The 112,113-nt window shown below is 75.3% G+C and carries 109 protein-coding genes and 1 tRNA gene (1 of these 110 only partly in view); 30 read left to right on the top strand and 80 right to left on the bottom strand.

Annotation, left to right across the window (positions count from 1 at the left end):
• Positions 1-2,703, bottom strand: the 5' portion of a protein-coding gene (locus ACOACO_RS16340; RefSeq protein WP_420297350.1) for a lamin tail domain-containing protein. Its footprint begins 228 nt before the window's first position; only the first 2,703 of its 2,931 coding nucleotides appear in the window; the start codon lies at positions 2,701-2,703; its stop codon lies beyond the left edge, outside the window.
• A 179-nt stretch (positions 2,704-2,882) separates the two neighbouring features.
• A complete protein-coding gene (locus tag ACOACO_RS16335; protein WP_420297349.1) occupies positions 2,883-3,131 on the bottom strand; it encodes a hypothetical protein in 249 nt (82 codons plus the stop codon).
• Between the two features lie 120 nt (positions 3,132-3,251).
• On the opposite strand from ACOACO_RS16335, the gene ACOACO_RS16330 reads away from it, so the two are divergent.
• Both ACOACO_RS16330 and ACOACO_RS16325 read left to right on the top strand, forming a co-directional pair.
• A complete protein-coding gene (locus tag ACOACO_RS16330; RefSeq protein WP_420297348.1) occupies positions 3,252-3,404 on the top strand; it encodes a hypothetical protein in 153 nt (50 codons plus the stop codon).
• A gap of 59 nt (positions 3,405-3,463) precedes the next feature.
• Positions 3,464-3,685: a DUF3099 domain-containing protein gene (locus ACOACO_RS16325; protein ID WP_420297347.1), complete on the top strand. Its 222-nt coding sequence runs from the start codon at positions 3,464-3,466 to the stop codon at positions 3,683-3,685.
• Here ACOACO_RS16325 and ACOACO_RS16320 read toward each other — a convergent pair.
• The 15 genes from ACOACO_RS16320 to sigE form a co-directional block, all read right to left on the bottom strand.
• Positions 3,682-5,031, bottom strand: a complete 1,350-nt coding sequence (locus ACOACO_RS16320; RefSeq protein ID WP_420297346.1) for an ammonium transporter — start codon at positions 5,029-5,031, stop codon at positions 3,682-3,684. The genes ACOACO_RS16325 and ACOACO_RS16320 overlap by 4 nt on opposite strands.
• Positions 5,032-5,068: 37 nt before the next feature.
• Positions 5,069-6,091: a heme-dependent oxidative N-demethylase family protein gene (locus ACOACO_RS16315; RefSeq protein ID WP_420297345.1), complete on the bottom strand. Its 1,023-nt coding sequence runs from the start codon at positions 6,089-6,091 to the stop codon at positions 5,069-5,071.
• On the bottom strand, positions 6,088-7,146 hold the full coding sequence (locus ACOACO_RS16310; protein WP_420297344.1) for a PDR/VanB family oxidoreductase: 1,059 nt from the start codon (positions 7,144-7,146) through the stop codon (positions 6,088-6,090). Before ACOACO_RS16310 ends, ACOACO_RS16315 begins: the two co-directional genes overlap by 4 nt.
• Positions 7,143-7,697, bottom strand: a complete 555-nt coding sequence (locus tag ACOACO_RS16305) for a dimethylamine monooxygenase subunit DmmA family protein (protein ID WP_420297343.1) — start codon at positions 7,695-7,697, stop codon at positions 7,143-7,145. The genes ACOACO_RS16310 and ACOACO_RS16305 overlap by 4 nt, the downstream gene beginning before the upstream one ends.
• Positions 7,698-7,845: 148 nt before the next feature.
• Complete coding sequence (locus ACOACO_RS16300) at positions 7,846-8,925, bottom strand: heme-dependent oxidative N-demethylase family protein (RefSeq protein ID WP_420297342.1); 1,080 nt, start codon at positions 8,923-8,925, stop codon at positions 7,846-7,848.
• A complete protein-coding gene (locus ACOACO_RS16295) occupies positions 8,925-9,971 on the bottom strand; it encodes a PDR/VanB family oxidoreductase (protein WP_420297341.1) in 1,047 nt (348 codons plus the stop codon). Before ACOACO_RS16295 ends, ACOACO_RS16300 begins: the two co-directional genes overlap by 1 nt.
• The gene (locus tag ACOACO_RS16290) at positions 9,968-10,507 is read right to left on the bottom strand and encodes a dimethylamine monooxygenase subunit DmmA family protein (protein ID WP_420297340.1); all 540 of its coding nucleotides are present in this window, start codon (positions 10,505-10,507) and stop codon (positions 9,968-9,970) included. Before ACOACO_RS16290 ends, ACOACO_RS16295 begins: the two co-directional genes overlap by 4 nt.
• Positions 10,508-10,528: 21 nt before the next feature.
• Positions 10,529-10,924: a cupin domain-containing protein gene (locus tag ACOACO_RS16285; RefSeq protein WP_420297339.1), complete on the bottom strand. Its 396-nt coding sequence runs from the start codon at positions 10,922-10,924 to the stop codon at positions 10,529-10,531.
• Positions 10,925-11,119: 195 nt separating this feature from the next.
• Positions 11,120-12,517, bottom strand: a complete 1,398-nt coding sequence (pntB, locus tag ACOACO_RS16280; RefSeq protein ID WP_420297338.1) for a Re/Si-specific NAD(P)(+) transhydrogenase subunit beta — start codon at positions 12,515-12,517, stop codon at positions 11,120-11,122.
• Between the two features lie 3 nt (positions 12,518-12,520).
• Positions 12,521-14,080: a Re/Si-specific NAD(P)(+) transhydrogenase subunit alpha gene (locus ACOACO_RS16275; RefSeq protein ID WP_420297337.1), complete on the bottom strand. Its 1,560-nt coding sequence runs from the start codon at positions 14,078-14,080 to the stop codon at positions 12,521-12,523.
• Positions 14,081-14,368: 288 nt separating this feature from the next.
• Positions 14,369-15,757 carry a glycoside hydrolase family 30 protein gene (locus tag ACOACO_RS16270; protein WP_420297336.1) on the bottom strand — a complete coding sequence of 463 codons (1,389 nt, stop codon included), beginning with the start codon at positions 15,755-15,757 and terminating at the stop codon, positions 14,369-14,371.
• A 131-nt stretch (positions 15,758-15,888) separates the two neighbouring features.
• Complete coding sequence (locus ACOACO_RS16265) at positions 15,889-16,137, bottom strand: helix-turn-helix domain-containing protein (protein WP_420297335.1); 249 nt, start codon at positions 16,135-16,137, stop codon at positions 15,889-15,891.
• 67 nt (positions 16,138-16,204) lie between these two features.
• The gene (locus ACOACO_RS16260) at positions 16,205-17,650 is read right to left on the bottom strand and encodes a S1C family serine protease (RefSeq protein ID WP_420297334.1); all 1,446 of its coding nucleotides are present in this window, start codon (positions 17,648-17,650) and stop codon (positions 16,205-16,207) included.
• On the bottom strand, positions 17,647-18,183 hold the full coding sequence (locus ACOACO_RS16255) for a hypothetical protein (RefSeq protein ID WP_420297333.1): 537 nt from the start codon (positions 18,181-18,183) through the stop codon (positions 17,647-17,649). Before ACOACO_RS16255 ends, ACOACO_RS16260 begins: the two co-directional genes overlap by 4 nt.
• A 4-nt stretch (positions 18,184-18,187) precedes the next feature.
• Positions 18,188-18,907: an RNA polymerase sigma factor SigE gene (gene sigE, locus ACOACO_RS16250; protein ID WP_420297332.1), complete on the bottom strand. Its 720-nt coding sequence runs from the start codon at positions 18,905-18,907 to the stop codon at positions 18,188-18,190.
• Between the two features lie 200 nt (positions 18,908-19,107).
• Between sigE and ACOACO_RS16245 the strand changes: the two genes are divergently transcribed.
• Complete coding sequence (locus ACOACO_RS16245; RefSeq protein ID WP_420297778.1) at positions 19,108-19,746, top strand: O-methyltransferase; 639 nt, start codon at positions 19,108-19,110, stop codon at positions 19,744-19,746.
• Positions 19,747-19,789: 43 nt separating this feature from the next.
• Here ACOACO_RS16245 and ACOACO_RS16240 read toward each other — a convergent pair whose 3' ends face one another.
• From ACOACO_RS16240 to ACOACO_RS16190, 11 genes are all read right to left on the bottom strand, one after another.
• On the bottom strand, positions 19,790-21,496 hold the full coding sequence (locus ACOACO_RS16240) for a leucyl aminopeptidase family protein (protein ID WP_420297331.1): 1,707 nt from the start codon (positions 21,494-21,496) through the stop codon (positions 19,790-19,792).
• A gap of 15 nt (positions 21,497-21,511) precedes the next feature.
• Positions 21,512-21,679 (bottom strand): DUF3117 domain-containing protein, encoded by a 168-nt coding sequence (locus ACOACO_RS16235; protein ID WP_277499770.1) that lies wholly within the window; start codon positions 21,677-21,679, stop codon positions 21,512-21,514.
• Positions 21,680-21,839: 160 nt separating this feature from the next.
• Entirely contained in the window at positions 21,840-22,658 is an 819-nt protein-coding gene (locus ACOACO_RS16230; protein WP_420297330.1) for a M14 family zinc carboxypeptidase, read from the bottom strand.
• A gap of 86 nt (positions 22,659-22,744) precedes the next feature.
• Complete coding sequence (locus ACOACO_RS16225) at positions 22,745-23,191, bottom strand: hypothetical protein (RefSeq protein WP_420297329.1); 447 nt, start codon at positions 23,189-23,191, stop codon at positions 22,745-22,747.
• A gap of 6 nt (positions 23,192-23,197) precedes the next feature.
• On the bottom strand, positions 23,198-23,494 hold the full coding sequence (locus ACOACO_RS16220; RefSeq protein ID WP_420297777.1) for a DivIVA domain-containing protein: 297 nt from the start codon (positions 23,492-23,494) through the stop codon (positions 23,198-23,200).
• A gap of 75 nt (positions 23,495-23,569) precedes the next feature.
• Entirely contained in the window at positions 23,570-24,304 is a 735-nt protein-coding gene (locus tag ACOACO_RS16215; RefSeq protein WP_420297776.1) for a TIGR00730 family Rossman fold protein, read from the bottom strand.
• 194 nt (positions 24,305-24,498) lie between these two features.
• Positions 24,499-25,596: a succinyl-diaminopimelate desuccinylase gene (gene dapE / locus ACOACO_RS16210; protein WP_420297328.1), complete on the bottom strand. Its 1,098-nt coding sequence runs from the start codon at positions 25,594-25,596 to the stop codon at positions 24,499-24,501.
• Between the two features lie 112 nt (positions 25,597-25,708).
• Positions 25,709-26,572, bottom strand: coding sequence for a siderophore-interacting protein (locus ACOACO_RS16205; protein ID WP_420297327.1), 864 nt, complete (start codon positions 26,570-26,572; stop codon positions 25,709-25,711).
• A gap of 48 nt (positions 26,573-26,620) precedes the next feature.
• Positions 26,621-29,968 (bottom strand): isoleucine--tRNA ligase, encoded by a 3,348-nt coding sequence (ileS, locus tag ACOACO_RS16200; protein ID WP_420297326.1) that lies wholly within the window; start codon positions 29,966-29,968, stop codon positions 26,621-26,623.
• Between the two features lie 320 nt (positions 29,969-30,288).
• Positions 30,289-31,359 (bottom strand): patatin-like phospholipase family protein, encoded by a 1,071-nt coding sequence (locus ACOACO_RS16195; RefSeq protein ID WP_420297325.1) that lies wholly within the window; start codon positions 31,357-31,359, stop codon positions 30,289-30,291.
• A gap of 100 nt (positions 31,360-31,459) precedes the next feature.
• Positions 31,460-32,887 carry a lipase family protein gene (locus tag ACOACO_RS16190; protein ID WP_420297324.1) on the bottom strand — a complete coding sequence of 476 codons (1,428 nt, stop codon included), beginning with the start codon at positions 32,885-32,887 and terminating at the stop codon, positions 31,460-31,462.
• 58 nt (positions 32,888-32,945) lie between these two features.
• Between ACOACO_RS16190 and ACOACO_RS16185 the strand changes: the two genes are divergently transcribed.
• Positions 32,946-34,217, top strand: coding sequence for an MFS transporter (locus ACOACO_RS16185; protein WP_420297323.1), 1,272 nt, complete (start codon positions 32,946-32,948; stop codon positions 34,215-34,217).
• Here the strand turns inward: ACOACO_RS16185 and ACOACO_RS16180 are convergent.
• On the bottom strand, positions 34,204-34,848 hold the full coding sequence (locus ACOACO_RS16180) for a hypothetical protein (RefSeq protein ID WP_420297322.1): 645 nt from the start codon (positions 34,846-34,848) through the stop codon (positions 34,204-34,206). The genes ACOACO_RS16185 and ACOACO_RS16180 overlap by 14 nt on opposite strands.
• 74 nt (positions 34,849-34,922) lie before the next feature.
• Here ACOACO_RS16180 and dapD point away from each other — a divergent pair, with 74 nt between their 5' ends.
• Both dapD and ACOACO_RS16170 read left to right on the top strand, forming a co-directional pair.
• On the top strand, positions 34,923-35,915 hold the full coding sequence (dapD, locus tag ACOACO_RS16175) for a 2,3,4,5-tetrahydropyridine-2,6-dicarboxylate N-succinyltransferase (RefSeq protein WP_420297775.1): 993 nt from the start codon (positions 34,923-34,925) through the stop codon (positions 35,913-35,915).
• Between the two features lie 55 nt (positions 35,916-35,970).
• Positions 35,971-36,963 carry a hypothetical protein gene (locus ACOACO_RS16170; protein WP_420297321.1) on the top strand — a complete coding sequence of 331 codons (993 nt, stop codon included), beginning with the start codon at positions 35,971-35,973 and terminating at the stop codon, positions 36,961-36,963.
• Positions 36,964-36,989: 26 nt separating this feature from the next.
• Here the strand turns inward: ACOACO_RS16170 and dapC are convergent, their stop codons facing one another.
• Together dapC and fdxA are read right to left on the bottom strand one after the other, a co-directional pair.
• Positions 36,990-38,105: a succinyldiaminopimelate transaminase gene (dapC, locus tag ACOACO_RS16165; RefSeq protein WP_420297320.1), complete on the bottom strand. Its 1,116-nt coding sequence runs from the start codon at positions 38,103-38,105 to the stop codon at positions 36,990-36,992.
• Complete coding sequence (gene fdxA / locus ACOACO_RS16160) at positions 38,102-38,425, bottom strand: ferredoxin (protein ID WP_277499783.1); 324 nt, start codon at positions 38,423-38,425, stop codon at positions 38,102-38,104. Before fdxA ends, dapC begins: the two co-directional genes overlap by 4 nt.
• 87 nt (positions 38,426-38,512) lie before the next feature.
• Between fdxA and ACOACO_RS16155 the strand changes: the two genes are divergently transcribed.
• The gene (locus ACOACO_RS16155) at positions 38,513-39,508 is read left to right on the top strand and encodes a GNAT family N-acetyltransferase (protein ID WP_420297319.1); all 996 of its coding nucleotides are present in this window, start codon (positions 38,513-38,515) and stop codon (positions 39,506-39,508) included.
• Positions 39,509-39,532: 24 nt separating this feature from the next.
• Here ACOACO_RS16155 and ACOACO_RS16150 read toward each other — a convergent pair whose 3' ends face one another.
• From ACOACO_RS16150 to serA, 6 genes are all read right to left on the bottom strand, one after another.
• The gene (locus ACOACO_RS16150; protein ID WP_420297318.1) at positions 39,533-41,539 is read right to left on the bottom strand and encodes a VanW family protein; all 2,007 of its coding nucleotides are present in this window, start codon (positions 41,537-41,539) and stop codon (positions 39,533-39,535) included.
• 50 nt (positions 41,540-41,589) lie between these two features.
• A complete protein-coding gene (locus tag ACOACO_RS16145) occupies positions 41,590-42,006 on the bottom strand; it encodes a hypothetical protein (protein ID WP_420297317.1) in 417 nt (138 codons plus the stop codon).
• Positions 42,003-42,923 (bottom strand): N-acetyl-1-D-myo-inositol-2-amino-2-deoxy-alpha-D-glucopyranoside deacetylase, encoded by a 921-nt coding sequence (mshB, locus tag ACOACO_RS16140; RefSeq protein WP_420297316.1) that lies wholly within the window; start codon positions 42,921-42,923, stop codon positions 42,003-42,005. Before mshB ends, ACOACO_RS16145 begins: the two co-directional genes overlap by 4 nt.
• Before the next feature lie 135 nt (positions 42,924-43,058).
• Complete coding sequence (locus tag ACOACO_RS16135) at positions 43,059-43,367, bottom strand: hypothetical protein (RefSeq protein WP_420297315.1); 309 nt, start codon at positions 43,365-43,367, stop codon at positions 43,059-43,061.
• A gap of 157 nt (positions 43,368-43,524) precedes the next feature.
• Positions 43,525-44,505: a hypothetical protein gene (locus ACOACO_RS16130; protein WP_420297314.1), complete on the bottom strand. Its 981-nt coding sequence runs from the start codon at positions 44,503-44,505 to the stop codon at positions 43,525-43,527.
• Positions 44,506-44,642: 137 nt separating this feature from the next.
• Complete coding sequence (gene serA, locus ACOACO_RS16125; protein WP_420297313.1) at positions 44,643-45,839, bottom strand: phosphoglycerate dehydrogenase; 1,197 nt, start codon at positions 45,837-45,839, stop codon at positions 44,643-44,645.
• Between the two features lie 83 nt (positions 45,840-45,922).
• Between serA and ACOACO_RS16120 the strand changes: the two genes are divergently transcribed.
• Complete coding sequence (locus tag ACOACO_RS16120; protein ID WP_420297312.1) at positions 45,923-47,035, top strand: hypothetical protein; 1,113 nt, start codon at positions 45,923-45,925, stop codon at positions 47,033-47,035.
• A 27-nt stretch (positions 47,036-47,062) separates the two neighbouring features.
• Here ACOACO_RS16120 and ACOACO_RS16115 read toward each other — a convergent pair whose 3' ends face one another.
• The gene (locus ACOACO_RS16115; protein WP_420297311.1) at positions 47,063-47,887 is read right to left on the bottom strand and encodes a thioesterase family protein; all 825 of its coding nucleotides are present in this window, start codon (positions 47,885-47,887) and stop codon (positions 47,063-47,065) included.
• 109 nt (positions 47,888-47,996) lie between these two features.
• On the opposite strand from ACOACO_RS16115, the gene typA reads away from it, so the two are divergent.
• On the top strand, positions 47,997-49,883 hold the full coding sequence (gene typA / locus ACOACO_RS16110; protein ID WP_420297310.1) for a translational GTPase TypA: 1,887 nt from the start codon (positions 47,997-47,999) through the stop codon (positions 49,881-49,883).
• A gap of 104 nt (positions 49,884-49,987) precedes the next feature.
• Here the strand turns inward: typA and ACOACO_RS16105 are convergent, their stop codons facing one another.
• Genes ACOACO_RS16105 through ACOACO_RS16095 form a run of 3 tightly spaced genes read right to left on the bottom strand, consistent with a single transcriptional unit; the run spans position 49,988 to position 51,997 of the window.
• Complete coding sequence (locus ACOACO_RS16105) at positions 49,988-50,584, bottom strand: hypothetical protein (protein ID WP_420297309.1); 597 nt, start codon at positions 50,582-50,584, stop codon at positions 49,988-49,990.
• A gap of 1 nt (position 50,585) precedes the next feature.
• The gene (locus ACOACO_RS16100; protein WP_420297308.1) at positions 50,586-50,792 is read right to left on the bottom strand and encodes a hypothetical protein; all 207 of its coding nucleotides are present in this window, start codon (positions 50,790-50,792) and stop codon (positions 50,586-50,588) included.
• Entirely contained in the window at positions 50,792-51,997 is a 1,206-nt protein-coding gene (locus tag ACOACO_RS16095; RefSeq protein ID WP_420297307.1) for an LCP family protein, read from the bottom strand. The genes ACOACO_RS16100 and ACOACO_RS16095 overlap by 1 nt, the downstream gene beginning before the upstream one ends.
• A 207-nt stretch (positions 51,998-52,204) precedes the next feature.
• Here ACOACO_RS16095 and ACOACO_RS16090 point away from each other — a divergent pair.
• Positions 52,205-52,280: transfer RNA gene (locus tag ACOACO_RS16090), tRNA-Arg, on the top strand.
• Between the two features lie 119 nt (positions 52,281-52,399).
• On the top strand, positions 52,400-52,900 hold the full coding sequence (locus tag ACOACO_RS16085) for a hemerythrin domain-containing protein (protein ID WP_420297306.1): 501 nt from the start codon (positions 52,400-52,402) through the stop codon (positions 52,898-52,900).
• A gap of 86 nt (positions 52,901-52,986) precedes the next feature.
• Here the strand turns inward: ACOACO_RS16085 and ACOACO_RS16080 are convergent, their stop codons facing one another.
• Positions 52,987-53,295, bottom strand: coding sequence for an STAS domain-containing protein (locus ACOACO_RS16080; protein ID WP_420297305.1), 309 nt, complete (start codon positions 53,293-53,295; stop codon positions 52,987-52,989).
• Positions 53,296-53,461: 166 nt separating this feature from the next.
• On the opposite strand from ACOACO_RS16080, the gene ACOACO_RS16075 reads away from it, so the two are divergent.
• Genes ACOACO_RS16075 through ACOACO_RS16060 form a run of 4 tightly spaced genes read left to right on the top strand, consistent with a single transcriptional unit; the run spans position 53,462 to position 57,229 of the window.
• Positions 53,462-54,604 (top strand): FecCD family ABC transporter permease, encoded by a 1,143-nt coding sequence (locus ACOACO_RS16075; protein WP_420297304.1) that lies wholly within the window; start codon positions 53,462-53,464, stop codon positions 54,602-54,604.
• Between the two features lie 14 nt (positions 54,605-54,618).
• Entirely contained in the window at positions 54,619-55,641 is a 1,023-nt protein-coding gene (locus ACOACO_RS16070; protein WP_420297303.1) for an ABC transporter substrate-binding protein, read from the top strand.
• Positions 55,638-56,414, top strand: coding sequence for an ABC transporter ATP-binding protein (locus tag ACOACO_RS16065; RefSeq protein WP_420297302.1), 777 nt, complete (start codon positions 55,638-55,640; stop codon positions 56,412-56,414). The genes ACOACO_RS16070 and ACOACO_RS16065 overlap by 4 nt, the downstream gene beginning before the upstream one ends.
• Entirely contained in the window at positions 56,411-57,229 is an 819-nt protein-coding gene (locus ACOACO_RS16060) for a class I SAM-dependent methyltransferase (protein WP_420297301.1), read from the top strand. The genes ACOACO_RS16065 and ACOACO_RS16060 overlap by 4 nt, the downstream gene beginning before the upstream one ends.
• A gap of 74 nt (positions 57,230-57,303) precedes the next feature.
• Here ACOACO_RS16060 and ACOACO_RS16055 read toward each other — a convergent pair whose 3' ends face one another.
• Positions 57,304-59,577, bottom strand: coding sequence for a heavy metal translocating P-type ATPase (locus ACOACO_RS16055; protein ID WP_420297300.1), 2,274 nt, complete (start codon positions 59,575-59,577; stop codon positions 57,304-57,306).
• On the bottom strand, positions 59,549-59,833 hold the full coding sequence (locus tag ACOACO_RS16050) for a DUF1490 family protein (protein WP_420297299.1): 285 nt from the start codon (positions 59,831-59,833) through the stop codon (positions 59,549-59,551). Before ACOACO_RS16050 ends, ACOACO_RS16055 begins: the two co-directional genes overlap by 29 nt.
• Before the next feature lie 158 nt (positions 59,834-59,991).
• On the opposite strand from ACOACO_RS16050, the gene ACOACO_RS16045 reads away from it, so the two are divergent.
• A complete protein-coding gene (locus ACOACO_RS16045) occupies positions 59,992-61,764 on the top strand; it encodes an N-acyl-D-amino-acid deacylase family protein (protein WP_420297298.1) in 1,773 nt (590 codons plus the stop codon).
• Positions 61,761-62,486 carry a TetR/AcrR family transcriptional regulator gene (locus tag ACOACO_RS16040; protein WP_420297297.1) on the top strand — a complete coding sequence of 242 codons (726 nt, stop codon included), beginning with the start codon at positions 61,761-61,763 and terminating at the stop codon, positions 62,484-62,486. Before ACOACO_RS16045 ends, ACOACO_RS16040 begins: the two co-directional genes overlap by 4 nt.
• A gap of 64 nt (positions 62,487-62,550) precedes the next feature.
• Here ACOACO_RS16040 and ACOACO_RS16035 read toward each other — a convergent pair whose 3' ends face one another.
• The gene (locus tag ACOACO_RS16035; RefSeq protein WP_420297296.1) at positions 62,551-64,506 is read right to left on the bottom strand and encodes a gamma-glutamyltransferase family protein; all 1,956 of its coding nucleotides are present in this window, start codon (positions 64,504-64,506) and stop codon (positions 62,551-62,553) included.
• A 101-nt stretch (positions 64,507-64,607) separates the two neighbouring features.
• Complete coding sequence (locus tag ACOACO_RS16030; protein ID WP_420297295.1) at positions 64,608-64,973, bottom strand: ArsR/SmtB family transcription factor; 366 nt, start codon at positions 64,971-64,973, stop codon at positions 64,608-64,610.
• A gap of 56 nt (positions 64,974-65,029) precedes the next feature.
• Here ACOACO_RS16030 and ACOACO_RS16025 point away from each other — a divergent pair, with 56 nt between their 5' ends.
• Positions 65,030-67,033 carry a heavy metal translocating P-type ATPase gene (locus ACOACO_RS16025; RefSeq protein ID WP_420297294.1) on the top strand — a complete coding sequence of 668 codons (2,004 nt, stop codon included), beginning with the start codon at positions 65,030-65,032 and terminating at the stop codon, positions 67,031-67,033.
• 67 nt (positions 67,034-67,100) lie between these two features.
• Here the strand turns inward: ACOACO_RS16025 and ACOACO_RS16020 are convergent, their stop codons facing one another.
• The 18 genes from ACOACO_RS16020 to ACOACO_RS15935 all read right to left on the bottom strand — a co-directional run bounded on the left by ACOACO_RS16020 (position 67,101) and on the right by ACOACO_RS15935 (position 85,898).
• A complete protein-coding gene (locus ACOACO_RS16020) occupies positions 67,101-67,802 on the bottom strand; it encodes a histidine phosphatase family protein (RefSeq protein WP_420297293.1) in 702 nt (233 codons plus the stop codon).
• Positions 67,803-67,890: 88 nt separating this feature from the next.
• Positions 67,891-68,667, bottom strand: a complete 777-nt coding sequence (locus ACOACO_RS16015; protein WP_420297292.1) for a thioesterase family protein — start codon at positions 68,665-68,667, stop codon at positions 67,891-67,893.
• The gene (locus ACOACO_RS16010) at positions 68,664-70,724 is read right to left on the bottom strand and encodes a biotin carboxylase N-terminal domain-containing protein (RefSeq protein WP_420297291.1); all 2,061 of its coding nucleotides are present in this window, start codon (positions 70,722-70,724) and stop codon (positions 68,664-68,666) included. Before ACOACO_RS16010 ends, ACOACO_RS16015 begins: the two co-directional genes overlap by 4 nt.
• A gap of 4 nt (positions 70,725-70,728) precedes the next feature.
• On the bottom strand, positions 70,729-72,345 hold the full coding sequence (locus tag ACOACO_RS16005; protein WP_420297290.1) for a carboxyl transferase domain-containing protein: 1,617 nt from the start codon (positions 72,343-72,345) through the stop codon (positions 70,729-70,731).
• The gene (locus ACOACO_RS16000) at positions 72,338-73,198 is read right to left on the bottom strand and encodes an HpcH/HpaI aldolase/citrate lyase family protein (protein ID WP_420297289.1); all 861 of its coding nucleotides are present in this window, start codon (positions 73,196-73,198) and stop codon (positions 72,338-72,340) included. The genes ACOACO_RS16005 and ACOACO_RS16000 overlap by 8 nt, the downstream gene beginning before the upstream one ends.
• On the bottom strand, positions 73,195-73,719 hold the full coding sequence (locus tag ACOACO_RS15995; protein ID WP_420297288.1) for a MaoC family dehydratase: 525 nt from the start codon (positions 73,717-73,719) through the stop codon (positions 73,195-73,197). The genes ACOACO_RS16000 and ACOACO_RS15995 overlap by 4 nt, the downstream gene beginning before the upstream one ends.
• Positions 73,720-73,727: 8 nt before the next feature.
• Positions 73,728-74,906 (bottom strand): acyl-CoA dehydrogenase family protein, encoded by a 1,179-nt coding sequence (locus ACOACO_RS15990; RefSeq protein ID WP_420297287.1) that lies wholly within the window; start codon positions 74,904-74,906, stop codon positions 73,728-73,730.
• 125 nt (positions 74,907-75,031) lie between these two features.
• A complete protein-coding gene (locus ACOACO_RS15985) occupies positions 75,032-76,654 on the bottom strand; it encodes an AMP-binding protein (protein WP_420297286.1) in 1,623 nt (540 codons plus the stop codon).
• Positions 76,655-76,822: 168 nt separating this feature from the next.
• Complete coding sequence (locus ACOACO_RS15980) at positions 76,823-77,200, bottom strand: hypothetical protein (RefSeq protein WP_420297285.1); 378 nt, start codon at positions 77,198-77,200, stop codon at positions 76,823-76,825.
• Between the two features lie 9 nt (positions 77,201-77,209).
• Positions 77,210-78,379 (bottom strand): MSMEG_0565 family glycosyltransferase, encoded by a 1,170-nt coding sequence (locus ACOACO_RS15975; protein ID WP_420297284.1) that lies wholly within the window; start codon positions 78,377-78,379, stop codon positions 77,210-77,212.
• Positions 78,376-79,320 (bottom strand): carbon-nitrogen hydrolase family protein, encoded by a 945-nt coding sequence (locus tag ACOACO_RS15970; protein ID WP_420297283.1) that lies wholly within the window; start codon positions 79,318-79,320, stop codon positions 78,376-78,378. Before ACOACO_RS15970 ends, ACOACO_RS15975 begins: the two co-directional genes overlap by 4 nt.
• 6 nt (positions 79,321-79,326) lie before the next feature.
• A complete protein-coding gene (locus ACOACO_RS15965) occupies positions 79,327-80,718 on the bottom strand; it encodes an MSMEG_0569 family flavin-dependent oxidoreductase (RefSeq protein WP_420297282.1) in 1,392 nt (463 codons plus the stop codon).
• Complete coding sequence (locus tag ACOACO_RS15960) at positions 80,715-81,020, bottom strand: MSMEG_0570 family nitrogen starvation response protein (RefSeq protein WP_420297281.1); 306 nt, start codon at positions 81,018-81,020, stop codon at positions 80,715-80,717. Before ACOACO_RS15960 ends, ACOACO_RS15965 begins: the two co-directional genes overlap by 4 nt.
• Positions 81,013-81,939 carry a carbon-nitrogen hydrolase family protein gene (locus tag ACOACO_RS15955; RefSeq protein ID WP_420297280.1) on the bottom strand — a complete coding sequence of 309 codons (927 nt, stop codon included), beginning with the start codon at positions 81,937-81,939 and terminating at the stop codon, positions 81,013-81,015. Before ACOACO_RS15955 ends, ACOACO_RS15960 begins: the two co-directional genes overlap by 8 nt.
• On the bottom strand, positions 81,936-83,393 hold the full coding sequence (locus ACOACO_RS15950) for an MSMEG_0567/sll0787 family protein (protein WP_420297279.1): 1,458 nt from the start codon (positions 83,391-83,393) through the stop codon (positions 81,936-81,938). Before ACOACO_RS15950 ends, ACOACO_RS15955 begins: the two co-directional genes overlap by 4 nt.
• 1 nt (position 83,394) lies before the next feature.
• Positions 83,395-84,465: an MSMEG_0568 family radical SAM protein gene (locus ACOACO_RS15945; RefSeq protein ID WP_420297278.1), complete on the bottom strand. Its 1,071-nt coding sequence runs from the start codon at positions 84,463-84,465 to the stop codon at positions 83,395-83,397.
• A 10-nt stretch (positions 84,466-84,475) separates the two neighbouring features.
• Complete coding sequence (locus tag ACOACO_RS15940) at positions 84,476-85,000, bottom strand: MSMEG_0572/Sll0783 family nitrogen starvation response protein (RefSeq protein ID WP_277501157.1); 525 nt, start codon at positions 84,998-85,000, stop codon at positions 84,476-84,478.
• A gap of 70 nt (positions 85,001-85,070) precedes the next feature.
• Positions 85,071-85,898, bottom strand: coding sequence for an amidohydrolase family protein (locus tag ACOACO_RS15935; protein WP_420297277.1), 828 nt, complete (start codon positions 85,896-85,898; stop codon positions 85,071-85,073).
• A gap of 178 nt (positions 85,899-86,076) precedes the next feature.
• Here ACOACO_RS15935 and ACOACO_RS15930 point away from each other — a divergent pair, with 178 nt between their 5' ends.
• On the top strand, positions 86,077-86,700 hold the full coding sequence (locus tag ACOACO_RS15930) for an alpha/beta hydrolase (protein ID WP_420297276.1): 624 nt from the start codon (positions 86,077-86,079) through the stop codon (positions 86,698-86,700).
• 70 nt (positions 86,701-86,770) lie between these two features.
• Here ACOACO_RS15930 and ACOACO_RS15925 read toward each other — a convergent pair whose 3' ends face one another.
• From ACOACO_RS15925 to ACOACO_RS15905, 5 genes are all read right to left on the bottom strand, one after another.
• Positions 86,771-88,360: a phytoene desaturase family protein gene (locus ACOACO_RS15925; RefSeq protein WP_420297275.1), complete on the bottom strand. Its 1,590-nt coding sequence runs from the start codon at positions 88,358-88,360 to the stop codon at positions 86,771-86,773.
• A complete protein-coding gene (locus ACOACO_RS15920) occupies positions 88,357-89,292 on the bottom strand; it encodes an SDR family NAD(P)-dependent oxidoreductase (RefSeq protein WP_420297274.1) in 936 nt (311 codons plus the stop codon). The genes ACOACO_RS15925 and ACOACO_RS15920 overlap by 4 nt, the downstream gene beginning before the upstream one ends.
• The gene (locus ACOACO_RS15915) at positions 89,289-89,723 is read right to left on the bottom strand and encodes an SRPBCC family protein (protein ID WP_420297273.1); all 435 of its coding nucleotides are present in this window, start codon (positions 89,721-89,723) and stop codon (positions 89,289-89,291) included. Before ACOACO_RS15915 ends, ACOACO_RS15920 begins: the two co-directional genes overlap by 4 nt.
• Before the next feature lie 306 nt (positions 89,724-90,029).
• On the bottom strand, positions 90,030-90,218 hold the full coding sequence (locus ACOACO_RS15910) for a hypothetical protein (protein ID WP_420297272.1): 189 nt from the start codon (positions 90,216-90,218) through the stop codon (positions 90,030-90,032).
• Positions 90,215-90,706: a single-stranded DNA-binding protein gene (locus tag ACOACO_RS15905; protein WP_420297271.1), complete on the bottom strand. Its 492-nt coding sequence runs from the start codon at positions 90,704-90,706 to the stop codon at positions 90,215-90,217. The genes ACOACO_RS15910 and ACOACO_RS15905 overlap by 4 nt, the downstream gene beginning before the upstream one ends.
• A gap of 95 nt (positions 90,707-90,801) precedes the next feature.
• Between ACOACO_RS15905 and ACOACO_RS15900 the strand changes: the two genes are divergently transcribed.
• Positions 90,802-91,404: a TlpA family protein disulfide reductase gene (locus ACOACO_RS15900; RefSeq protein ID WP_420297270.1), complete on the top strand. Its 603-nt coding sequence runs from the start codon at positions 90,802-90,804 to the stop codon at positions 91,402-91,404.
• Positions 91,405-91,601: 197 nt separating this feature from the next.
• Here ACOACO_RS15900 and ACOACO_RS15895 read toward each other — a convergent pair whose 3' ends face one another.
• Together ACOACO_RS15895 and ACOACO_RS15890 are read right to left on the bottom strand one after the other, a co-directional pair.
• Positions 91,602-92,876 (bottom strand): DUF222 domain-containing protein, encoded by a 1,275-nt coding sequence (locus ACOACO_RS15895; protein WP_420297269.1) that lies wholly within the window; start codon positions 92,874-92,876, stop codon positions 91,602-91,604.
• 688 nt (positions 92,877-93,564) lie between these two features.
• Positions 93,565-94,734 (bottom strand): saccharopine dehydrogenase family protein, encoded by a 1,170-nt coding sequence (locus tag ACOACO_RS15890; RefSeq protein WP_420297268.1) that lies wholly within the window; start codon positions 94,732-94,734, stop codon positions 93,565-93,567.
• Positions 94,735-94,769: 35 nt separating this feature from the next.
• Between ACOACO_RS15890 and ACOACO_RS15885 the strand changes: the two genes are divergently transcribed.
• Positions 94,770-95,039, top strand: coding sequence for a DUF2277 domain-containing protein (locus tag ACOACO_RS15885; protein WP_420297267.1), 270 nt, complete (start codon positions 94,770-94,772; stop codon positions 95,037-95,039).
• Positions 95,040-95,046: 7 nt separating this feature from the next.
• On the top strand, positions 95,047-95,976 hold the full coding sequence (locus tag ACOACO_RS15880) for an NAD-dependent protein deacetylase (protein ID WP_420297266.1): 930 nt from the start codon (positions 95,047-95,049) through the stop codon (positions 95,974-95,976).
• Here ACOACO_RS15880 and ACOACO_RS15875 read toward each other — a convergent pair.
• Together ACOACO_RS15875 and ACOACO_RS15870 are read right to left on the bottom strand one after the other, a co-directional pair.
• On the bottom strand, positions 95,973-96,341 hold the full coding sequence (locus ACOACO_RS15875; RefSeq protein WP_420297265.1) for a hypothetical protein: 369 nt from the start codon (positions 96,339-96,341) through the stop codon (positions 95,973-95,975). The two genes, ACOACO_RS15880 and ACOACO_RS15875, sit on opposite strands and share 4 nt — an antisense overlap.
• 273 nt (positions 96,342-96,614) lie before the next feature.
• Positions 96,615-97,301: a metal-dependent transcriptional regulator gene (locus ACOACO_RS15870; RefSeq protein ID WP_420297264.1), complete on the bottom strand. Its 687-nt coding sequence runs from the start codon at positions 97,299-97,301 to the stop codon at positions 96,615-96,617.
• An 83-nt stretch (positions 97,302-97,384) separates the two neighbouring features.
• On the opposite strand from ACOACO_RS15870, the gene ACOACO_RS15865 reads away from it, so the two are divergent.
• Both ACOACO_RS15865 and ACOACO_RS15860 read left to right on the top strand, forming a co-directional pair.
• The gene (locus tag ACOACO_RS15865; RefSeq protein WP_420297263.1) at positions 97,385-98,746 is read left to right on the top strand and encodes a cryptochrome/photolyase family protein; all 1,362 of its coding nucleotides are present in this window, start codon (positions 97,385-97,387) and stop codon (positions 98,744-98,746) included.
• Positions 98,747-98,780: 34 nt separating this feature from the next.
• Positions 98,781-100,484 (top strand): glycoside hydrolase family 13 protein, encoded by a 1,704-nt coding sequence (locus ACOACO_RS15860; protein ID WP_420297262.1) that lies wholly within the window; start codon positions 98,781-98,783, stop codon positions 100,482-100,484.
• Positions 100,485-100,526: 42 nt separating this feature from the next.
• On the opposite strand, the gene ACOACO_RS15855 is transcribed toward ACOACO_RS15860, so the two are convergent.
• Positions 100,527-100,985 carry a MarR family winged helix-turn-helix transcriptional regulator gene (locus ACOACO_RS15855; RefSeq protein ID WP_420297261.1) on the bottom strand — a complete coding sequence of 153 codons (459 nt, stop codon included), beginning with the start codon at positions 100,983-100,985 and terminating at the stop codon, positions 100,527-100,529.
• A complete protein-coding gene (locus ACOACO_RS15850) occupies positions 100,982-102,676 on the bottom strand; it encodes an MDR family MFS transporter (RefSeq protein ID WP_420297260.1) in 1,695 nt (564 codons plus the stop codon). Before ACOACO_RS15850 ends, ACOACO_RS15855 begins: the two co-directional genes overlap by 4 nt.
• Before the next feature lie 225 nt (positions 102,677-102,901).
• Here ACOACO_RS15850 and ACOACO_RS15845 point away from each other — a divergent pair, with 225 nt between their 5' ends.
• Positions 102,902-103,573 carry a response regulator gene (locus ACOACO_RS15845; RefSeq protein ID WP_420297259.1) on the top strand — a complete coding sequence of 224 codons (672 nt, stop codon included), beginning with the start codon at positions 102,902-102,904 and terminating at the stop codon, positions 103,571-103,573.
• Positions 103,574-103,629: 56 nt separating this feature from the next.
• On the opposite strand, the gene ACOACO_RS15840 is transcribed toward ACOACO_RS15845, so the two are convergent.
• Complete coding sequence (locus tag ACOACO_RS15840; RefSeq protein WP_420297258.1) at positions 103,630-104,223, bottom strand: hypothetical protein; 594 nt, start codon at positions 104,221-104,223, stop codon at positions 103,630-103,632.
• A 362-nt stretch (positions 104,224-104,585) separates the two neighbouring features.
• On the opposite strand from ACOACO_RS15840, the gene ACOACO_RS15835 reads away from it, so the two are divergent.
• On the top strand, positions 104,586-105,419 hold the full coding sequence (locus ACOACO_RS15835) for a sigma-70 family RNA polymerase sigma factor (protein ID WP_420297257.1): 834 nt from the start codon (positions 104,586-104,588) through the stop codon (positions 105,417-105,419).
• A gap of 43 nt (positions 105,420-105,462) precedes the next feature.
• Here the strand turns inward: ACOACO_RS15835 and ACOACO_RS15830 are convergent, their stop codons facing one another.
• Complete coding sequence (locus ACOACO_RS15830) at positions 105,463-106,239, bottom strand: DUF7218 family protein (RefSeq protein ID WP_420297256.1); 777 nt, start codon at positions 106,237-106,239, stop codon at positions 105,463-105,465.
• Between the two features lie 188 nt (positions 106,240-106,427).
• On the opposite strand from ACOACO_RS15830, the gene ACOACO_RS15825 reads away from it, so the two are divergent.
• A complete protein-coding gene (locus ACOACO_RS15825; RefSeq protein WP_420297255.1) occupies positions 106,428-106,973 on the top strand; it encodes a hypothetical protein in 546 nt (181 codons plus the stop codon).
• A 35-nt stretch (positions 106,974-107,008) separates the two neighbouring features.
• Here the strand turns inward: ACOACO_RS15825 and rlmC are convergent, their stop codons facing one another.
• Positions 107,009-108,157, bottom strand: a complete 1,149-nt coding sequence (gene rlmC / locus ACOACO_RS15820; RefSeq protein ID WP_420297254.1) for a 23S rRNA (uracil(747)-C(5))-methyltransferase RlmC — start codon at positions 108,155-108,157, stop codon at positions 107,009-107,011.
• A 128-nt stretch (positions 108,158-108,285) separates the two neighbouring features.
• On the opposite strand from rlmC, the gene ACOACO_RS15815 reads away from it, so the two are divergent.
• The 3 genes from ACOACO_RS15815 to ACOACO_RS15805 all read left to right on the top strand — a co-directional run bounded on the left by ACOACO_RS15815 (position 108,286) and on the right by ACOACO_RS15805 (position 110,498).
• Positions 108,286-108,996 (top strand): hypothetical protein, encoded by a 711-nt coding sequence (locus ACOACO_RS15815; RefSeq protein ID WP_420297253.1) that lies wholly within the window; start codon positions 108,286-108,288, stop codon positions 108,994-108,996.
• A gap of 90 nt (positions 108,997-109,086) precedes the next feature.
• Positions 109,087-109,893 (top strand): alpha/beta fold hydrolase, encoded by an 807-nt coding sequence (locus ACOACO_RS15810; RefSeq protein WP_420297252.1) that lies wholly within the window; start codon positions 109,087-109,089, stop codon positions 109,891-109,893.
• 29 nt (positions 109,894-109,922) lie between these two features.
• Positions 109,923-110,498, top strand: coding sequence for a hypothetical protein (locus ACOACO_RS15805; RefSeq protein WP_420297251.1), 576 nt, complete (start codon positions 109,923-109,925; stop codon positions 110,496-110,498).
• A gap of 16 nt (positions 110,499-110,514) precedes the next feature.
• On the opposite strand, the gene ACOACO_RS15800 is transcribed toward ACOACO_RS15805, so the two are convergent.
• Positions 110,515-110,778, bottom strand: coding sequence for a DUF4031 domain-containing protein (locus tag ACOACO_RS15800; protein ID WP_420297250.1), 264 nt, complete (start codon positions 110,776-110,778; stop codon positions 110,515-110,517).
• A 76-nt stretch (positions 110,779-110,854) separates the two neighbouring features.
• Positions 110,855-111,568 (bottom strand): tetratricopeptide repeat protein, encoded by a 714-nt coding sequence (locus ACOACO_RS15795; RefSeq protein WP_420297249.1) that lies wholly within the window; start codon positions 111,566-111,568, stop codon positions 110,855-110,857.
• Positions 111,569-112,113 lie beyond the last annotated feature (545 nt).

Here is a 112,113-nt window from a genome sequence, read left to right as displayed (position 1 = left end):
GCGGTCCTCGCCCTCGTAGTACACGGCGATCGGCTTGGCGGCACCCGTGCGGGCGTAGCGCCACTGCGGGGCGGGCGTGATGCTCGACCCGGTGCCGAGGCTGCCGGGCGCCGGCACCTCGGGCTCCGGCTCCGGCTCGGGGTCGACGGGCCCGCCGGTGCAGGTGATCGCACCGGTGCGGATCGCGTGGCCGTCGGTGCTGGAGTCGTCGGCCCACACGACCTCGCGCAGACCGTCGGTGCAGCGCGAGACGGGCGCCAGGGCGAGGCCCTCGTTCGCGATGTCCGGCATCCCCGCCGGGCGGGCGTGGGTGACGGTCGGGGCGAAGGCGCCGCTGGCGTCCACCTCGAACAGCGTGGTGCGGCCGCCGCACGCCTCGTCGCAGTAGACCCACACGGCACCGGTGGCCGGGTCGTGCTGGACCTCCATGACGCCCGGGAAGCCGCTCGCGAACGACGCGACCCGGGTGAAGGTGCCCGACGCGCCGAGCGCGTAGGCGAGCACGTCGCCGGTGGCCTCGACGCCGACGAGGAACACGCCGTCGGCGTCGGGGTAGCGCGCCGGGTCGTAGGCCGCGCCGGTGCTCTGGTCGACCAGGCCCTGCTCGACCAGCACCGAGGACGGCACCCAGGTGATGCCCTCGAGACCGGCGTTGGCGCCGATGCCCGGCAGCTCCGGGGCGAGGTTCCACTCGCCGGTGGCGCTGAACGCGCCGTCGCCGCTCACGTCGTAGCGCAGGATCGAGGGACGGCTGCCGCCGCCGTCGTTGTTCCGCTCGCTGGCCACGTAGAGGCCGTCGGGGCCGACGGTCACGCCCTCGGCGTCCACGTTGCCCGTGCCGTCGGCGTAGTGCAGCGCGCGGCCGCCCGTCCACCCGGCGTCGGCGACCCACTGCTCGCCCGAGCGGACGAGGCGGTGCAGGCTGCCCGGGTTGTTCTGCACGGCCCACAGCGCCGAGCCGTCGGGCGTGAAGACGAGGCCGCTCATGTTCTCGGCGTAGGTGCCGGCCGGGTCCGCGGTCCGCACCTCGGCCGGTCCCGGCCACGGCTCGGTGACGACGTCGCCGGCGCACTGGTTCACGGCGCCGCGGGTGGGGGCGGCGGTGGCGGCGAAGTCGCCGGTGCCGTCGGGGCAGCGTCCCCAGGTGGTGGGGGCGTGCGCGGTCCAGCCGTAGGAGTCCACGAGCGCGCCGGCGGGGTCGAACAGGCGGGCGGTGTCGGCACCGCCGAGCCCGAAGCCGGCCTCCCCGGCGTCGACGTCGGCGACCCAGTGGCCACCGGCCGGGACGACCGTGCCGGCCGGCACGACGAAGCGGTGGGTGTCGTCGTCGTCCGAGACGACCCAGCCCGAGAGGTCGAACGGCTCCACGCCGTTGTTGACGATCTCGACCCAGTCACCGGGGGTGCCGCCGCTCGACTCGACCTCGTTGATCCGCACCGGTGCGCCGCAGTCGTTCGCGGCGCCCTTGGTCGGCGAGGTCGTGACGACCCACGCGTCGCCGCAGCGGCCGTAGGTGGTCGGGGCGTGACCGCTCCAGGAGCGCTCGTCGACGACCGTGAAGCCGTCGGGCAGGAACAGGCGGGCCTGGTCGCTGCTGCCGAGCCCGAAGCCGAGGGTGCTCTCCTCGACGACGAGGAAGCCACCCGCCGGGGCGACGGAGCCCGCGGGCAGGACGGCCCGGTGGGTCGCGTCGCTGTCGCCGACGACGTACCCGGACAGGTCGACGTCGCTCGCGCCGCGGTTGAGCAGCTCGATCCAGTCGCCCGGCGTGCCGCCGCTGGACTCGACCTCGTTCACGACGACGTCGGGGGTCGCGGCGGCGACCGGCAGGTTCGCGGCGCCGCGCGTGGCGGCGGCCGTCTCGGCGAAGACGCCGGTGCCGTCGGGGTAGCGGCCCCAGGTGGTCGTGGCGTGGGCCGTCCAGGCGTGGCGGTCGACGAGCAGGTCGCCGTCGAGGACGCGGGCCTCGTCGGCACCGCCCAGGCCGAAGGTGGGCTCGACGACGTGGAACGCGCCGGGCGCCAGGACGGTGCCGGCCGGGATGGTGTCGGTCCGCGCGTCGTTGTCGTCCTTCACGACGAGACCCGACAGGTCGACCGGGACGGAGCCGGTGTTGACGAGCTCGATCCAGTCCGGGCCGCCGGCCGGGTCGGAGGACTCGACCTCGTTGATGCGCACCACGTCGGCCGGCTCGGCGACGCACGCGTTGGCGGCGTCGCGGGTCGGCGCCGCGGTCTGCGTGAACGCGCCCGTGCCGTCGGCGCAGCGGCCGTAGGTGGTCGCGGTGTGGTCGGTCCAGGAGTAGGAGTCCACCGGGGTGTCGCCCTGGCCGGCGGGCAGCAGCAGGCGGACCATGTCGGCGCGCCCCAGCCCGAAGCCCTCGCGCCCGGGCACGTCCTCGCTGACGTCGACGGACAGGAAGCCGCCCGCGGGGACGACCGAACCGGTCGCGAGCGGGAAGTCGCGGGTGTCGTCGTTGTCGAGCAGGCGCCAACCGGTGACGTCGACCGGGGTGCTGCCGGTGTTGTGCAGCTCGACCCAGTCGGTGTCGCCCGAGTTCTGCGCGATCTCGTTGATGACGACGCTGCTGACGGCGGCGGGGGCGACGGTCTCGGCGGCCTGCGCGCCCAGGGGCGCCAGGAGGCCGAGGCCGAGGAGGGGCAGGGCGCCGAGTGCGGCGTACCTCGTCCGGGGGGTGGGCATGGGCGACCTCTCGACGACGGCGGTGGGGCGTCGGCCAACGTCGCGCACCCACCCGCGTCGTCCGTGAACCTGCGGTGAACGCCCGCCCCGGACCGCGGGAACCCTCGGCGTCGACCGGTCTGGACCGGTCGCGACGACGGCAGGGTCACGGCGGGGTCACGGCGGGGGTACGGCGGGGCTCAGCGCCGCCGGTCGCGCAGGGCGGCGGCCGCCATGAGGGCCCCGCCGACGACGAGGACCCCGGCCACGACGCCCACGGGCGCGGTGGCGCCCGACCCGGGCCCGGCGCGCACACCGGTGGGCTCGGCCAGGTCGAGCGCTCCCACGAGCCCGGCGCCGAGGACGCCGATGCCCACCAGGACGAGCGCCGCACCGACGACGAGGGCCGCCAGGGTGAGCAGGCGCCAGGCCGAGCGGGTACCGGTCATCCGACGACCCTCCCACGCCGTGGGGCGGAGGGCGGCCGACGCCTCCGGCGCCGGTTGGCGGGTCGCGTAGTTTCGTGGAGACGTCCCCCGACGACAGGAGTCGTGATGGAGAAGCGCCGGTTGATCGTGATCGCAGTCATCGTCCTGCTACTCGTGGGCGGGGGTGCGATGGTCGCGATCGGCATCGGCCTCGGCGACGACACCGACGGCGAGGGCTCGCAGGGCGCGCCCGCCGCCCCGGTGGTGGCCGAGGCACCCGCCCTGGTGGCCTGACCCCCGTCCCAACGTGCCGCCGCCGTGACCCGCGCCGTGAGCCCCGCCGTGGGGCTGCGATGACGCCGCAGGTCCGGCGGCGGGCGTACGTCGTCATGATGACCACCTGCCTGACGCTCTTCCTGCTCGCGGGGCTGGTGGTCCGGCACTTCTCGACGACGGCCGCCGCCGTCCTGTGCGTCGTCGCGGCGGTGCTGCCGCCCGCGGCCGTCGTCGTCGCCAACCACGGCGCCATCGCCGCCCACCGCCCACCCCCCGACGAGCCGGACCCCGACCGCTAGGCCGGGCGCGACTCCTCGGCCTCGGACCGCGCGGCGAGCTCAGCGATCCGCTCGGCGCTCGGCGCGCCGGAGAGCCGGTCGGCCCGCGCCTCCCCGAGGGAGCCGCCCGAGCGCTCGATGTCGTACGCCGACTCGGAGTGCTCGGCGAGGTCGAGCCCGGCGAACTCCTTCTCCTCGTCGACGCGCAGGCCCATCGTCTTGTCGAGCAGCTTCGCGATGATCCACGTCATCACGAAGGCGTAGCCGCAGGTCGCGCCGATGGCCACGACCTCGCGCCACGCGATGTCCCAGCTGCCGCCGAGCAGCACGCCCTCGATCCCGGCGGGCGAGCCGGAGTAGCCGATGAGCACGACGCACAGCGAGCCGACGATGCCGCCCATGCCGTGCACGGCGAAGGCGTCGAGGCTCTCGTCGACCCCCAGCTTCGTCTTCCACGTGCAGGCCCAGGCGACGAAGGCGCCCGACGCGACGCCGACGACGATGGCCCCGAGGGCGTCGACCGCGTCGGCGGACGGGGTGATGCCGACGAGGCCCGCGATGATGCCCGACGCCATGCCGAGGGTGGTCGGGGCGCCGTCGCGGAACTTCTCGACGAGGCAGAAGCCGATCATGCCGGTGGCCCCGGCGATGAGGGTGGTCATGACGGCGTACTGCGCGAGGAAGTTCGCGCCGCCCGCCGTACCGCCGTTGAAGCCGAACCAGCCCATCCACAGCAGGCCGGCGCCGAGCAGCACGAGCGGCAGGTTGTGGGGGCGCGAGCCCATGTTCTTGCGGGGGCCGAGCACCATCGCGAGGGCGAGGGCGCCGAGGCCGGCCGACATGTGCACCGCGGTGCCGCCGGCGTAGTCGTGCAGCCCGAGGTCGTTGCGCATCCAGCCGCCCTGCGTGCCCTCGCCGTCGAACGCGAAGACCCAGTGGCCGAGCGGGAAGTAGACCAGCGTCACCCAGACCGCGGAGAAGACGAGCCAGCCGCCGAACTTCATGCGGCCCACCGCGCCCGAGGCGACGATCGCGACGGTGATGGCGGCGAAGAGGATGTAGAACGCGAACCAGTAGGGGTCGACGAGCTGCGCCTCCCCCGGGTCCTCGTAGATGCCCAGGAACCCGAGGTAGCCGTCGGGGTTGCCGATGAGGCCCCAGCCGCCGACGGAGTCGCCGACGACGAGGCCGTGGCCGAAGAGGACGTAGAGCACGGTCACCGTGGCGAGCGTGCTCATCGTCATCATGATCATGTTGAGCGCGTTCTTGCTCCCCACCATGCCGCCGTAGAACAGGGCGATCCCGGGGAACATGATGATGACGAGCGCCAGCGCGGCGAGCATCCACGCGACGTCTGCTGCGGGCATGGGGTGACTCCTCGGGTGGACGGCGCGAGCCGTGGTCTCAGTGGTGCGGGTGGTCGCGCAGCCACGCTGCGGCGCGACGGCGGTACGAGGCGATGCCCTTGTACTCCGCCATGTCCTCGGGGAGCTCCGCGATGACGTGGGCGGCCCGGGCCCGCCACGGCTCGACCCGGGCCAGGTCGGCGAAGGGCAGCAGGTAGCTGCGGATGAGGAACATGACGGCGCCCGACTCGGGCAGGCGCACGAGGTGCTGCACCTCGGTGCGCAGGTGGACGAGCCGCCCGAAGGCGGCGTCGTCGACGGCCCGGACCATCGCGCGGTCCGGACCCCACTCGGGGTAGACCTCGGTGGAGACGTCGAGCCGCCGACCGACCGTGAGGGTCCAGTTCGTGCGGCGGTAGGTCTCCCCGGGCTGCAGCCCCTTGAGGAACTCGTGGGCGCGGGTGATGACGCCCTCGGGGTGGATCCGCGGGACCGGCCCGTGGATCTCGAGGAACGTCATCCCCACGTCGAACCCGAAGGACCAGTCGGCGGCGAAGGTGACGACACCGGCGTCGGCGAACAGCGTGCCGTCGCGCTGGTCGAGGAGCACGACGTCCTCCTGCACCTGGCTGGCGATCCACGCCAGCGGCGGGGCGGGCAGCGAGGAGGCGTCGCCGAGGGTGAAGGCGTGGTCGATGCCGAGCAGGTCGTTGCGCCAGCGGTACGACGGGCGCGCGCCACCGGCGGTGACCTCGAGCGCGAAGGACGCAGGGTCGGCCAGCGCGAGCTCGCGCATGAGGCAGAGCATCGCGTCCCAGCAGGCGACGTCCATGTGGGGCAGGGCGGCGTACCGCGACGGGTCGCGCTCGAGGATCGCGGCCCGCTCGGCGAGCTCGCGGTGGTACTCGGCGTCGACGTCGACGACCGCCGCGCCCCACTGCCCGGCCGGGGTCGGCACCGCGGCCCGGGCGGGCTCGACGTTCGTCGAGTAGCGGTAGACCTCGTTCGGGAACGGGAACGGGAAGCCGGCGACCAGCTCGGGCGCCGACCCGGTCGGCGCGGACGGGGGTGCGACGGTCACGGGGAGACCTCCAGGTGGGCGCGGCCGGTGGCCGCGTCGGGCAGGGCGCGGGAGACGCAGGCCATGGCGCAGTCGCCGGCGGCGCGCGCCGCGTCGTCGAGGAACAGGTCCCGGTGGTCCACGCCCGTGCCCGCCCCCGGTACGACGCGCACCCGGCACTCGCCGCACACGCCCTGGCGGCAGAGGTGGGGCACGTCGTACCCCGCCCCCTCGAGCGCCTCGAGGAGGCTGGTGCCCGACGGGACCTCGAGGGTCGGACCGCCGGTGACCGTCACGGTGAAGGGGTCCCCGGGGTCGAGCGCGTCGAGCCCGAAGTGCTCGAGGTGGATGCGGCTGGGCGGCCACCCGAGGCCGCGGGCCGTGGCGACGACGGTGTCCATGAACGCCGCGGGCCCGCAGGTGTAGAGGTGCGTGCCCAGGGGCTGGTCGGCGAGCACCCCCGGCAGGTGGGCGGCCAGCGCGGCACGCCCCTCGACCACGGTCACGCGGTCGCCGGCCAGCGCGCGCACCTCGTCGAGGTGGGCGTCCTGCCCCGGGCGGGCGACGTGCAGGAGCTCGACGTCGCGACCCCACCGCACCGCGGAGCGCAGGTGCGAGACGAGCGGCGTGATGCCGATCCCGGCGCCGACGAGGAGGTGCCGGGCGGCGAGCTGGACCGGCGCGAAGGCGCTGCGGGGCGCGGTCGTGGTGACCGTGTCGCCGCGCCGGAGGCGGTGGATCCAGGCCGAGCCGCCGGCTGCCCCGTCCTCGGGGGCGCAGCGCAGCACGGAGATCGTGAACGTCGTCGGGTGCACGCTCTCGCCGGTGAGCGAGTAGGCGTTGGCGAGGCGCCGCACGCGGCCCTCGCCCGCGGGGACCTCGACCACGACGTGGCTGCCCGGCGTCCACGACGGCAGGGAGGCGCCGTCGGGCCGGGCGAGGGTCAGGCTGCGCACGCCCGGCACCGAGTCGTCGAGGTCGACGACGACGAGGGAGAGCCGGGCGGCGACCGGGATCGGTGCCGACAGCGACACGGGCGACGACACGGGCGGGGGAAGCGCGGTGGTGGTGCTCACGCCGGCACCTCCCACGGCTGGTCCTCCGCGTCGACCATGAAGCCGAGGTGGCGGCCGGTGCGGCGGGACACGTGGGCGTAGACGAGCAGCGAGCGTGCGCACCCGGGGCAGGTGACGACGGCGTCGACCTCGACCGCCGCGGTCGTCGTGGCCGAGCAGTGCACGCACCAGACGGTGCGCCGGTCGACGGCGACCACGCCGAAGCGCAGCTCGTCGTCGGCGAGGCCGGCGCGCACGGCGACGGCACGGACGGCGAGACAGGCGTCGGCGCTGCCGGCGACGAGCACGCGGTGCCCGACCCGCGCCGTCGCCAGGTCGGTGTGGAGGGCCGCTGCGGCGCCGGCTGCGTCGGCGCAGTCGTGCCGGTGCACGGTGGCACCCCCGAGGGCCTGCTGCCACCCGGTCGCGACCGCACGGACAGCGGCGCCCTCCGGCCCGTCGTCGAGCGCGCCGACCGCGAGGAGCGTGTGCACGCGCCCGGCCGGGTCGGCGGGCTCCACCCGGGGCTCGTGGGCCCAGGCGGGCAGGCTGGTCTGGTCGAGGCTCACCATGGCGTCCCTCCCCCGCTGCGTCGGGTCCGGCGTCGGACGTCGGACGGTCGTGGTCCCCGAGGGCACCCAGTGGACCGTCCCTTCGTTTCGGGGGCGTGAAGCCCGGGTTCCGCAGCCGCGACACCACGGCCCGCGGACGTGAGGTCGTTCACGACGCGGTCCTCCCGTCGGGCCCGGTCGCCCCTGCGACCCCCGTCGGGCGGGTCAGCCACGCCATCGCCGGGCCGCGGTGGTCGAGGAATCCCTTGTAGGCCGCGACGTCCTCGGGCAGCTCGAGCACCACCTGCGCGAGCTGGTCGCGCCAGGCGGGCACCTGCCGGATCTCCTCCAGCGACGTCATGTGGGTGCGGATGTTGAAGGTCACCGCCCCCGTCATCGGGAGCCGGATGAAGTGCTCCACCTCGATGCGCAGCTGCAGCCGGCCCCAGTCCTCGTCGCGCACCAGGGCCGGGATGTCGGTGCCCCACTCCGGCAGTTCCTCGAGGCTGACGTCGAGCTTGCGGCTCCCCGACGCCGAGAGCGTCCAGTTGACCCGGCGGTAGACCTGGTCGGCGGGCAGGCGCCGCAGGAACTGCTCGGCGCGCGCCGTGACGCCGGCCCGTGTCAGCCCCGGCACGGGCTGGTGGATCTCGTCCATGCTCATGCCGACGTCGAACGACACCGACCACGCCGCGGCGAAGGTCACGAGCCCGGCGTCGAAGTGCAGCCGGCCGTCGCGCTCCTTCACCAGCAGCAGGTCGTCGGGCACCTCGCGGCCCAGGAAGGTCAGCGGGTCGCACGGCAGCGTCGCCGCGTCGCCGAGCACGAACACCTGGTCCGTGCCGAGCGCGTGGTTGCGCCAGTGGAACCGGTCGCCCGCGGGCGCCACGCTCTCCTCCAGCTCCATGACGTGGGGGTACGACGCCGCGAGGTCGCGCAGGTAGTACACGAGCAGGTCCCAGCACGCGGGCTCCATGCCGGGCATGACCCGCACCCGCGTCGGGTCCGCGTCGAGGATGCGTCGCCGCTCGGCCATGATCGCGCCGTACTCCTCGCCGCCCAGGTCGACGATGTGCGCACCCCACTCCCCGGCCGCCGTGCGCCGCACGACGCGGGCCGGCTCGACGTTCACCGAGTAGCGGAACGCCGTCAGGTCGTCGGGGAAGGGCCAGGGCAGGCGCGCGGTGTGGCCGCGGGTCGGGAACGGCCGCGCGACCGGCTCGGTGGCCGGCTCGGTGGTCAGGGTCATCAGAGGTCCACCTCGATCTCGGCGCCGGCATGGGCGCCGCGGGAGACGCAGCTGAGCATGCGGTCGCCGGCTGCCTTCTCGGACTCGGACAGGACGAGGTCGCGGTGCTCCAGCGCACCGGACCGCACGGGCACCAGGCACTCGCCGCACACGCCCTGCCGGCACAGGTGGGGGACGTCGTGACCGGCGTCGAGCAGGGCGCTCAGCAGGCTCACCCCGGGCGCGACCGCGAGCCGCCGCCCGGTGGACGCCACCGTCGCGGTGAACGGGACGCCGGCGTCGAGCGCGGGCGCCGTGAACCGCTCGAGGTGCACCCGCTCCTCCGGCCACCCGGCGGCGGCGGCCGCGGCGACGTACGCCTCGAGCATCGGCACCGGCCCGCAGGCGTAGGCGTGGGTGCCGAGGGGCTGGTCGGCGAGGCGGTCGGCGAGGACACGTGCGGTGTCCTCGACCGTGGTGACCTCGTGGACCGTCACCCCGGGCCGGGTCGCGAGGGCGCGGAGGTCGTCGAGGTGGGCGGCGTGGCCGGGGCGGTGGGAGTAGACGACCTCGCACGTGCCGCCCCAGCGGACGACGGCCCGGGCGTGCGAGAGCACCGGGGTGACCCCGATGCCGCCGGCGACGAGCAGCGCGTGCCGCTGGTCGTGGCGCGGCGCGAAGCCGGAGCGCGGACCCTCGACCTCGACGAGGTCGCCGACCGCGAGCGTGTCGTGCACCCAGTCCGACCCGCCGCCCTCCCCGCGGCGCAGCACCGACACGGCGTACCGACGCGGGTTCACCCCGTCGCCGGTGAGCGAGTAGGCGTTCCGCTTGGGCGCCGCGCCGGCGGGGGCCGTGGTGAGGACGACGTGGGCGCCGGGCTCGTGCGACGCGAGCACGCCCCCGTCGGGTGCCTCGAGCACCACGTGGCGCACGGCGGCGGTGAGCGGCACCAGCTCGACGACGCGCAGCCGCCGCACCCCGGTCGCGTACGCCGGGTGCAGGTGCGCCGGGTACCGCTCCACGGGCCGCGACCCGGCCGACGGGGCGACGGCGGGCGCGCTCACACCAGCTCCCGGGCGCGGGCGTCGGAGGCCAGGAAGCTGCCCTGGGACGCCGACAGGTGGGGGTGGATCTCGAGGTGGCGGGCGCATCCCGGGCAGGTCGCGGCGCCGCCGTACGTCGCACGCACCCGGTGCGGGGCGCGGCAGTGGGCGCAGTAGACCGGCAGGTCGACCACCTCGCCGGCCGCCGCCGCCGCGCCGTCGACGGCGAAGCTGCGCAGCTCGGCCTCGCCCGCGCCGCACGAGCGGGCCAGCGCGAGCGTGCCGAGCACGCCGCAGACCCCGCCCACCACCATGATCCGCACCCCGGTCCGGGCGGTGCCGAGGGCCGCGAGGAGGTCCTCCCGGCCGGACCCGAGGTCGTCCGCCACGACGAGGCGCGTCGGGGCACGGCCCTCGGCCGCCCGCACCCACCCGGCGGCGACCTCGGCCGTGCGGGCCGCGGTGCCGAGGGCGACGACGAGGTACGACGTGCCGCCCGCGTCGACCGGCTCCGGCTCGGCCGGCCACACGGGCAGACCGAGCACCTGCTCACCCATCTCGCGCTCCCGGTCCCCGGCTCAGAGCAGGTCGCCGTCGCGGTGGCCGGTGTAGAAGGCGAGCGCGTAGGACGGCGTCGAGAACGCGATCCTGGAGCCCTTCGGGAAGAAGATGGCGTCCTTGGCCCGGGCGACCTGCTGCTGGCCCGTGTCGACGTCCTCGAGCAGGAACTCGCCCTCGAGCACGACCTTCATCTCGTCGTACTGGTAGTGGTAGACGAGCGGGGCGTCGGAGGCCCGCAGCTCGAAGAACCCGCTGCACATCGCGCTGCCGTCGGGGTTCTCGTAGACGTCGCCGATGTAGCCCTCGGAGGCCGGGTGGTCCTCCATGCGGGGGAGCCCCTTCCAGGCCTCGGTGGTGACGCGGAAGGGGGCGTGCGCGGCGCCGACCGACGGCGCCTCGGGGGTGGTGGTCATGGACCCGCTCCGTTCACGAGAGGAAACTTTGTCTGCCCTGATGAAACAGACCTGGTGTTTCCGCCCGCGTGGCGGCGCGTAACGGTCCCGTTTCCGCCCCGGGCCGCCACGCCGGGGCCGGGTACGACGACGCCCCCTCCGCCGGCGGCGGAGGGGGCGTCGCGAGCAGCGGCCGGTCGGGCCGCCGGGTCGACCTCAGAGCGCGCGGAGGATGTCCTCCACCCGGTCCTTGGCGTCGCCGAACAGCATCTGCGTGTTCTCGCGGAAGAACAGCGGGTTCTGCACGCCGGCGTACCCCACGGCCATGGAGCGCTTGAAGACCACGACGTTCTCGGCCTCCCACACCGTCAGCACGGGCATGCCCGCGATGGGGCTCGACGGGTCGTCGGTGGCCGCCGGGTTGACCGTGTCGTTGGCGCCAATGACGAGCACCACGGAGGTGGAGGCGAGGTCGTCGTTGATCTCGTCCATCTCGAGCACGATGTCGTAGGGCACCTTCGCCTCGGCCAGCAGCACGTTCATGTGGCCGGGGAGCCGGCCGGCGACGGGGTGGATGCCGAAGCGCACGTCGACGCCGCGCTCGCGCAGCTTCTTCGTGAGGTCGGCGACGGGGTACTGCGCCTGCGCCACGGCCATGCCGTAGCCCGGCGTGATGACGACCGAGGAGGCGTTGCGGAGCAGCTCCGCGGTGCCCTCGGCGTCGATCTCGCGGTGCTCGCCGTAGTCGGTGTCGCCCGTCGGGCCCGCCTCGATGCCGAAGCCGCCGGCGATGACGGAGAGGAACGAGCGGTTCATCGCCTTGCACATGATGAAGCTGAGGTAGGCGCCCGAGGAGCCGACCAGCGCGCCGGTGACGATGAGCAGGTCGTTGCTCAGCAGGAAGCCCGCGGCGGCCGCGGCCCAGCCGGAGTAGCTGTTGAGCATCGAGACGACGACGGGCATGTCGCCGCCGCCGATCGAGGCCACCAGGTGCCAGCCGAGCGCGAGCGCCAGCACCGTGACGACGACGAGCAGCCACAGCTCGCTGTCGACGACGTACCAGACCGTCAGCACGACGAACGCGACGAGCGCGCCCACGTTGAGGAGGTTCTTGCCGGGCAGCACGAGCGGCGCCGACTTCATGCGGGCGCTCAGCTTGAGGTTGGCGACGATCGAGCCGGTGAAGGTGACCGCGCCGATGAACACGCCGATGAAGACCTCGGCGTGGTGGATGTCGGCGAGCGCGCCGGAGTAGTGCGGCGCCTCGAGGTGGCCGTTCCAGCCGACCAGCACGGCGGCGAGGCCGACGAACGAGTGCAGCAGCGCAATGAGCTCGGGCATGCCGGTCATCTCGACGACGCGGGCGCGCCACAGGCCGATGACGGCACCGATGACCATGGCGACGACGAGGAGCACGACGCCGAGGGCGTCGTCGTCGTCGACCGCGACGTCGGCCACGACCACGAACGTCGCGACGAGCGCGATCGCCATGCCGGCGATGCCGTAGACCACGCCCTGGCGCGACGTCTCGTGCTTGCTGAGGCCCGCGAGGCTGAGGATGAAGAGCAGGGCGGCGACGATGTACGCCGCGGTGGAGATGCTGAGGGCGTCCATCGATCAGTCCTTCGAGAACATGCTGAGCATGCGTCGGGTCACGGCGAAGCCGCCGAAGACGTTGATGCTGGCCAGGAGCACCGCGACGAACGCGAGCGCGCGCACGGCGGTGTCGTCGGAGGACAGCTGCAGCATGGCGCCGACGACGATGATGCCGCTGATCGCGTTGGTGACGCTCATGAGCGGCGTGTGCAGCGCGTGCGCGACCTTGCCGATGACGTAGTAGCCGATCACCACCGACAGCACGAGCACGGTGAAGTGCTGCGGGATGGGGTCGGGCGCGGTCGCGTTGACCCCGAACAGGGCGAGCACGCCGACGGCGATGGCGGCGTACCGGCGCCGCGCCAGCGTGGCGGGCGAGGCCGGGGCCTTCTCCGGTACGGCGGGCGCTGCCGGCGCCGCGGGGGCGGCCGGGGCGGCGGAGACCTGGACCGGGGGCGGCGGCCACTTCTTCTCGCCCGCGTGCACCACGGTGACGCCGCGCTGCACCACGTCGTCGAGGTCGAGGACGAGCGTGCCGTCCTTCTCGGGGGTGAGGAGCTTGAGCAGGTTCACCAGGTTGGTGCCGAACAGCTGCGAGGCCTGGGTGGGCAGGCGCCCGGCCAGGTCGGTGTAGCCGAGGATCGTGACGCCGTTGGCGGTGACGACCTTCTCGCCGGCGACCGAGCCCTCCACGTTGCCGCCCTGGGCGGCCGCCATGTCGACGACGACGCTGCCGGGCTTCATCGCGGCGACGTCGGCCGCGGTGATGAGCCGCGGGGCCGGACGGCCGGGGATGAGCGCGGTGGTGACGATGATGTCGACGTCCGCCGCCTGCTCGGAGTAGATCTCGGCGGCCCGCGCGTCGTAGGCCTCGCTGGTCGCCTTCGCGTAGCCGTCGGAGGAGACCTCCTTGGCCTCCTCGGCGACGACGACCTCGAGGTACTCGCCGCCGATCGACTTGACCTGGTCCGCCACCTCGGGGCGCGGGTCCGTGGCGCGCACGATGGCGCCGAGGCTGGAGGCGGCGCCGATGGCCGCGAGGCCCGCGACGCCGGCGCCCGCGACGAGCACCTTGGCCGGCGGCACCTTGCCGGCCGCCGTCACCTGGCCGGTGAAGAACCGGCCGAACTCGTGGGCCGCCTCGATCACCGCGCGGTAGCCCGCGATGTTCGCCATCGACGACAGCACGTCCATCGACTGGGCGCGCGAGATGCGCGGGACCGCGTCCATCGCTAGCGCGGTGATGGGGCGCGAGGCCAGCCGCTCGACCAGCTCGGGGCGCAGGGCGGGGCTCAGCAGGCTCACCAGGGTCGCGCCCTCGGCGAGGCGGTCGATCTCGGCGTCGGTGGGTGCGTTGATCTTCAGCACCACCGCGCTGCGCCAGGCCTCCTCGGCCCCGACCACCCGTGCGCCGGCCGCGGCGTACGCCTCGTCGGTGAAGGAGGCGGCCGCACCGGCGCCCGCCTCGACCACGACGTCGTACCCCAGGCCCACCAGCTGCTTCACGGTCGCCGGCGTGCCCGCGACCCTCGCCTCGCCGGGCGTCGACTCAGCGACGATCCCGAGCTGTGACTGACTCATCCGATACCGGTCCCTCGTCAACCCGTGCGGGACGGACGACCGTCCCGCCGGACGCGCGGCGCGCGACCTCGGTGCAGGTTAGGGGCAGACCGGCCCCGGAGCGGGCCGCCGTCCCGCCATCTTGAATCATGAACATGGATTCGGGGCGATTGGAACGTTCCGACCGGGTCACGTGAGACACACATCACTCCCGGGCGTCCGTCGGCCACCCCCGGTACGACGAGCGGTCGCCCCCGCGCGACGAACGGTCGCGCGGGGGCGGTCGCGGGTGGGCCCGGGGCCCGGGGTTCAGCGGGAGGTGTAGGTGAACAGGTCGCCCGCGCCGACGATGTAGCGCTTCGTCGTCGCGCCGACCTTCACAGCGACGACCTGCGAGGTGCTCGTGTGGTTGACGCCGACCACACCGACGGTGCCGTCGGGGTTGCGGAAGCCGGCGACCGCCGTGCCCGCCACGGACGAGCTCACCGGCAGGACCCGGGCGCCGGGCTGGGCGGCGCGGGTGAGGTGCGCGAGCAGGTAGAACTCCGGCTGGGCCGTGACGCTCGTGCCGTCGACCTGCAGCAGGCCGCGGCAGGTCTTGCAGCCCCAGCGCGAGCCGGCGTCGACCGGGCCGGCGGCGCCGTCGAGCGCGAGGTTCCACATCAGGAGGCCCGAGGAGCCGTTCGCGACGGGCGCCGCCACGAGGTTGGCCATCTGCCAGGCGAACGAGCTCGCCCAGCCGTCGTTCGTGCCGGTGCACTCGGTCATGATCCGGAACGGCGTGGGGCCGTTCATCTGGCCGGGCTGGCCGCCGTAGCAGTGGTAGGCCGACCCGTCGAACGCCCCGGGCGCCGCCGCGACGACCTGGTCGTAGGCCCAGCGGTGCTCCCAGTTGTGGTCACCGGCCCACAGCGCGACGTCCGCCGGCAGGGCCGGACCGACCTGGCGGCCGAGCGCCGCCATCTGCGCCACCGACATCGTCATGGAGGCGTAGTCCGAGGAGTGCGCCGGCTCGTTGCCGAGCGTCAGCGCCCGCACGGGCACGCCGCGCGCGGCGAGCTCGCGGGTCTGCGCGAGCAGCAGGGAGCCGTACGACGGCACTGCCGCGTCGGCGAGCCCGCCCCCGCGCAGGGTGCCGCTGGTCTTCATGCTCGCCGGGGCCGACCACGGGGTCGCGACGACGCGGAGGTCGGGACGCAGGGGCAGCACGTCGGAGGTGACGGTGTCGATCGCGGCGAGGGCCTCCGCCGGCGGCGTGGCCCGCGTGCCGTCCCAGCCCCACGCCCACTGCGTCGGGGAGAAGTCGGTCGCGGTCAGCGGCAGCCGCAGCGTGTCGAGGCGCGCCCCGTCCGCACGACGGGGGTCGAAGAGCAGCCCGGCGGCCTCGGGGGCCTCGGCGAGCAGCTGCACCGACGCGTCGGTCAGCGCCGCACCGGTGCCCCACCACGTCTGCTGCGGACGGGTCGTGTCCACGGTGAACGTGACGGTGGGCGTGCGGGTGGTGGCCGCCACCGGCGCGAGCCGGCGGTTCGCCACGGTCGGGGACGTGACGACGAACGAGGTGGTCGGGGCGCTCACCGCGGCCGCCCGGGGCGACACGAGCGCGGCGGCGTCGGACGGGCCGGTGGCCGCGACGACGGAGGCGGACAGGAGAGAGGACAGGAGGGCGGCACCCAGGGGGGTGGAGCGCAGACGCACGAGGAGGAACCTCCGTGGGAGGGGACGGGGCAACCTCCCCATCGGCCCGTTGCCCACCGACGTGAGAGGTTCCACCCACCCGGTACCCGCTCGTCCCGCGCCTGCACGTCACGCCCGGGCTGGCCGACCTGTCAGGAACGGGCGTCGGCGTCGGCGCCGGCCGACTCCTCGACGTACGGGTGCGCGTCGACGAACTGCCGGGTCTCCGCGTACATCCGCTGGATGTAGGCCTCCAGCTGCTCGGACTCGACGCGCCACTGCCCGCGGCCGCCGATCTTGATGGCCGGCAGGTCGCCGCGGCGCACCAGCGCGTAGACCTGGGCGCTCGAGGTGTTGAGCACCTCCGCCACGTCGGCCAGGGTGAGGAAGCGGGCAGCCATGGTGCCTACTCTGCCACTGCGGTCCCGGCCGGGCCGCGCACCCCGCGCCCCGGCTGTGGAGAACCGCTCAGCCCGTCTGGGCGTCGAGGGTGACGTCGACCTCGCTGATGTCCTCGCCGCGCTGCACCGTGAGGGTGATGGTCTCGCCGGGGGCGTAGCTGCGGATCGCCACGATGAGCTCGGCGCCGCCGGTCACCGGCTGGTCGTTGACCGCGGTGACGACGTCGCCCTCCTGGAGGCCGGCCTCCTGCGCGGGGCTGCCGTCGTTGATCTGGTCGACCACGGCGCCCCGGCCCGTGTCCTCGCCGCCCACCATCACCTGCGCGCCGATGACCGGGTAGCTCGCCTCGCCGTCCTGGATGAGCTGCTCGGCCGTGCGCAGCACCTGCTCGGACGGGATGGCGAAGCCGACGCCGATGCTGCCGCCCGAGCCCGTCATGCCCCCGGTGGTGGCGATCGCGGAGTTCACGCCCACGACCCGGCCCTCGAGGTCGACGAGCGGCCCGCCCGAGTTGCCCGGGTTGATGGCCGCGTCGGTCTGCACCGCGTTGATGTAGGACTGGTCGTCGCTCGACCCGGTGGTCACCGGGCGGTTCTTCGCGCTGACGATGCCGTGGGTGACGGTCGCCGACAGGCCGAGCGGCGAGCCGATGGCGACCACGCCCTCGCCGACGACGAGGTCCGCCGCGGGCCCGAACGAGACGGCCTGCAGGTCCTGCGCCTCGTCGGCCTGCAGGACGGCGATGTCGTAGACGGCGCTGCGCCCGACGACCTCGACCGCGAACCGCTGGCCGTCGTCGGTGAGCACCTCGACGGTGCCGCCCTCGGCGGCCTCGGCGACGACGTGGTTGTTCGTGATGATGTGGCCGGCCTCGTCGAACACGAAGCCCGAGCCCGTCGCGTCCTCGCCGTCGGCCGAGGAGAAGATCTGCAGCGTGCTCGGCAGGAGCTCCGCCGCCACGGCCGCCACGGAGGTGTTGCCGGCCTCGAGCGGCGGGGCCGTGGAGACGCCCTCGCCCTCGATGCCCAGGCCGGACGACGTGGCGCGGGGCGCGTCGTCGTCCTGCCACGCGTCGTACGCCGCGGCGCCGAGCGCACCGCCACCCAGGCCCACCACGAGGGCGAGCGCCGTCACCGCGGGCCACACCCACCCGGGGACGCGTCCGCGGCCGGCGCGGTCCGCGCGGCGACGGTCGCGCTCGGCGCGCCTGCGATCGCGGCGGCCCTCGCCGGGCGCGGGCACCGGGGCGCCGAACGCGGCGTACCCGTCCTGCGGGCCGGGGCGCGCGGGCAGGCCGCCGGCCTGCTGGCCCGGCGCGGGGTAGCCGGCGTGCTGGTCGCCCCACCCGGACGGCTGCGGGGCGGCGTGCTGGCCGCCGCCCGCGGCGTCGCCCGTGCCGTCGCCGTGGGCCAGCGGCCGGGTGTGCTCCACGTCGTCGCCGACGCCGGTGTCGGCGCCGTGGGGGGCGTCGCGGCGCGGCTCGTCACGGAAGGGCTCGTAGGGGTCGCTCACGGGGTGGCACCGTCCTCGTCGGGCTGGGGCGACGACGTCCTCTCGTCCGCCGCGGGGACCCCGGTGCTGGTGACCTGCACCGGTCCGGCCGTGCGGGCGCGCAGGGTGTCGGTGATGTCGAGGAGGCTGGCCGTCGGCGGGCGTCGGTCCGCGGCGGGCGCCTGCGGGGAGGCGCCCAGCGCCACGATCCCGAGCATGGCGGCGCCCACGGCGCCGCCGCCGATGGCGGCCACCGTCCAGCGGTGGCGCCGGTCGTCGTCGGCGGGCGGGTCCACCCACTCGGGGGCCGCCGCGTACGACGCGACCAGCCGCTCGGCGCTCAGGCGGCCCCTGAGGGAGTCGGGGGCGGCGCAGTCGGGGGCGGTGGAGGCGAGCGTCGACAGGGTGCGCTTGACCCACGCCTCCGTCTCGACCTGCTGCTGGCAGGAGGGGCACTCGGCGACGTGCGCCCAGGCGTTGGCGCTGGCGCGCTCGTCGAGGCGCTCGTCGAGGAGGTCGCTGACCTTGGTGCCGAGGTGTCCGAGGAGGGTCATGGCCTCACCGCGGTCCGGCCGGGGCGACGCGGCGGGCGACCAGACCCTCCGCAGCGGTTCCGGTCACCCGGCGCGCGGCCTCGCGGACCACCGGCAGCGGGCCGGTGCGGGGTCCGGCGTACCGGGTGCGGCCGGCGGACGGCGCGCGGTGCGCCAGCGCCTCACGCAGCTGCGCGCGACCGCGGTGGATGCGCGAGCGGACCGTGCCGAGCTTGACGCCGAGGATGTCGGCGATCTCGTCGTACGACATGCCCTCGATGTCGCACAGCACGACGGCGACCCGGAAGTCGGGCGTGAGCTGGGCCAGCGCGTGCTCGACGTCGTCGTCGAAGGTGCGGTCGCCGACGGAGGTGGCCGGCCCGGGGACGGCCGAGGCGAGGGACTCGGCGCGCTCGGAGGAGAGCTGGTCGAAGCGCAGGCGCTGGCGGCGCCGGGCCTGGTCGAGGAAGAGGTTCGTGGTGATGCGGTGCAGCCAGCCCTCGAACGAGCCGGGGCCGGACTCGGTGAAGGAGTCGATGCTGCGGAACACCCGCACGAACACCTCCTGCGTGAGGTCCTCCGCGTCGTGACGGTTGCCCGTCAGGCGGTACGCCAGCCGGAAGACGCGGTCGGAGTGCCGGTCGACGACCTCGTCCCACGTGGGCGCCCCGCCGGGGTGTCCGGGACCGTCGTGGTCCACCTCGTTCACGGCATCCTCCTGGTTGTCCGACCGTTCCGACCGCACCTGGCGACGGAAGACGAAAATAGGCGGTCGTACTGAGAGGAACCTGTGAGGGGTGCCACCTGTTCCGCCGCGGCCGCCGGACGAGCCCCTCCCGTTCCCGGCCCGCCGGTACCCCGATCGGGCCGCCCGGCACGGCGTGGGCCCCGCGGGGCCGCGCGCCCACTAGAGTTCGGGGCGCCACACGCACCCAGGAGGCCGTCATCACCACCCCGATCACCGCTGCGAGCTGGACCTACTCGGAGGAGTTCGTCGTCGAGGACGACGTGCTCGCCGCTGCGCGCGCCCGGGCGGAGGAGGTCGGCGTCGTGCCCGTGTCCCCCGGGGCGGGGGCCGCGCTGCGGTTCCTGGCCGCCGTGCTCGACGCCCGCGCCGTCGTCGAGATCGGCACGGGCACCGGCGTCTCCGGCCTCTGGCTGCTGCGCGGCATGCGGGCGGACGGCGTGCTCACCAGCGTCGACGTCGAGGCCGAGCACCAGCGCCTGGCCCGCGAGACGTTCGCCGAGGCCGGCATCCCCAGCCAGCGGGTCCGCGCCATCCCCGGCGCCGCGCTCGACGTGCTGCCGCGCCTGACCGACGGCCACTACGACCTCGTGCTCTGCGACGGCGACAAGCTGGAGTACTCGGCGTACCTGGTGGCCGCGCTGCGGCTGCTGCGCCCCGGCGGCGTGGTGGTCTTCGACAACGCCCTGTGGCACGACCGCGTCGCCGACCCGGCCAAGCGGGACGAGACGACCGTCGCCGTGCGCGAGCTGGGCCGGGAGATCGCCGCGTCCGAGGAGCTCGTGCCCGTGCTGCTGCCCGTGGGCGACGGGCTGCTGGCCGCCAAGAAGATCGGCTGACCCCCGCCGTACGACGGGGGCACCGCGGCGCACCCGCCCGGCCTCAGCGGGGCAGGGCGGTGGGGTCGAGACCCGCCAGCCAGTCCAGCAGCAGCCGGGCACCGAATCCGGTGGGGCCGGCCGTCCACTCGTGGGCGTCGGCCGCGGCGTCGCCCACCGACGCGATGTCGAGGTGGGCCCACGGCAGGCCGCCCGTGAAGTGCCGCAGGAACAGCGCCGCCGTGATCGCGCCGGGGCCGCCCGGGGCGTTGTCGGCGTCGGCGACCGTCGAGGCCAGCTTCTCCTCGTAGACGTCGGCCAGCGGCAGGCGCCAGAGGGGCTCGCCGACCGCGCGCCCCGTGGCGAGCAGGCCCGCGGCGAGCTCGTCGGAGGTGGCGAACAGCCCACCCGTGCGCAGGCCCAGCGCGACCTTGCCGGCGCCGGTGAGGGTGGCGATGTCGACGAGGATCGCGGGGTCCAGCTCGTCCACGGCGTAGGCGAGCGCGTCGGCCAGCACGAGCCGGCCCTCCGCGTCGGTGTTGGTCACCTCGGTGGTGCGCCCGCCGTAGTGGCGCAGCACGTCACCGGGGCGCAGGGCGTCGCCGCCGACCGCGTTCTCCGCCGCCGCCACGAGACCCGTGACGCGCACGGGGCAGCCGACCGCGGCGAGGGCGGCCATCGTCGCGATGACGACGCCGCCGCCGGTCATGTCGCGCTTCATCGTGCGCATGCCGTCGGCCGGCTTGAGCGACAGGCCGCCGGAGTCGAAGGTGATGCCCTTGCCGACCAGCACGACGCGGGGCAGGCGGCGGGCGGCGGCCTTCGACGTGCCGGCCGGCACGTAGTCGAGCCGCACCAGGCACGGCGGGGTGGCCGAGGCGCGCCCGACGGCGGCGATGCCGCCGAACCCGCGGCGCGACAGCTCCTCGCCCTCGACGACCTCGACCTCGAGGCCCTGCGCCTGCGCGACGCCGCGCGCCTGATCCGCGAGCCAGGCCGGGGACTTCACGTTGGAGGGCACGGTGGCGAGCAGGCGCGCGAGCCACGCGGCCCGGGCCACGGCCGCCGCCCGGTCGACGACGGGGACGAGCTGGTCGGGCAGCCCCGCGAGCACGACGGTGCCGACGGGAGCGGCCGAGGGGGCGGACTCGCCCCAGGTGAAGGAGAAGGAGCCGAGCGTCAGGCCCGCGACGTGCGCGGCGACCGCGGCGTCGTCGTCGGTCGCGGCCGCGACGGTCGAGACGACCCGGTCGCGTCCACGGCTGGCACGGGCGACCGCGGCGCCGGCGCGGCGCAGGTCGGCGGGCGACCCGGACCCGATGCCCGCGAGCAGGAGCAGGCGGGGGGCGGCGTCCTCGTCGGCCGGGTCGAGCAGCGGCACCCGGGTGATCTCGCCGGCGGCACCGGTGGCGCCGTGGGCGTCGAGCAGGGCGATCAGGTCCAGCGACCAGCGGTCGGCGACCTCGGGGCCGCCGGGGCCGACGACCGGACCGTCCGTGGCGTCGTCGGTCTGGTCGGCGGGCTCGCCGCCGGGCTGGTCAGCGGGCTGATCAGCGGGGGCCGCGTCGTCCGGGGCCGTGCCCTCCCCCGGCTCGCCGCGCAGGACCGGCACGACGATCGTCGTGCCGGTCCGCGGGGCGTCGTGCTCGGTCGACCGGTCGCCGGGCGCGTCGTCCCAGGCGTCGGCCAGCGCCGCCGTCACGAGGACGGCGGGCGGCTCCGGCTGGGACGGCAGGCCGTCGAGCGGGAGCCCGGTCAGGGGTGAGGGCACGGCGGGAGGCACGTGTCAGGCGACGACGGCCTTGAGGGCGTCACCGAGCTCGCCCGCCTCGACGGCGTTGAGCTCGACGACGAGCCGGCCACCTCCTTCGAGGGGGACGCGCATGACGATGCCGCGACCTTCCTTGGTGACCTCGAGCGGACCGTCACCGGTCCGCGGCTTCATCGCCGCCATCCGTGCACCTCTTTCTCTTGGTGGATCGAACCGTCGGCGCGTCGGCGACGGAGCGGCCGGTGGGTGGGCCGTCGACCATTATCCCCCATCCGCACGGGAATCCTCGGAAGACCTCACAGGTCGTCCCGGGTCGGACGGGTCGGCGGACCGGGCCGGGGCCTCAGGCGGAGCCGGCGGAGCGCTGCAGCAGGGCGGCGATGCGGCGCGAGGCGTGGGTCCGCATGTACGTCGCGTCCGGGTTCGTGCCGTACTCGACGGTGAGCGCGACGCCCGGGTAGTTGTTGTTGTACCAACCCGTCATCGTGCCGTGGCAGACCCCGCCGCAGGTGAACCGCTTGCCGGGCAGGTCCAGCGTCTGGGCCGTGGCGCGGGCGAAGCTCGGGAACTTCGTGTCGAGGTCCACGCCGTTGAGCGGCTGGTGGAAGCTGAGGATGACGTCGGGCTGGATGCGGCTCAGCATCCGCACGGCCCCGGCCGTCTCCGGCTCGGAGACGGGGCGGGTGCCGGAGTAGTAGTTGCCCGTCAGGCGGCGCCAGTCGTTGTCGAAGTTGCGGTTGAGGTCGACGCCGCGGGCGTTCTGGCGGTCCCGGCGGAGCAGCCCGTCGGGGTTGTACGACGGGACGACCCACAGGTTCACGGCGCTGAAGCGACCGGCCGCCGCGAGGTCGCGCAGGCCCGGGTAGATGGGGCCGACAGCGCGCTCGTTGCCGTGCATCCCGATGACGACCACGGCGGTGAACTCGGCGTCCCAGTTGCCCATCCGGTAGGCCACCAGCGGCCGGCCCTCCACGGAGGTCCCGTAGGTCCACGACGCGAACTGCGGCGCGGCAGCCGCCTGGGGGGCCACGGCGGCGGGCACGGCCGTGGCGCGCGGCGCCGCCTGGGTGGCCGGCGTACCGGCGAGCAGGACCGCGCACAGCGCGGCCACGAGCGCGGCGAGGAGGAAGGGGGACCGTGTGCTGCGCGGCGACGACGTCACCGCCGCATCGTGTCACAGCTCACGCGCCCCCGGGGGAGGATCCGGCCGTCCCCCGTCGTCGGTCGCGCTCCCGCGCGGGCAGCGGGTCAGACCGATCCGAAGAGATAGCCCAGCGTGAAGACGACGGCCGCCGCGGCGACGCCGAGGTGGCCCAGCAGCGCCAGCCCGAGGCCGGTGAACCAGCCGCGGTCGCGGACGTCGGAGTGGCGGCCCCGGCTGGGCAACCAGCGCCCGAGCAGCAGGAGCCCGGCCCAGGCGGTGATCCACCACAGGCCCAGGCCCACGACGCCGAGGAGCGAGTGCCAGGTGGCGCCGTCCTGGTCCACGAGGAGGAACACCACCCACAGCAGCCCGCCGGCGAGGCCCGCCCCCGTGTGCACGTCGAGCAGCCACGGGGAGACACCGTGGCCATGCCGCGGCGCGGACCGGGATCCCCGCCGGGACCGGCGTCCCAGGGCACGACGGGTCAGCAGCACCACCACGACGGCGAACGCCGTGAGCAGGTGGACCACCAGGGGATCGGGAACGGGCACGGCGGGTCAGTTTGCCGCACGCGGCGGGTCGTCGCCATCCGCCGGGGCCGGGCGGTAGAGGTCGTGGGCGTCGCGCTCGGCGGCCAGGCGGGCGAGCAGCGCGTCCACGTCGGCCGGCCGGTAGCCGCGCACGACGACGGGGAACCGCACCCGCCGCAGGTCGTCCGCCGTCAGCGGCCCCTGCGCGGGCAGGCCGGTGTCGGGGCGGTCACCGTGCTCCGGCGCGAGCGGGGCCCCGTGGCCCGCCGCGACCGCGGCCACGCCCGCCATGGCGGCGACCGCGAGCACCGCGAAGACCCACATCACCGGGGCCCACCTCCTGGTCTCGACTCGGATCCGGCTGCAACCGGCTCCGTCAGCTCGTCCGGCTCGCTCGGCTCACTCAGGGTAGGAGCCGGCCGGGCGGGACGGGGAACCGCCGTCGATGCGGTCGACCACGATCCGCACCGCCTCCTCCGGGTCGTCGGTCAGGTGCAGCTGGTCGAGGTCGCTCGCGCGGATCTTGCCGTCGGCGAGCACCACGTCGCGCATCCAGTCGAGGAGCCCCTGCCAGTACGCCGTGCCCAGCAGCACCACGGGGAACTCCGTCACCTTCTGGGTCTGGAGGAGGGTGAGCGCCTCGAAGAGCTCGTCGAGCGTGCCGACGCCGCCGGGGAGCACGACGAAGCCGCTGGAGTACTTCACGAACATCGTCTTGCGGGCGAAGAAGTAGCGGAAGTTGATGCCCTTGTCGACCCACGCGTTGAGCCCGGTCTCGAAGGGCAGCTCGATGCCGAGGCCCACGCTGACGCCGCCCGCCTCGGACGCGCCCTTGTTCGCGGCCTCCATCGCGCCGGGGCCCCCGCCGGTGATCACGGCGAAGCCGGCCTCGACCAGCAGGCGCCCGACCTCCTCGCCCTGCGCGTAGTGCGGGTGGTCGGTCGGGGTGCGCGCCGAGCCGAAGACGCCGATCGCCGGCCCGAGCTCCGCGAGCGCACCGAAGCCCTCGACGAACTCGGCCTGGATCCGCATGACGCGCCAGGGGTCGGTGTGCACCCAGTCGGCCTCGCCCGTGGAGTCGAGGAGGCGCTGGTCGGTCGTCGTCAGGTCGACCTGGCCGCGGCGCAGCAGCATCGGGCCCCGGCGCTTGATCCGCTCGCGCAGCGGGACGGCCGCCGTCGACACCCGGTCCGGGCCGGTCGGCATCGGCTCGCGGTGGTCGCCGGGCGCACCGTGCGCACCGGGCTCCGCCGGGTCGCTGGACGCGCTCAGCCCGGTGGCCGCGTCCGCCCGCTCGTGCTCGTGGTCGTGCTCGTGGTCGTGCTCGTTCACGCCGCTCCCCCGTCCTCGCCCAGCCACGTGCGCAGGGCCTGCTCGCAGTGCACGACGTCGGCGGCCGGCACGAACTCGTCCTGCTTGTGGGCGAACATCGGGTCGCCCGGGCCGAAGTTGACCGCCGGGATGCCGAGCGCACTGAAGCGTGCGACGTCGGTCCAGCCGAACTTGGGGGCGACGCGGCCGCCCACCGCCTCGACGAACGCGGCGGCCGCCGGCACCCCGAGCCCCGGGAGCGCGCCGGGGGCGGAGTCGGTGAGCGTCACGTCGTACCCGGAGAAGACCTCCTCGACGTGCGCCAGCGCCTCGGCCTCGCTGCGGTCGGGCGCGAAGCGGTGGTTGACGGTGACGACGCACTCGTCGGGCACCACGTTGCCGGCGACGCCGCCGGAGACGAAGACGGCGTTGAGGCCCTCGTGGTACTCCAGCCCGTCGATGACGGGGCGCCGCGGCTCGTACGCCGCGAGCCGGGCCAGCACCTCGCCGGCCGCGTGGATGGCGTTGACCCCGCGCCACGAGCGGGCCGAGTGGGCGCGCTCGCCGCGGGTGCGCACCTCGACGCGCAGCGTGCCCTGGCAGCCGGCCTCGACGGCGGCGTTCGAGGGCTCCATGAGGATCGCGAAGTCGGCCTCGAGCAGGTCGGGGTCGGACGCGGCCAGCTTGCGCAGCCCGTTGTGCTCGGCCTCGATCTCCTCGGCCTCGTAGAGGATGTAGGTGACGTCGCGGTTCGGCTCGGCCAGCTCGGCGGCGAGCTTGAGGATGACGGCGTCGCCGCCCTTCATGTCGCACGTGCCGAGCCCGTGGAGCAGCTCGCCGTCGGGAGTCTGCTCGCGACGGTGCGGCAGGTTGTCGTTGACCGGCACCGTGTCGAGGTGGCCCGCGATCACCACCCGCTCGGCGCGCCCGAGGTCGGTGCGCGCGACCACGGTGTGGCCGCGGCGGGTGAGCGTGAGGTGCGGGAGCCCCGACAGGGCCTGCTCGACCGCGTCGGCGATGGCGCCCTCGTCGCGGCTGACGGACTCGATGTCGACCAGCTGCGCCGTCAACGTGACCACGTCGGCGCCCAGGTCGAGGCGGGGTGCTGTGGGCATGGGGTTCATCCAACCAGGCGGGGTGGCGGGTTCCCCGGTGCACCGGGGAACCCGCCACTTGTCGCGCGAAGCTTCACACCGGAAGTGGCGGGTTGCATGGACAACCTTCGCCTCAGGCGCCCTCGGCGCGCGCCAGCTCGGCCTTCCAGGTGCGGAAGCCCTCCTCGGTGCGACCGCGGCGCCAGTAGCCCGAGACGGACAGGTCGCGCTTCTCGACGCCGCGGCGACGCAGCACCGGGCGGACGTGGTGCATGACCGCCTCGGCCTCGCCGTGCACGAACGCCTGCACGCGCCCCGCGGGCCAGGCGCCCGCGTCGAGCTCGGCGACCGCCACGGCGAGCGGGGACCCGGCGCCGGTGAGGTGCGCGGGGGCCTCGTGGGCCGTCGTACCCCGGTGCAGCCAGCGCAGCTCCACGCCCGCGGGCACGGGCAGCGGCAGCTCGTCGCCGGGGCCGGCGACCTCGACGAGCGCGAGGCCGCGTGCGTCGGCGGGCAGCGCCTCGACCGCGGCGGCCAGCGCCGGCAGCGCGGACTCGTCGGCGACGAGGAGGTGGAAGTCGGCGGTCGGGTCCGGCGCGTACGCCCCGCCCGGGCCGTTGACCCACAGCTGCGTGCCGGGCGCGACGCTCGCCGCCCACGGGCCCGCGACGCCCTCGTCGCCGTGCACCACGAAGTCGATCGCCAGCGTGCCGGCGGCGACGTCGAGCTCGCGCACCGTGTAGGTCCGCACCACCGGCAGGTCCCCGGCCGCGAAGGTCGCCCGCACCTCCCGCAGGTCGAACGGCTCGGGGTAGACCACGCCCGGCTTCCCGAAGACCAGCTTCACGTAGCGGTCGGTGGCGGTGCTGTCGGCGAACGCCGCCAGGTCCCCGGAGAAGCGGACGCGGACGAGGTGCTCGGTCAGCGGGGCCGAGCCGGTGACGGTGAGGCGGGTGGCGCTGGGCAGGACGACTCCTCGGGTGGGGTACGGCGGCACGCACCGTCCGGTGCGTACTTAGGCAACCCTAACCCCACCCGAGGCAGGTCAGGCCTTCGCCAGCGCGATCGTCACGACGGCGCCGTCGCCGACGGTCGCCTCGGCGGTGTGGGCGCCGGCGGGAGCGTCGCCGCCCACGGCGTACGACGTCGCGAGGGTCTCCCCCGCCACCAGCGCCTCCCACGCGCGCAGCGCCGCGGCCGCCTCGTCGGGTCCCGACAGCACCAGCGCGATGCGGTCGGACACGTCGAGCCCGGCGTCCTTGCGCGCCTGCTGCACCGCCCGCACGACGTCGCGGGCCAGGCCCTCGGCCGCCAGCTCGGGCGTCACGGTCGTGTCGAGCACGACGAACCCGCCGCCGGGCAGGACGCCGATGGCCTCGCCCTCGCCGGCCTCGGCCACCGTCTCGAGCGCGAACTCGCCGTCGACGAGCACGAGCCCGCCGGCGGTGACGGTGCCGTCCTCGGCCACCGACCAGTCGCCCGACTTCGAGCCCTTGATGGCCCGCTGCACGTCCTTGCCCAGCCGCGGGCCCGCGGCGCGCGCGTTCACGGTGAGGCGCTGCGCGACGCCGTACGACGACGCCTCCTCGGCGTCGGCGGGCACGAGCCGCACCGCCTTGAGGTTGAGCTCGTCCGCGACGAGGGCGGCGAACCCGGGCAGCACGGCCTCGAGGCCCACGGGGTCCTCGACCACGACGGTCAGCGACGCCAGCGGCAGCCGGTTGCGCAGCTTCGCGCTCTTGCGCAGCGCGGAACCCGCCGAGCAGACCTCGCGCACGAGGTCCATCGCCGCGACCAGCGCGTCGTCGGCCGGCAGCTCGTCGACGCTCGGCCAGTCGGTGAGGTGCACCGAGCGGCCGCCGGTCAGGCCGCGCCAGACCTCCTCGGTGGTCAGCGGCAGCAGCGGCGCCGTCACCCGGCAGACCGTCTCGAGCACCATGGCGAGCGTGTCGAACGCGGCCGTCGAGGCGTCGCCGTCGGTCGCCCAGAAGCGCTCACGGCTGCGGCGGATGTACCAGTTCGTCAGCACGTCGAGGAACCCGCGGGTCGTCTCGCACGCGTCGGCGATCGCCAGGTCGTCGAGCTGCGTCGTCATCGCCGCGACGTACTGGCGCAGCTTGGCCAGGACGTAGCGGTCCAGCGGGTCCGTGGAGTCCGTGCGCCGTTGCGCCTCGTAGCCCTCGGCGTTCGCGTAGAGGCTGAAGAAGTACCAGCTGTTCCACAGCGGGATCATCACCTGGCGCACCGAGTCCCGGATGCCCTGCTCGGTCACCACCAGGTTGCCGCCGCGCAGGATCGGGCTGGCCATGAGGAACCAGCGCATCGCGTCGGCGCCGTCGCGGTCGAAGACCTCGGAGACGTCCGGGTAGTTGCGCAGCGACTTGCTCATCTTGTTGCCGTCGCTGCCCAGCACGATGCCGTGGCTGATGCAGGTCGAGAACGCGGGCTTGTCGAACAGCGCCGTGGCCAGGATGTGCAGCGTGTAGAACCAGCCGCGGGTCTGGCCGATGTACTCCACGATGAAGTCCGCCGGGAAGTGCCCCTGCAGCCCCGCCGCCCCGTCGAACCATTCCTTGTTCTCGAACGGGTAGTGCACCTGCGCGAAGCTCATCGACCCGGAGTCGAACCACACGTCGAGGACGTCGGTGACGCGGCGCATGGTGGAGCGCTCGCCCTCGGGGCGCGGGTCGTCCGGGTTCGGCCGGGTCAGGTCGTCGACGAACGGGCGGTGCAGGTCGGGCTCGCCGGCGGCGTTGCTGGGCAGGCGCCCGAAGTCCCGCTCGATCTCGGCGAAGGAGCCGTAGACGTCGATCCGGGGGTACGCCGGGTCGTCGCTCTTCCACACCGGCACCGGGGAGCCCCAGAAGCGGTTGCGGGTGATCGACCAGTCGCGGGCGTTCTCGAGCCACTTGCCGAACTGGCCGTCCTGGATGTGCTCGGGCACCCAGCGGATCTGCTGGTTGAGCTCCAGCATCCGGTCCTTGAACGCGGTCACCTCGACGAACCACGACGAGACGCCCTTGTAGATGAGCGGCTGCCGGCAGCGCCAGCAGTGCGGGTAGGAGTGGTCGTAGGTCTCGCGGCGCAGCAGCACCGTGCCGAACGTGACCGCACCCAGGTCGGCGGCGTCGCGGCCCGAGACGTGGTCGAGGGCGTACGTCGCGTTCTTGAGGTGCTCGATGACGAGCGGGTTCGCGTCGAAGACCTGCACGCCGGCGTACTCGGTCACGGGCGCCGTGAAGCGGCCGTCCTTGCCGACGGGCATGACCGCCTCGATGCCCTCGCGGTCGGTGACCACCTTGTCGTCCTCGCCGAACGCGCCGGCGGTGTGGACCAGGCCGGTGCCGTCCGTGGTGGTGACGAACTCGGCGGTCACGACGCGGAACGCGTTCTCGTGGCCCAGGTAGTAGGAGAACGGCGGCGTGTAGTGCCGCCCGGCGACCTCGGCGCCCGTGTACCGCGCGACCACCTGGTCCTCGATCGTGTCGCTCGCCTCGTCCTTCAGCTCGCGGGCGTAGGCGGCGAGGCGGGCCTCCGCCAGCAGGTAGCGCTCCGGCGTACCGGTGAAGGAGGACTCGACGACGACGTAGTCGATGTCCTCGCCGACCATCACCGCGAGGTTCGACGGCAAGGTCCACGGCGTCGTCGTCCACACCAGCGCGAGCACGCCGGCCAGCGGGTCGTCGCCGCCGTCGGGGCCGTCGCCGTGCAGGCGCAGGCCGACCGTCACGGCCGGGTCCTGGCGCACCTGGTAGACGTCGTCGTCCATCCGCAGCTCGTGGTTCGACAGCGGCGTCTCGTCGTTCCAGCAGTAGGGCAGCACGCGGAAGCCCTCGTAGACGAGGCCCTTCTCGTGCAGCGTCTTGAACGCCCAGATCACCGACTCCATGTAGTCGGGGTTGAGCGTGCGGTAGTCGTTCTCGAAGTCGACCCAGCGCGCCTGGCGGGTGACGTAGTCCTGCCACTCGCCCGTGTACTTCAGCACCGAGGCCCGGCAGGCGTCGTTGAACTTCTCGATGCCCAGCTCGAGGATCTCGTCGGTGGTCTTGATGCCGGCCAGGCGCATCGCCTCGAGCTCGGCGGGCAGGCCGTGGGTGTCCCAGCCGAAGCGGCGCTCGACGCGCTTGCCGCGCATCGTCTGGTAGCGCGGCACGATGTCCTTGACGTAGCCCGTCAGCAGGTGGCCGTAGTGCGGCAGCCCGTTCGCGAACGGCGGGCCGTCGTAGAACACGTACTCGTTGCTGCCGTCGGCGCCGGCGTCGCGCGCCTCGATGCTCGCCGCGAAGGTGCCGTCGGCCTCCCAGTAGGCGAGCACCTGCTTCTCGATGTCGGGGAAGCGGGGGGATGTCGGGATGCGGTCGAGACCGCTCGTGGAGACCCGGGGGTAGGCCATCGCGCTGCTCTCCTGGTACGTCGCTCGGGCGCCGGCAGGGCTGCCGGAACTGTCTGGCCACGAGGACGACGGATGCCGCGGTACCACCTCGCTTGCCGCCCCACCCCGGTGTCCCGGGACGGCGCGACCGCTTCGTCGGGGGCTGTGACGGGCCCACCCGTCCGGTTCTACTGAGCGGTCCGGGGACCGCCGTTCTTCCGGAGGCTCGCCGCTGATGACGGCTCGGACGCCTCTGGGCGGGATGGTACGCCGACCGGCCGGGCCCCGCGAATCGCTTCCGCACCGCGGGGGCCGGGGCCACGGGGCGCGGAGCTGGGGGGTCAGCCGGTCGGGGCCGGGGGCAGCACGTCGGCGGCGTCGAGCGCCTCGGCCGTGAGCCGGCGCCCGAGCTCGACCATCTCGCTCGCGCGGTGGAAGTCGAGGGTGCGGCAGGCGTCGACGGGCACGTCGACCGTCACGTCGGCCGGGAACGCCGCCTGGCGGTAGCGGTGCACGAGGGCCTGCATCGCCTCGAACGACTGGGCGGTGACGTCGGTGAGGCGCAGGTCCTTCGGCAGCGGGTCGGTGCCGCCCGTGACCGGCTCGGCGGCCGTCGCGGGCTGCAGGCCGCCGCCGCCGTCGCCCGCCAGCACGGGGGCGCCGTCGAGCGCACGCGCGGCAGGAGCGGCGGGGTCGTCGTCGTGCCGGCCGTGGCGCCCCTCGTGCAGCTCGTCCGCGCCCGGCTCGCGACCGGTGACGCTGGCGACGGTGCGCCGCAGGCGGTCGCGCCACTCCTCGAGGCGCTGCGGGGCGGCGGACTCCTGGGCGGGCGCCTGCCGGTCCGCGCGGGCGCGCCGGCCCAGCAGCGAGACCGCCACCGTCAGGTCGGCGGGCACCGCCGTCGTGGGGTCGACGGGCACCGGGTTGAGCAGGCCGCCGTCGACCAGCAGCCGCCCGTTGAGCATCACCGGCGTGAAGAGCCCGGGGATCGCGATCGAGGCCCGCACCGCGGGCAGGAGCGGTCCGCGCTGGAACCAGACCTCGCGGCGCGACCCGAGGTCGGTCGCCACGGCGGTGAACGGCACCGGGAGGTCCTCGATGTCGGTGCCGGCGAACAGGTCGCCGATGGCCCCCAGCAGCCGGTCGGCGGCCACGGCGCCCGGTGCGGAGAGCTTGAAGTCCATGAGGCGCAGCACGTCGCGCTGGCGCAGGCCCGCGGCCCAGGCGAGGAAGTCCTCGTCGCGGCCGGCGGCGGCGAGCCCGCCGACGAGCGCGCCCATCGAGGTGCCGGCGATGGTCACGATCTCCCCGCCCCGGGCCCGGATCTCCTGGATCGCGCCGAGGTGGGCGTACCCACGGGCGCCGCCGCTGCCGAGCGCGAGGGCGACGCGGACGGGAGGAGGGGCGGGCATGGCGCCGAGGCTACCGACGCCCGGACCGGCCCGGGACGGGACCGGTCCAGTGCCGGCGGCTCCAGCAGGTCGGGTCGACAGGTCGGGCCGGCAGGTCGGGTCAGCAGGTCGGGTCGGTCGCCGGCTCCCCGGCGAGCCGGGCCCGCGTCCACGCCACCAGCTCGGCGGTCAGCGGGGAGGAGTCGGCGACGAGCGAGCCGTGGTCGAGCCCGTCGTACTCGACGTAGCGGGGCGTCTCCCCCGCCGCGCAGCGCTCGGCGACCCACCGGCGCTGCAGGTCGGCGCGCACCACGACGTCGGCGCCGCCCTGGGCGACCAGCACGGGCACGTCGGGGACGGCCGGGGTGTTGGCCGCGAGCCGCTCGGCCACCTCCGCGCGGTCGAGGTCGTCCCCGCCGAGCACGGGGCCGCGCAGCTGGCTCGCCGCGGCCCACGCCGCGACGGCGTCACGACCCACCAGGCAGCGCGAGGCCACCCGGTCGGCCAGGTGGGCGGCCAGCCAGCCCTCGTCCTCGCGCACCCCCAGGTCGTAGGTCTCGTCCCAGCTCACCGCGAGGTAGGCGTTGAGGACGCGGTCGCCGCCGGGGCCGGAGAGGTCGCGCACGAGCGCGGTCAGGTCGGTGGCGGGCGCGAACGCGGCGACGCCGACCACCCCGACCTCGGGGGCGTACGACGGGGCGAGCCGCCCCGCCCACAGCGCGGCGTGCCCACCCTGGGAGTGGCCCCACACGACGGTGGTGGGCGCGAGCGCGCGCACCTCGCCCGCGGCCCGCACGGCGTCGAGCACGTTCGCCCCCGCCGCGGGGCCGTCGAGGTAGGCGTGGCGGCCGGGCGCCCCGAGACCGACGTAGTCGGTGGTCACGGCGACGGCGCCCGCCGCGACGACCTGGGCCAGCGCGGCCTTCGCGCCCGCGAACGGGTCGCCCGACGCCGACGGCGCGCACGGCCGGGCGACGCCGGTCGTGCCGTGACCGACCGCGACCGCGGGCAACGGCTCGGGGCGGCCCGCCGGGGCGACGACGGTGGCGCTCGCCAGCGCGGGCTCCCCCGCCGCGTCCCGGGTCGTGTAGAGGATGCGCCACCCCTCCGCGCCGTCGGGCACGTCGGTGGTGAACGGCTCCTGGCGCACCACCCGCCCGGCCTGCGACGGCACCTCGTCGGGGTCGGGGGCGGCGTAGAAGGCGTCGAGGGTGGGCCGCGAGCCCAGGTGCACCACGACGGTGGCGGCGAGCAGCAGCACCGGCACCGCGGCTGCGGTGAGCAGCAGCCAGGTCGGCACCCGGGGCTGCGCGCCCCGGCCACCCCGGCCACCCCGGCCACCCGTGCCGCGCCGGTCGGCGTCCGCCCGCTCGCCGCGGACCCGCCGCAGGACGTCGTTCACGCCGGTGCGCAGGGCCACGACCGCTCCGCCCACGACGAGGGCCAGCGCCAGCAGCCACGGGAGCAGCCGCAGGGTCGTGGTGGGCCACGCCAGCGCGAGGAGGACGAGGGCGACGAGGCCGACGACGACGGCGGTCCGACGGGTCACGGGGCCATCCTGCTCCCTGCCGCGGGGGCCTCGGTGCCCGGGCGTACCGTGACGCGTCGTGCAGCTCCGCGGTCTCCTCGCCGACACCCGCCCCCTGGCGGTGCCGGCCTTCCGGCGTCTCTGGCTGGCCAACATCGTCACGGTCGTCGGGGCCCAGCTCACCGTGGTGGCCGTGCCGGCGCAGATCTACGCGATGACGGGCTCCTCGGCGTACGTCGGGCTCACCGGCGTCTTCGGGCTCGTGCCGCTCGTCGCGTTCGGCCTGTGGGGCGGCGCCCTCGCCGACCACGTCGACCGGCGCCTGCTGCTCGTCGTCACGACCCTGGGGCTCGTCGGCACGAGCGTGCTCTTCTGGGTGCAGGCCGCCCTCGGCGCGCAGGACGTGTGGCTGCTGCTCGGCCTCTTCTCGGTGCAGCAGGCGTTCTTCGCGGTCAACCAGCCCACGCGGACCGCGATCCTGCCCGCGCTCGTCGACACCCCGCTGCTGGCCGCGGCCTCCGCGCTCAACACGACCGTCATGCAGGCCGGCGCCATCGCCGGGCCGCTGGTGGCCGGCGTGCTCATCCCCTTCACCGGCTTCGCGTGGCTCTACCTCGCCGACGCCGTGTGCCTGCTCGCCACGTTGTACGCCGTGCTGGCGCTGCCGCCGCTGCCCGTCGCCGGAGCGGTCGGCACCCCGGGGCTGCGCTCGGTGGTCGACGGCCTCGTCTACCTCCGGACGCAGCCGGTGCTCCTCATGAGCTTCGTCGTCGACGTCGTCGCGATGCTCTTCGGGATGCCGCGCGCGCTGTTCCCCGAGATCGCGCACCTCGACTTCGGCGGCCCCGACGGCGGCGGCATCGCCTTCGCGCTGCTGTTCGCGGCCATCCCGGCCGGCGCGGTGGTCGGCGGCGTCTTCTCCGGGTGGGTCTCGCGGGTGGAGCGCCAGGGCCTCGGGGTGATCGTCTGCATCGTCGTGTGGGGCCTGGCGATCACCGCCTTCGGGCTGGCCGCGGGGCTGGCGGGCGGCTCGGCCGGCCCCTGGCTGGCCGTGGCCGTGCTGGCGCTGTCGGTCGGGGGCGGCGCCGACATGGCGAGCTCGGCCCTGCGCCAGTCGATGCTGCTCACGGCCGGGACCGACGAGGTGCGGGGGCGCCTGCAGGGCGTCTTCCTCGTCATCGTCGCGGGCGGCCCGCGCCTCGCCGACGTCGCCCACGGCGGGGCGGCGGCCGTCGTCGGTGCCTCGGCCGCCGCGGCGGGCGGCGGCGTGCTCACCGTGGTGGGCGTGGTCGTGGCGGCCCTCGCCGTGCCGGCGTTCGTGCGCTACCGCGTCGCGGTCAGTCCTCGCTGAGACCGGCGCGCACCACGGGCTGCGGGCCGCGCATCGTGTCGATCCAGAACGTCACCTCGTCGGGCGAGGGCCAGCGCGGCAGCACCGGGCCGGCGAACGGCTCGCCGGGCTCGACGGTGCGCACCCGGAGGTAGGCCAACCGCCCCTCGTCGACGCGCAGCCCCACCACCAGCGGCTCGCCGTCGGAGCCCACGAAGCGGGCGTGCACGGGGAACTCGGCGTCGGCGGGCACCGCCAGCGGCACGTCCCCGGTCACCTCGAAGGTCGCGAAGTCCACGACCTCGTGCTCGCCGCGCTCCGCGTCGGTCGTGACGGCGCGGAGCAGCTGGGCGCGCAGCGCGAGCGCACCGTAGTCCTCGGTCTGGGACAGCAGGGCGTCCGTCAGGGCGCGCACGTCCGGGTCGAGGGGCCGCTCGATCCACTCCGGCTCACCGGGCTCGGGGGCCTCGTCGGGGGCACCGCGACCGAGCCGGTCGCGGACCCAGCGGCGCGGGTCGCCCACGAGGTCGCCGGGCACCGCCCCCCGCGCGGCCTCCCAGCCGGCCCACGCGAGCCCTCCGACGAGGGACGCGGCCGCGCCGCGTCGTACCAGTCGCAGGGCCTCACGGCGCGCTCGGGATTCGGGGTGCATGGCACCGACGGTAGCCGCACGGTCGGCGCGGGTCCGTAGCATGGGTCCACGTGACCGCAGCCAACGCCGCCGACGTGCCGACCCCGACCTCCGGGCCGACCCCGACGACCCCGCCGACCTCCGCCTGGGGCGTGGGGCTCGCGACCACCGCCGCCGACGGCACGGTGCTCGACGTCTGGTTCCCCGCGCCCGCCCTGGGCGAGGCTCCCCCGGCCGACGGCCCCGACGCCGCGACCGGCGCGGACCTCGACGCCCTCGCCGGCGTGGACGAGCTGCGCGGCGTCGTGCGCGAGGTGCGCCGCGTGGACATCGCCGACCTCCAGGCGCCGCCGACCTCGACGGAGGACGTGTGGCTGCGGCTCCACCTGCTCTCCGCCCGCCTCGTCGTGCCCCACTCCATCTCGCTGGAGGGCCAGTTCGGCCTGCTCGCGAACGTGGTGTGGACCTCCGCCGGCCCGTGCGCCGTCGAGGGCTTCGAGCTCACCCGCGCCCGACTGCGGGCGGCCGGCACCCACGTCAGCGTCTACGGCATCGACAAGTTCCCCCGCATGACGGACTACGTCGTGCCGTCGGGGGTGCGCATCGCCGACGCCGACCGAGTCCGCCTCGGCGCGCACCTCGCGCCCGGCACCACCGTGATGCACGAGGGGTTCGTGAACTTCAACGCCGGCACGCTCGGCGCGTCGATGGTCGAGGGGCGCATCTCGGCCGGGGTCGTCGTGGACGACGGCTCCGACGTCGGTGGCGGCGCCTCGATCATGGGCACGCTCTCGGGCGGCGGGAAGCAGGTCATCTCGATCGGCCGCCGCTGCCTGCTGGGCGCCAACTCCGGGCTCGGCATCTCGCTGGGCGACGACTGCGTCGTCGAGGCCGGCTGCTACGTCACCGCCGGCTCCAAGGTCGCGGTGCTCGAGCCGGGCGCGGAGCCCCGCGTCGTCAAGGCCGCCGAGCTCTCCGGCGCCTCGAACGTGCTGTTCCGCCGCAACTCCGTCTCCGGCGCGCTCGAGGCCGTGCCGTGGCGCAGCGAGGGCGTGTCCCTCAACGCGGCGCTGCACGCCAACGACTGACCGGGGTGCGGGCATCGACGGGGACCACGACGGGGGTCACGGCGGGGCGGGACGGGTGAGCCGCCGGCTGCTCGTCGGCGCGGTCGTCGTGGCGCTCGTCGTCGGCGTCGTCGCCCTCACGGGGCGCTGGGTCTACCGCAGCGTCGAGGGCTTCCTGCCCGGCGCGCAGGGGTGCGTCGCGACGCTCGACGTCGAGGGCGAGACGGCCGAGGTCGAGCTCGACCTCGAGCAGGCGGAGCACGCGGCGCTCATCGTGGCGACCTCGGTGCGCCGCGGGCTGCCCGCGCGGGCCGCCACGATCGCGCTCGCCACGGCGTACCAGGAGTCGAAGATCCGCAACATCGACTACGGCGACCGCGACTCCGTCGGCCTGTTCCAGCAGCGGCCCTCCCAGGGCTGGGGCACCGAGGAGCAGTTGATGGACCCCTACTACGCGACCAACGCGTTCTACGACGCACTGCTCGAGGTGCCGGGGTACGCCGACCTGCCCGTCACCGAGGCCGCCCAGGCCGTGCAGCGCTCGGGCTTCCCCGAGGCGTACGCCGACCACGAGGCCGACGCTCGGGTGCTCGCCTCGGCGCTGACCGGATGGTCCGGGGCGGCCCTGACCTGCCGCGTCGACACCGACGTGCGGACCGAGGCGAACGACGAGCTCGACGAGTCCGGCCTGACGGCCCGGGCCGCGACCGTGCGCACCGAGCTGGCCGCGGCGTACGGCGAGCTCTCCCTCGGCGGGTTCGCGCCCGGCGGGGTGAGCACGGGGCACTCGGAGAACTCGGCGCACTACGACGGCCGGGCCCTCGACGTCTTCACGCGGCCGGTGAACGAGGAGACGCAGCGGCTCGGCTGGTCGGTCGCGCAGTACCTGGTGGCCCACGCCGAGCGGCTGGACGTCGCCACCGTCATCTACGACGACATGATCTGGACCGCGCGGCGCTCCGGGCAGGGCTGGCGCCCGTACGACGTGGACACCTCCGGCGTCGACGAGGCCACGGCCGCGATCCTCGAGCACCGCGACCACGTCCACGTGGACGTCTTCGGCAGCTGACCGCCGCCCCAGCGGGGCGGTGGGGCTCAGGCCAGGCGCGCGACGGCGGCGGCGATGCGCTCGTCGGTGGCGGTGAAGCCCACCCGCACGTGCTCCGCGCCCGCGGCGCCGTAGAACGAGCCGGGGGCCACGAGGATCCCGCGCTCGGCGAGCCACCCGACGGTGGCCCAGCAGTCCTCGCCCCGGGTCGCCCAGAGGTAGAGCGACGCCTCGGAGTGGTCGACGCGGAACCCCGCGCGCTCGAGGGCCCCGCGCAGCTCGGCGCGCCGCGCGGCGTACCGGCTGTGCTGCTCCGCCACGTGCTGGTCGTCGTAGAGGGCGGCCGCCGTCGCGGCCTGCACGGGCGCGGGCACGATGAGCCCCAGGTTCTTGCGCACGGCGAGCAGCTCGGCCACCACGACCGGGTCGCCGGCGACGAACGCCGAGCGGTAGCCCGCCAGGTTGGACCGCTTCGACAGCGAGTGCACGCTCAGCAGGCCCTCGTGGCTGCCGCCGCTCACGTCGGGGTGCAGCACGGAGACGGGCGGGCGCTCCGCGTCCCAGGCGCACTCGAGGTAGCACTCGTCGGAGACCAGCAGGGTGCCGCGCTCGCGGCACCACTCCACCACCTTGCGCAGGTGCTCGGCCGGCAGCACGCGACCCGTCGGGTTCGACGGCGAGTTCAGCCACAGCAGCGCGGGGCGCTCGGGCCCGATGGCCGTCAGCGAGTCCGCGGCCAGCACCCGGGCGCCGACGAGCGCCGCGCCCACCTCGTACGTCGGGTAGGCGAGCTCGGGGATGACGACGAGGTCGTCGGGGCCGAGCCCGAGGTGCACGGGCAGCGCGCCGATGAGCTCCTTGGAGCCGACGCTGGGGAGCACGCCGTCGAGGCCCAGGCCGGTCACGCCGAAGCGGCGGCCCAGCCAGTCCACGACCGCCTGCCGCAGCCGCGGCGTGCCGATCGTCGTCGGGTAGCCCGGCGCGTCGGAGGCGGCGGCCAGCGCGTCGCGCACCACGGCGGGCGTCGGGTCGACCGGCGTGCCGATCGAGAGGTCCACGACCCCGTCGGCGTGGGCGCGCGCCGTGGCGGCGTAGGAGGCGAGGCCGTCCCAGGGGAAGTCGGGCAGCCGGCGCGAGACCGGCTGCCGGCCCGCGGGGGTCACTCCTGGTTCTGGGGCGGCAGAGCGGCGACGAAGGGGTGGTCCGCGTCGATGGCGCCCATCTTCGCGGCGCCGCCGGGCGAGCCGAGGTCGTCGAAGAAGTTGACGTTCGCCGCGTAGTAGTCCTTCCACTCCTCCGGCGTGTCGTCCTCGTAGTAGATCGCCTCGACGGGGCAGACCGGCTCGCACGCACCGCAGTCGACGCACTCGTCGGGGTGGATGTAGAGCATCCGCTTGCCCTCGTAGATGCAGTCGACCGGGCATTCGTCGACGCACGCGCGGTCCATGACGTCCACACACGGCTGGGCGACGACGTAGGTCATCTTCGGGTCCTCCTGAGACGGGCAGGGCGGGTCGTTCTCGATCGCGCGGCGCGCTCGGGCGCACCGGCTCACCCTAGTATCCGCACGGTGACGTCCTCCGACGAACCCCAGCATGCGGGCACCCCCGGCGCTCACGGTCTCGGACCCCACGTCGTCGGCACCCGCGTCGTGGTGCGCCGCGTCGTCCCAGGTCAGGTGGGCCCCACCGGCGGTCCCGCGTTCACCGACCTCCTCGGGGTCGCCGAGCAGTGGTTTCCGTCACTCGTCGTGCGCCGCGAGGACGGCACGCGGGTCGAGGTGCCGCACGACCTCATCGTCTCCGGCAAGCCGGTGCCGCCGCGGCCGAGCCCGCGGCTGCGGGTGGACGCCGCGGCTGCCGAGCGCCAGGTGCGCCTGCTGTGGCCCGGCACCGAGCTCGAGCCGCTCGGCGGGTGGACCCTCCAGGCGTCGCCGCCCGTCGACGGCCGGCTGCGGCGGCGCACCAACTCGGTGCTCGCCGCCGGGGGGACCGACCTCTCCCCCGCCGACGCCCGGGCGCACGTCGAGGCCTGGTACGCCGAGCGCGACCGCCGCCCGCTCGCCATGGTCGTCGTCGGCTCCGCCGAGGAGGAGCTGCTCCGCGACGGCGGCTGGCGCGAGCCCGCCGACGTCGACGGCTGGCACGTGGCGCTGCAGCTGGCCTCCGTCGCGCAGGTACGGCGCGCGCTCGCCCGCCGGGGCGCGTCGCCGTACCCGGTCGTGGGCGTCACCGAGACCCACCGCGACGAGGAGCTCGTCGTGCTGGACGCCCGGGCCGAGGTCGACGGGGCCGACCGGGACGGCGAGCCGGTCCCGGTGGCGCGCGGCAGCGCGGCCGTGCGGCGCGACTGGGCCGGTGTGCACGACCTCGCGGTGGAGCCGGCGTACCGACGCACGGGGCTCGGCACCGCCGTGCTCGCGGCGCTCCTCGACGAGCTCGCCGCCCGGGGCGCGACGACGCTCGCCCTCCACGTGCTGACCACGAACACCCCCGCGCTCGCGCTCTACGAGGGGCTGGGGTTCGTCACGCACCACACGGTGACGTACCTGGCGCCGCCCGGCTGACGGCGGGCGGCGTGATCGGGCGGCTCAGCCCGTCGGGGCCGCCGGGTCCGCGATGGTCTCCTCCGGCGCGACCGGCGGCGTCGGCGCGGGCGCCGGGTCGGGCTGCGGGGAGCGGCACACGACCGAGTCCGACGGCGTGTAGGTCGTGCTGAAGACCTCCTCGCGCACGACCTCGCCGGAGCCCGGGCGCTTGAAGATGCGGGTCACGTCGACGTCGAAGCCGCGGTAGCCCGTGTGGGGCTCGCAGTCCGGGGTCGTGAGCGTGCGGGTCCGCGGCTGCGTGTAGTTGTACCGCTGCGAGGTGGTCTCCTCGATGTCCCAGACCTTGGTCGAGTACATCCGCACCGTGATCGAGCCCTGCGACCCCGGCGAGCTGGCGTCGAGCTCGGTGTCGATGAGCACGCCGTGCTCGGTGTCGTTCTTGAAGCGCAGGTCGAGCGCGCCCCACACCACGGTGGCCTCGCGGCCCACCGGGTAGCGGTCGATGTAGAACGAGTGCGGCCGGTGCTCCACGTCCTCGAGCCCGGCGAAGAACATGGCGTTGAAGAGCGTGGTCGCCATCTGCGAGACGCCGCCGCCCAGGTCCTGGCGCAGGATGCCGTCGCTGATGACGTAGCCCTCGGTGAAGCCGTTCTCGCGGGTGCGCTCGCCCACGATGCCGTTCATCGAGAACGTCTCGCCCGGCAGCAGCAGGGTGCCGTCGATCAGCTCGGCGGCGCGCCCGATGTTGGTGTTGCGGTAGGCGGCGTGGGGGTACGTCGTCGTGAACTCGCTGACGAGCTCGGTGACGCCGAGCGCCTCCGCCTCCTCGGTGGTCAGCTCCGGCTCGGCGGCCTGCGCCTCGACGACGCCCTCACGGCTGCCCTCGGGGGCGGTGACGAGGCCCTGGAACACCGACGCCAGGGTCTCGGGGAGGTAGTCGACGCCGGGCTGGGCGGGCACGACGGTGGGCCGGCCGTCCTGCAGCACGATCGTCGCGTCGACCGGGCGGCCCGGGTCGCCGACGCGGTCGTCGACGACGTCCTTGAGCACGGCCCCGTCGACGACGCCGACGAGCCCGCCGTCGCGGGCCTCCATGCGCAGCGCGGGCGAGAACTCCGCCGGGTCGAGCTCCACGGGGGTGTCGCCGAAGGTCAGCGTCACGGGCGCGGAGACGGCCGGGTCGGCGAACGCGGCGCGCGCGGCCTCGATGTCGGTGGCGTCGATGGTCGGGGTGATGTCGGCGAGCTCGAGCTCGGTGGCACCGCCCTCGGCGACGAAGGCGTCCTCGAGGCGCTGCGCGGCGGCCTCGCGGTCGAAGCCGCGGCCGGGGGTGGGCTCGGTGACGACGACCGCGCCGTCCTCGAACCCGATGGCGCCCTCGACGGCGGGCTGGCCCGCCGCCTCCTCCAGCTCGGCGAGGGCTTGCTCGACGGCCGCGGGGTCGGAGTCGACGACGGCGGGGAGGTCCTTCCCGCCGGTGAAGTAGGTCCAGAGCCGCTCGGGGCTCCAGCTGCGACGGCCGCCCGCGTCGGCGACGGACGCCTCGTGGTCGACCGCGAGGCCGAGGGCCGCCGGGTCGAGCTGCCGGCTCACGTCGGTGCCCGCCACGGTCACGTCGAGGGGCTGGGCGACGCGGTCCGCGAGGCCCTCCTCGAGGGTCGCCGCGGCCTCGTCCTGCGGCTGCCCGCCGATGTCGACGCCGGCGACCGTGGTGCCCTGGGCGACCTTGTCGCCCGCCACGAGGTACGCCGCGACGTAGAGGCCGCCGAGCACCAGCACGAGCCCGAGCAGCGAGTACGCCGCCACCCGCCGCCCGCGGCGCCGGCGCGGCGGCACGGGGTCCGCGTCGTCGGCGTGGTCCGCGTCGTCGGCGTGGAGGGTGTCGTGGCCGGTGTCGTCCGCCTCGCCGTGCGGGGCGGGGAAGCCGGGGACGAGCGGACGCTCGGCGGTGTCCGCGCGCTCCCGCTCCGGGTCGGGGCGGGTCGCGTCGTCGCGGCCGGTCAGGGGACCGGCCGCACCACCCGGCGCGGACTCGTTGGCGTCACTCACCGAGCCATAGTAAGGAAGGCGGCCCCGAGTCCGTCGCCGCGGCGTCCGGCTCACCCGTCCGGGTGGGTCCCCCGGGCGTCGGCGGGCGGGGTCCGCCGTACCGCGCCGCCCGTCGCGAGCACCACCACGCCGACGAGGGCGACGAGGAACGTGACCGCGAGCAGCGCGTAGCCGCGCACGTCCCCGGCGACGAGGTAGTCGCCCTCGGGGCGGGTCCGCAGCGCCAGCAGGACGGGCGCCACCCAGCCGAGGACGAACGGCACCACCGTGCCGCGCCGGGTGGGCACGGCGACGAGCGCCGCGACGGTGGCCGCGACCACGAGCGGCAGACCCCAGTCGTGACCGGTGACGACCACCGCGGCCGCGCCCGTCAGGGCCCCGGCGAGGAGCAGCCCGGCACCGAGCAGGAGGGCGGGCAGGGCGGCGACGGGCGCGTCGTACCGGGGTGCGGGGCCGGACCCGCTCACAGCCCCGCGAACAGGTCGTCCTCGAGCCCGTCCGCGTCGACCGGGCCCGGGCGGCCCTTGGCGAGGCGGAAGTACTCGATGCCCCACACGGCGTTGCCGAGGTTGTTCGACAGGGCGAAGAACGGCCCGTCGACGGTGATCTGCGTGGCGTGGGCGCGCATCGCGTCCATCTTCGCGTCGGCGTGCTCCGAGGCGTCGATGCGGCACGACAGGTCCTCGTCGGGCGAGCCGAACGGCATCGGTCCCTCGGGGTCGACGCCCTCGAAGGTGGTGGTGTCGCCGGCGGCGCGCAGCTTGCGCAGGCCCTCGCGCAGCTGGCTGGCCGACATGGCGCCCCAGTAGACCTTCGCGACGTCGTGGGGCTCGCCCAGGTCGCGGCGGTAGGAGGGCACGGCGGCGAGCGCGACGGCGTACGTCGCGACGCGGTGCGCCTGGATGTGGTCGGGGTGGCCGTAGCCGCCGAACTGGTCGTAGGTGACGAGCACCTGCGGACGGACCTCGCGGATGATCGCGACGAGGTGGTCGGCCGCCTCGGTGAGGTCGGCGTTCGCGAAGGCGCGCTCGTCGGTCTCGTCGGCGGCGATCGCGTGGCCGTCGGCGTGCCACTTCATGCCGGAGTCGCGGTAACGGCCGAACCCGCCGAGGAACCGGTGGTCGGTCACGCCGAGCACGCGCATCGCGTCGGCCAGCTCGCCGCGGCGGTGCTCGCCCAGCGCGTCGTCGCGGTCGGCGGCCAGGTGCTCCAGCTCGGGGACGAGCACCTCGCCCATCTCGCCGGCGGTGCAGGTGACGAGGGTGACGCCGCGGCCCTCCGCGACGTACCTGGCCATCGTGGCCCCCTGCCCGATCGTCTCGTCGTCGGGGTGGGCGTGCACCAGCATCAGGCGCTGCGCGGGTGCGGTCGTGGACTCGGACATGCCCCTGAGCGTACGGCGGCCCGCGCCGCCCCCGCGCGCTCCCCTGCGTGCTCGCCGTCGGTGTTCGGTCGGTGTTCGCGGCCGGGTCGCGGTAGGAGCGGTAGTGGATCGCTACCGCTGGCACCGCGACTCGGGTCAGGCGGGCGGGGTGGTGGGCGGGCCGGCGGGTGGGCGCTTGATCCGCTTGGGGGCGGCGGGGAGGTCCAGCGGCGGGAGCGGCGGGGCCGGGGCCTCCGGGGGCGCCTCGTCCAGCCAGCCGTCGAGGTCGTCGACCACGACCTCGAGCACGAACGCCGGCGCGTCGGTCAGCACCGCCCAGGGGTGGTCCTCGTCGTCGTCCTCACCGGCGAGGCGCTCGCGGACTACCTCCGCGTCGTACCCGTCCCGGCGCAGCCGCGCCGCCGCCTCCTCGGCGTCGTCGTCGCTGAAGAAGATGGCCCGCACGGGGCCATCATGCCGCGCTGCCTTCCGCGCCCCCGTTCGTGGTAGCAGCGCCAGACATTCCGCGGCGCTGCCACCACGAACCGCACTGGGACCGCGCGGCCCGCCGTTCGTGGTACCAGCGCCAGACATTTCGCGGCGCTGCTACCACGAACCGGGGTCAGGCGGCGCGGGGCATCGACGGCACCCCGAGCGCCCGCAGGTCGGCCATGACCGCGTGGGCCTCGGTCCGCAGCTCCGCGGTCGTGCACCGCACGATGATCCGGCCGGGGGTCGACAGCCTCCGGGTACGCCGCAGGTCGTCGCGCCACGCGGCGTAGTCCATGTGGAACGCGCCGTCGACCTCGAGGACGAGGACCATGCCGTCGGCCAGGTCCCACTCGGCGTCGGTGTACCGGGCTGCCCCGCTGCTGTCGGTACGGCGCGTCTGCCGGCGGGGCGGGGCCAGCCCGGCCTCCCGGCAGATCCGGACCAGGTCGACCTCCGCGCCCGACCCCGATCCACCCGCGACGTCGGCGAGGACGGCCAGGAGCAGCCGGCGCCGCGGGAGCCGGGGCAACCTCTCGTCGAGCCAGGCGGAGAGGGCCTGCGCGGTGCTGACCCGCTGCTGCACGACGGCGGCGACGAGCCCCGTGGCCGACCGGTCGTCCCGCAGCGCACCCGCCAGCAGCAGGGCCGCCGGCTCGACGTCCAGCACGTCCCAGCCCTGGCGGCGCACCACCCAGTCGGAGAAGGGCCGGCGGGACCGGAAGTAGCGCACGCCCTCGACGCTGGCGTGCCCGGGCGCGGCGACCACGACGGTCACCTCGTCGGCGGCCCAGCCGCGGAGCCCGTGCACCTCGAGCGCGGTGCGCCCGGCGAGCGCCGCGGGACCCTGGGCGTTCAGGAGGCCGAGCCAGCGTCGCTGGTCCACGGAGAGGGGGCCGGTCGTGAGGCTGAGGACCGTCCCGCTGCGTGCGGCCCAGCGCCCGGTGGCCACGCGGCGGTGCACGACGTCGCGGTGGACGCCCAGGTCGTTCAGCTGCCGGCGGCTGACCAGGCCGGCCTGGCGCGCGGCCAGCTGCTCGACCGCGCGTTCCCGGCGCCGGCGCGCCGCCCGCAGCTGCGCCGTACCCCCGACCTCGTCCCCGCCGTCCCCCACGGGCGGCAGTCAACCGGTGTCCGGCCCCGCGCGCCGGGCCCCGTCCACAGGTCCGGCACCGTCCCGGTTCGTGGTAGCAGCGCCACGGAATGTCTGGCGCTGCTACCACGAACGGGCGAAGCAGGCGAGGAGAAGCCTCAGGAGATGACGCGCAGGCGCACGGTGCCGTCGATGTCCCGCAGCGCCGCCAGGGCGGCGTCGGGGATCGGCGAGTCGGTGTCGGTCACGGCGTAGCCGAGGTCACCGCGCGTCGCGAGCGACTGGTAGCCGATGTTGATCTCGTGGCGGCCCAGCACGTCGTTGAGCGCCGCGAGGACGCCCGGCACGTTCTGGTGCAGGTGCGTGATGCGCTGGGTGTGCGGGGTGCGCTCGGGCATGAGGGTCGGCATGTTCACCGACAGCGAGGTCGCGCCGCGGCGCACGTAGTCGCGCAGCTTGCCGCCGACGAAGCGCCCGATGTCCTCCTGCGCCTCCTCGGTGGAGCCACCCACGTGCGGGGTCAGGATCACGTTGGGCAGGTTGCGCAGCGGCGAGTCGAACGCGTCGCCGCGCTTCTTCGGCTCCTTGGGGAACACGTCGACCGCGGCACCGGCGAGGTGCCCCGAGACGAGCGCGGCCCGCAGCGCGTCGTAGTCCACGACGAACCCGCGCGAGAGGTTGAGGAACAGCGAGCGCGGCCGCATCATCGCGAACTCGGCCGCCCCGAACACCCCGGCGTTGGCCTCGCGGCCGTCGACGTGGAGCGTCACGGTCTCGGCGACCTCGAGCAGCTCGGCCAGCGAGCTGCAGCGCGTCGCGTTGCCGAGCGCCAGGCGGTCGTCGACGTCGTAGAAGTAGACGCGCATGCCCAGCGCCTCGGCGACCACCGACAGCTGCGAGCCGATGTTGCCGTAGCCCACGATGCCGAGCGAGCGCCCGCGGATCTCGTGGCTGCCGTCGGCCGACTTGTCCCACACGCCCGCGTGCAGCGCCTTGTCGCGCTCGGTGAGGCGGCGCGCCATCGCGATGATGTTGGCGATCGCGAGCTCCACCACGGAGCGGGTGTTGGAGTACGGCGCGTTGAACGTCGCCACGCCGAGCGTCGCGGCGCGGGCGAGGTCGATCTGGTTGGTGCCGATGCAGAAGGCACCGATGGCCGTCAGGTCGGGGCGCGCGTCGAGCACGCGCTGCGTGACCTCGGTCTTGGAGCGGATGCCGAGCAGGTCGACGCCCTCGAGGGCCGCGATCAGCTCGTCCTCGTCGAGCGCACCGGAGTGCTCCTCGACGTCGAAGCCGGCCTCCGTGAGGATCTTGCCGGCGGTCGGGTGCAGGTTCTCCAGCAGCAGGGCTCTCACGTCCCCTACTTTCCCACCCCGGGCGGGCCCGGAGCACATCCGCGCGGATGGTGGGACGACCGCCCGGTTCGTACCGTGGCGAGATGACCACCCCACTCCTCGTGCGCCGCAGCGCGTCGCGCCGTGCCCTCGTCGACGAGCTCGCCCGGCGGTACGGCGGACGCCCCGGCCTCGGCGCCCTCCTCGCCGACCTGCCGAGCCGCGCCCACCGGGCCCCGTGGGCGCGTCTCCTGGGCCACCGGGTGGAGCAGGCGTGGGGCTGGGAGGCCGCGGACCGCCGTACCGCGCAGTGGTGGCCCCAGGGCGTCACGACCTCCGGCGACGCCACCGCGCTCGGCACCACGCCCGCCGGTCTCGGCGGACGGCGGGTGGCGGTGGTGAGCTGGTACGCCAAGCCCGTGCCCGGCCCCGGCGGGAAGGACGAGAACCACGGCGTCCGCCTCACGTTCCTCGACCTGGAGACCCTGCGCTACCGCCACGTGCTGCTGATGAGGCCGGTACGGCGCGACGACGGGCAGGTGGGCCTCGACCCGGTCACCGCCCACGCGGGCGGCATCGTGTGGACCGGGTCGTGGATCCACGTCGCGGCGACCGGGAAGGGTTGCGTGTCGGCGCACGTCGACGACCTGCTGTGGCTGCCCGAGGGCGAGGAGGACACCGCCCACGGCCACCGCTGGGTGCTGCCGACCCGCGTCGACCACCGCGGCGGGGTCGAGGAGACGGCACCGACGAGCGCGCAGCCCGGCGCCGAGGTGGAGCGGCTGCGCTGGTCGTTCCTCTCCCTGGCCGCCGAGGGCCGGCAGGGGCCGTCGCTGCTGGTGGGCGAGTACGGCCGCGGTGACGCCTCGACTCGGGTGGCGCGCTTCCCGCTGAGCCCGGAGGGTCTGCCGGCGGGCTCGCCCGGCGACCGCCGCACCACCTACGCCAGCGAGGTCGTCGAGACCGGCGTGAAGGGCATGCAGGGCGTCGCCGACGTCGCGGGCCGCCTCCACGTCACGACCTCCCACGGCCCGTGGGGCGCGGGCAGCCTCGTGACCGCGCAGCACGGGACGGGCCTCGACGGGGCCCGCTGGCGGCGCACCGCCGCCGCGACACCCATGGGCCCGGAGGACCTGTCGTGGTCGCTGGGCCGCCTGTGGGTGCCGACCGAGCACCCGCGGCGCCGGTGGCTGGTCGCGTTGCGACCCGCGGGCTGAGGGCGCTGCGACCCGTGGGCTGAGGGCTCAGCCCCGCGGGACGCGGGCGAGCTGGCGCGCCTGGGCGACGAGGCGGCCGGCGGAGTCCCAGATCTCGCAGTCCTCCTCGAAGAACCCGCCCGCGACGTTGCGGGTGGCCTGGCGCATGCGCAGCCACCCGGGAGCGGGCACGGCGCGCACGTGCGCCGTCAGCTGCACGGTCGGCGCCCAGCCCGGGCGGCCGAGGTCGAAGGTGACGGGCGGCATCGCGTCGAGGGTCATCAGCAGCGACAGCGGGTCGGGCTCCCGGTCGGCGAGGCGGAACCAGGCCTGCAGCTCGCCGCGGCCCGAGGGGCGCCCGGCGATCCACCCGGCGCTGGCGGGGTCGAAGCGCATCTCGAACCGCTCGACGAGCGGCGCCAGGCGGCGGAACTCCTCGGGCGCGGACGCCGAGGCGAGGCACTCCTCGACCGGGGGCAGGGCGGGCGGGGCACCCGTCGTACCCACCTCGTCGGTGAGCCCCGTCAGGTCGCCGAACGTGGCGAGGGCGGTGATGCGCAGCGCACCCTCCTGGGCCAGCTCGGCCGCGACGGTGGTGAGGGTGCCGCGGCGCACGACGCGGGTGACGACCTCGGCCGGGCCCTCGGTGCAGGCACCGACGTACGTCGCGGCCACCACGACCGGGTCGGGCCGCTCCGGCACCGTCGCCCGGACCGCGGAACCCAGCAGGGCCAGCAGGAAGCCGCCGTTGATGCCGCCCCCCACGGACCAGCCGCCCGGCAGGCGGGCGCCGAAGCGGCGCTCGTCGTCGCCGGCCTGCCCGGCGGTCGGGGACAGGGTCAGGTCGCGGTCGAACGCGGACTCCTCGCTCACGGCGCGGAGCCTAACCGCGCACGAATCGGCGCCGACGGCCCCCCGCCCCTAGACTCCTGGAGGCCCCTCGGGGCTTCCCACCCTTCGACGGAAGCGACGCATCCTCACCATGACCACCCTCCGCTCCGACCTGCGCAACGTCGCGATCGTCGCGCACGTCGACCACGGCAAGACGACCCTCGTCGACGCGATGCTCCGCCAGGCGGGCGCCTTCACCGCCCACCAGGCCGAGAGCGTGGCCGAGCGCGTCATGGACTCCGGGGACCTCGAGCGCGAGAAGGGCATCACGATCCTCGCGAAGAACACCGCGGTCCACTACGCCGGCCCCGCGGCCGACGGCAAGCCGATGACGATCAACATCATCGACACCCCGGGCCACGCCGACTTCGGCGGCGAGGTGGAGCGCGGCCTGTCGATGGTCGACGGCATCGTGCTCCTCGTCGACGCCTCCGAGGGCCCGCTGCCCCAGACGCGCTTCGTGCTGCGCAAGGCGCTCAACGCCGACATGCCGGTGATCCTGGTCGTCAACAAGACCGACCGTGGCGACGCCCGCATCGCCGAGGTCGTCGACGAGACCTACGAGCTGTTCATGGACCTGCTCGACGACAGCCACAGCCAGGACGCGCTCGACTTCCCCGTCGTCTACGCGTCGGGCCGCGCCGGTGTCGCCGGTCTCGACCAGCCGGAGAACGGCGAGCTGCCCGACTCCCCCGACCTCGAGCCGCTCTTCAAGACGATCCTCGAGACCATCCCCGCGCCGACCTACACCGAGGGCGCGCCGCTGCAGGCGCACGTCACGAACCTCGACTCCTCCCCGTTCCTCGGTCGCCTCGCGCTGCTGCGCATCCACGAGGGCAACCTGAAGAAGGGCCAGACCGTCGCGTGGATGCGGCGCGACGGCGAGGTCAAGAACGTGCGGATCACCGAGCTCCTCGTCACCGAGGGCCTCGAGCGCAAGCCCGGCGAGTCGGCCGGCCCCGGCGACATCGTCGCGGTGGCGGGCATCCCCGACATCACCATCGGCGAGACGCTGGCCGACCCGGAGAACCCGAAGGCGCTGCCGCTCATCCACGTCGACGAGCCGGCCATCTCGATGGTCATCGGCACCAACACCTCGCCGCTCGTGGGCCGGGTCAAGGGCTCGAAGGTCACCGCGCGCCTCGTGAAGGACCGCCTCGACTCCGAGCTCATCGGCAACGTGAGCCTCCGCGTGCTCCCCACCGAGCGTCCCGACGCCTGGGAGGTGCAGGGCCGCGGCGAGCTGGCGCTGGCCATCCTCGTCGAGCAGATGCGCCGCGAGGGCTTCGAGCTCACCGTCGGCAAGCCGCAGGTGGTCACGAAGGAGATCGACGGCAAGCTCCACGAGCCCGTCGAGCGCCTGACGATCGACGCGCCGGAGGAGTACCTCGGCACGATCACCGAGCTGCTCGCGACCCGCAAGGGCCGCATGGAGCAGATGACGAACCACGGCACCGGCTGGGTCCGCATGGAGTTCCTCGTGCCCGCGCGCGGCCTCATCGGCTTCCGCACCGAGTTCCTCACCGACACCCGCGGCACGGGCATCGCCCACCACATCTCCGAGGGCTACGAGCCGTGGGCCGGCGAGATCCGCTCCCGCAACAACGGCTCGCTCGTCGCCGACCGCAAGGGTGCCGCGACGGCGTACGCCATGACCTCGCTGCAGGAGCGCGGCGTCATGTTCGTCGAGCCCGCGACCGAGGTCTACGAGGGCATGATCGTCGGCGAGAACTCCCGCGCCGACGACATGGACGTCAACATCACCAAGGAGAAGCAGCAGACCAACATCCGGTCCGCCACCTCCGACAACTTCGAGAAGCTGATCCCGCCGAAGAAGCTGTCTCTGGAGCAGTGCCTCGAGTTCTGCCGCGACGACGAGTGCGTCGAGGTCACGCCCGAGATGGTGCGCATCCGCAAGGTCGTCCTCGACCAGAACGAGCGCGCCAAGATCACCTCGCGCGCCCGCAAGTCGAAGTGATCCCCGGCGCCCCGCGCGCCTGATCCACCACCGCCCCGCCCGGGTCACCCGGGCGGGGCGGTGTCGTTCGTGGGTTGGTGCGTAAGTGGGGGGTCCCGGGGGGCTCAGGCGGCGCGCAGCCGCACGACCCAGTACTGAACGCCGTACGGCGCCGCGTCGTGCAGCACCTGCGCCGTCCAGCTGAGCCCGGTCGCGGCGACGGCGGCGAGGTGGCGCCCTAGCGCGGCGAGCGGTGCCACGTCGGCCCACAGCTCGGCACCGAGCGCGAGGTCGAGCCGGGCCAGGCGCTCGGCATCGGCGGACGCCAGGGCGGTCCCGACGGCGGCGTCGAAGGCCTCGGCGCGCTCGTCGAGGTGGCCGGGGGCCTTCTCGGTGCGGGTCGCCGAGCCGTTGGCCACGACGAGCAGGCGCTCGGCGTCGGCGGGCACGTCGCCGTCGACCTCGCACGCCGGCCGGGCACCGGCCTCGGCCAGCAGGTGCCGCGCGACCCGCAGGCCGACCGTGGGGCCGGCGCTGCGCCGTACCTGCTCAGGGGTGGGCGGGCTCGCGAGCACCGTGACGGGCTGCGGGGGCTCCCCCACCAGCTCCGGTACGGCGGAGCGCACCGCCCGGCGCAGCTGCGCCACCGGGTCGACGAGCCCGGCGTGCTCGGGCAGCAGCGCGGGCACGGCCGGGACGACCAGGACCTCGGGAGCGGGCACCTCAGCCGCCGTGGTGCGGCGGCACCTGCGCGCGCAGCCAGGCGTCGCCGGCGTCCTCGCCGGCCCGGGAGCCGTCGCGGTCGTCGCGGTCGTCGCTCGTCTGCTCCGGCAGCGTCTCGCCGAAGACGGCCGCCAGGCGCCGGCGGCGCTGCTCGGGCGACTCGAGGACGTCCGGGGTGCCCGACCCGGCCGGACCCGACGCCGGCATCAAGCGCACAGGCCGTTCTGCGCGGCGATCTCCTCGGGCGTCAGCGACTCGGCCGGGTCCTCGTCGGTCGGCTCGGAGGTGGCGGAGTCGGTGCCCGTGGGCTCGTCGGTCGCGGACGAGGTCGGCGGAGCTGTGGTGCTCGGCGCGGCGCTCGCGCTGCCGCCGGGCGCGATCGTGCCGGCCGAGTCCTCCGCGGTGATGGCCTCGCCGAGGAACTGCTGCGTCAGGGGCTGGTCGGTGCGCACGAGCTCCCAGAGGTCGTCGGCGTCCTCCGACCACACGAGGCGGTTCGGGTTGGGCTCGTACTCCTCGTTGGGCACGGTGATGAACGTGATCTGGTCGAGCCCGATGCCGTTGAGCTGCAGACCGAGGTCGGCGAGCTTGGCGAGGCTGCGGTAGTCCGACGAGATCGTCATCGAGCCCGTCACCGCCTCGAGGAAGGAGTAGACCCGGTTGGGGTTGGTGAGGGTCTCGGCCGAGACGACCTTGTTGGCCATCGAGGCGAGGAACGCCTGCTGCCGCTTCATCCGGCCGAGGTCGCCGTTGGGAGACCCCTGGTGCCGCTCGCGCACGTAGTCGAGAGCCTGCTCGCCCGTGGCGTTGTAGGTGCCCTCCGGGAGGCTGATGTTGAACTCCTCGTCCTCGATCTCGTTCGGCACGCAGATCTCGACGCCGTCGATCGCGTCGACCATCCGCTCGAAGCCGTCGAAGTCCATCTCGACGACGGCGTCGATCGGGACGTCCGTGAGGGTCTCGAGGGTCTTCACCGTGCAGATCGCGCCGCCGGCGTTGTAGGCGGTGTTGAACATCGCCATCTCCTCGCCGGGCACCGTCTCGGAGTCGTCGTCGATGCAGTCGGGCCGGTCGACGAGCGCGTCGCGCGGCAGGCTGATGCCGTACGCGAAGTCCCGGTCCGCCGACACGTGCATGAGGATCGTCGTGTCGGAGCGCCGGCCGCCCTCGTCCGGCTTGTCGGAGCCGACGAGGAGGATGTCGAGGGGCTCGCCGTCGGCCACCTCCTCGGGCCGCTCGTAGTCGAACTGCTCCTCCTCGTTCGCGAACTCGCCGAGGTTGCCCTCGAGTTGGCGGTAGAGGAAGGTGACGCTCAGCGCCGTGACGAGGGCCAGGGTGAACGCCGTCGCGAGGACGGCGCGCAGCACCGTGTGCCGGCGCTTGCGCTGCGCACGCCGCTTGGGGGTGGACATGGATCTGCTCCTGGATGCTCGTCGGGCCACGCGAAATCTACGCGGAACCGCCAAGCGACGAGACATCCACGCATGGACCGGGCCCCGCGCGGGTACCGCACCCCTTCGCCGTACGGCGACACCCACCGCCCTGCCCACCGCCCTGCCCACCGGCCTGCCCACCGCCCTGCGGGGGCCCCGCGCACCGGTGGCAAGATTGCCCGCGCGGCCCCAGTAGCTCAGCGGATAGAGCAGCCGCCTCCTAAGCGAAAGGTCGCAGGTTCGACTCCTGCCTGGGGCACCACGCCGTACCCCGCAGCGCCCCGGCCGGCGCCCCGCGTCGGACCACCGCCCTGGGGGTACCGGCCCGGCACGGCGCCCGGGTCCCCGCGCGCCGCCGCACGAGAGCCATCGAGGAGCCCCATGTCGACCGACGCGATCGTCCTCCTCAAGGACGACCACCAGCAGATCCTCAAGACCTTCTCCGACTTCGAGGCCGCCGGCGAGAACGCGCTGAAGACGAAGCAGCGTCTCGTCGACCGGATGATCGAGCTGCTCACGGTGCACACCTACATCGAGAACGAGGTGATGTACCCCCGCGTCCGCGAGCTCGTGCCGGACCTCGAGGACGACGTCCTGGAGTCCTACGAGGAGCACCACGTGGCCGACCTGCTCGTCGTGGAGCTCGCCGCCCTGACGCCCGAGGCCGAGCGCTTCGACGCGAAGACCACGGTGCTGATCGAGAACGTGCGCCACCACATCGCCGAGGAGGAGGACGAGTGGTTCCCGAAGGTCCGTGAGGCCCTCGGCCGCTCCGTCCTGCAGGACATCGGCGCCGAGATGATCGAGGCCAAGAAGTCGGCGCCGCGCCGCCCCTCGCAGCCGAGCGCGCTGAAGAAGACGATCGACGCCGTCATCAAGTAGGCGCCGGCACCACCTAACGGCCGGGCCGCCGCCACCGCGCGGCCCGGCCGTCGTGGCGGTGCAGCGGGACCTGTGACGCGCGGCGCTCAGCGCAGCGGCCGGCCGGCGTGGTCGAGCACCCGGCGGGCGACGCTCCCCTCCGGGGCCCGCACCTCGACGGCGATCCCCAGCGCGTGGGCGACGCGGACGCCGCCGTCGAGCTCCCGCACCCCGGCGGGGTGGAGCTGCTCCACCTCGGCGAGGTCGACGACGAGCCGCCGCACGTCGGTGAGCGCGGCCATCTCCAGGAACCCGCGCAGGTTGCGGGCACCGCGGACGTCGACCACCCCGCGCACGCAGACGGTGGCGCTCGCGAGATCGAACGTGATCTCGAGCGATCGTTCCTGCTGGTCCACGGTGCACCTACGCGGCCGGTACGGCGGGCGCCCTGTTCTCGAGCACGCTCCGGTACCCCCGTCCGCCTCCCCCAACCCCGCCTCGGGCGGGGCCCGCCCGCCGTGCCCCTTCCCCGCCGTGCGATCGTTGTTGCATGTTGTTCGCGATAACGACGGAGGGGGCGGCGTGACCACCACCGACGCACCCCCCGTCGTCGCGACGGGACCGCCCGGGCGCGGGGGCCCGGGCGGTCCGCCCCGGGACGAGGGCGACGACCTCCTGGGGCTCGCGGCCCAGCGCCGCCGGGCCGCGGCGTGGACCACCGCCCTGGCCGTGGCGCTGCTGGTGACCGTCGTCGTCGGCGTGGGCGCCGGCCCCGTCGGCGTCTCCCCCGGCGACGCGGCGCGCATCGTGCTCCACCACCTCACCGGCTTCCCGGGCGACATGACCTGGGAGCGGCGCCACGACGCCATCGTGTGGGAGATCCGGGCGCCGCGCGTCGTGCTGGGCGCCGCCGTCGGTGCCGGTCTCGCGCTGGCCGGCGTGGTGCTGCAGGCGATGGTGCGCAACATCCTGGCCGACCCCTACGTGCTGGGGATCTCGTCGGGCGCGAGCTGCGGCGCCGCGGGCGCCATCCTCTTCGGGGTCGGCGCCGGGTTCGGCGACTACGCGCTGCAGGGCAGCGCGTTCGTCGGTGCCCTGCTCGCCTCGCTCCTCGTCTTCCTCGTCGCCCGCAGCTCCGGTCGGATCACCTCCGTGCGGCTGCTGATGGCCGGCGTCGCCGTGGGCTACGCCCTCTCGGCGGCGACGAGCTTCCTCATCTTCGCCTCCGACTCCGCCGAGGGCTCCCGCTCGGTGATGTTCTGGCTGCTCGGCTCGCTCGGCCTCGCCGCCTGGAACGGGGCGCTGGCCGTGGTGGTCGTCGTCGTCGCGGCCACGGCGCTGGTGCTCGGGGTCGTCGGGCGCCGGCTCGACGCGCTCGTCGTCGGCGACGAGACCGCCTTGACCCTCGGGGTGCACCCCGAACGCTTCCGCACCCTGCTCCTCGTGCTCGTCTCGCTCGTCGTCGGCGTGCTCGTCGCGATGGCCGGGAGCATCGGCTTCGTCGGGCTCGTCGTGCCCCACCTCGCCCGCCGCCTCGTCGGCGGGGCCCACCGTGCCGTCGTACCCGTCGCCGCGCTCCTCGGCGCCGTGCTGCTCGTGTGGGCCGACGTGCTCGCCCGCACGCTGCTGGCACCCCAGGAGATCCCCATCGGCATCATCACCGCGCTCGTGGGCGCGCCCTTCCTGCTGCTCCTCGTCCGCCGCCTCCACGCGGTGCCGTCCTGATCCCGGAGGAACCCATGTCGTCGACCCGCCCCGCCGCCCGTCGCCGCGCCGCGACGGCGACGGCCGCAGCGCTGCTGCTGCCCCTCGCCGGGTGCGGCGGCGAGGCCGCGGGCGACGCCGCCATCTCGGTGGAGAACTGCGGGGCGACCGTCGAGCTCGACGCCGCCCCCGAGCGGGTCGTCATGCTCAAGAGCGCGGCCGTGCCGACGCTGCACCGGCTCGACGTGCTCGACCGGGTCGTGGCGCGCGCGGGGGTCTACCCCGACGAGTACTACGACGACGAGACCCTCGCCGCCCTCGACGAGGTGCCCCTGCTGACCGACCGCACCGACGCGAGCGGCCACCTGCAGATCTCCCGCGAGGAGGTCGTCGCCGAGACTCCCGACCTCGTGCTGGGCGAGACCGAGAACCTCACCCGCGAGACGCTCGCCTCCTCCGGCATCGAGCTCGTCGAGGAGCCGGCGTTCTGCGGCTCGCTCGAGGGCGACGCGAGCTTCGAGGACCTCTACGACCAGGTGCGCCTCTACGGCGAGGTGTTCGAGCGCCCCGACGAGGCCGACGCCTACGTGGGCGAGCTGCAGGACCGGGTCGCCCAGATCGAGGCCCGCGTCCCCGCCGACGAGGACCGCACCGTCGCCGTCCTCTACCCCACCGTCGGCGGCGGCGTCACCTACGCGTACGGGCGGGGCTCGATGTCCGCGCCCCTCGTCGAGGCCGCCGGGCTCGAGAACGTGTTCGGCGACGTGGCGGACCGCGTCTTCGAGGTGAGCGCCGAGGAGCTCGTCGAGCGCGACCCCGACGTGGTGGTCGTGCTCCACAGCGACGGCGACCCCGCCGAGGTCGTCGACGCCGTCGCCGACCTGCCGGGCGCCGGCGCCCTGCGGGCCCTCGAGTCGGGCGCCGTGCTGCCGCTCCTGCTCAACTTCGCCGAGCCCCCGACCCCGCTGGCCGTCGACGGCCTCGACCGCCTGGTGGCGTTCCTCGCGGCGAACCCCGTCCAGGACCCTGCCCAGGCCCCGGCGGGGTCTGCCCCGTGATCGCCGGGCACCGGGTGCGGCACCGCTACGGCGACGTCGTCGTCGTGGACGGCGTCGACGTCGCGGTGCCCGCGCGCAGGACCGTGGGCCTCGTCGGCCCCAACGGCAGCGGGAAGACGACGCTGCTGCGCGCGCTCTACGGCTCCCTGCAGCCGACCGAGGGACGGATCGAGCTCGACGGGCGCGACCTCGCCGATGTGCCGCGCCGCGACCTCGCGCGCGCCGTCGCGGTCGTCGTGCAGGAGCACAGCGGCGACCTGCCGATGCGGGTCGCCGACCTCGTCCTGCTGGGTCGCCTCCCCCACCAGGGGCTGTCCGGGCGGCCGTCGGCCCACGACCAGGAGGTCGCCACCGACGCCCTGCGACAGGTCGGCGCCCTCCACCTCGCCACCCGCGAGTACGCCGGGCTGTCCGGCGGCGAGAAGCAGCGCGTCCTCATCGCCCGGGCCCTGGCGCAGGAGGCCGAGCACCTGCTGCTCGACGAGCCCACGAACCACCTCGACATCCGCTACCAGCACGAGGTGCTCGACCTGGTCGCGCGGCTGCCGGCCAGCAGCGTCGTCGTGCTCCACGACCTCAACCTGGCCGCCCGCTACTGCGACCACGTCGTCGTGCTCGGCGCCGGCCGGGTCGTCGCCCAGGGACCGCCCGACGAGGTCTTCGTCCCCGAGGTCCTCGAGCCCGTCTACGAGGTCGAGGTGCGCCGCGTCGACCACGACGGCGACATCAACCTCGTCTTCCGCAAGGCCACCACCACCAGGAGCAGCGCATGACCCTCCAGCAGACCGCCGCCCGGACCCTCACCGCCCTCGGAGCCGCTCCCGGGACCGCCGCCGGTGATGCCGACCTGCAGGCCCGGCTCGACCGGTACTGGAGCGGCCGCGCCGCGGCGTACCACCAGCGGCAGGTCGACGGCGAGCGCGCCCCGCACGACCGGGCGCTGTGGCACCGGATCTGGGGCGGCGCCCTGCCGCCCGCGCCCGCGCGCGTGCTCGACGTGGGGACGGGCACGGGGTACGTCGCGAGCGTGCTCGCCGAGCTCGGTCACGACGTCGTGGGCCTCGACAGCTCCCCCGGCATGCTCGCGGAGGCCGAGGACGACGCGGCCCGCCGCCGGGCCGAGGGCCTGCCCGCCGCCCGCTACCTGCTCGGCGACGCGGTGGCGCCCGAGGGGGTCCCCGGCGTGCCGGCGGACCTCGACGCGGTCACGAGCCGCTACCTGCTGTGGACGCTGCGCGACCCGGTGACCGCGATCCGCGCCTGGGCCCGCCTGCTGCGCCCCGGCGGCACGGTCGCCTGCGTCGACGCGAACTGGTACCCCGGCGGCATCGACCGCGGCGTGGCCGTCGAGTCGGTGGACGGCCCCGGCGCCTTCGGCGCGACGTACGACGCCCCCACCGAGGCCGGGCTGCCGCTCGCCAACGCCACCGGCGTCGAGGACCTGGTCGCCGTGCTGGAGGCGGCCGGCCTCGTCGCCGTGCGCGCCACCCGCCTCGACGAGGTGGCCGAGCTCGACCGCCGCTACGGGATGTCGCCGGGCCACGAGTCGCGGCCGCAGTACCTGGTCACGGGACGCACGCCGCGCTGAGGCGGCCCGCCCCGCCTGGTTCGTGGTAGCAGCGCCACGGAATGTCTGGCGCTCCTACCACGAACCGGGGGTGGTCAGGCCTCGTCGGGCTCGGCATCGGGCTCGGCATCGGGGTCGGCATCGGCCCCCGGCTCGGCGCGGTGGCGCGGGCGGGGCTCGAGGCGGTAGCGCGTCGTGCGGCTGCTGTTGGCCACGACCGCGATGGACGAGGCGTTGTGGAGCACCGCGGCGGCGACCGGTGACAGCGCGCCGGCGGCGCTGACCGCGAGCCCGGCCGCGTTGACCGCGATCGACATGCCGTAGTTCTCCCGGATCGTCGCCACCGTGTGCCGCGAGAGGTCCCGCAGCTCGAGCAGCTTGCCGAGGTCGTCGCCCGCGAGCGCGATCTCGGCGGTCTCCAGCGCCACGTCCGTGCCCCCGATGCCCATTGCGATGCCGACGTCGGCGAGCGCGAGGGCCGGGGCGTCGTTGGTGCCGTCGCCGACCATCGCGACCGTGTAGCCCTCGGTCTGCAGCGCCCGCACCACGTCCTGCTTGTGCTCGGGCATCACCTCGGCGCGCCACTCGTCGATGCCGAGCTCGGCGGCCACGGCCGCGGCGACCTGGGGGTGGTCGCCGGTGAGCATGACGATGCGCTCGACGCCGTCGGCGCGCAGCGCCCGCACCACCTCGGCCGACTCGGGGCGCACGGTGTCGCGCAGGCTCACCAGACCGGTGAGCACGCCGTCGACCGCGAGCAGCAGCGGCGTCTCGGCCTGCGCCTGCAGCTGCGCGATCCAGCGGTCCGCGCCGGCGTCGACCGCGATGCCCTCGCGCTGCAGCAGCGCCGTGCTGCCGAGCAGCAGCGTGCGGCCGTCGGCGATCGTGCGCATGCCGAGGCCGAGGAGCACCTCGCACTCCTCGTGCTCCGGGATCGCGATGTGCCGCTCCTCGGTGGAGCGGATGACCGCCTGGGCCAGCGGGTGGCGCGAGTGGATCTCGGAGCTGGCGACGTAGGCGAGCACCTGCTCGGGCTCCCAGTCGTCGCGGAAGGACACGACGTTGGTGACCACGGGCCGCCCGACGGTCAGCGTGCCGGTCTTGTCGAGCACCACCGCGTCCACCCGGCCGGCCAGCTCGAGGTGCGAGCCGCCCTTCACGAGGATGCCGCGGCGGGCGCCGTTGCCGATGGCCGCGCTGATGGCCGTGGGGGTCGCCAGGCCGACCGCGCAGGGGCAGGCGATGAGCAGCATCGTCATCGCGCGCCGCACGTCGCGGGTCACGACGAGCGTGGCGCCGGCGAGGAGGAACGAGGCGGGCACGAACCGGCGGGAGAACCCCTCGCCGACGGTCTGGATGGGCGCCTTGTCGTGCTGGGCGCGCTCGACCCGCGTGATGATCCGCCCGATGGCGGTGTCGCGGCCGACGGCCTCGGCGCGCACGACGAGGCGGCCCTTCATCAGCACCGTGCCGGCGTGCACCCGCCGGCCGACCTCGACCACGACGGGCAGGGTCTCGCCGGTGATCGCCGACTGGTCGACGACGCCGTCGCCGGCCACCACGATCCCGTCGACCGGCACGGCGACGTGCTCGTGGACGACGACCTCGTCGCCCACCCGCAGCTCGTCGATGCCGACGCGGACCTCGGTGCCGTCGCCCCGCCGTACCCACGCCTCGTCCTGGGTGCCGGTCAAGAGGTCGCGGATGGCCCGTCGGGTACGGCGCAGCGTGAGGTCCTGCAGGAACTCGCCGATGTTGAGCAGCCAGAGCACGGTCAGCGCGACGACGTTCTCGCGCAGCGCGAGGCTGGCGACCGTCGCGGCGGAGACCAGCGCGTCGGTGCCGGGGCCACGACCGCCCGCGAGCCCGCGGACGGCGCCGCGCAGGAACGGGTAGCCCGTGAAGATCGTGACGCCGGTGGCCACCGTGCGGGAGGTGGGGCCGAGCACGGGCGGGCGGCGCAGCACGTAGCGGCGGCCGCCGAGCAGCAGGAGCGCGGCGCCCCCGACGACCATCCGCAGCACGTCGCCGTCGGCGACCTCGGCGGAGCGCGGCAGCCGGGACGGGACCGCCCCGGGGGCGGCCACCGGTGCGGTGGTCGCGACGGCGGCCGCCACGGCCGCCTGGACGGCGGCCACGTCGCAGCGCCCGGGGCTGAACCAGACGACGACGCTGCCGGTGCGCGGGTAGGCGTGCGAGGAGCGCACGCCCGGCACGGCGTCGAGGGCGTCCTCGACCGCCAGGGCCCGGGCGACCGACCCGCGGAGGGCGGGCACGTCGTACCGCGCCCGGCCGGCCCCGGCGGCCAGCGCCACCTGCTGGATCACCGTGCTGCGCCCGTCAGTGGTCGTGGTCGTGGGCGTGGCCACCCAGGTCCGAGCCCGGCGGCGGGGCCTGCTCGCCGACGCGCTCGCGGGCCTCCGCGACGACGTCGCCCGTCGCGAGGCGCAGGCGCTCGGCGCCCACCTCGAGCGAGCGGCGCCCGCGCAGGCCGACCGCGGTGGTCGTCACCGCGGCCTCGCGCAGCAGTCCGCGATCCGCGGCCTTCTTCACGCCGTCCCAGGCGACGGCGCCGACCAGGCCCGTCACCACGGTCGAGCCCAGCTTGCCGAACAGTCCCACCACAGTGCTCTCCTCCGTGCGTCGAACGACGTCGGGCGCGGTCGTGCACCGCCGCCCAGTCGAGAATCGTTCCCGATAGTTGCACACGGCCGGGCGCACGCCACGCCCGGCCGGACACGACCCCGTTGACAGATGGAGACCGACCGGTTTCTATCTATGTCATGCACGTCACACCGGAGCCCTTCGACCTCGTGGTCCGGGGTGCGCGGTGGTTCGACGGCACCGGCGCCCCGTCGGCCGTCCGCGACGTCGGCGTGCGCGCCGGCCGGGTCGCCCGGGTCAGCGCCACCCCGCTCGACACGACGGGCTGCCCCGAGGTCGTCGAGGCCGCCGGCCGCTGGGTGCTGCCGGGCCTCGTCGACATCCACACCCACTACGACGTCGAGGTGCTCGACGGCCCCGGCCTGGCGGAGTCGCTGCGCCACGGCGTCACCACCGTGCTGCTCGGGTCGTGCTCGATCTCGACCGTCCACGTCGACCCGGCGACCGCGGGCGACCTGTTCGGGCGGGTCGAGGCCATCCCCCGCCCCTTCGTCGTGCGCACCCTCGAGCGCGCCCGCGGCCGCGACGGGTGGCGCGGGGCGGGTGAGTACGCCGCGATGCTCGACGCCCTGCCGCTGGGCCCCAACGTCGCCGCGTTCCTCGGCCACTCCGACGTGCGCGCCGCGACGATGGGGCTGGACCGGGCGACCCGGCGCGACGTCCGGCCCACCGAGTCCGAGCTGGGGCGCATGCGCCGCGCCGTCGAGGAGGCGCTCGACGCCGGGTTCGTCGGCATGTCGGCGCAGGAGCTGGCCTTCGACAAGCTCGACGGCGACCTGTGCCGCTCGCGCACCCTGCCCTCGACGTACGCCCGCCACCGCGAGCGCAGCGTCCTGCGCCGCCCGCTGCGCGAGCGCGACCGCGTGCTCCAGGGCGGGCCCGACATCACGGACGTGCGCAGCATCGCCCGGATGGTGCTCGGCACGCTGCCGGCGCGGGGCGGGCGGCTGCGCACCAGCCTGCTGTCGGCGGCCGACCTCAAGGCCAACCGCGCGATCGTGCGCACCATGGGGCCGCTCGCCGCCCTCACCGGGGCGCTGGGCGGGGAGCTGAAGTGGCAGCACCTGCCCGTGCCGTTCGAGGTCTACGCGGACGGCATCGACCTCGTCATCTTCGAGGAGCTGGGCGCCGGCGCGGCCGCGCTGCACCTCGCCGACCGCGTGGAGCGCGACGCCCTGCTCGCCGACGAGGAGTACCGGCGTCGCTTCCGCAGGGAGTACGACGCCCGCTTCGGCATGCGCGTGTGGCACCGCGACTTCTTCGACGCCGAGATCGTCTCCTGCCCGGACGACGGCGTCGTGGGCCGCACGTTCGGGCAGGTCGGGGTGGAGCGCGGGGGGCTCCACCCCGTCGACGCCTTCCTCGACCTCGTCGTCGAGCACGGGGCCAAGCTGCGCTGGCGCACGACCATCTCCAACGACCGCCCCGACGTGCTCGACCGGCTCGCCCGCGACCGGCACGTGCAGATGGGCTTCTCCGACGCCGGGGCCCACCTGCGCAACATGGCGTTCTACAACTTCGGGCTGCGGCTGCTGCGCCGCGCCCACGCCGCGGCGGGCGAGCCGGGCACGCCGTTCCTCACCGTCGAGCAGGCCGTGCACCGCCTCACGGGCGAGCTCGCCGACTGGTACGGCGTCGCGGCCGGCCACCTGCGCGAGGGCGACCGCGCCGACCTCGTGGTCGTGGACCCCGACGCGCTCGACGACCGGCTCGACGCCTACGCGGAGTCGCCCGTCCCGGCCTTCGACCACCTGCCGCGCATGGTCAACCGCAACGACGCCGCCGTCCCGCTCGTCACCGTCGCCGGCCGGGCGGTGGTGCGCGACGGCGTGCCCGTGCCCGACGTCGGCACGCGGCGCACCGGTCGCTTCCTCACGGCGGGCGGCGCGTGAGCCCGGAGGTCGGCCCCCCGGAGCCGGAGCAGGCGGAGCCGGAGCAGGCGGCGCCGGAGCAGGCGGCGCCGGAGCAGGCGGCGCCGGAGCAGGCGGCGCCGGAGCAGGGCCCGCGGGTCCGGCGTACCCAGGCGGAGCGGAGCCGCGCCATGCGTGCCCGCCTCGTCGCGGCGACGATCGCCTCGATCGCGGAGGTCGGCTACCACCGCGCGTCGGTCGGCGACATCTGCGCGCGGGCGGGGGTGTCGAAGGGAGCGCTGTTCCGCCACTTCCCGACCCGCACCGACCTCGTCGTGGAGGCCGCGCAGGAGGTCGGACGGCGCCACCTCGCGGCGTTCGCCGAGCTGCGGGACGCCACGACGACCGTGGAGGAGCAGCTGCGCTTCGCGCGCCGCCAGATCCGCGACGCCACCAACGCCGTGTGGCTCGAGCTGCTCGTCGCCTCCCGCACCGAGCCCGACCTGCGGGAGCGGCTGGCGCCCGCGGTGCGCGAGCTCTACCGCGGCGTCGAGCGCGCCGCCGTCGGCGCGCACGGGGGCGACGGCGTGCCGGACGGCGCGGTGCGCCTCGCGGTCACGTCGCTGCTCCACATGCTCGACGGCGAGGCGCTGCTGCAGGCCACCCTGCCGCGCCCCGACCTGGAGGAGGAGCGGCTCGTGGCCGCCGCCAGCCTCTACTCCGCCGTGCTCACCGGGCGACTGTCGATCACCGACGAGGCCTGAGCCCGCGCCCGTCGGTCCCGGCGGCTGCGCTCACCGGGCGGCTGCACTCACCGGGCGGCTGCGCTCACCGGCCGACGGCGTACCCCTGCGCGCCGCGCGGGTTGGCGGCGCCGAAGAGCAGGCCGGTGCCGAGGTCGCGCCCGACGCTGGAGAGCCGGCCGAGGGTCCACGGGCCCGAGACGGTCACGTCGTGCCCGCGCTCGCGCAGCTCGGCGACGACGGTCGCGCCCAGGCGGTCCTCGACGACGACGCCGCCGGGCTCCCACGTGCGGGGCCAGAACGAGCTGACGATCGAGGTGGTGTGGAACGCGGGGGCGTCGATCGCCTCCTGCGGGGTGTAGCCGCCGACGAGCAGGCGCAGCAGGTAGAGCAGCTGCCACTGGTCCTGCTGGTCCCCGCCCGGCGTGCCGAGCGCCGCGAAGGGCTCGCCGTCGCGGCTCAGCACGGTCGGGCTCAGGGTCGTGCGCGGACGGGTGCCCGGGCGCAGCGCCGACGGGCTGGCCTCGTCGAGCCACGTCATCTGCAGCCGGGTGCCGAGGCAGAAGCCGAGCTCCGGGATCGTCGGCGACGACTGCAGCCACCCGCCGGACGGCGTCAGGGCCACGAGGTTCCCGGCCGCGTCGACGACGTCGACGTGGCAGGTGTCGCCCCGGGTCTCGCCGTTGCGGGCCACGGTGGGCTCGCCGACACCGACCGGGCGCGTCGGCTGGCCCGGTCCGGGCGGCCCGGAGACCTCGACGTCCTCGGGGCGGCGCAGGGGCGGCACGAACGGCACGAGCCCGGCGACCTCGCCCGGCCGGAAGTCCAGCGACGCCGTGTCACCGACGAGCCGGGCGCGCGCGGCGGCGTACTCCGGCGAGAGCAGGGCCTCGAGCGTCGCGCGGTCCGCGGAGCCGCCGTAGTGGGCGTCACGGTCGGCCATCGCGAGCTTGAGGGCCTCGACGATCGTGTGGACGCCGAGCGCCGTCGACGGGTCGAGCCGCTCGTCGGGGAGGTGGTCGAGGATCGCGAGGGTCTGCAGCAGCACGGGACCCTGGCTCCAGAACCCGGCCTTGTGGATCGTCGTGCCGCGGAAGATCGCGGTCACCGGCTCCTCGAGGCGCACGGGGTCGTCCGCGAGGTCGGCGAGCGTCAGCACGCCGGCGTGGTCGGTGCCCGAGGAGTGCCGGTGCGGGGTGCGGCCGTGGGCGACGACGGCCTGCGCGACGCTGCCCGCGCGCCACTCGGTGCGCGCCGCCCGCACGCGGTCCTCCCGGGTCCCCCCGGCGGCGTCGGCGAGGTCGGGCGCCTCGGCGGCGGCGACGAGGCGGCGCAGCGTGGCGGCGTACGCCGGGTTGCGGATGACCTCGCCCGGCTCCGGGGCCCGGCCCGCCGGCATCCACAGCGCGGCCGAGTCGGGCCAGTGCTCGGTGAAGTGCTCGCCCATGACCGCGACGGTGCGGCAGAGCTGGGGACCCGCCGCGTGGCCCTCCTCGAGGTAGTGCACCGCCGGCGCCAGCACGTCGCCGAGCTCCCACGTGCCGTGCTGCTCGAGCAGCGCGAGGAGCGACTCGACCGCGGCGGGTACGGCGGCAGCCAGCGCCCCGCTGCCCGGCACCGTGGTCAGGCCCTCCGCCCGCAGGTGCTCGATGGTGGCGCCCGCGGGCGCCGGGCCCTGGCCGTTGACGACGACGGGGGCGCCGCCGGCCGGGGCCAGGATGCCGACGAGGTCACCGCCGGGACCGTTGAGGTGGGGCTCGACCGCGTGCAGGACGAAGCCGGCGGCCACGGCCGCGTCGACCGCGTTGCCGCCCCGCTCGAGCACCGACTGGGCGCTGCCCGCGGCCAGCCAGTGGGTCGCGGCCGCCATGCCGAACGAGCCCGTCAGCGTGGGGCGCGTCAGGTCGGCCGGCGGCGGGGTGAACGGGCGGCCGGGGCCGGCGTCGGGAGCAGCGGCGGGCTCGGGGTGGGGCGTGGGGGCGGGCGTGGGGGCGGGCGTGGGGTCGGGCGTGGGGTCGGGCGTGGGGGTCGCTTCGGGCACGGGTCGAGCATGCCAGGCGCGGCGACCGCCACCCGTTCGTGGTAGCAGCGCCACGGAATGCCTGGCGCTGCTACCACGAACGGCGGGGACCAGCGCCCGGCTCAGTCCTCCGCGGCCTCGGGCACCGCGTCGCCGCGACCGAGGCGCAGGTGCTCGGCGTGGAAGATGGCCTCGTCGATGAGCTGGGCGACGTGCTCGTCGTACAGCGTGTAGACGATCGTGCGTCCCTCCCGCTCCCCCGTGACGAGACCGAGGTTGCGCAGCAGGCGCAGCTGTTGGGAGACGGCGGGCTGCTCCATCCCGACGGATGTCGCGAGCTCGCCGACGCTGGCCGGGGCCTCGCGGAGCCGGTCGAGGATGAGGAGGCGGCTCGGGGTGGCGAGCGCCTGGAGGGTCGTGGCGACCGAGGTGGCGGCGGTGCGGTCGAGGCGTGCGCGCCGGCTCTCGCCCCACCCCCCGTGACCCATGGGCGGCATCCTAGACCCTTTGACATGCACGGGTGTTCATGTGTTTATCTCTACGCATGAGCACGACCTCGGCCGCGGCGCCGACCCGTCCCGGCGTACCGGACCGTCCCGGGGCCCCGCCGGCCGCCCGGTCCGCGCTCCGCAGCGCCCTCGTGCTGCCCGAGGTCCGCTGGGCGGCGCTGTCGCTCGCCCTCTTCGCGCTCGGCGGCGCGGCGCAGCTGCTCGGGGCGCCGCCGCTCGTGTGGTGGGCGCTCTACCTGGCCTGCTACGCCGCGGGCGGGTGGGAGCCCGCGCTCGAGGGGCTGCGCGCCCTGCGCGAGCGGACCCTCGACGTCGACGTCCTCATGGTCGTCGCCGCCCTGGCGGCCGCCGCCATCGGCCAGGTGCTCGACGGGGCCCTGCTCATCGTCATCTTCACGACGTCCGGTGCGCTCGAGGCGTTCGTGACCCGCCGCACCGCCGACTCGGTCGGCGCCCTCCTCACCCTCGCCCCCGACCGGGCGACCCGCGTGCACGTCGACGACCGGCTCGAGGAGGTCGACGTCGAGCAGCTCGCGGTCGGCGACACCGTGCTCGTGCGCCCCGGCGAGCGGGTCGGCGCCGACGGCGTGGTGGTCGCCGGCAGCAGCGACGTCGACCAGTCGTCGGTCACCGGCGAGCCCCTCCCCGTCGGGCGCGGCGTCGGCGACGAGGTGTTCGCGGGCACCGTGAACGGCACCGGTGCGCTGCGGGTGGAGGTACGGCGGCCCGCCGGCGAGTCGGTCGTCGCCCGCATCGTCGCCATGGTCGCGGAGGCGGCGGAGACGAAGGCCCGCTCGCAGCTGTTCATCGAGCGGGTGGAGCAGCGCTACTCCGTGGTGGTCGTGGCCGCGACGCTCACGCTGCTCGGGGTGCCGCTGGCGGCGGGCGCCGAGTTCGAGCCGACGCTGCTGCGGGCGATGACGTTCATGATCGTGGCCTCGCCGTGCGCCCTGGTGCTGGCGACGATGCCGCCCCTGCTCGCCACCATCGCGAACGCGGGACGCCACGGCGTGCTGGTGCGCTCGGCGGTCGCGCTCGAGGAGCTGCGCGGCGTCGACGTGGTGGCGCTCGACAAGACCGGCACGCTGACACGCGGCGAGCCCGTCGTCGGCACCGTCCACCCGCTCGCGGGGACGTCGGTCGCCGAGGTGCTCGCCCTGGCCGCCGCCGCCGAGCGGTCCAGCGAGCACCCCGTCGCCGGCGCGGTGCTGGCGGCCGCGCGGGAGCGCGAGGTGGTGGTGCCCGAGGCCCGCGACGTCGTCGCGACGCCGGGGCGCGGGGTGACCGGCCGCGTCGGCGGACGGGTCGTGCAGGTCGGGGCGCCGGCGCTGCTGGAGGCGGCCGGCGGCGGCGCCGGCAGTGGGGCCGGCGGTGGAGCCGGCGCAGAGGTCGCGGAGCTCGTCGCGGCGGTCGAGCGCGCCGGGGACACCGCGGTCGTCGTCATCGTCGACGACCGGCCCCTCGGCGTGCTGGCGGTCAGCGACGCCCTGCGCCCCGAGGCCGCGGACGCGGTCGCGCGCATCCACGACCGCCTCGGCGCACGCACCGTGCTCCTCACCGGCGACCACGCGACGGCGGGCCGGGCGGTGGCGGCGCGGGCCGGCGTACCCGAGGTGCACGCGGGCCTGCTGCCCGAGGACAAGGCCGCCCACCTGCGCGGCCTCGCCGACCGCGGCCACCGCACGGCGCTCGTGGGCGACGGCATCAACGACGCGCCCGCGATGGCGACCGCCCACGTGGGGATCGCCCTGGGCCGCCGGGGCAGCGACCTCGCGGTCGAGACGGCCGACGTGATCCTCGTGCGCGACGACCTCGGGACGGTGCCGACGCTCGCCGTGCTGGCCCGGCGCGCCCACCGCGTGGTGGTGGCCAACCTCGTGATCGCGGGGACGGTCATCGTCGCCCTGGTGACGTGGGACGTCGCCGGGACGCTCCCGCTGCCGCTCGGCGTGGCGGGCCACGAGGGCTCCACGGTGGTCGTCGCGCTCAACGGCCTGCGGCTGCTGCGCCGCTCGGCCTGGGACCGCGCCGCCGCCTGACGGATCGTGGTAGCAGCGCCACGGAAAGCCTGGCGCTGCTACCACGAACGGGGCGGGCCCCGGGCGCTCAGTGCCCGGAGGTCTCCTCGGCGTCCTCGACGGCCTCCTCGGCGCTCTCGCCGGTGACGTCGTGGGCCGCCTCGTCGGCGAGGTGGGCGCCGCCGAACGGGTCGCCGCTCCAGCGCAGGAGCCGCCACCCCGCGTCGGGGTCGCCCTCGAGCACGGCGCCGCCGGTGTTGCCGAGGCGGGAGCCGGCGAGCTGGTCGCTGTCGGCCTGCGCGGCGCGGATGCCGACGTACGCGCGGATCGCGGCGCCGTGGCTGACCACCAGCGAGGCGGCACCCTCGGTGGACCGCTCGGCCACCGCGCGCAGGGCGGCGTCGTAGCGGGCGAGGAACTCGTGGCCGGTCTCGCCGCCGCGGATCGTGGCGTCGAGGTCGCCGGTCAGCCAGCCGGCGACGCACCCGACGTACGCCCGCACGGCCTCGGCGCTGGTGCCCATCTCGTGCTCGCCGGCGCTGATCTCGCCGAGGCCGTCGACGACCTCGAGCGTCAGCCCGTGGGCGGCGACGAGGGGGGCGGCGGTCTCCTGGGTGCGCACCCGGTTGGACGCGTGGGCCCGCGCGAAGGTCTCGTCGGCGAAGGCGTCGACGAGCGCGTCGGCCTGCCGGCGGCCGAGGTCCGTCAGCGACGCCCCGGGGGCGGCGGTGTCGAGGGCGCCGGCGACGTTGGAGGAGGTCTGGCCGTGCCGCACGAGGATCAGGCGCACGGGACCACCCGCGCAGGTGGGGCCGCGGTCACGGCGGGTACGGCGGGGGTGAGGGGCACGCGTCGAGCCTAGCGACCGGGGCGGCGGCTCAGCCCGGTCGGACGGTGAGGACCTGGCTGCTGGTGCCGACCGGGCCCGTGGCGTCGTGGAGGACGCTGCTCGTCACCCCGAGGCCCTGCGGCCCGAACGAGACGGTCGTGTCGAAGCCCAGCCAGTCGCCCGCCGGCGCCCGCAGCAGGTGGGCCGTCAGGTCGACGTTGGGGAACGCCACGCGCCGGGGGTCGACCCGCACCGTCATCCCGTTGCTGATGTCGAGCAGCCCCGCGGCGCGGGCGGTGGGGCTCACGGCCTCGTCGGCGACGACCGGAAGGGCGGTGCGCGCCCAGAACGAGGCCCGGCCGGGCTCGATCTGGCGCCGCCGCACGTCGACCGACGCGATGAACCCACCCGGCCAGACCGTGGTCGGGTCCCACGCCGGGACGTCCTCGGGCCCCGCGATCCGCGGCAGCGCGGACGCGGCGATCGTGCCGGTGGCGCGTGACTCGAGCAGCCAGGCGCGCAGCGTCACCGCGGCGCGACCGCCGGCGCTCATCGTCGCCTGCACCAGCTCGATGGTGCGCCCGGGACGCAGCACCTCGACGGACACGTCGACCTCGCCGAGCGGCATGGTGCCGAGGATGTCGGCGGAGATCCGTGCGGTGAGCAGCGCGTCGTTGCGGCGGGCGTCCCGGTCGACCTCGATCGCGTGGACCAGGAGACCGAGCGCGGGCGCGACGTGCTGGGCCGTGGTGTCCCAGGCCCCGCTCGTGTGCTCGGTGGCCCGGAACCGGCCGGCTCCCGTGCGTTCGAAGTAGGCGTCGCTCACCGTGGGTCCCCCTGGTCGTCGGCGGACCCGGCAGGGGCCACCCGGTGATCCTCCTCCCCACCGTCCGTCGGCGCCACCTCGACGAGCACGGCTCCCAACGCGACCTGCGCGCCGGTCGTCGCGCCGAGCGCGCCGACGGTGCCGGCGAACGGGGCGCGCAGCGCGATCTCCATCTTCATCGCCTCGAGCACGACGAGCACCTGGCCCTCCTCGACGACGTCGCCGGCGGCGCAGCGCACGTCGAGCACGGTGCCCGGCATGGGCGCCGTCAGCGCCCCGTCGCCCACCGGCGCGGCGCGGTCGCCGGGCGGCAGCGGCCGGGCGAGCACGTGGCGCTGACCGCGGTGCGCGACCTCGACCGCGTGGCGGCCGACGGCGACGGTCGCGGTGACCCGCTCGCCGTCGACCAGGAGCGACAGCTCGCGCACCTCGACGCCCCGCTCCGCGAGGAGGCGCACCTGCGCACGGGCGCCCCCGTCGGGCGTCACCCCCGTCTCGTCGACCACGACGCCGGTGCCGCCCAGCACCGTCCGCCACGGCGCACGGGTGCCCGCGGTGCGCCACCCGTCCGCCCGGAAGGCGCCGCGGCCCGCCCGGGCCCGCCCGGCGCGGGCGTCCGCCCACGCCGCCACCACGTGCGGCAGCACCGGGTCGGGCGCCGGCACCTCGGCGTGGTCGAGCCACGCGGTGTGGATGGTGGCGTCGCGGAACTCGTCGGAGGCCACCAGCGTGCGCAGGAACCCGGTGTTCGTCGTCAGCCCCAGCACGGCGGTGTCGTCGAGCGCGGCCAGCAGCGCCCGCCGGGCGGCCTCCCGGTCGGGCCCCTCGGCGACGACCTTGCCGAGCATGGGGTCGTACGCCGTCGTCACCTCCTGGCCGGACTCCAGGGCGTGGTCGACGCGCGCGCCGGTGGGCCACCGCACGTACGACGCGGTGCCCGCCTGCGGCAGGAAGCCGCCGTGGCTGTCCTCGGCGTACACCCGCGCCTCGACGGCGTGCCCGACGAGCACCAGGTCGTCCTGGCGCACCGGGAGCGGCTCGCCGGCCGCGACCCGCAGCTGCCACTCGACGAGGTCGACGCGTCCCGGGGCGCCCCCGGGGCCGGCGCCCCGGACCCGGCAGACGGCCTCGGTCACCGGGTGCTCGACCTGCAGGCGCGTGTTCATCTCGAGGAAGAAGAAGTCGCCGGAGTCGACGTCGAGGAGGAACTCGACGGTGCCCGCCCCGACGTACCCGACGTGCTCGGCGAGCCGCACCGCGGCACCCGTCAGCCGCTCGCGCAGGTCGGCGTCGACGGTCGGGCCGGGGGCCTCCTCGAGCACCTTCTGGTGGCGCCGCTGGGTCGAGCAGTCCCGCTCGAAGAGGTGGAGCACCGTGCCGTGGGTGTCCCCCACGACCTGCACCTCGACGTGGCGGCCGCGCTCGACGTACCGCTCCACGAGGATCGTGTCGTCCCCGAACGCGCTCAGCGCCTCGCGGCGCGCGGCAGCGACGGCCTCGTCGAGCTCGGCGGGCGTGCGGACGACCCGCATGCCCTTGCCGCCCCCGCCCGCGGCGGCCTTGACGAGCACGGGGCCGGACCAGTCCCCCTGGCCGCCCTGGCCGCCCGGGCCGCCCGCGTCGCCGCGCGGGACGACCGGCACGCCGGCGGCGACGGCGATCTCGCGGGCCGCGTCCTTGCGGCCCATCTGCTCCATCACGGCCGCGCTGGGCCCGACGAGGGTGACGCCCGCCGCCTCGAGTGCGGCGGCGAACGCGGCGCGCTCCGACAGGAACCCGTAGCCGGGGTGCACGGCGTCGGCCCCGGCGCCGACCGCGGCGGCGACGACCTCGTCGACGTCGAGGTAGGACGCCACGCGCACCGCCCGGTCGGCCGCGCGCACGTGGGGCGCGTCGGCGTCGAGGTCGGTGTGGAGCGCGACGGTGCGCAGGCCCATCCGGGTCGCGGTGCGCAGCACGCGCAGGGCGATCTCGCCGCGGTTGGCGACGAGGAGCGTGCGCAGGGGGCGCGCGGCGGGGGTCGGGGCGGTGATCGTGGTGGTGCTCGGGGTGGTCATGGCCTCACATCCGGAAGACGCCGTAGGCGGGCGGGGGCACCGGTGCGCCCGCGGCGGCCGCGAGGCCGAGCGCGAGCACGCGGCGGGTGTCGACGGGGTCGATGACGCCGTCGTCCCAGAGCCGGGCGGTGGAGTAGTACGGCGAGCCCTGCGCGTCGTACTGGGCCCGGATGGGCGCCCGGAACGCCTCCTCGTCCTCGGCCGACCACTCCTCGCCGCGGGCCTCGATCCCGTCGCGGCGCACCGTGGCGAGCACCGCGGCGGCCTGCTCGCCGCCCATGACGGAGATGCGGGCGTTGGGCCACATCCACAGGAAGCGGGGGTCGTAGGCGCGCCCGCACATGCCGTAGTTGCCGGCGCCGTAGGAGCCGCCGACCACCACGGTCAGCTTCGGCACCACGGAGCACGACACGGCGGTGACGAGCTTGGCGCCGTCGCGGGCGATGCCGGCGTTCTCGTACTCCCGCCCGACCATGAACCCCGAGATGTTCTGCAGGAACACCAGCGGGATGCCGCGGGCGTTGCACAGCTCGACGAAGTGGGCGCCCTTGAGCGCCGACTCGCTGAAGAGGATGCCGTTGTTCGCGACGATCCCGACCGGGTGGCCCTCGATGCTCGCGAAGGCGCACACGAGGGTCTCGCCGTAGAGCGCCTTGAACTCGTGGAACCGGCTGCCGTCGACGATGCGGCGGATCAGCTCCCGCACGTCGTACGGCGTGCGCGGGTCGGCGGGCACCACGTCGTACAGGCTCTCGGCGGGGAGGGTGGGCTCCTCGAAGTCGGGGTCGTACGGCGCGCCCCGCCCGCCGTCGAGCCCCGCGGCCCCGCCGCCCGGGACCGGGGTCGGCGGCAGCGTCGCGACGGCGTCGCGCAGGATCGCCAGCGCGTGGTCGTCGTCGTCGGCGAGGTGGTCGACGACGCCGGAGCGCCGGGCGTGCACCTCGCCGCCGCCGAGCTCCTCGGCGGTGACGACCTCGCCGGTCGCGGCCTTCACCAGGGGCGGGCCGCCGAGGAAGATCGTGCCCTGCTCGCGCACGATGACGGTCTCGTCGCTCATCGCCGGCACGTAGGCACCACCCGCGGTGCACGAGCCCATGACGGCCGCGAGCTGCGGGATCCCCTGCGCCGACATCTGCGCCTGGTTGAAGAAGATCCGCCCGAAGTGCTCCCGGTCGGGGAAGACCTCGTCCTGCATCGGCAGGAACGCGCCCCCGGAGTCGACGAGGTAGAGGCAGGGCAGGCGGTTCTGCAGCGCCACGGTCTGCGCGCGCAGGTGCTTCTTCACGGTGAGCGGGTAGTAGGTGCCGCCCTTGACGGTCGCGTCGTTCGCGACGACCACGACGGTGCGGCCGCTGACCCGGCCGACGCCCGCGACGACCCCGGCGGACGGGACCGTGTCGGGGCCACCGGGCTCCGCGCCGTACATGCCGGTCGCGGCGAGCGGCGCGATCTCCAGGAAGGGGCTGCCCGGGTCGAGCAGCCGCTCCACGCGGTCGCGCACCAGCAGCTTGCCGCGGTCGGTGTGCTTGCGGCGGGCGGCCTCGGAGCCGCCGGCCCGGCCCTCGGTGAGCGCCGCCATCCGCGCCCGCAGGTCGGCGGCGAGCTCGCGCAGGTCAGCCATCGGACGTCGTCCCCTCTCGTGTCGCCGTTCCCCGTTCGGCGAGGCGCAGCACGCGCCGGGCCTGGGCGTAGATCGGTCCGTCGACCATGCGGCCCCCGTGCGTGCCCACCCCGCCGGCGGCGTGGGCGGCCAGCAGGTCCTGCGCCCACGCGACGCGCTCGGCGTCGGGCGCGAACGCCGCGCGGATCACCGGCACCTGGCTCGGGTGGATCGCCACGCCGGCGTCGAAGCCCACCGCGACCGCGTCCTCGCAGGCGGCGCGCAGGCCGTCGGCGTCGGCGATGTCCATGTGCACGCCGTCGAGCGCGAGGCGCTCCGCGGCCTTCGCGGCGACGAGCACGCGGGAGCGGGCGTAGCGCACCACGTCGCGGTAGGACCCGTCCGCGCGGCGGCTGGCCGTGCCGCCGAGCCCGGCGACGAGGTCGTCGGCGCCCCACATCATCGCGACCACGCCGGGCACCTCGGCGAGCACGCCGGCGTGCTCGACGCCCCGCGGGGTCTCGACGAGGCAGAGCACGTCGTGGCCGGCGGCGACGACCTCGGCGACCTCGGCCGGGCGCTCCGCCTTGGGCAGCATCACGCGGCGCACGCCCGTCGCGGCGGTGAGGGCGAGGTCGGCGGCGAGGTGCGCCGTACCGGCCGCGTTGACGCGCACGACGGTGCGCTCGGCGTCGAGCACGCCGTCCGCCGCCAGCCGACGTACGGCGACCCGCGCCGCCTCCTTCGCCGGCTCGGCCACCGCGTCCTCGAGGTCGAGGATGACGACGTCGGAGCGCTCCAGCGCCTTGGCGTAGCGCTCCGGGCGGTCCGCGGGGCAGAACAGGAAGCCCGGGCCCGGCTCCCAGGCGCTCATGCGGTGCCGTCCGGGGCGGTGCGCACGAGGGTCTGGCGGGTGGCCGTGGCGACGACCTCACCGTCCTGGTTGCGCGCCGTGTGCTCGAGGGTGACGACGCCCTCGCCGGGACGGCTGCGCGACAACCGCTTGTCGACGACGAGCGTCTCGGCGTAGAGCGTGTCCCCGTGCCGCACGGGCGCCGGGAACGAGATCGCGGAGAACCCCAGGTTGGCCACGATCGTGCCCTGCGTCAGCTGCGCGACCGAGAGCCCGACGAGCGTGGACAGGGTGAACATCGAGTTCACGAGCCGCTCGTGGAACGGCCCCTGCTGCTCGCTGGCCGCCGCGTCGAGGTGGAGCGGCTGCGTGTTCATCGTCAGCGTCGTGAAGAGCACGTTGTCGGTCTCGGTGACGGTGCGTCCCGGGCGGTGCTCGTAGACGGTGCCGACCTCGAACTCGTCGAACCACAGGCCGCGCTGGGTGATGCGGCGGCGCTCGGCGCCTCCGCTGCGCGTGGGGTCGCTCGTGGGGTCGCTCATCGGCCCGCTCACTCGACCGGGAGACCGAGGCCGCGGGCGATGAGCATGCGCTGCACCTCGGAGGTGCCCTCGCCGATCTCCAGCACCTTGGCGTCGCGGTAGAACCGGGCGACGGGGTACTCCTCCATGAAGCCGTAGCCGCCGAACACCTGCGTCGCGATGCGCGTGGCGGTCACCGCCGCCTCGGTGGTCTGCAGCTTGGCGATCGACGCGGCGTGCTTGAACTGCTGGTACGGCGCGCCCGCGTCCTTGAGCGCCGCCGCCCGGTAGGTGAGCATCCGGCCCGCCTGCAGCATCACCTCGAGGTCGGCGATCTGGAACGCGACGCCCTGCTTGCGCCCGATCGGCCCGCCGAAGGTCTGGCGCTCGCCGGCGTACGCGACGCACAGGTCGAGGCAGGCCTGCATGCAGCCGACGCTCAGCGCCGAGATGGCGACGCGGCCGTCGTCGAGCGTGGCGAGGAACTGGGCGTAGCCGCGGCCGCGCTCGCCGAGCAGGTTCCCGGCCGGCACCCGGCAGTCCTCGAACGACAGCGGGTGGGTGTCCGAGGCGTGCCAGCCGAGCTTGTCGTAGGCCTTCTCGGCGGTGAAGCCGGGCGTGCCCGCGGGGATCATCAGCGTGCTGATCTCCGGGCGGCCGTCGGAGCGCGTGCCGGTGCGGGCCGTGATGTTGACGAGGCTCGTGATCGCCGAGCCCGAGTTGGTGATGAACTGCTTGGCCCCGTCGACGACCCACTCGTCGCCGTCGAGGCGGGCACGGGTGGCGGTCGCGCCGGCGTCCGACCCGGCGCCGGGCTCGGTGAGGCCGAAGCCCGCGAGCGTGCGCCCCGCGACGAGGTCCGGCAGCCACGTCTCCTTCTGCTCGGCCGTGCCGTAGGTGAGCACCGGGTTGATGCCGAGCCCGACACCGGCCTGCAGGGTGATGCCCATCGACTGGTCGACGCGACCGAGCTCCTCGATCGCCAGGCAGAGGGACGTGAACCCGCCGTCCGCGCCGGAGAGCCCGGCCCCGCCGTACTCCTCCGGGGCGGTCAGCCCGAACAGGCCGAGGTCGCCCATCTTGTGCACGACGTCGGTCGGGAAGTGGTGCTCGCGGTCCCAGCGCGCCGCGTGGGGCGCGATCTCGGCCTCGGCGAACTCCCGCACCGAGCGGCGGAACTCCTCGTGCTCCCGTGACAGCTCGAACATGACGTCCTCTCCGGGTGGGGTGGTGCGGCAGCCGGTTAATGCTCGCTAACCAGCGGGCGGTGGTGAGGTTATCGGTCGTTAACCCGTGGGGCAAGGGGCGGGCCGGTGGCGGAGCGGCGCTCGCCTCACTCCCCGCCGAGGCCGAGGAGGTCCGTGCTGCGCTCGCGCATCTCGACCTTGCGGACCTTGCCGGTGACGGTCATCGGGAACTCGTCGACGACGATCACGTGCCGCGGGACCTTGAAGTGGGCCAGGCGGCCCGCGCAGAAGGCGCGCACACCGGCCGCGTCGAGCGGCTCGGCCCCGGCGCGCATCCGCACCCAGGCGCAGAGCTCCTCGCCGTACCGCTCGTCGGGGACGCCGACCACCTGCACGTCCTCGACGTCCGGGTGGGCGTGGAGGAACTCCTCGACCTCGCGCGGGTAGATGTTCTCGCCGCCGCGGATGACCATGTCCTTGATGCGGCCGACGATGGTGCAGTAGCCGTCCTCGCGCATGACGGCGAGGTCGCCGGTGTGCATCCAGCCGTCGGCGTCGATCGCCTCGGCGGTCCTCTCGGGGTCGTCCCAGTAGCCGAGCATGACGCTGTAGCCGCGCGTGCAGTACTCCCCCGGCTCGCCCCGCTCGACCGTCTCCCCCGTCACCGGGTCGACGACCTTGACCTCGAGGTGGGGGTGGACCCGCCCGATGGTGGCGGTACGGCGCTCCGCGTCGTCGTCGGCCAGCGTCTGGCACGACACGGGCGAGGTCTCGGTCATGCCGTAGGCGATGGACACCTCGGCCATGTGCATCTCCTCGACGCAGCGCTTCATCACCTCCACCGGGCACGGCGAGCCGGCCATGATCCCGGTGCGCAGGCTGGTGAGGTCGGTGGTCGCGAAGTCGGGGTGGTTCTGCAGGGCGATGAACATCGTCGGCACGCCGTAGAGGGCGGTGCAGCGCTCCTCGGCCACCACGCGCAGCACGGTCGCGGGGTCGAAGGCCGGGCCCGGGACCACCATCGTCGCGCCGTGCGTGACGCACCCGAGGTTGGCCATCACCATCCCGAAGCAGTGGTAGAAGGGCACGGGGATGCAGAGCCGGTCGGCCGCGGTCAGGCGGATCGTCTCGGTGACGAGGTGGCCGTTGTTGAGGATGTTGCGGTGGCTGAGCGTGGCGCCCTTCGGCGAGCCGGTGGTGCCGCTCGTGTACTGGATGTTGATGGGGTCGTCCGGCGCCAGGCTCGCGGCCACCTGGGCCACGGCGTCGTCGGGCAGGTCCTCGCCGGCGGTGGCGAGGTCCGTCCAGTCGTCGGTGTCGAGGTGCACGACCTCGCGCAGCGCCGGGCACCGGTCGCGCACCTCGGCCAGCATCGCGCGGTAGTCGGCGCCCCGGAACCCGCTCGCGGCCACCACGAGCGAGACCCCGCTGCGGCGCAGGGCGTAGGCGAGCTCGTGGCTGCGGTAGGCCGGGTTGATCGTCACCAGCACCGCGCCCATCCGCGCCGTGGCGAGCTGGGTGATCGTCCACTCAGCGCAGTTGGGGGCCCAGATCCCCACGCGGTCCCCCGGCTGCACGTCGCGGGCCAGCAGCCCCCGGGCGACGCGCTCCACGTCGTCGGCCAGCTCCCGCCACGTCCACCGGCGCCCGCTCGCCACCTCCACGAGCGCCTCGCCGTCGGGGTGCGCGGCCACCGTGCGGGCGAACGCCTCGCCGATCGTCTCGTCGAGCAGCGGCGGCTCCGTCGGGCCGGAGTCGTAGGACAGCATGCGGGTCTCCTCGTCGTCGCGGACCCCGCCAGCCAACCCCCCTGTGACGCGCGACACAACCCTCCGGGGAGGGGTACGGCGCGCCCCACCCGCGTCGCGGTAGGAGCGGTAGTCGATGACTATCGCTGGTACCGCGACCCGCTCCGGTGGTCGAGGGGACCGGGGGCTCTACGCCTCGCGCCCGACGGGCAGGCGCGGGACGCCGCCGAGCCCGCGGCGGTAGCGCACGTGCGGCGCGAACGGTGACAGCACGTCGTACAGCGTGGCGTGCGCCGCCCACGCCAGCGGCTCGTCGTCGTGGCGCCAGGTCTCCCCGAACGCCACCCAGGCCGGCACCCACGCGGCCGCGAGGTCCCACGCCCCGCGCCGGGCCTCGACGAGGCGCCGGCGGATGACGTGCGCGGCCTGGCGGCCGTCGGCGTACACCCCCGCCGTGCTGACCGGCCACAGCCACAGGTCGCGGCCGGCGAGGTCCAGCTCGAGGTCGTGCAGGACCGTCGGGTCCACCAGGACCGTCAGCACGTTCTCGTGGGGCCGCCGCCGCATGACCCCACGCTAGCCCCGCGGGGCGTCGCGCGGGGAGCCCCGGGCGTACCACTCGAGGTGGCGGCGCGCCGCGGCCTCCCAGGTGTACGACGCGGCGAGCGCGCGGCCGGGCGCGGGGTCGCCGGGCCGGCGCAGGGCGGCGTCGAGCGCCCGGGTGAAGTCGTCGACGCCCGTCCCGAACCGCACGGTGTCGCCGAGCACCTCCCGCAGGACGGGGAGGTCGCGGGAGACGACGGGCACGCCCGCGGCCAGCGCCTCCATCGCGGCGAGCCCGAAGCCCTCCTTCACCGACGTGAACCCCAGCACCGCCGCCTCCGCGACCAGCGACGGCAGCGCCGGGTCGTCGACCGGCCCGAGCACGACGGGCTCGACGTCGAGCGCGGCGGCGCGGGCGTCGAACGCGGCCCGGTAGTCGCGGTAGTCGAACAGCGTCTCCCCGCCGCCCACCACCAGCTCGAGGTCGGCGTGGTCGGGCGAGGAGGCGCGCAGCCGCGCGAACGCCTCGAGCAGGTCGAGCGTGCCCTTGCGCGGCTCGATGCCGCCGAGCGCCAGCACGTAGCGCCCCAGCCGCCGCGCCCACGCGGCCCGGCCGGCGCGGTCGACGGCGCCCGCCGCGAACCGCGCCGCGTCGACGCCGTTGGGGATGACGACGGGCTCGCGTCCCCAGCCCGCGGCGACCTCCGCGGCCACCGACGCGGAGACGCAGGCCAGCGCCGACGGCTCGGCGACCGCCCGGTCGTGGCAGGCCACCAGCTCGGGGGTGGTGAAGGTGTCGAGGTGGTGGACGGTACGGCGGCACGCGACGCCCGCGCGCAGCACGGCGTTGGCGGAGATGCAGTCCTGGGCGTGGACGACGTCGTACTCGGCACCCCCAGCGCCCCCGGCACCCCCGGCGCCCCCGGCGGCCGCGCCGAACGCCTCCCCCAGCACCCGGATGGACCGCTCGATCCGCGCCCCCACGGGCTCCCCGTCGACGCCGGGGAACGGCACGGCCCGCACCCCGACGCGCGGGTCGACCGGGCGGAAGAACGTGGCGTCCCCGCCCCGGCCCAGCGTCCACACGTCGACGGCGTCGACGCCGTGGGCGGGCCCCAGCGCCACCAGCGCCTCGGCGAGCGCGAGGGTGTGGACGACGCCGCCCCGCGGCTTCGTGGAGTAGGTCAGCAGCGCGATCCTCACGGCGCCTCCCCCGCCCCCGCGCCGACCGCACCGCCGACCGCACCGCCGACCGCCGCGGCGTCGGCGGCCCGCAGGGGCCCGTACGCCGCGGGCCGGCGCTCGGCGAGGTGGTGCAGCAGCCGCCGGGCCCGGGCGACCTCGCGCTCGACGTCGACCTCGGCGACGGCGAGCCCGCCCTTCGACGACGTCCGGGCGAGCACGTCGCCGCCCGGCCCGACCACCTTGGCCTGGCCGAGGAACCGCAGGCCGCCCATCACGCCGGTCTGGTTGGCGGAGACCCACACGACCTGGTTCTCGGCGGCGCGGGCGGCGTCGTACAGGTCGAAGAGCCGCGACTGCCGGTCCTGGGGCAGCCGCGAGGCGCGGTCCGTCACGCTCGCGGGCCACGCCGACAGGCAGGCGAGGACGTTCGCGCCGTCCAGCGCCAGCGACCGCGCGGCCTCGGGGAACGTCTTGTCGTAGTCGATGAGCAGGCCGAGCCGCCCGACCGGGGTGTCGAACGCGCCGAAGCCGTCGCCCGCGGCGTAGACCAGCGACTCGCCCGCCGGCTGGTGGACCTTGCGGTGCCGCCCGAGCACCCCGTCGCCGCTGACGCAGAGGGCGGTGTTGTGCAGCCGCACCTGCGGCACTGCGTCCCCGCCGTCCCCGTCTGCTCCGGGGCCCACGCTCTCCTCGGCGTACCCGAAGCACACGACCATCTCGCGGGCCATCGCGACGATCCGCCGCACCTCGTACGACGTCTCCTCCAGCGCCGGGGGCAGCGCGAGCGGGTCGGGGTGCCGCAGGTCCGACAGGTAGCCGCCGAGCGTGGCGTCGGGCAGCACCAGCAGGCCCACCCCCGCCGCCCGCGCGTCGGCGACGATCCCCTCGACCTTCGCCAGCGCCCGTGGCACGTCGCGGCCGAAGTGGGCGGCGACGGCGCCGATGCGCAGCGGGGGCACCGCGGCCTAGCGGCCCGCGGGCACCGCGACGAGCGGTCCCGGGGAGGTACGGCGGGCCAGCTCGGCCGCCGGGAGCGTCTCCGTCGTGGGGCGCCCGGTGATGTGGCCGGCGACGTGCTCGGCGTCCGCGGCGATGCCGAGGAACCGCCCCGATCCCCACGTGTGCAGCCACGGCAGGCCGAGGAAGAACAGGCCGGGCACCGCGCTGACGCCGCGCACGTGGGTCGGGCGGCCGGTGCCGTCGAAGGCGCCGACGCGCACCCAGCGGTAGTCGGGCCGGTAGCCGATCGCCCACACCACCGTGCGGATGCCCGCAGCGGCGAGGTCGAGCGACGTCGGGTCCTCGTCGGGCACCCACACGGGCTCGTACGGCGGCTCCGCCGGCCCCGCGACCCGGGCGGCGGCGGGGTCGCGCGCGACGAACGCGTCGATGTCGCGGCAGATCGAGCGGTAGGTGTCGTCGGCGGCGTCGAGGGCCGCGGTGAGGGTCGGGCGGAACGTCAGCCGCGTGCCGCGGCCGTCCTCGAGCATCCCGTAGAGCCGCATGCCCTCGTGCGCGAACCGGCGCAGGTCGATGTCGCGGCCGCCGTCGCGCCCGGTCACGTAGTGGTTCGTCTTCTCCCGCGCGGCGACGCCGCCGGGGTACTGCGCGACCGCCGTGTCGTAGAGCCCCATCTCGGCCAGCCACGTCATGACGTCGCGGCCGCGGTGGAAGCGCGCCACCCGTGGCGCGTCGCCCAGCGCTAGGTGGACCCGGCGGCCGGCGAGGTGGAGGTCCTCCGCGATCTGGGCGCCCGACTGGCCCGAGCCGACGACGAGGACGTCGCCGTCGGGCAGGTCGGCGGCGCGCTCGTACTCCGCGGAGTGCAGCTGCGTGAGGGCCGGGTCGAGCGCCGCCGCCCAGGGCGGCACGACCGGGTGGTGGTAGCCGCCGGTGGCGACCACCACGTGGTCGGCCTCCCACCGCTCGGGGCCCTCCGGGCCCTCCGCGTCGACGACGAACCCACCGCCCTCCCGCTGGGTCAGGGCGACCGCCCGCGTGCGCTCGCGCAGCGGCGGGCCGAACGTGCCGGCGTACCCCGCGAGCCAGGCGACGACCTCGTCGCGCGTCATGAACCCGTCGGGGTCGGGCCCGTCGTAGGCGTACCCGGGCAGCCGGCAGTGCCAGTTCGGCGTGACGAGCGTGAAGTTCTCCCAGCGGGTGTCGGCCCACTCGTGGGCGGCGGTGGCGGCCTCGAGCACGACGTGGTCGACGCCGTCGCGGGTGAGGAACCAGCTGGTCGACAGGCCGGCCTGCCCGCCGCCGACGACGACGGTGCCGGTGCGGTGCGTGGTCGGGACGGTGGTCGGGGCGGCGGTCGGGGCGGTGGTCGGGGTGGGTGCGGGGCTGCTGCTCATCGGGGGGTCTCCTGCGGCAGGGGCGGGTGGAGCCGGAGCACCTCGACGCGGGCGTCGGGGGCGTGGGCGGCGACCAGGGCGTCGATGCGCTCCAGCGACGCGGCGGAGGCGCTGCAGGCGAACCCGTAGCGGGCCCGCACCCGGTCGCTGCCCTCGGCCAGGGCGGCGGCGGCCCGGTCGCGGAACTCGCGCACGGTGTACGACGCCCCCGCGTCGAGGTGGTCGTGCACCACCAGCGAGGGCGACCAGCAGTCGGTGACGGCACCGTCGGGCCAGCGGACGGTGAAGGTCAGCTCAGGCACGGACGGGCTCCGCGACGGCGAGCGGCAGGCCGCGCGCGAGGTCCCCGGGGTAGGTCTCCGGGCGGCGGTCCCGCAGGTGGAACATGGCCCGGCGCGCGGTCTCCAGCGCGCCGGCCACGTCGACGTGCGCCACGGCCAGGCCCGCGTCGAGCCCGGTCGTCGCCAGCACGTCGCCGCCCGGGCCGACGACCTTCGCGTTCGCCACGAACCGCAGGGAGCCGAAGGTGCCGTGCTGGTTCGAGGCCACCCAGACCACCTGGTTCTCCAGGGCGCGGGCCGCGTCGAAGAGGTTGAACCGCCGGGTCCAGCGGTCCTCGGCCAGCGAGGCGCCGCTCGCGGTGCGCGAGCCCGGCCACGCGGAGATGCAGGCGATCACCTCGGCGCCGTCGACGGCCAGGGCGCGCGCCGCCTCGGGGAACGCCTTGTCGTAGCAGATCAGCGCCCCGACGCGCCCCGCCGGCGTGTCCACCGCGCCGTACGCGTCGCCGGCCGCGTAGAAGAGGCTCTCGCCCAGCGGCTGGTGCACCTTGCGGTGCGCGCCGAGCACGCCGTCGCCGCTGACGATCGCGGCGGTGTTGTAGCGCTCGGCGCCGTCGGACTCGCACAGGCCGACGACGAGCGTCATCTCCCGGGCGATGGCCGCGACGCGGCGCAGCTCGGGCCCCGCGAGGTCCATGACCGGGGGCAGGTCGTCGGGCTGCTCGTCGTGGGAGCCGTCGCGGCCGCGGCCCAGCACGGACAGGTAGCCGCCGAGGCAGGCCTCGGGCAGCGCCAGCAGGGTGACGCCCTGCGCGCGGGCCCGGTCGACGAGGGCGGCGACCTGGGCCAGGTTCTCCTCGACGTCGCGGCCGAAGCCGGCGCAGGCGGCGGCGACGCCGGTGGTCGAGGGGGTGCTCGGGGAGGCGGCAGGGATGCTCATGCGGGTCCCATTCCTGTGACGGTGTGGCGGACGGCTTCGGTGACGACCCCGTCGGGCCAGCGCAGGCCGACCCCCGTGCCGGGGGTGAGCGCGCCGCAGACGGCGGTGTCGACGTGGTCGGGCAGGGCCCCGACGCCCGGGGCGGGCGCCCGCTCGGCGCTCACCACCGCGAAGCCGGGGAAGCAGGTGAGCCAGTCGCCGGGGGCGGCCCCCGCCGGGGCGGGTACGGCGGACACGTCGAGCACGGCGCGGCAGCCGCTGGCCTCGACGAGCATCCCGGTGGTGCCGACGAGGCCGGTCATGGAGACGTCCTTGGCGGCGGTCGGCGCGAGCGCCGGGACGACGCGGGCCTGGGCGCGCAGCTCGGCGGGCGTGCGGTGCGAGGTGGAGTCCCACTGCGCCCCGGTGTAGCCGGGTCGCCAGCCGCCGCCGAGGTCCGCGGTGACGCGCAGCGCGTCGCCCGGCCGTCCCCCGCCGCCGGGCACGGGGCGGGGCAGGGCGGGATCGGTGCGGCCCAGGGCGGTGACGGAGAGCGCGCCGGGCACCCCGAGCTGGGTGTGGCCGCCGAGCACGGGGACGCCCCACGCCGCGGCCGCCTCCCCGAGGCCGCGCAGCACGCGGCGGGCGAAGGAGGCGTCGCGGGCGCCGACGGCGTCGAGGAGCCCGACGGGCGCCGCGCCCATCGCGGCGAGGTCGTTGACGTTGACGAGGACGGCGCACCACCCGGCCCACTCGGGGTCGCGCTCGACCATCGACGGCAGGATCGCGTCGCAGGCGGCGACGAGGTCGCTGCCGGGCACGGGGGCGCCGTCGTCGCCGACGTACCCGGCGGGCACGCCCGTGGCGAGCTCGCCGAGCAGCCCGCCGAGGGCGGCCTTGGTGGCGTCGGCGAGCCGCTGGACCCGGTCGACGGGCCAGTCCATGACGACGTGCGGCACGCCGTGGGCGTCCACCGCGGCGCGGGTGCGCCAGCCGAGGCGGCGGAAGAGCCGCTCGTTGCCGGCCTGCACGACGGCGTCGAAGCGCAGGGCCCCGGCGGCCTCGGCCCGGGCGCAGGCGGCGCGCACGAGGGCGGGCCCGACGCCCCCGGCGCGGCGGGCCGCGGGCGCCACGACGAGCCGGCTGCCGCGCCACCACCCGAGGTCGCGGGTCGGCGGGACCCCGTCGCGGCCCGGGGCCGGGTGCAGCCGCACCCCGCCCACCACGGTGCCGTCCGCGGCCCGGGCCAGGAGCACCACGGTGCGGGGGTCGTCGTCGACGAGGTCGGCGTCGTCGCGGGCGAAGAGGTGCTGCTCGGCGACGAACACCTCGCGCCGCAACCGGCGGTACGCCGCGTGGTCGGCCGGCCCGTCGGCCTCGGCCAGCACCCACGACGGGGCCCCGGACGGACCGGTGGGCGCGGCGGGGGGCGCGGGCCGGCGTACCCCCGTGAGGACGGGCAGGTCGAGCGTCACCTCAGGCCCCCTCGCAGGCCAGGGCGGAGCAGGCGCCGCAGGCGGCGCAGCCGGCCGACTGGGCTGCCCCCGCCATGCCCGCGCGGCGCAGGGCGGCGGCGACGCGGGTCGTCACGGAGCCGACGACGCGCGGGTCGGGGGCGCCGACGCCGTCGACGTCGGTGGCGAGCGTGCCGGCGAGCGGGCGGAACGGCACGACGAAGGGGTAGACGCCCATCGCGATGAGCTCCTCGGCCCCCGCGACGAGCTCGTCGGGGTCCTCGCCGAGGCCGACGAGCAGGTACGTCGAGACCTCGTTCCAGCCGAAGACGCGGACGGCCTCGGCCCAGGCGGCGCGGTACTCGGCCATCGGCACCGATCCCTTGCCCGGCATCCAGCGCCGGCGGACCTCGTCGTCGAGGGACTCGACGTGGATGCCGATGGAGCGGGCGCCCGCGTCGTGCAGCTCCTGGATCGTGGCCAGGTCGCCGGGCGGCTCGCACTGCACCTGGATCGGCAGGTCCGGCAGCACCGCCCGCACGGCGCGCACGCAGCGGGCGAGGTGGGTGGCGCCGCGGTCGCGGCCGTTGGAGGTGCCCGTGGTCATGACGACCTGGGTGATGCCGTCGAGCTCGTGGGCGGCGAGGGCCACCTCGGCGATCTGGGCGGGGGTCTTGACCGCGACGGTGGCGCCGGCGCGCAGCGACTCCTCGATGGCGCAGAAGCGGCAGCGCTCGGGCTCGTCGTAGCGCACGCAGGTCTGCACGACGGTGGTGGCGAGCACGTTCGCGGAGTGCAGCCGGGCGATCTTGTCGTAACCGACGCCGTCGGCGGTGGTGAGGTCGTAGAACCGGGGGCGGCGCACGGCCTCGACGCCCATGCCGGTGTCGGCGCCGTCGAGCAGCAGCTTGCCGCCGCGCACCGAGTAGGGGCTGCGGGGGTTGAGGGGGATGGCCGCACCGACCCCGTCGAGGAGGACGTGCCCGTCGTCGCTCGGGCCGGCGCCGGCGCGGCGCGAGACCGGGGCGTCGAGCAGCCGGATGCCCTGGATGGCGACGTCCACCCGGGTGGAGGAGGGGGTCGGTGCGGTCATCGTCCGCGCCTCAGAGGTTGTAGACCGAGTTGATGATGGCGCCCTTGTTGGCGAAGTGGATGACGCAGTCCTGCACGTCGAGCGGGTGGCAGGGGATGACGCCCGCGATGAGGTCCTCCTCGCGCTGCCCGTGCAGGGCCATGCCGAAGCGGCAGCAGAAGACGGTGCCGCCCTCGGCGATGAACGTCTTGATGGAGTCGTTCATGTTCTGGTTGCCGGGGAAGGCGACGTCGCCGGTGGTCGGGAACCCCCGGGTGTCGGCGCAGGCCAGCGCGCCGGGCCCGTAGAAGTAGAGGACCGACTCGAAGCCCTTGCGCAGGGCCCGGGTGGCCTGGAGGACGGCGACGAAGCTGACCGAGCTCTCGTGCGGGATGCCGTGGACGAGCGTGAGGTAGCTCTGGCCCTCGCTCGCCTGGTAGTCCGGGAAGATCTTCGTCGAGCCGTACAGGTTGGTCCCCTTCGCCTGCGAGGGGTGCGGGATCTCCGCGACGGACTTCTCGATGTTGGCCATGATCTCGTCGTCGAACGTGGGCATCGTCTGCTCCTGTGGTCGGTGCTGCGGTGGGTACGGCGGGTGGGTGCGGCGGGTGGGTCAGGCGGGTGGGTCAGGCGCCGTACAGCGCCTCGAAGTTGCCCCGGAAGAGCGCGGCGGTGAGCTCGGGGTCGTCGGTGGCGGCGGCCAGGCGGGCGTGCTCGCCGGCGTGGTCGCCCCAGGGGGTGTCGGTGGCGAAGAGGACACGGTCGTGGCCGGTCCCGCGGCGCTCGATCTCCCGGCAGAGCCACTGCGGCGCGAAGCCGATGGCCCACGAGGTGTCGGTGTAGACCTGCTTGCCGGCCTCGATCCAGTCGAAGAGGCGGCCGCCGATGAGCTTCATGTGCCCGCTCATGCCGCCGCCCAGGTGGACGAGGTGGATCTTGGTGGCGTCGCCGTACCGCTCGACGAGCTCGCCGACGCGGTCGACGTCGGAGGCGGCGCCGGGCGAGGTGTGCACGTGGACGACGAGGTCGAGCTCGGCGGCGGTGGTGAAGATCCGGTCGAGCTGCTCGCGGCAGTCGGGGTCGTCGACGTCGCCGCCCAGCAGGAAGCTGGTCTTGAGGGCGGCCACGCCGTCCTCGCGGGCCAGCGCGAGGGCGCCGTCGTTGCGGGCGGCGTCGGAGGCCTTGGGCGAGACCCACAGCCCGCACCGCACGCGGTCGTCGGCCTGGGCCGCCTCGAGGGCGAGGTGGTTGAGCCGGAACGACACGTCGGGGTCGGGCACGCCGTAGTTGGGCAGCACGAGCGCACGCTCGGTGCGCTCCGCGTCGAGGTCGCGCACCAGCTCGGCGAGCGTCTCGCGGGCGGTGACGTCGGGGGAGATCGCCGGGCCCCCGTAGAAGGGGTACGCCGGCAACCGGCCGATGTGCCGGTGCGCGTCGTGGGCGGTGGACGTCATGCGGAGCAGTCCACGCCCGGGGTGTTTCGGTCTGGTTGCGCCTGGAACACGGTGCACGACCCGGTGCGTAAGTTCCCCGTTACCGCGGGTACCGGGGTCGACCATCCCCCGCGCGGCTGCCGTGCGGCCCTCCCCCGCCGGACCCTCCCGACCGGCCCCACCGGACGGAGTCGACCGCGTGGCCGAACCCCGGCTCCTGCCCGTCCGCCTGCCGTCGCGGCCCGTCGGTGTCGCGATCGTCCTGCACGGCGGCGGCTCCCGCCCCGGCAGCCCGATGGTGAGCCCGACCCAGCTGTCGGTGCTGCGGATGAGGCCGATCGCGCTGCGGGTGGCATGGAAGGCGAAGGAGGTCGCCGTCTACCGCCTGCTCAACTCCCACCGCGGGTGGGACCCGTCGACGACGCCCGTGCACGACGCGCGGTGGGCGATGGACGTGACCCGCGACCGGTGGGGCGACCTCCCGGTCGCGCTCGTGGGGCACTCCCTCGGCGGTCGCGCCGCGCTGCTGGCCGGGGCCGCCCCGGACGTGCGGTGCGTCGTCGCGCTCAACCCCTGGGTGCTGCCCAGCGACTCCGCCGACCTCCGGGGTCGGCGCGTCCTGGTGGTCCACGGCTCGGCCGACCGGATCGCGCCGATCGAGCGGGCGCGCACCGTGGCGGACCGCCTCGCCCGCACCACCGACGTCACCTTCGAGGTGGTCGAGGGCGCCCAGCACGCGATGCTGCGCCAGGGCCCCCGGTTCGAGAGGCGGGCGGCGGAGTTCGTGGCCGAGACGCTGGGCGCGGGGCGCGCCGCCCGCTGACCGGGCGGTGGGCCCGGGTCAGCGGGCCGGGTCAGCGGGCCGGGTCAGCGGCCCGGGTGAGCGGGTCCGGTCAGGAGCGGCCGAGCCGCTTGACCCGCTGCACGCGGTCGTGGGCGATCGCGGCGCGGGCGGCGTTGCTGCCGGGGGCGCCGTGGACGCCGCCGCCGGGGTGCGCGGACGCCGAGCCCAGGTAGAGCCCACGGATCGGCGTCTCCGCCCGACCCCAGCCGGTGACCGGCCGGAAGAAGAGCTGCTGGTGGAGCTGCGCCGTACCCCCGTTGATGGAGCCGCCCATCAGGTTGGCGTCCTGGGCCTCCATCTCGTGGGGCCCGATCACGCGCCGGGCGCGCACGCGGTCGCCGAAGCCGGGGGCGAGCCGCTCGAAGCGCGCCTGCACCCGGTCGGCGAAGCGCTCGCACTCGCTGCGGTCCCAGCGGCCGGTGAGGCCCTCGCCGCCGGCGTCGTCCCGCACCTCCTGCGGCACGTGCGTGTAGGCCCACAGCGACTCCGTGCCGGCGGGCGAGCGCGACGGGTCGGCGGTCGTCATCTGGCCCACGAGGAGGAACGGGTCGGCCGGGACCGAGCCGTTGCTCACCATGTGGAGCGCGTCGGCCATCTGGTCGACGGAGTCGGCGACGTGGACGGTGCCGGGCGCGTGCTCGGGCTGGACGGCCCAGGGCACGGGACCGTCGAGCGCCCAGTCCACCTTCACGGTGCCGGGGTCGAGCGAGAAGCCCTCGAGCCGGCGGCGGAAGCGGTCGGGCAGGTGGTGGGCGGCGACGAGCCCGCCGTAGAGCTTGGGGGCGACGACGTCGGCGACGACGGCGCGGCGGGCGCCGAAGTGCTCCCCCGCGGCCAGCACGCCGGTGGCGCGGCCGTCGCGCACGTCGACGGCCGTCACCTCGGCGCCGCAGCGCACCTCGCCGCCGCGGGCGACGAGACGACGCTCGAGCGCGGCGGCCAGCTCACCGGCGCCGCCGGCCGGGACGGGGAAGCCCACGGTCTGGGCCAGCATCGACATGAGGACGCCCATGAGACCCGAGCCGGGCGCGTCGAGCGGGATGTCGGCGTGGCCGGCGTTGCCCGCGAGCAGCAGGCGCGGCCCGGGGCCGCCGAACAGCTCGCGGCCGATGTCGGCGGCGGGGCTGAGGAGCATCCGGACGAGGTCGAGCCCGCCGGCGCGTCGCAGCTTCGTCAGGGCGCGCAGCCCGGAGCGCACGGGCGGGAACGGGGCGAGGAGCGCGTGCACGACCTCGTCGCCGATGTGGTCCCAGGTGGCGCACAGGTCGAGCCACGCCTGACCGTCGCCGGGGTGGAGCCGCTCGAGCCCGGCGGCCGTCACGTCCCGGTCGCGGTGCAGGATCGCCCACCCGCCGGGGGTGGCGTGGCCCAGCACGGCCGGGGGGTGCAGCCACTGCAGGCCGTGCTCCTCGAGCCGGAAGTCGCGCAGCGTCGGCGAGGCGGCGGCCAGCGGGTAGAACGCGCTGAACGTGTCGTGCACGAACTCGGGGTCGACCCCGCGGTCGCTGGCGACGGCGCCGCCGACCTTCGGCTGGGCCTCGAGCACGAGCACCGACCAGCCGGCGTCGACGAGCAGGTTGGCGGCGACGAGGCCGTTGGGCCCGGCGCCGATGACGACGGCGTCGTACGTGCTGCTCACGAGCCGCGCACCGCGCGCTTGATCTCGCGGACCACCGCCGTCAGACCGCTGCCGTGCCCGCCGCTGAGGTCGTGCCCGTCCGGCACCGGGTCCAGGACGCTGCCGGGCCCGGGCGCCGCCGGCTTGCGCTCGGCGGCGATGACCCGGAAGGCCGGCGTGACGATCGCGTCGTACACCTTCGGCGCGGCAGTGAAGCCGAGGCGCAGCAGGTGGTTGGCGGTGCTCAGCTGCGACGCGTGGCGCCGGCCCTGGAGGGCGGCGACCACCTGGCGGGCGGTCTTCTCCGCCGACGCGACCGGGAACGGCGGACGACCCCGGACGCCCGTCGTCGCCGCGTTCGCGTAGATGGGGGTGTCGACGCCACCGGGGGCGACGTACTCGACGCGCACGCCCGGCAGGTCACGGTTCTCGATCTGCAGCTCGCGGGCGAGGGCGCGCACGCCCCACTTGCTCACGACGTACGGCGTCATCGTGGGCGTCGCGACGTGGCCCAGGACGGAGCCCACGAACAGCAGGGTGCCGCGCTCCTGGCGCCGCAGCACCGGCAGCGTGTGGCGGGCGAGGGAGATCGAGCCGAGGAGGTTCGTGCGGAGCACGCCGTCGACCACGTCGGTCGGCTGCTCCTCGAGACGGCCGTAGGAGGCGACGCCGGCGCAGCTGACGACGGCGTCGAGGCGGCCGTCGCGACCCTGGGCGGTCTCGACGAGGCGGGCGACCGCCTCGTCGTCACCGACGTCGGTGACGACGGCGATCGCGGAGGCGGCCCCGAGGCGCACGCAGGACTCGACCGCGCGGTCGAGCGCGGCGCGGTCGCGGGCGGCGAGCACGAGGTGGTGCCCGGCGGCGGCCAGCTCGTGCGCGACCCCGAGGCCGATGCCGCTGGAGGCACCGGTGATGAGGACGACGGAGCCCGGGGCGAGGTCGGCGCTCACGCGCGCCCCTCGGCGAGCAGGGCGAGGCGGCGCAGCGCCTCGACGTTGCGGACGGCGATGCCGGCGCCGCGCAGCGGCTTCGGCACGAGGGTGCCCGGACCCTTCACGGCGTCCTCCTCGAGGACCAGGCGGGTGCCGGTGCCCTCGGGGCGCAGCGTGATGGTGATGCCGGCCTCGCCCATCGGCCAGCCGCGCGCCCGCAGACGGATGCGGGTCCCGGGCTCGACCTCCTGCACCACGGTCGCGTCGTCGATGAGGAACGGCCAGGCACCGAAGGAGTGGTGGATGCGGGTGCCGACGGCCGGCCAGCCGTCGTCGACACCGCGGATGCGGGAGGCCCCCACGACCCACAACGGGTAGAGCCAGCCGTCGGCCAGCACCTCCCAGACCTGCTCGGGCGTGGCGGTCGTGACGCGTTCGTTGCGTGCCATGCGAGCCCGGTACCCCGTCGCCCTCCCCTCCACCCGGGACGTGACGCGGTCGGCGGGTCGCGGTCGGCGGGGAGGGGGTGGGGACGCGTGCTGCGCATCAAGCCCCACTCCGCGCTACTCGGGGTGCCGGGACGGGTGGGCGCGGGCGCCTGCGGCGCGCTCTACCGGGGCCGGTCCGGGGCTTGGGGCTGAGCATCCGGACTGCCGCGATCCGAGGTCCGTCGGAGGACGGCGAGGTTCAGCTGGGCTGCAGCGTCATCCGGTAGGGGCGGGGTCTGAGTCAGGTCCGCAGCGAGACAGCGGAGGTTACGAAGCGTTGCGGTCCCGGGGCGCCTTGTTCGCCCCCCGCACCATCTGCACGATCGCGATGGTGCCGAAGAGTGCTGCGAGCACACCTAGCGCCTGCTGGGCCGCGTTGTCCTCGAACACTGCCCTGATCCCGCCGATCACGCACACCGCCAGGACGACGATCAACACCTTCTGCTGTCGGGTCATGTTCTTAGGCGGTTCGCCCAGCCTGACCGATGGCGAGCAGGCCCATGACCGTGAGACCGCCCCCGAGCGCAGCGGAGACGATGAAGGCAATCCGTCCTGCTGCCTCGGTGTTCGAGGCACTCGAGCTCTTCATGCGCTGATCCTGGCAGGACCGGGCATCGCCGGCATGTGATTGGGGAGGGTGCCGGTCGGGGCGCAGGTCCCCGTGGGCACCCTCCCGCTCGGTGGGTGGGGTCAGCTGCCGTCGCGGTCGGCATTCGTGCCGCCGTCGGTGGTGCGGCGGGGGTTCTCTTCTCGAGCTGGGCGGTGGCGCAGGACAGCGATACGCCGATCTCGCCGTCGCGCTCGTTGACCACGACGACGTCGCGGGTGCGCTTCTCTCCAGTCTCGCGGTCCTCCCAGGTCTCGGTCTCGACGTGGCCGTGGACCAGGACGCGGTCGCCGCGGGTGATGGTTTCGGCGATGTTCTCGGCCGGCTGGCCCCACACGGTGTCGCGGCCGGCGGGTCGCGGGGGCGGGGTCGTGACCGGTGGCTCAGGGCGGGCGCGGGATGATGGGTGGCGGACCCGCAGGAAGGACGCCGATGTCGCCGAGCACCCCGCGTCGCCGCCGGCGCCGCCTCCTCGCCGCGCTCGCGGCGGTGGTGGTCGTGGTGGTCGGGTTGCTCGTGCTCGACCGGGCCCTGCCCGGCGTCGAGGTGAGCACGGCGGGCGAGTCCAGCGCCCCCGCGCCGGGCTCCGACGTGTCAACGGGCTGGGTCCAGGTCGACCAACCCTTCCCCGAGGCCGCCCTCGGCGACCTCGACCGCCTCGTCCCAGGACCGGCCTCCGGCGACGACGGTCCTCGGTTCTTCAACGTCTGGGCGTCGTGGTGCGGACCGTGCGAGCGGGAGCTGCCCATCATGGAGGAGTTCTCCCGCACCTCCCCCGACGTCACCGTCGTCGGCGTCTCCCGTGACGCCGGCCGGGACGCGGCCGAGGGCGTCGTGGCGCAGCACGGCCTGTCGTTCGCCAACTTCCTCGACGCGGACGAGCGCTTCGCGAACCAGGTCGGCACCGCCGTCGACCGCCGCTTCCTCCCGGCCTCGTTCATCGTCGAGGACGGCCGCATCACCTGGGCCCACCTCGGCGAGTTCCGCTCCCTGGACGAGCTGCAGCGCGACGTCGCCCAGCGCCTCGGCACCTGAGCACCGCCGTTCCGGTGGTTGAGGTGGCCGCGCCGGCGGTCTCGAAACCAGGACTTGCTTCCCGGGCGTGGTTTCGAGGGGTTGCCAGAGCAACCCACCTCAACCACCGAAGAGGCCGGGGTGACCGCGTGCGTGTCCGGTGGTTGAGGTGGCCGCGCCAGCGGCCCTCGAAACCACGGTTCGGGGTTGCGGGTTCATCAGTTCCGCCGCGTGAACCTGAGCTTGCCGGTGCCGAGCCTCTCGGTCAGATAGGTCGGGTCGTGCGCGACGCGGTGGTGGCGCCAGCACAGCAGCCGCCCCCGTGCGACGGAGGTGCGTCCCCCGCGTGACCACGGGTCGTCGTGGTGGGCCTCGCACCGGTGCGGTGGGGCGTCGCACCCCTCGGCGGTGCAACCTCCGTCGCGCAGGATCAGCGCGATCCGCTGGGGCTTGGTGTGGAACCGCGCGGAACGGCCGAGGTCCAGGACCTCGCTCTTGGTGCCCAGCACCGCCGGGACCAGGTCGGCGCTGCACGCCAGCCGCCGGGCCTCACCCGGGGAGATGCGGTGACCGGTGTCCAACGAAGCCGCGGCCAGGCCGCCGGTGAGGGTGTCGAGCTGCATCGTGACGACCACGGTCGCGCCCGCACCGGCCGCGTCGGGGAGGTCGGCGTCACGCATCCGCTCGATCAGCTCGACGAACGCGAGGCCGCGCCTCTCCCACACCGGCCGGACGTCGGCGAAGTCAGCAGCGTCAGCAGCAGGGTCGACGTGCAGGTGGTCCCGGCGGGGCGAGGCGATGGCGTCGAGCATCTTGGTGAACATCGCGCCGTGCATCTCCGGCACCGTGAACTTCCCGTGGACGCAGCCGTGGCCGTCCTCGCGCATCGTGAGCCGGATCCGCGCAGCCGCCTCACGCTCCTCCTTCGCCAGCAGCTCCGCCTCACGCGCCTCACCGATCGCGGGCGCGACGATGTCGAGGATCCGACGACCCAGCACCCGCAGGTCCTTCGCGTCGTGATCGACCGCGAAGCCCACCAGCGCCTGCTCCGCCCGGCCCAGGACCTCCAGCTCGGCACCGGACTCGTTCGGGCCGTCGCCGAGGTCGTCAAGCGCTCGCACGATCACCTCGGCCTGGCCGGGTGACACGGAGCCAGAGGAGCAGGCAGCGACGAGAGCGTCGTACCGCTCGTCGGTGGCGACCGCGACGCGGACGCGGCGGTGGGCCTCGGCGCGCGTCACCTGCGTCGCGTTCGCGAACCACACCGCGGTCGACGGGGCACCGGTCTCGCCCTCGACCCGCACCTCGGCGGCGTGCGCCAGCAGCGTCGACTGCAGGGCGGCGAGGCGGTTCGCGGCCCGTTCGAGTTCGACGAGCGCGGCGCCCGTCTCGGTCGGGCCGAGCGTCAGAAGACCGAGGTCGAAGCCGTCGTCGAGATCCTCGTGCAGACGCGCGGCGACCCCGGCGATGGGGTGCAGCGCGGTCTCGGTCATGGATCCATCACACCAGCGACCACCGACACTTCCGGCCACGATCGACGGTTCTCCACAGAACTAGTTTGCGCAGGTCAGACGCGGCGCCCGCGCCCCCGGCCACCGGCGTACCCGGATGTGGTTTCGAGGGCCGCCGGCGCGGCCACCTCAACCACCGGATCAAGCACGGGCGCACCCACCTCAACCACCGGATCGCCGCCGCTGGCACGGGCACCTCGACCACCGACCCGCCGAGCACCTCGGCCACCTCAACCCCCGGATCGCCGCCGCTGGCACGGCCACCTCGACCACCGGACCCACCGCACCCCGCCACCGCGCACGACCTGCGCGTTCGAACACGTGTTCTATTCTTCGCCCGTGCCGCACCCGCCGTCCGACCCCGGGCCCGTCCGCCCCGCGCGGGTGCAGCACGTCTGGGTCGACCTCACGGGCCACTGGGTGCACCCGCAGGCGGGGCTGCTGATGATGTGGCGGCGCAGCCCGACCCGGCCGGGCGACTGGGACGCCTTCGTCGTCACGATCGACCAGGCGGCGCGGGCGCACGGCGGCTCACCGCGAGCGGTGCTCACCTGGGTCGAGGCCGCACACGTGCGCCCCGTCGACACCCGCACCCCCGGCCGACCGGCCGGCAACAGCCCGGGCCGCACCCCCGGTCGACCACCCGACCGAGCACCCGGCCCCGGCTCCGTCAGAGCAGCTCGAACCGGATCCCGGCCTGCTGGAGGCGGCCCGTGAGGTGGTCGCCCATGGCGGTCGCGGTCGTCACCATCCCGGCGGTCGACGGGTTGTCGTCGAGCAGCAGGCACAGCGCGGACTCGGCGAGCATCGTCGCGGTCTCGGTGTAGCCCGGGTCCCCGCCGCTCACCCGGGCGTGGACCGTGCGCCCGCCGCCCTCGGCGACGACGTCGACGGTGAACCAGGAGCGCTCGCGGCGCCGCTCGTCCGGCCCCTGCCCCTCGCCGACCTTGCGCTGCAGCGCGCGCCGCAGCGGCCCGACCTGCGCGGCGGCGGCCAGCGCGGAGACGCCCACGGCACCGCCGGCCGCGTAGCGCAGCGTCTTCGTGCCGGCGTAGTGGGAGTAGGTGAAGTCGGGGCCGTACGCCGGGTCCGCGGCCGCGCTGCGCACCACGACCATCGGGTCGATCGTGGGCAGCGGGAGCAGCCAGTAGCCCAGGACGGGGTCGCGGTGCGGCTTGCCCGCCGAGCCCCGCACGCGGCGGCCCTCCGGCCGGCCCTCGGCCTTGCGGCGCTCGGCGTGGGTGCGGCTCATCGTCCGCGCCCGGGCGAACTGCTCGAGCGCGGAGTTGAGCGTGCCGGACGACGACGAGGCGGCGGCCCGCACGACGCCGCGCGCCCGGATCGGCACGTCGTCGGGCAGCTGGCGCACCGCGAACCGCACGCCCAGGTCGTGCGGGATCGAGTCGAAGCCGCAGGCGTGCACGACGCGGGCGCCCGACGCCTCGGCCGCGGCGTGGTGGCGCAGCCAGACGTCGTCGACGAACTCCGGCTCGCCCGTGCTGTCGACGTAGTCGGTGCCGGCGGCCGCGCAGGCGGCGACGAGCGGCTCGCCGTACCGCAGGAAGGGCCCGACCGTCGTCAGCACCAGGCGCGTGCGCTCCGCCATCGCCCGCAGCGACGCGGCGTCGGAGGAGTCCGCGACCACGAGCTCGGGCGCGGCGGCGGACCCGGTCGGGAGGCCGTCCCGCACGGCTGCCAGCCGGCCCTCGTTCCGCCCGGCCAGCGCCCAGCGCAGGTCGGCGGGGGCGTGGCGGGCGAGGTAGGCGGCGGTGAGGCGACCGGTGAACCCGGTGGCTCCCAGGACGACGAGGTCGAGCTCGCGGTCAGCGCGTTCAGGCATGGCTCCCAACCTACGGCGCGGCGTACGTTGGGACCATGTGCCGCAACATCCGTCCGCTCAACAACTTCGAGCCGCCGGCGACCGACGACGAGGTGCAGGCCGCGGCGCTGCAGTTCGTGCGCAAGGTCAGCGGCACCACGAAGCCGTCGCAGGCCAACCAGGCGGTCTTCGACCGCGCCGTCGCCGAGATCGCCGCCATCACCCGGCAGCTCGTCGACGACCTGGAGACGAACGCCCCGCCGAAGGACCGCGACGTCGAGGCCGCGAAGGCACGCGCCCGCGCCGAGCTGCGCTACGCCCGCTGAGCCGCCCGTGACGCTCCTGCCCGCCCCGGGCGCCGGCCGCCCCACCGACCCCTCCGCCGACCCCTCCGCCGGCCCCTCCACGGGACCCGCCGGACGCTCGGCCGCGCCCGAGCACCGCTCCGCCGCCCTCGACCTGCTCGTCGGCCGGCGCCTCGTCGTGCTCGGCGGCGCGGGCCTGTCGACCGACTCGGGCATCCCCGACTACCGCGGCCCCGTGGCGCAGGGTCTGCCCCCGCGGCCGACGCCGATGACCTACGGCGACTTCGTCTCCGGCGAGGCGGCCCGGCAGCGCTACTGGGCGCGCAGCCACCTCGGCTGGGCCCGCATGCGGCACGCCGAGCCCAACCCCGGCCACCGCGCCCTCGCCCGGCTCGACCCCGAGCTGCTGATCACCCAGAACGTCGACGGTCTCCACGAGGCCGCCGGCACCCGCCGGGTCGTCGCCCTCCACGGCCGCATCGCCGACGTCGTGTGCCTCGACTGCCGCCGTACGTCGACCCGCGTCGCCCTGCAGCAGCGGATGGCGGCGGCGAACCCGGGCTGGGCCGAGCGGCACGCCGACGTCGAGGTCCGCCCCGACGGCGACGTCGCGCTCGACGAGACGCGCGACTTCGTGGTCCCGCCGTGCGAGGCGTGCGGCGGGGTGCTGAAGCCCGACGTCGTGTTCTTCGGCGAGAACGTGCCCGCCGCGCGGGTGGAGCGGTGCTTCGCGGCGCTGGACGCCCTCGACCCGGCCGACGGCGCGCTGCTGGCGGTGGGCACGTCGCTGACGGTGATGAGCGGCTTCCGGTTCGTGCGCCGCGCCGCCAAGGCGGGCCTGCCGGTCGTGGTGGTCAACCGGGGCGCGACACGTGGCGACGAGCTCGCGACGTACGCCGTGGAGGCGGGCTGCACGCCGTTCCTGCTCGACCTGGCAGCCCGGCGCCCGGTGGCCTAGCGCCCGGCAGCGGCCAGCGGGCCCGGCGACCACGGCCGGGTGGGCGGCACGATGCCCTGCTCGCGCGCCTCGCGGAGCAGCTCCTCGACGCGCCGCAGCTCGTCGTCGAGCCCGGGCTCGGCCGTCGTCGACGCCGGGCGCCCCGGTCCGGCCGCCGGGTCGTGGAGCGCGAGGCGGTAGTAGGTCTCCTCGAGGCCGAAGTCGAGGTCGGCCACGTGCGCGGTGTGCAGGTTCCCCTGCTCGTCGCGCAGGACGACGGTCTCACCGGGCTCGAGGCCGCGGGCGAGGCCGGTGGCGCCGTGGGCGAGCACGACGCTGCGCGAGCGCAGCGCGAACGGCGCAAGAGCGATGTCGATCGTCTCCACTGGTGGTTCCTCCCGGCCGGCGAGGGCCCCGCACCCTCGTCGCTCGCACCAACGAGCCGATCGGGTGGGGGTCACACCGGTCTGGACCACTCCGCCGCCTCGACGGGCGGACGGCGCGGGGGGGGCCGGTGACGGCGTCGCCCCTCACCCTCCCCGCGAGGGGCGACGCACGCACGACGCTACCGACGAACGGCCGCGCCGACCTCAAGGGAACCTCTGGAAATCCTCCGTTCCCGCCCCTGGTCCCGGGGGCGGGCGCAGGCCGGACGCGCGTCAGCTGCGGCGCACGAAGATGTGCTCGGCCGCCTCGGGGAAGATCTCGGCCGTCTCGCCGCCGGAGCCGACGAGCACGCCCTCGGAGGTGGCGACCACGGTGACGGTCTTGTCGGGCAGGGCGCCGACGCGGCGCAGCGCGCTCATCAGCGTCTCGTCCTTCTGCATCTCCTCGGAGATGCGGCGCACGTGCACGAGCGCCTCGCTCTCGCCGGCGACGGCCTGCAGCGACTCCACGCCCTCCATGAACGCCTCGGCCGACTCGATCTGGCCGAGCTCGTCGAGCCCGGGGATCGGGTTTCCGTACGGCGACTCGGTCGGGTTGTCGAGCAGCTCCAGCAGGCGCCGCTCGACGGTCTCGCTCATCACGTGCTCCCAGCGGCACGCCTCCGCGTGCACGAGCTCCCAGTCGAGCCCGATGATGTCGGTCAGCAGGCGCTCGGCGAGCCGGTGCTTGCGCATGACGCGCACGGCCAGGCGGCGCCCGTCGTCGGTCAGCTCGAGGTGGCGGTCGCCCTCGACGGTGAGCAGGCCGTCGCGCTCCATGCGCGCGACCGTCTGCGACACGGTCGGGCCCGACTGGTGGAGACGCTCCGCGATCCGCGCCCGCAGCGGGACGATCCCCTCCTCGACGAGCTCGTAGATCGTGCGCAGGTACATCTCGGTGGTGTCGATGAGATCGCTCACGGGACCCATTCTTGCCTACGGCGACGACGGCCGCAGAACCGCGAGCCGGGGCCCCTGCTTCCGCCCCCTGGCAGGCTGGTCGCGTGCCTGCCGACCACGCCGTCATGTGGTTCCGCCGTGACCTGCGTCTCGGCGACAACCCCGCGCTGCTCGCGGCCTGCGAGGCCGACGCGGTGCTCCCTCTCTTCGTCCTCGACCCGGCCCTGTGGGGCCCGGCCGGGGTGTCGCGCCGCTCCCACCTGACCGCAGCGCTGCGGGCCCTCGACGCCTCCCTGCGCACCCACGACGCGCGGCTCGCGCTCGTCCACGGCGACCCGGTCGAGCGGGTGGTCGCCGCGGCCCGCGAGGTCGGCGCCACCGCCGTCCACGTCAGCGCCGACTTCAACCCGTACGGCGCCGCGCGCGACGAGCGGGTCGCTGCGGCCCTGGCCGGGCACGGGATCGAGCTCGTGCGCACCGGGTCGCCGTACGCGGTGCCGCCGGGGACCGTGCGCAAGGCCGACGACTCGGCGTACGCCGTCTTCACCCCCTTCTCCCGGGCCTGGGCCGACCACGGCTGGGACGCCCCGGCCCCGGCGCCCACCCGGCTGCGCGGGCTGGCCCTGCAGGACACGGTCGACGTGCCCGGGGTCGACCTGCCGGAGGGGCTGCGGCTGCCCGACGCCGGTGAGGAGGCCGCGGCGCAGCGCTGGGCGGCGTACGTCGCCGACCACCTCGACGAGTACGCCGAGGGCCGCGACCGGCCCGACCTGGACGCCACCTCCAAGATGTCGGTGCACCTGAAGTGGGGCGAGATCCACCCCCGCACGATGCTGGCGGACCTGGGGCGCTCCGCCGGGCGCGGCCGCACCACCTACCGCACGGAGCTGGCGTGGCGGGAGTTCTACGCCGACGTGCTGCACCGCCGCCCGGACTCGGCGCGCCACTACCTGCGCCCGGAGTACGGCCAGATGGCCTACGAGGCGCCCGGCGAGGCGTTCGAGGCGTGGTGCGCGGGCCGCACCGGGTTCCCGATCGTCGACGCCGGGATGCGTCAGCTGCGCGGCGCGGGCTGGATGCACAACCGCCTCCGGATGATCACGGCGAGCTTCCTCGTCAAGGACCTGCACGTGGAGTGGCAGCACGGCGCGCGCCACTTCCTGCGCTGGCTCGTCGACGGTGACCTCGCCTCCAACAACCACGGGTGGCAGTGGACCGCCGGCAGCGGCACCGACGCCTCGCCGTTCTTCCGCGTCTTCAACCCCACGTCGCAGGGCCGCAAGTTCGACCCGCAGGGCGCGTACGTGCGGCGCTGGGTGCCCGAGCTGCGCGACCTGCCCGACGGCGCCGACGTCCACGACCCCGCGCCCGAGCACCGCACGGCGGTCGGCTACCCGGCGCCGGTGGTGGACCACAAGGCCGAGCGCGTCGAGGCCCTCGACCGCTGGGAGGCCATCCGGCGCTGAGCGTCGGGCTTCCCCGCTGTGCCACGATGGCGCCATGGTCGCTGTGAACGATCCAAGCTCTCCGTCGACCCCCTCCCCCACCGGCAGCACCTCGGGCGGCCCCGCCGTGCCCGAGGACGGCGCCTGGTGGCGGCACGCGGTGGTCTACCAGGTGTACGTCCGCAGCTTCGCGGACGGCGACGGGGACGGTGTCGGCGACCTGCCCGGCATCACCTCGCGCCTGCCGCACCTGCGCGACCTCGGCGTCGACGCCCTGTGGATCACGCCCTTCTACACCTCCCCCCAGCACGACCACGGGTACGACGTGGCCGACTACCGCGACGTCGACCCGCTGTTCGGCTCGCTCTCCGACGCCGACGACCTGCTGGCCCGCGCCCACGAGCTCGGCCTCAAGGTGATCGTCGACCTCGTGCCGAACCACACCTCCGACCAGCACCCGTGGTTCCAGGCCGCCCTGGCGGCGGGCCCGGGTAGCCCCGAGCGCGAGCGCTACATGTTCGTCGAGGGCCGCGGCCAGGACGGCGAGCTGCCGCCGAACAACTGGCCCAGCGTCTTCGGCGGCGACGCGTGGACGCGGGTCACCGAGGCCGACGGCACCCCCGGTCAGTGGTACCTGCACCTCTTCGACTCCACCCAGCCCGACCTGAACTGGCGCAACCCGGAGGTCGGCGACGAGTTCGAGTCCGTGCTGCGCTTCTGGCTCGACCGCGGCGTCGACGGGTTCCGCGTCGACGTGGCCCACGGCCTGTTCAAGCAGGAGGGCCTGCCCGACACCGAGCTGCCCGACCCCGACGCCGACGGGCCCGCCTCGATGGTCGAGCTCGCGGGCCTCGACGAGCCCATGTGGGACCAGCCGGAGGTGCACGAGGTCTACCGCCGCTGGCACCGGGTGCTCGCCGACTACGACGACTCCCCGCGGGGGCGGCGCATGGCCGTCGCCGAGTCGTGGGCCCGCACCGCCGAGGCGATCGCCCGCTACGTGCGCCCCGACGAGCTGCAGCAGTCGTTCAACTTCCACTGGCTCTCGGCGGCCTGGTCGGCGCAGGAGTTCGCGGACGTCGTCACCGAGACCCTCCCGTCGCTGCTGCCGTACGGCGCGACCCCCACGTGGGTGCTGAGCAACCACGACGTGGTGCGCCACGTGACCCGGTACGGCGGGGGCGAGCTCGGCCTGGCCCGTGGCCGTGCCGCCACGCTCGCGATGCTGGGCCTGCCGGGCTCGGCGTACCTCTACCAGGGCGAGGAGCTCGGCCTCGAGCAGGTCGAGGTGGCCCCGGAGGACCGCACCGACCCGTCGTGGTTCCGCACCAAGGACACCGCGAAGCCCGACATCGGGCGCGACGGCTGCCGGGTGCCGATCCCGTGGGACGACGAGCAGCCGCCGTACGCCTTCGGCCCGGCCGCTCCCGGCAGCCAGCCCTGGCTGCCGCAGCCGGACGGGTGGGCCGGCCTGAGCGTCGCCGCGCAGACGGGTGCGGCGGGCTCGACGCTCGAGTTCTACCGGCGGGCGCTGGCGGCACGACGCTCGTTCGCGCTCACGGCGGGCGAGTCCGTCGACCTGCTCGACGCGGGCCCGGACCTCTTCGCCTACCGGCGCGGGCCGCTGGTGTGCGTGCTCAACGCGGGCAGCGAGCCCGCGGACCTGCCGGACGGGGTCGGGGCGCTCGTGCTGAGCAGCGGCCCCGAGCCGACGAGCACCCTCGCCCCCGACACCGCCGCCTGGTTCCTCGACGCCTGAGCGCCAGGACGGCCCCGGCCACCGACGGCGGCCGGGCGCGTCCTAGCGCTGCGCCGAGACGGGCTCGACGGTGGAGTTGTAGCGGGTCAGCCCCGCGACGAGTTCGGCCAGCTCGTCGCTCGTCCAGCCCGCCATGGCGCCGAGGAAGCGGGCGCGGCGGGCCGCGTTGACCTCCTCGAGGCGTTCGCGGGCCAGGTCGGTCAGCCCGAGCACCAGCGCCCGGGCGTCGTCCGGGTCGGTGGTGCGCTCGACGAGGCCGAGGTCCACGAGCTGGTGGACCGTGCGGCTCATGGCCCCCTTGTCGACCCCGAGCGTGCAGCCGATGTCGGCCGCCCGCCCGGAGCCGTCGCGCGCCAGCTGGTCGAGCACGCCGTACCCCAGTGCCGACAGCCCCGGGGCCACGGCGTGACCGCGCTCGGCGACGCTGCGGCGCACGCGCCGCAGGAGCACCCAGAGCTCGTGCTCGAGGTCGCCGAGCACGGTCAGGTCGAGCTCGCTCATCGTCGTGTGCCCGCCTCGGTACGGCGCTCCCCGCCCGCCGCGGCCGGCACGGCCGGGGCCTCGCCGCCGACGGCGGCCGGCGCCTCGGGAGCGGCGGCCACGTCGAGCGTCGTGCGCAGCGGCACCTCGCGGATGGCGGTCACGAGCAGCAGGGCGACCACGGCGAACGGCACGGCCACGAGGAACAGCAGGGCGGTGGCGTCGCCGTACGCCCCCTGGAACACGTCGCGGACGGGGCCCGGCAGCGTGTCGAGGTCGGGCAGGGCGGTGCCGGACCCGCCGGCGTCGATGCCCAGGCGGGTGAGGCCCTCGGTCACGCTGTCCGCCACGCGGTGGCCGAGCAGCGCCCCCAGCGCGGCGACGCCGGCGGAGCCGCCGATCGAGCGGAAGAAGGTGACGAGGGCGCTGGCGGCGCCCATGTCGCGCTGCGCCGTCTGGTTCTGCACGGCGAGCACGAGGTTCTGCATCGTGGCGCCCAGGCCCACGCCGAGCACGACCATGAAGGCGCCGATCCGCACCAGGGAGGTCGTCTCGTCGATCGTCGACAGCAGGCCCAGGCCGATGACGACGGCGACCATGCCGGAGACGAGGAAACGCTTCCAGCGGCCCGTCTCGGAGATGATCCGGCCGGTGACGACGCTGGAGAGGAACAGGCCGGCGACCATCGGGGTGGACATCAGGCCGGCGTGGGTCGGGCTCATGCCGCGGGCGATCTGGAAGTACTGCGACAGGTAGACCGTCGAGCCGAACATGGCGACACCGACCATGACCGAGGCCAGGGTGGCCAGCGTCGTGGTGCGGTCGGCGAAGAGGCGCAGGGGGATGATCGGCTCGGCGACCCGCTTCTCGACGACCACGGCCGCGGCGAGGAGCACGAGGCCGCCGACGACCATGAGGGCGGTGGTGGGCGAGGCCCAGTCGAACTGGTGGCCGGCGAGCGAGACCCAGGCGAGCAGCACCGAGACGCCGCCGACGATGAGCAGCGCGCCGGGGTAGTCGATGCGCGTGCGGGTGCCGTCGGCGCGCGGGGCCGGGGCGGGCAGGTGCAGGGTGCGCTGCAGCACGACGAGGGCGATCAGCGCGACGGGGACGCCGATCCAGAAGGTCCAGCGCCAGCCGAGGCCGGGGGCGTCGACCACGAAGCCGCCGATGAGCGGGCCGCTGACGGTCGCCATGGCGAAGACGGCGCCGATGTAGCCGGAGTAGCGGCCGCGCTCGCGCGGCGTGACGATCGAGGCGATGACGACCATGACGAGGGCGGTCATGCCGCCGACGCCGAGACCGGTGACGGCGCGCGCGGCGATGAGCGCCCCCATGTCCTGCGCGAAGCCGGCGGCCACCGAGCCGACGATGTAGGTCACGAGCGCGACCTGCACGAGGCGCTTCTTGTCGACCAGGTCGGCGAGCTTGCCCCAGATCGGGGTGGACGCGGTCATGGTCAGCAGCGTGGCGACGACGACCCACGTGTAGCCCGCCTCGCCGCCGTCGAGGTCGACGACGATGCTGGGCAGCGCGTTCGTGACGATGGTCGAGGAGAGCATCGCGACGAACATCGCGAGCAACAGGCCCGACATCACCGTGAGGATCTCGCGGTGGGTCATGGGCACGTCGGCCCGGACCTCGGGGTCGACCGGGGAGTGGGGGTGGGTGGCGGTCGGTTCGTCGACCGCCCGGGACGGGTTCGTCGCCATGGGCAGCACCTTCGATCTCTGGGCGTGAGGAGCCGCGGGGTGGGCACGCGGCATTGGTTGTCTTGTGCAACCATACGCCGATGGTTGCAGATTGCAACCAATCGCGGGTGTGACCTCGGCCGCGGGGCCCGACCGTCCGCCGTACCCCGCCCTCCGCTCACCGCCGCGCCACCCCGCCGGGCCGCAAAGGTGGGAAATCGGGGGGTGACGGGTCAGAGTGGGGCCATGACGACGACGTCCTCGGTGCGCGTGTTCCTCGTCGACGACCACGAGGTGGTGCGTCGGGGACTCCGGGCGCTGCTGGAGTCCGACGGCGACCTCGAGGTGGTGGGCGAGGCCGGGACGTTCGCGGCCGGCCTGGAGGGCATCCTCGCGACCACGCCCGACGTGGCCGTGCTCGACGCACGCCTGCCCGACGGCTCCGGCATCGAGCTGTGCCGCGAGGTCAAGGCGGCGACGGAGGGCATCCGGGCGCTCATCCTCACCAGCTACGACGACGACGAGGCGCTGCAGAGCGCGGTCCTGGCGGGCGCGGACGGCTACGTGCTGAAGGAGATCGGCGGCAGCTCGCTGCTCAGCGGCGTGCGCGCCGTCGCCAGTGGCCACTCCCTCATCGACCCGATGGTGGCGATCCGGGCCATGGAGCGGCTGCGCGAGAACACCCAGCGCGGCAACGACGCCGATGCCTCCGCCCTGACGCCGCAGCAGCAGCGCATCCTCGCGCTCGTCGGCCGGGGAATGACGAACCGCGAGATCGCCGACGAGCTCTTCCTGTCGGAGAAGACCGTCAAGAACCACATCACGCACCTGCTGGCGCGCCTCGGCGTGAAGCGGCGCACCCAGGCCGCGCTCATCGCCGCCCAGATGCGGCTGACCGACCCGCCCCCGCGCCACTAGTCGTCACCGCGCCCGGGACGCCACCGCGGCGGGCCACGCCCGCCGGGGCGCACGGCTCAGCGCAGGAAGTCGACCAGGCTCGGCTGCAGGCACGACGCGGTGCGCACCGCACGGACGCGCCGGTGGTCGTGCAGGTCCACGACGGTCGCGAGGTCGCCCCCGGCGCCGTCGTCGGGACCGGCCCCCCACCGCGGCGGGTCGACGACGAGGACCCCGCCGGCTGCGAGCGTCCCGGCTTCCCGCCCCTCGCGGTCGCCCTGACCCTGACCCTCGCCCTCGCCCTCGCCCTCGCCCTGGCTGGCGGTCTCCAGTCCCTCGATCGCCCCGACCCGCGCCACGATCGCGTGGTGCTGCTCCCCGAGCAGGTGGGCCCACGGCTCGGGCGCGTCCGCGGCGAGTTCGCGCAGCGACGCACCCGGTGGCAGGCCCAGGCCGGCGGCGAGGTCGTCCGCGACCACCGCGCGCAGCAGCTCGACGCCGCGCAGGGTGGCCAGGATCGCGTCGGCGCCCGCAGCGCCGACCGCGGGCCCACCCACCGGCCGGCCGGCGCCACCGCCGTCCGCGGAGACCCGGCCCGTCGCGGCGAGGTCGTCGTGGAGCGCATCGAGCAGGTCGCGCTCCCGCCACAGGATCATCCACAGCTCCTCCACGTCCCCACCCCCTCGTCCCGGGCACCCGCCCGTCCGCCGCCTGGCCGCGTCCGTCGCGACCCCCCTCCGATCGGCGTGGTCACGACTGCCCTGAGGGGTTCGTCGGTGCTTTCCGGAACAGCGTTCTCCCCACGCCGCCGGTGCTGCCGGGCGCGGCGGGCCACGACGGGCCGCGACGACGCGGCCTTGCGCCGTTCTTGAGCCTTGCTTGCACCCCCCTTCGGACCCGTCGGGACCGGGACCTCCTGCATGACCATCCCGGACTAGACGGTCTGGGCCGAAGGTCCCGGCCACCGCGCCGCTTCAGTCCGATTAGCACCTGGGCCCGTGCTTCTCACCGGGGACGCGCCGACGATTGAGTCATGAGCCTGAACGCAGCCCACGACCAGGAAGTGCTGGTCACGTCGCACGTCGCCCTGGTCGGTCACATCGTTCGCGAGACGATGACGCGCGTCCCGGCCCACGTCAGCCGTGACGACCTCACCTCCGCCGGTCTGACCGCGCTCGTGCAGGCCGCGCAGAGCTTCGAGGAGGACCGCGGGGTCCCCTTCACCCGGTACGCCGCCCGCCGCATCCGCGGCGCGATCCTCGACGAGCTGCGCAGCGTCGACTGGGCCTCCCGGTCGGTTCGCCGCCGCGCCCGCGACCTCGACGAGACCCGGACGCGGCTCGCCGCCTCCCTGGGCCGCCCGGCGCGCGCCGAGGAGGTCGCCACCGCGACGGGCCTCTCGGTCTCCGAGGTGGAGTCCAACGACGACGACATCGCCCGGGCGCAGGTGCTCTCGCTGCACGGCACCACGGGCACCGCGCTCGAGGACACCCTCGTCAGCGACACCGCGTCGCCCGAGGAGGTCCTCGAGCACCGTGAGCAGCTGCAGTACCTCGTGGCGGCCGTGGCCGAGCTCCCCGACCGCCAGCGCACCGTCGTGGAGGGCTACTTCTTCGCCGAGCGCCCGATGGCCGAGATCGCGGCGGAGCTCGGCGTCAGCGAGTCCCGGATCTCCCAGATCCGCGCCGAGGCCCTCGTGCTCCTGCGCGACGCCCTGCACCACGCGCTCGCGCCCGAGCTCGTGCAGCCCGCCGCGCGCCCGGGAGGCTGTGCGGCGCGTCGGCGTGACACCTACGTGAGCGCCGTGATGGCCCGTCACGCGGCCAGCGCCGGTCGTACGGCGGGTGCCGCCGGCGTCGCGGTCTGATCCCAGGCTCGGCCCGTCCGGGCGGTGTCGCCCGGGCGCCGGGTCAGTGGTCGCGCAGCATCTCGATGAGCTCGTCCTTGCGCTTGCCGGAGTAGCCCGACAGGCCGAGCTCCTTCGCCCGGCCGCGCAGGTCGTCGACGGTCCACTCCTCGTAGGCCGGCGACGAGCCGCCACGCTTGCCGACCTTGCTCGCGCCGTCCCGGGCGGTCGCGTTCGCGATGCGCGCGGCCTTCTCCTTGGACGCGCCGTCGTCGCGCAGGTCCTCGTACACCTTCTTGTTCTTCACGCTGGGTCCGGGGTCACGCTTCTCGGTCGCCACGGCGTCCTCCTTCGTCCCTGTCGCAGGTGCCGTCGACCGTAGCGCGCTCGCCGTGGGTGCGCGCCGGACCGCGTCCCGCACGGCCCGGTGGTCGGCGGGGCTCACCTCGAGGAACCCCGGGCGGAAGACGACCCCCCAGCCCGGCGCGTCGCGCACGAACGACAGCTCACCGAGCAGCCCCTGCACCTCGGGCTCCCCGCCGGCGTCGAGCTCGACGTCGATGCACCACGAGCCGTGGACGTCCCCCTCGAGCTGGTACGGCGCGTCCCCCCGCACGAACCCCGCGGCCGTGAAGCGCCGCACCGGCGGGCCGGCCTTGTTGCGCTCGCGGGGCGAGTAGACGACGACGCCGTCCCCGGCCGCGGTGCGCCGCAGCCGTCCCTCCCCCGTGGCGGAGAGGCGCAGCCGCCCTTCCGCGCGAGCGCGCAGCGCGTCCTCCCGGCTCAGCACGAACAACCAGTGACGGGTGGGGCGCTCGGCCCCGGTGACGTCCGTCGGCATCGGCGGCTCCTTCGACTCACCGCGGCGCCAGGTGCGCCGCAGGCGACCGATGTTGGTCCGGGCCCGCGCGGTGCGGGTTCCCGTCGACGGGCCTGGGGACGACCGGATCCGGACGCCGCGTTGTGGACGGTTACCGGCCCTGTGGAGGACCGGTCGCGCCGACGACCGCACCCCTCGACGCTGGAGCCATGACGACGAACGACCACCGCACCCCCGGACCATCAGAGCCTCCCCGGCCGCCGACCTCCGCCGCCTCGTCCGGGCCCGGGGCCCCCGGCCGCTTCCCGGCGCCCGACGCCCCGCCGCTGGTGGTGCGCACCCAGGCCGACCTCGAACGCGCCTGGACGCGGCTGATGAGCCCGCTCGGGTTCTCAGCGGCCGCGTTGTGGATCGGGTTCGTCGACGCCGAGACCGACGCCCTGCTGGCGCAGCTCGTCGAGGTCAGCGACCTGCCGCCGACGATGGACGCCGACGACGTCGAGTCCCTCGCCTCGCTGCTGCGCCACCTCGACGCGACCGCCCTCGGCGGCTCCCACCGGTTCGCCTTCCTCGTCGCACGACCCGGTCCCGACGCCGTGACGGACCGGGACCGGGCGCACGCACGCGGCCTGCTCGAGGCCTGCGCCCGCGCGGGCACCAGCCACGAGGTGGTGCACGTCGCCACGGCCCGCCGGGTGCGCCCGGTGCCGCTGGACGACGTCGCGCCCGTGCCGGACCAGCCGCCACACCCCTGACCCGCCGCGGCCCGGGCCCTCAGCGGCCCGGCCCCTCAGCGTTCGAGCAGCGTGATGACCTCGTGGTGCGCGGTGTGCGGGAACATGTCGAGCAGCCGGGCCCGCACCGGACGCAGGGAAGGCATCGCCGCGAGGTCCCGGGCGAGCGTCCGCGCGTTGCAACTGGAGTAGACGACGTGGCGCACGGTCGAGGCCTCGAGCCACGCCGCGAGCCGGTCCCCGATCCCCCGTCGCGGCGGGTTCACCACGACGAGGTCCGGCGCCGCCCCGCCCTCGAGGGCCGTGGTCGCGTCGCCGGCGCGGAAGCGGGCGTCGAGACCCAGCTCGCGGGCGCTGCGGGTGGCGCTCTCCACCGCTGCAGCGCTCACCTCCACGCCCAGCACGTCGCGTCCCCGGCCGGCGACGTGGAGCGCGAAGCCGCCGACGCCGCAGTAGAGGTCACCGACGCTGCGCGGCGTGGCCTCCTCGACCCACGCCCGCCCCTGGCGGTAGAGCGCCGCCGCGACCTCGGTGTTGGTCTGGAAGAAGCTCTGGGGCAGCAGGTGGAGGTCGACGTCGTTGACGCGCATCCGCAACGACGCCTCGTCGGTCAGCACGATCTCCCGGTCGCCCTCGAGCACCGCCTTGTGCTCGGGCTGCAGGTTCACCGACACCACCCGCGCGCCGGGCAGGTCAGCGAGCAGCGCCGGCAGGTGCTTGCGCAGCCGGCTCACCGCCTCCTCCGAGCGCAGCACCAGCCGCACCATGAGCTCCCCGTCGGGTGAGCTGGTGACGAGGAGGTGCTTGAGCTCGCCGCGGCGGGTGGTCACGTCGTACGGCGTGACCCGGGCCCGCGCCACCGCGTCGGCGAGCGCGGGCAGCGCCGCGACGATCGGGGCCTCGTGCAGGGGGCAGTCGCGCAGGTCGACCCCGCGGCCGCGGGGGTCGAGGATCCCGAGGGTCGGGGCGTCGACGGTGCCCCCGACGACCATCTTGGCCTTGTTGCGGAAGTGCGCGGTGCGACTGCGCACCGTCGGCTCCCACACGAGGCCGTGCCGCTCACCGACCAGGGAGCGGACGTCGTCCTCGAGCGCCTGCACCTGCACGTCGTAGGGCCGGTCGAGCCAGCCGCAGGATCGGCAGCGGCCCGTGTCGAAGTGGCCGCAGGGGGTGCCGCGCGAGAGCAGGTCGACGCCGGCGCTCACCGCCGCGCCGCCACGACGCCCGTCCCGAACCCGACCACCCGGCGACGGTAGCAAGGCGCCACCGCCCGGGCACCACCGCGAGCCGTCGCACGCCTGCGACCCTCACGGAGGGGTGCCATGCTGCCGCCATGCCCGTCCTCGCCGCGGCCCTCGTGGTCGGTCTCGCCCTCGTCGGCCTCGTGGCCCTCGTGCTCGGGATCGCGTTCCTCGTCCACCGCCCGCGCAGCGGCCGGCGGCGGCTGCGCGGCGGCGCGACGCTGCTGGTGCTCGGCGTCGCGGCCCTCGTCGTCGCCGAGCTGGGCCCGCGACAGCTCGCCGAGTCGCTGCCGGCGGACGACGAGTGCCTGCCCGCGGGGATCGACGTCGACCTGAGCGCCGTCCCGGTGGCCCTGCAGCTGCTCGGCGGCCAGGTGGAGGGCACGGCGCGCCTCGACGAGGCGGGGCTGCAGCGCTTCGTCGAGCAGGAGCTCGAGGGCTCGGTCTTCGCCGACGCGGACCCCACGGTGGACCTCGGTGGGGGCGAGATCACCCTCGAGCTGGCGTACGACGCCGTGCTCGGGTCCATCCCGCTCTCCGCCGGCGTCGTGCCCTCCCTCGAGGACGGCGCGCTGGCGCTCACCCCGTCGGAGGTCTCGGTCGCCGGCATGGACGCTCCCGGGTGGATGGTCGACGCCGTCGTGACCCTGGGGCTCGACGACACCCTCGCGGAGGCGATGGCCGGGGACGACGACACCTGCGGCACAGGGGACGCCGGGGACGACGCCGGGGCTGGCGTGCGGCTCGACGACGTCGTGGTGACCGAGCGGCTCGAGGTGGCGTTCACCGTCCCCGTCGGGTGAGCGTCGGGCGGCCCGCCCCTCGGGAGGCGTGCTTTCTGCCAGCTTTGATGTAACACTCCCGGTGTCACATTCGGCTGCAGGAGGTACGACGTGGTGTTCTCCCCGCTGGTCCACACGCGCCAGGGATCCGGTGAGCCGGTCGTGCTCATCCACGGCATCGGTCACCGCCGCCAGGCCTGGGGCCCGGTCTTCGACCGGCTCTCCGAGCGGTACGACGTGATCGCCGTCGACCTCGCCGGCTTCGGCGAGTCCCCCGCCTTCCCCGCCGGCGTGCCGTACACGATGGACGTCGCCTGCGAGCACCTCGGCGAGCAGTTCGCCGCCTGGGGCGTCGAGCGCCCGCACGTCGTGGGCAACTCCCTGGGCGGGGCGATCGCCCTCGAGCTGGGCGCCCGCGGCCTGGCCTCGTCGGTCACCGCGCTCAGCCCGGCCGGCTTCTTCGGTCGCTTCGACCGCTACCAGGCGCTCGGCATCCTGTCGGTGCTGCGCCTGGTCGCCCAGCTGCCCGACCGCCTGCTCGCCGTGGCCGCCCGCTCGGCGCTCGGGCGCCGCCTCATCGGCCTGGCCCTGTACGCCCACCCCGAGCGGCACGACCGTGAGCGCACGTACGGCGACGCGCTGGCCCTCAAGCACTGCGAGGGCTTCGAGGCGGTCGCGAAGGAGGGCCTCGACTACGAGTTCGCCCTCGACGTCACCGTCCCCACGACGGTCGCCTGGGGCACGAAGGACCGGATCCTCCCCTACCGCCAGTCCGCCCGCGCGCGCCACCGGTTGCCACAGGCGCACCACGTGCCGCTGGTCGGCGCCGGCCACGTGCCGATGAGCGACAGCCCCGACGAGATCGTCGCCCTCGTGGACGCGACCGTCGGGCGCGCCCGCACGGGCGCCGCCGCCTGACCCCAGCTGCGCTCTGCCACCCTGGGGTGGTGACCCCGCCCTGGCCGCTGCCCCACCGCACCGACCTGCGTGACCGCCTGCTGGCGGCGTACGCCGACGGGCGCGGGTACCACGACGTCCGGCACCTCACCGAGGTGCTCGACCGGCTCGCCGAACTGGGGTGGGCCGAGGACCTCGAGGTGGTGCTCGCCGCCTGGTTCCACGACGCCGTGTACGACGGTCTCCCCGGTGCGGAGGACCGCTCCGCGGCGCTGGCCGAGCGCGAGCTGGTCGGTGAGGACGTCGACCACCGCGAGGTCGCCCGCCTCGTGCGCGTCACCGCCGACCACTCCCCCGCCCCGCAGGACGCGCGCGGCGCCGCCCTCTGCGACGCCGACCTCGCGATCCTCGCGGCGCCGGCCGAGCGGTACGCCGACTACGTCGTAGGGGTCCGCCGGGAGTACGCCGCGGTGCCCGACGACGCCTTCCGTCGCGGCCGCCTGGCGGTCCTGGAGGACCTGGCCGGCCGCACCCACCTCTTCCGCACGTCGTACGCCCGGGAGCACTGGGGCGCGCCGGCCCGCAGGAACCTGGCCGCCGAGATCGCGACGCTGCGCGCGGGCTGAGGCGCTGCCAGGGGCGCTACCGGGGGCGCTTGGGTCGGCGCAGGCCCGCCGCGGCCAGTCGGCCGACCAGCTCCCGCGAGCGCACCACCTGCGCCCCCGCTGCGACGGCTGCGTCGAACAGGTCGTCGGGGATGTCGTAGTGGTCGCGGTCGAAGGCACGCGGCGGCACCCCGAGCGCGGCGGCGAAGGCGTGCAGCTCGTCGTACGAGGTGTCGGAGACCAGGTGCGACCACCAGCGGTCCCGCCACTGCACCTGCGGCGGGTCGATGAGGATGGTCACGGGGGAAGGGTAGTGCCGCGCTCGAGCGGCTCCGGAGGACGGCGGCCGGCGCCCCAGGGGGACGCCGACCGGCCCGTCAGTCCTCGGAGCGGTCGAGCTCCTTCTCGAGAGCAGCCGCGCGCTCGCCGGCGTCGGTGACGTCGTCACCGTCGATGGCGTGCGTGCGGTGGAACCACTCGAGGGCATCGGAGCCGCGACCGGCCGCGAGCAGCGCCTCGGCGTAGACGTACCGCAGGCGGACGACCCACGCCGCCCGGGTCTTGTTGTTCAGCGGGGCCTGCTCGAGGGTGCGGAGCGCCGCGTCGTGCTGACCGAGGTCGAGGCGCGCACCGGCCTCGACGATCGTCATCTCCGCCTTCGCCTCGACCGGGAACCCGGCCACGGAGGGGCTGTGGGCGAGCTTGAGCGCCTGCTCGGGCTGGCCCAGCGCGCGGTGGCAATCGGCCATGATCGGCAGGTACGCCGTCACGCCGTTCATCCGCTTCGCGGCGCGCAGCTCGGCGAGCGCCTCCTTGTAGTGACCGGCGGCGTACGCGGCCTCACCGACGGCCTCGCGCACCATCGCCAGGCGGGCGGCGCGCGCCCGCGCAGCCAGGGTGTGCTGGTACGCCGTCTCGGGGTCGCTGTCGATGAGCCGGCTAGCCGCCACGAGGTGGCGCGCGACGCGGGCCGCGAGCTTCTCGGGGAGACCCTTGAGCTGCGCGGCGAGGTTGCGGTCGAGCTCCTTGCCGGTGATGTCGTCCTCGAGCGGGGGGCCGTCGTACACGGCCTGGTCGACGGTGCGCTCCACACGGTCACGCTGCTCGCCCGACCGGTACGGCCGATCCGAGCGCGGGCCACCGGGCCCACCCGAACGACCCGCACCGGGACCACGTCGGTCACCGCCGCGAGGGGCGCCGCCGCGGCCACCGCCGCCGCTGCGTCCCTCACCGCCGGCACCGGGGCGACCGGAGCCACCGCCAGCGCCACCGCCGGGGCCACGACGCGGCCCACCCGAGGGGCCGCCGTCCTTGCTGCCACCGCCGTAGCCGCGACCGCCACCTCCGGCCGACGAACCGCCGGAGGACGCACCTCCCGGTCGTCCGCCCGGGCGCTGGGGCCGGCCGCCCCCGCTGCCACCCTGGCGGGGGCCTCCTGAGGACCGACGTCCCTTGCTGCTGTCGTCTGCCACGGCTGTCTCCTCGTACGTCGCGATCAGGGCGCTCGCAACGCCCCAGAAAAGAGACTAGGGGCTGTCACGACGCGGTGCGTCGTGACAGCCCCTAGGAAAGAATGTCCGGCGGCGTCCTACTCTCCCACGACCTCCCGGTCGCAGTACCATCGGCGCTGAGAGGC

Origin of the sequence: Nocardioides sp. CPCC 205120 (assembly GCF_048654585.1) — a bacterium.
GTDB lineage: Bacteria > Actinomycetota > Actinomycetes > Propionibacteriales > Nocardioidaceae > Nocardioides.
The sequence above is the reverse complement of the archived record's forward strand: the minus strand, read 5'-3'. Positions and strand labels throughout refer to the sequence as shown.

What these genes read in the sequence shown, in the direction of transcription:
- ACOACO_RS16335 (WP_420297349.1), bottom strand. Translation starts at nt 3,131, where the DNA reads ATGACCGGTACCCGCTCGGCCTGGCGCCTGCTCACCCTGGCGGCCCTC.
- ACOACO_RS16325 (WP_420297347.1), top strand. Translation starts at nt 3,464, where the DNA reads ATGACGCCGCAGGTCCGGCGGCGGGCGTACGTCGTCATGATGACCACC.
- ACOACO_RS16320 (WP_420297346.1), bottom strand. Translation starts at nt 5,031, where the DNA reads ATGCCCGCAGCAGACGTCGCGTGGATGCTCGCCGCGCTGGCGCTCGTC.
- ACOACO_RS16305 (WP_420297343.1), bottom strand. Translation starts at nt 7,697, where the DNA reads ATGGTGAGCCTCGACCAGACCAGCCTGCCCGCCTGGGCCCACGAGCCC.
- ACOACO_RS16300 (WP_420297342.1), bottom strand. Translation starts at nt 8,925, where the DNA reads ATGACCCTGACCACCGAGCCGGCCACCGAGCCGGTCGCGCGGCCGTTC.
- ACOACO_RS16290 (WP_420297340.1), bottom strand. Translation starts at nt 10,507, where the DNA reads ATGGGTGAGCAGGTGCTCGGTCTGCCCGTGTGGCCGGCCGAGCCGGAG.
- ACOACO_RS16285 (WP_420297339.1), bottom strand. Translation starts at nt 10,924, where the DNA reads ATGACCACCACCCCCGAGGCGCCGTCGGTCGGCGCCGCGCACGCCCCC.
- pntB (WP_420297338.1), bottom strand. Translation starts at nt 12,517, where the DNA reads ATGGACGCCCTCAGCATCTCCACCGCGGCGTACATCGTCGCCGCCCTG.
- ACOACO_RS16275 (WP_420297337.1), bottom strand. Translation starts at nt 14,080, where the DNA reads ATGAGTCAGTCACAGCTCGGGATCGTCGCTGAGTCGACGCCCGGCGAG.
- ACOACO_RS16265 (WP_420297335.1), bottom strand. Translation starts at nt 16,137, where the DNA reads ATGGCTGCCCGCTTCCTCACCCTGGCCGACGTGGCGGAGGTGCTCAAC.
- ACOACO_RS16255 (WP_420297333.1), bottom strand. Translation starts at nt 18,183, where the DNA reads ATGACCCTCCTCGGACACCTCGGCACCAAGGTCAGCGACCTCCTCGAC.
- ACOACO_RS16235 (WP_277499770.1), bottom strand. Translation starts at nt 21,679, where the DNA reads ATGGCGGCGATGAAGCCGCGGACCGGTGACGGTCCGCTCGAGGTCACC.
- ACOACO_RS16220 (WP_420297777.1), bottom strand. Translation starts at nt 23,494, where the DNA reads ATGTGGGTCTTCGCGGTGCTCGCGGTCGCCGCCATGGCGGGCGTGGCC.
- ACOACO_RS16215 (WP_420297776.1), bottom strand. Translation starts at nt 24,304, where the DNA reads ATGCTGCTGCGCCGCGGCCAGGTCGACCTGACGACGACCGACCAGCGC.
- dapE (WP_420297328.1), bottom strand. Translation starts at nt 25,596, where the DNA reads ATGCCCACAGCACCCCGCCTCGACCTGGGCGCCGACGTGGTCACGTTG.
- ileS (WP_420297326.1), bottom strand. Translation starts at nt 29,968, where the DNA reads ATGGCCTACCCCCGGGTCTCCACGAGCGGTCTCGACCGCATCCCGACA.
- ACOACO_RS16195 (WP_420297325.1), bottom strand. Translation starts at nt 31,359, where the DNA reads ATGCCCGCCCCTCCTCCCGTCCGCGTCGCCCTCGCGCTCGGCAGCGGC.
- ACOACO_RS16180 (WP_420297322.1), bottom strand. Translation starts at nt 34,848, where the DNA reads ATGCACCCCGAATCCCGAGCGCGCCGTGAGGCCCTGCGACTGGTACGA.
- fdxA (WP_277499783.1), bottom strand. Translation starts at nt 38,425, where the DNA reads ATGACCTACGTCGTCGCCCAGCCGTGTGTGGACGTCATGGACCGCGCG.
- mshB (WP_420297316.1), bottom strand. Translation starts at nt 42,923, where the DNA reads ATGTCCGAGTCCACGACCGCACCCGCGCAGCGCCTGATGCTGGTGCAC.
- ACOACO_RS16120 (WP_420297312.1), top strand. Translation starts at nt 45,923, where the DNA reads ATGACCACCCCACTCCTCGTGCGCCGCAGCGCGTCGCGCCGTGCCCTC.
- typA (WP_420297310.1), top strand. Translation starts at nt 47,997, where the DNA reads ATGACCACCCTCCGCTCCGACCTGCGCAACGTCGCGATCGTCGCGCAC.
- ACOACO_RS16100 (WP_420297308.1), bottom strand. Translation starts at nt 50,792, where the DNA reads ATGCCGGCGTCGGGTCCGGCCGGGTCGGGCACCCCGGACGTCCTCGAG.
- ACOACO_RS16095 (WP_420297307.1), bottom strand. Translation starts at nt 51,997, where the DNA reads ATGTCCACCCCCAAGCGGCGTGCGCAGCGCAAGCGCCGGCACACGGTG.
- ACOACO_RS16085 (WP_420297306.1), top strand. Translation starts at nt 52,400, where the DNA reads ATGTCGACCGACGCGATCGTCCTCCTCAAGGACGACCACCAGCAGATC.
- ACOACO_RS16070 (WP_420297303.1), top strand. Translation starts at nt 54,619, where the DNA reads ATGTCGTCGACCCGCCCCGCCGCCCGTCGCCGCGCCGCGACGGCGACG.
- ACOACO_RS16060 (WP_420297301.1), top strand. Translation starts at nt 56,411, where the DNA reads ATGACCCTCCAGCAGACCGCCGCCCGGACCCTCACCGCCCTCGGAGCC.
- ACOACO_RS16045 (WP_420297298.1), top strand. Translation starts at nt 59,992, where the DNA reads ATGCACGTCACACCGGAGCCCTTCGACCTCGTGGTCCGGGGTGCGCGG.
- ACOACO_RS16030 (WP_420297295.1), bottom strand. Translation starts at nt 64,973, where the DNA reads ATGGGTCACGGGGGGTGGGGCGAGAGCCGGCGCGCACGCCTCGACCGC.
- ACOACO_RS16025 (WP_420297294.1), top strand. Translation starts at nt 65,030, where the DNA reads ATGAGCACGACCTCGGCCGCGGCGCCGACCCGTCCCGGCGTACCGGAC.
- ACOACO_RS16010 (WP_420297291.1), bottom strand. Translation starts at nt 70,724, where the DNA reads ATGACCACCCCGAGCACCACCACGATCACCGCCCCGACCCCCGCCGCG.
- ACOACO_RS16005 (WP_420297290.1), bottom strand. Translation starts at nt 72,345, where the DNA reads ATGGCTGACCTGCGCGAGCTCGCCGCCGACCTGCGGGCGCGGATGGCG.
- ACOACO_RS16000 (WP_420297289.1), bottom strand. Translation starts at nt 73,198, where the DNA reads ATGAGCGCCTGGGAGCCGGGCCCGGGCTTCCTGTTCTGCCCCGCGGAC.
- ACOACO_RS15995 (WP_420297288.1), bottom strand. Translation starts at nt 73,719, where the DNA reads ATGAGCGACCCCACGAGCGACCCCACGCGCAGCGGAGGCGCCGAGCGC.
- ACOACO_RS15990 (WP_420297287.1), bottom strand. Translation starts at nt 74,906, where the DNA reads ATGTTCGAGCTGTCACGGGAGCACGAGGAGTTCCGCCGCTCGGTGCGG.
- ACOACO_RS15985 (WP_420297286.1), bottom strand. Translation starts at nt 76,654, where the DNA reads ATGCTGTCCTACGACTCCGGCCCGACGGAGCCGCCGCTGCTCGACGAG.
- ACOACO_RS15980 (WP_420297285.1), bottom strand. Translation starts at nt 77,200, where the DNA reads ATGCGGCGGCGGCCCCACGAGAACGTGCTGACGGTCCTGGTGGACCCG.
- ACOACO_RS15965 (WP_420297282.1), bottom strand. Translation starts at nt 80,718, where the DNA reads ATGAGCAGCAGCCCCGCACCCACCCCGACCACCGCCCCGACCGCCGCC.
- ACOACO_RS15955 (WP_420297280.1), bottom strand. Translation starts at nt 81,939, where the DNA reads ATGAGCATCCCTGCCGCCTCCCCGAGCACCCCCTCGACCACCGGCGTC.
- ACOACO_RS15945 (WP_420297278.1), bottom strand. Translation starts at nt 84,465, where the DNA reads ATGACCGCACCGACCCCCTCCTCCACCCGGGTGGACGTCGCCATCCAG.
- ACOACO_RS15940 (WP_277501157.1), bottom strand. Translation starts at nt 85,000, where the DNA reads ATGCCCACGTTCGACGACGAGATCATGGCCAACATCGAGAAGTCCGTC.
- ACOACO_RS15935 (WP_420297277.1), bottom strand. Translation starts at nt 85,898, where the DNA reads ATGACGTCCACCGCCCACGACGCGCACCGGCACATCGGCCGGTTGCCG.
- ACOACO_RS15915 (WP_420297273.1), bottom strand. Translation starts at nt 89,723, where the DNA reads ATGGCACGCAACGAACGCGTCACGACCGCCACGCCCGAGCAGGTCTGG.
- ACOACO_RS15910 (WP_420297272.1), bottom strand. Translation starts at nt 90,218, where the DNA reads ATGACCCGACAGCAGAAGGTGTTGATCGTCGTCCTGGCGGTGTGCGTG.
- ACOACO_RS15900 (WP_420297270.1), top strand. Translation starts at nt 90,802, where the DNA reads ATGTCGCCGAGCACCCCGCGTCGCCGCCGGCGCCGCCTCCTCGCCGCG.
- ACOACO_RS15895 (WP_420297269.1), bottom strand. Translation starts at nt 92,876, where the DNA reads ATGACCGAGACCGCGCTGCACCCCATCGCCGGGGTCGCCGCGCGTCTG.
- ACOACO_RS15890 (WP_420297268.1), bottom strand. Translation starts at nt 94,734, where the DNA reads ATGCCTGAACGCGCTGACCGCGAGCTCGACCTCGTCGTCCTGGGAGCC.
- ACOACO_RS15885 (WP_420297267.1), top strand. Translation starts at nt 94,770, where the DNA reads ATGTGCCGCAACATCCGTCCGCTCAACAACTTCGAGCCGCCGGCGACC.
- ACOACO_RS15860 (WP_420297262.1), top strand. Translation starts at nt 98,781, where the DNA reads ATGGTCGCTGTGAACGATCCAAGCTCTCCGTCGACCCCCTCCCCCACC.
- ACOACO_RS15855 (WP_420297261.1), bottom strand. Translation starts at nt 100,985, where the DNA reads ATGAGCGAGCTCGACCTGACCGTGCTCGGCGACCTCGAGCACGAGCTC.
- ACOACO_RS15850 (WP_420297260.1), bottom strand. Translation starts at nt 102,676, where the DNA reads ATGGCGACGAACCCGTCCCGGGCGGTCGACGAACCGACCGCCACCCAC.
- ACOACO_RS15845 (WP_420297259.1), top strand. Translation starts at nt 102,902, where the DNA reads ATGACGACGACGTCCTCGGTGCGCGTGTTCCTCGTCGACGACCACGAG.
- ACOACO_RS15835 (WP_420297257.1), top strand. Translation starts at nt 104,586, where the DNA reads ATGAGCCTGAACGCAGCCCACGACCAGGAAGTGCTGGTCACGTCGCAC.
- ACOACO_RS15830 (WP_420297256.1), bottom strand. Translation starts at nt 106,239, where the DNA reads ATGCCGACGGACGTCACCGGGGCCGAGCGCCCCACCCGTCACTGGTTG.
- ACOACO_RS15825 (WP_420297255.1), top strand. Translation starts at nt 106,428, where the DNA reads ATGACGACGAACGACCACCGCACCCCCGGACCATCAGAGCCTCCCCGG.
- ACOACO_RS15815 (WP_420297253.1), top strand. Translation starts at nt 108,286, where the DNA reads ATGCCCGTCCTCGCCGCGGCCCTCGTGGTCGGTCTCGCCCTCGTCGGC.